This is a genomic window from Chryseobacterium cucumeris, assembly GCF_001593385.1.
Classification (GTDB): Bacteria; Bacteroidota; Bacteroidia; order Flavobacteriales; family Weeksellaceae; genus Chryseobacterium; species Chryseobacterium cucumeris.
In genome coordinates this window covers 115,344-230,686 of record NZ_LUVZ01000043.1, presented here as the reverse complement: position 1 = coordinate 230,686, position 115,343 = coordinate 115,344, and the positions used below count along the sequence as shown (strand labels likewise).

98 protein-coding genes and 4 tRNA genes (2 of these 102 cut by a window edge) are annotated in these 115,343 nt (G+C 35.7%); 58 read left to right on the top strand and 44 right to left on the bottom strand.

Annotated features, from left to right (window positions below; genetic code table 11):
- Together A1704_RS18275 and A1704_RS18270 are read right to left on the bottom strand one after the other, a co-directional pair.
- A protein-coding gene (locus A1704_RS18275; protein ID WP_062675492.1) for a peptide MFS transporter crosses the window boundary here: on the bottom strand, positions 1 to 190 show its start. The gene continues 1,565 nt to the left of window position 1, outside the view; 190 of the gene's 1,755 nt are visible here — the first part of the coding sequence; its start codon is at positions 188 to 190; its stop codon lies beyond the left edge, outside the window.
- Between the two features lie 134 nt (positions 191 to 324).
- A complete protein-coding gene (locus tag A1704_RS18270; protein ID WP_062675491.1) occupies positions 325 to 1,980 on the bottom strand; it encodes a peptide MFS transporter in 1,656 nt (551 codons plus the stop codon).
- Positions 1,981 to 2,242: 262 nt separating this feature from the next.
- Here A1704_RS18270 and A1704_RS18265 point away from each other — a divergent pair, with 262 nt between their 5' ends.
- Both A1704_RS18265 and A1704_RS18260 read left to right on the top strand, forming a co-directional pair.
- The gene (locus A1704_RS18265; protein ID WP_062675490.1) at positions 2,243 to 2,422 is read left to right on the top strand and encodes a bacteriocin-like protein; all 180 of its coding nucleotides are present in this window, start codon (positions 2,243 to 2,245) and stop codon (positions 2,420 to 2,422) included.
- Between the two features lie 77 nt (positions 2,423 to 2,499).
- Positions 2,500 to 3,330: a GLPGLI family protein gene (locus A1704_RS18260; RefSeq protein ID WP_131797538.1), complete on the top strand. Its 831-nt coding sequence runs from the start codon at positions 2,500 to 2,502 to the stop codon at positions 3,328 to 3,330.
- A gap of 81 nt (positions 3,331 to 3,411) precedes the next feature.
- On the opposite strand, the gene A1704_RS18255 is transcribed toward A1704_RS18260, so the two are convergent.
- On the bottom strand, positions 3,412 to 5,541 hold the full coding sequence (locus A1704_RS18255; RefSeq protein ID WP_062675488.1) for a S9 family peptidase: 2,130 nt from the start codon (positions 5,539 to 5,541) through the stop codon (positions 3,412 to 3,414).
- Positions 5,542 to 5,762: 221 nt separating this feature from the next.
- Here A1704_RS18255 and A1704_RS18250 point away from each other — a divergent pair, with 221 nt between their 5' ends.
- From A1704_RS18250 to A1704_RS18230, 5 genes are all read left to right on the top strand, one after another.
- Complete coding sequence (locus tag A1704_RS18250) at positions 5,763 to 6,236, top strand: hypothetical protein (RefSeq protein ID WP_062675487.1); 474 nt, start codon at positions 5,763 to 5,765, stop codon at positions 6,234 to 6,236.
- A gap of 15 nt (positions 6,237 to 6,251) precedes the next feature.
- The gene (locus A1704_RS18245) at positions 6,252 to 6,440 is read left to right on the top strand and encodes a DUF6496 domain-containing protein (RefSeq protein ID WP_062675486.1); all 189 of its coding nucleotides are present in this window, start codon (positions 6,252 to 6,254) and stop codon (positions 6,438 to 6,440) included.
- A gap of 442 nt (positions 6,441 to 6,882) precedes the next feature.
- A complete protein-coding gene (locus tag A1704_RS18240; protein WP_062675485.1) occupies positions 6,883 to 8,478 on the top strand; it encodes a sulfatase in 1,596 nt (531 codons plus the stop codon).
- Between the two features lie 16 nt (positions 8,479 to 8,494).
- A complete protein-coding gene (locus A1704_RS18235) occupies positions 8,495 to 10,105 on the top strand; it encodes a sulfatase (protein ID WP_202967950.1) in 1,611 nt (536 codons plus the stop codon).
- A gap of 42 nt (positions 10,106 to 10,147) precedes the next feature.
- Complete coding sequence (locus A1704_RS18230; protein WP_238590656.1) at positions 10,148 to 11,245, top strand: formylglycine-generating enzyme family protein; 1,098 nt, start codon at positions 10,148 to 10,150, stop codon at positions 11,243 to 11,245.
- A 2-nt stretch (positions 11,246 to 11,247) separates the two neighbouring features.
- On the opposite strand, the gene glgP is transcribed toward A1704_RS18230, so the two are convergent.
- Entirely contained in the window at positions 11,248 to 12,912 is a 1,665-nt protein-coding gene (gene glgP, locus A1704_RS18225) for an alpha-glucan family phosphorylase (protein ID WP_062675482.1), read from the bottom strand.
- A 204-nt stretch (positions 12,913 to 13,116) separates the two neighbouring features.
- Between glgP and A1704_RS18220 the strand changes: the two genes are divergently transcribed.
- The 5 genes from A1704_RS18220 to A1704_RS18200 all read left to right on the top strand — a co-directional run bounded on the left by A1704_RS18220 (position 13,117) and on the right by A1704_RS18200 (position 19,868).
- The gene (locus A1704_RS18220) at positions 13,117 to 13,914 is read left to right on the top strand and encodes a hypothetical protein (RefSeq protein ID WP_062675481.1); all 798 of its coding nucleotides are present in this window, start codon (positions 13,117 to 13,119) and stop codon (positions 13,912 to 13,914) included.
- Positions 13,915 to 14,105: 191 nt separating this feature from the next.
- Positions 14,106 to 16,208, top strand: coding sequence for a T9SS type B sorting domain-containing protein (locus A1704_RS18215; RefSeq protein ID WP_062675662.1), 2,103 nt, complete (start codon positions 14,106 to 14,108; stop codon positions 16,206 to 16,208).
- Between the two features lie 84 nt (positions 16,209 to 16,292).
- Positions 16,293 to 16,883, top strand: a complete 591-nt coding sequence (locus A1704_RS18210; RefSeq protein ID WP_062675480.1) for a DUF1572 family protein — start codon at positions 16,293 to 16,295, stop codon at positions 16,881 to 16,883.
- Between the two features lie 66 nt (positions 16,884 to 16,949).
- Entirely contained in the window at positions 16,950 to 18,296 is a 1,347-nt protein-coding gene (gene mtaB, locus A1704_RS18205) for a tRNA (N(6)-L-threonylcarbamoyladenosine(37)-C(2))-methylthiotransferase MtaB (protein WP_062675479.1), read from the top strand.
- 54 nt (positions 18,297 to 18,350) lie between these two features.
- Positions 18,351 to 19,868 (top strand): FMN-binding glutamate synthase family protein, encoded by a 1,518-nt coding sequence (locus A1704_RS18200; protein ID WP_062675478.1) that lies wholly within the window; start codon positions 18,351 to 18,353, stop codon positions 19,866 to 19,868.
- Between the two features lie 67 nt (positions 19,869 to 19,935).
- Here A1704_RS18200 and A1704_RS18195 read toward each other — a convergent pair whose 3' ends face one another.
- Positions 19,936 to 20,709, bottom strand: a complete 774-nt coding sequence (locus A1704_RS18195) for a hypothetical protein (RefSeq protein ID WP_062675477.1) — start codon at positions 20,707 to 20,709, stop codon at positions 19,936 to 19,938.
- A gap of 55 nt (positions 20,710 to 20,764) precedes the next feature.
- Between A1704_RS18195 and A1704_RS18190 the strand changes: the two genes are divergently transcribed.
- Positions 20,765 to 21,202, top strand: coding sequence for an RNA-binding S4 domain-containing protein (locus A1704_RS18190; protein ID WP_062675476.1), 438 nt, complete (start codon positions 20,765 to 20,767; stop codon positions 21,200 to 21,202).
- A gap of 18 nt (positions 21,203 to 21,220) precedes the next feature.
- Here the strand turns inward: A1704_RS18190 and A1704_RS18185 are convergent, their stop codons facing one another.
- The gene (locus tag A1704_RS18185) at positions 21,221 to 21,736 is read right to left on the bottom strand and encodes a shikimate kinase (protein WP_034693808.1); all 516 of its coding nucleotides are present in this window, start codon (positions 21,734 to 21,736) and stop codon (positions 21,221 to 21,223) included.
- Between the two features lie 115 nt (positions 21,737 to 21,851).
- On the opposite strand from A1704_RS18185, the gene A1704_RS18180 reads away from it, so the two are divergent.
- From A1704_RS18180 to A1704_RS18170, 3 genes are all read left to right on the top strand, one after another.
- Positions 21,852 to 21,924, top strand: a tRNA-Lys gene (locus A1704_RS18180).
- A gap of 35 nt (positions 21,925 to 21,959) precedes the next feature.
- Positions 21,960 to 22,042 (top strand) — tRNA-Leu (locus A1704_RS18175).
- A gap of 55 nt (positions 22,043 to 22,097) precedes the next feature.
- Positions 22,098 to 22,170: transfer RNA gene (locus A1704_RS18170), tRNA-Lys, on the top strand.
- Between the two features lie 188 nt (positions 22,171 to 22,358).
- Here A1704_RS18170 and panC read toward each other — a convergent pair.
- Positions 22,359 to 23,207 (bottom strand): pantoate--beta-alanine ligase, encoded by an 849-nt coding sequence (gene panC, locus A1704_RS18165; protein ID WP_062675475.1) that lies wholly within the window; start codon positions 23,205 to 23,207, stop codon positions 22,359 to 22,361.
- Positions 23,208 to 23,378: 171 nt separating this feature from the next.
- Here panC and A1704_RS18160 point away from each other — a divergent pair, with 171 nt between their 5' ends.
- The 9 genes from A1704_RS18160 to A1704_RS18120 all read left to right on the top strand — a co-directional run bounded on the left by A1704_RS18160 (position 23,379) and on the right by A1704_RS18120 (position 33,962).
- The gene (locus A1704_RS18160) at positions 23,379 to 24,149 is read left to right on the top strand and encodes a glycogen/starch synthase (protein WP_034693703.1); all 771 of its coding nucleotides are present in this window, start codon (positions 23,379 to 23,381) and stop codon (positions 24,147 to 24,149) included.
- A 13-nt stretch (positions 24,150 to 24,162) separates the two neighbouring features.
- On the top strand, positions 24,163 to 25,806 hold the full coding sequence (locus A1704_RS18155; RefSeq protein WP_065119678.1) for a DUF4270 family protein: 1,644 nt from the start codon (positions 24,163 to 24,165) through the stop codon (positions 25,804 to 25,806).
- Positions 25,807 to 25,841: 35 nt separating this feature from the next.
- On the top strand, positions 25,842 to 27,695 hold the full coding sequence (gene glmS, locus A1704_RS18150; RefSeq protein WP_062675473.1) for a glutamine--fructose-6-phosphate transaminase (isomerizing): 1,854 nt from the start codon (positions 25,842 to 25,844) through the stop codon (positions 27,693 to 27,695).
- 108 nt (positions 27,696 to 27,803) lie between these two features.
- Positions 27,804 to 29,228 (top strand): T9SS ring complex lipoprotein PorK/GldK, encoded by a 1,425-nt coding sequence (gene porK / locus A1704_RS18145; protein WP_062675472.1) that lies wholly within the window; start codon positions 27,804 to 27,806, stop codon positions 29,226 to 29,228.
- A 53-nt stretch (positions 29,229 to 29,281) separates the two neighbouring features.
- The gene (porL, locus tag A1704_RS18140) at positions 29,282 to 29,974 is read left to right on the top strand and encodes a type IX secretion system motor protein PorL/GldL (RefSeq protein WP_062675471.1); all 693 of its coding nucleotides are present in this window, start codon (positions 29,282 to 29,284) and stop codon (positions 29,972 to 29,974) included.
- Between the two features lie 52 nt (positions 29,975 to 30,026).
- Entirely contained in the window at positions 30,027 to 31,619 is a 1,593-nt protein-coding gene (gene porM, locus A1704_RS18135) for a type IX secretion system motor protein PorM/GldM (RefSeq protein ID WP_062675470.1), read from the top strand.
- 20 nt (positions 31,620 to 31,639) lie between these two features.
- The gene (gene porN / locus A1704_RS18130; protein WP_062675469.1) at positions 31,640 to 32,578 is read left to right on the top strand and encodes a type IX secretion system ring subunit PorN/GldN; all 939 of its coding nucleotides are present in this window, start codon (positions 31,640 to 31,642) and stop codon (positions 32,576 to 32,578) included.
- 54 nt (positions 32,579 to 32,632) lie between these two features.
- Positions 32,633 to 33,667, top strand: coding sequence for an NAD(P)/FAD-dependent oxidoreductase (locus tag A1704_RS18125; protein ID WP_062675468.1), 1,035 nt, complete (start codon positions 32,633 to 32,635; stop codon positions 33,665 to 33,667).
- 34 nt (positions 33,668 to 33,701) lie between these two features.
- Positions 33,702 to 33,962, top strand: coding sequence for a SemiSWEET transporter (locus tag A1704_RS18120; protein WP_062675467.1), 261 nt, complete (start codon positions 33,702 to 33,704; stop codon positions 33,960 to 33,962).
- A gap of 68 nt (positions 33,963 to 34,030) precedes the next feature.
- On the opposite strand, the gene A1704_RS18115 is transcribed toward A1704_RS18120, so the two are convergent.
- Together A1704_RS18115 and A1704_RS18110 are read right to left on the bottom strand one after the other, a co-directional pair.
- Positions 34,031 to 34,465, bottom strand: a complete 435-nt coding sequence (locus A1704_RS18115) for an META domain-containing protein (protein WP_062675466.1) — start codon at positions 34,463 to 34,465, stop codon at positions 34,031 to 34,033.
- Positions 34,466 to 34,504: 39 nt separating this feature from the next.
- Positions 34,505 to 34,897: a multicopper oxidase domain-containing protein gene (locus tag A1704_RS18110; protein ID WP_062675465.1), complete on the bottom strand. Its 393-nt coding sequence runs from the start codon at positions 34,895 to 34,897 to the stop codon at positions 34,505 to 34,507.
- A gap of 636 nt (positions 34,898 to 35,533) precedes the next feature.
- Between A1704_RS18110 and A1704_RS18105 the strand changes: the two genes are divergently transcribed.
- The 15 genes from A1704_RS18105 to A1704_RS18030 all read left to right on the top strand — a co-directional run bounded on the left by A1704_RS18105 (position 35,534) and on the right by A1704_RS18030 (position 59,751).
- Positions 35,534 to 35,920, top strand: coding sequence for a hypothetical protein (locus tag A1704_RS18105; protein ID WP_062675464.1), 387 nt, complete (start codon positions 35,534 to 35,536; stop codon positions 35,918 to 35,920).
- A gap of 147 nt (positions 35,921 to 36,067) precedes the next feature.
- Entirely contained in the window at positions 36,068 to 37,150 is a 1,083-nt protein-coding gene (locus A1704_RS18100; RefSeq protein WP_047428612.1) for an efflux RND transporter periplasmic adaptor subunit, read from the top strand.
- Between the two features lie 21 nt (positions 37,151 to 37,171).
- Positions 37,172 to 40,363 (top strand): efflux RND transporter permease subunit, encoded by a 3,192-nt coding sequence (locus A1704_RS18095; RefSeq protein WP_062675463.1) that lies wholly within the window; start codon positions 37,172 to 37,174, stop codon positions 40,361 to 40,363.
- Positions 40,335 to 41,792 (top strand): TolC family protein, encoded by a 1,458-nt coding sequence (locus tag A1704_RS18090; RefSeq protein WP_062675462.1) that lies wholly within the window; start codon positions 40,335 to 40,337, stop codon positions 41,790 to 41,792. Before A1704_RS18095 ends, A1704_RS18090 begins: the two co-directional genes overlap by 29 nt.
- A gap of 275 nt (positions 41,793 to 42,067) precedes the next feature.
- Positions 42,068 to 43,699 carry a T9SS type A sorting domain-containing protein gene (locus tag A1704_RS18085; protein WP_062675461.1) on the top strand — a complete coding sequence of 544 codons (1,632 nt, stop codon included), beginning with the start codon at positions 42,068 to 42,070 and terminating at the stop codon, positions 43,697 to 43,699.
- Between the two features lie 40 nt (positions 43,700 to 43,739).
- Positions 43,740 to 46,553, top strand: coding sequence for a hypothetical protein (locus A1704_RS18080; protein WP_131797537.1), 2,814 nt, complete (start codon positions 43,740 to 43,742; stop codon positions 46,551 to 46,553).
- 10 nt (positions 46,554 to 46,563) lie between these two features.
- On the top strand, positions 46,564 to 50,256 hold the full coding sequence (locus A1704_RS18075) for a DUF6443 domain-containing protein (protein WP_082798824.1): 3,693 nt from the start codon (positions 46,564 to 46,566) through the stop codon (positions 50,254 to 50,256).
- A 9-nt stretch (positions 50,257 to 50,265) separates the two neighbouring features.
- Positions 50,266 to 50,727: a hypothetical protein gene (locus A1704_RS18070; RefSeq protein ID WP_062675458.1), complete on the top strand. Its 462-nt coding sequence runs from the start codon at positions 50,266 to 50,268 to the stop codon at positions 50,725 to 50,727.
- 396 nt (positions 50,728 to 51,123) lie between these two features.
- On the top strand, positions 51,124 to 52,182 hold the full coding sequence (locus tag A1704_RS25095) for an RHS repeat-associated core domain-containing protein (protein WP_062675457.1): 1,059 nt from the start codon (positions 51,124 to 51,126) through the stop codon (positions 52,180 to 52,182).
- Positions 52,183 to 52,792: 610 nt separating this feature from the next.
- Positions 52,793 to 53,158, top strand: coding sequence for a hypothetical protein (locus A1704_RS18055; protein WP_062675455.1), 366 nt, complete (start codon positions 52,793 to 52,795; stop codon positions 53,156 to 53,158).
- A gap of 325 nt (positions 53,159 to 53,483) precedes the next feature.
- Complete coding sequence (locus tag A1704_RS18050; RefSeq protein ID WP_062675454.1) at positions 53,484 to 53,867, top strand: hypothetical protein; 384 nt, start codon at positions 53,484 to 53,486, stop codon at positions 53,865 to 53,867.
- Positions 53,868 to 54,113: 246 nt separating this feature from the next.
- A complete protein-coding gene (locus A1704_RS18045; protein WP_131797535.1) occupies positions 54,114 to 54,779 on the top strand; it encodes a hypothetical protein in 666 nt (221 codons plus the stop codon).
- A gap of 1,247 nt (positions 54,780 to 56,026) precedes the next feature.
- Positions 56,027 to 56,791: a type I methionyl aminopeptidase gene (map, locus tag A1704_RS18040; RefSeq protein WP_062675452.1), complete on the top strand. Its 765-nt coding sequence runs from the start codon at positions 56,027 to 56,029 to the stop codon at positions 56,789 to 56,791.
- Between the two features lie 385 nt (positions 56,792 to 57,176).
- Positions 57,177 to 58,709, top strand: a complete 1,533-nt coding sequence (locus tag A1704_RS18035; protein WP_062675451.1) for a M20/M25/M40 family metallo-hydrolase — start codon at positions 57,177 to 57,179, stop codon at positions 58,707 to 58,709.
- 346 nt (positions 58,710 to 59,055) lie between these two features.
- Complete coding sequence (locus A1704_RS18030) at positions 59,056 to 59,751, top strand: hypothetical protein (RefSeq protein ID WP_062675450.1); 696 nt, start codon at positions 59,056 to 59,058, stop codon at positions 59,749 to 59,751.
- Positions 59,752 to 59,872: 121 nt separating this feature from the next.
- Here the strand turns inward: A1704_RS18030 and A1704_RS18025 are convergent, their stop codons facing one another.
- A complete protein-coding gene (locus tag A1704_RS18025; protein WP_062675449.1) occupies positions 59,873 to 60,667 on the bottom strand; it encodes a DUF2490 domain-containing protein in 795 nt (264 codons plus the stop codon).
- Positions 60,668 to 61,079: 412 nt separating this feature from the next.
- Positions 61,080 to 61,496, bottom strand: a complete 417-nt coding sequence (locus A1704_RS18020; RefSeq protein ID WP_047428034.1) for a hypothetical protein — start codon at positions 61,494 to 61,496, stop codon at positions 61,080 to 61,082.
- Positions 61,497 to 61,825: 329 nt separating this feature from the next.
- Here A1704_RS18020 and A1704_RS18015 point away from each other — a divergent pair, with 329 nt between their 5' ends.
- The 7 genes from A1704_RS18015 (at position 61,826) to A1704_RS17985 (ending at position 67,945) form a co-directional block, all read left to right on the top strand.
- Positions 61,826 to 63,067: a tyrosine-type recombinase/integrase gene (locus A1704_RS18015; protein WP_062675448.1), complete on the top strand. Its 1,242-nt coding sequence runs from the start codon at positions 61,826 to 61,828 to the stop codon at positions 63,065 to 63,067.
- 6 nt (positions 63,068 to 63,073) lie between these two features.
- Positions 63,074 to 63,895 carry a hypothetical protein gene (locus tag A1704_RS18010; RefSeq protein WP_062675447.1) on the top strand — a complete coding sequence of 274 codons (822 nt, stop codon included), beginning with the start codon at positions 63,074 to 63,076 and terminating at the stop codon, positions 63,893 to 63,895.
- A gap of 110 nt (positions 63,896 to 64,005) precedes the next feature.
- Positions 64,006 to 64,284, top strand: coding sequence for a helix-turn-helix domain-containing protein (locus A1704_RS18005; RefSeq protein ID WP_062675661.1), 279 nt, complete (start codon positions 64,006 to 64,008; stop codon positions 64,282 to 64,284).
- The gene (locus A1704_RS18000; RefSeq protein ID WP_062675446.1) at positions 64,281 to 65,279 is read left to right on the top strand and encodes a RepB family plasmid replication initiator protein; all 999 of its coding nucleotides are present in this window, start codon (positions 64,281 to 64,283) and stop codon (positions 65,277 to 65,279) included. The genes A1704_RS18005 and A1704_RS18000 overlap by 4 nt, the downstream gene beginning before the upstream one ends.
- Positions 65,280 to 65,636: 357 nt before the next feature.
- Positions 65,637 to 66,497 carry a toprim domain-containing protein gene (locus A1704_RS17995; RefSeq protein ID WP_157885783.1) on the top strand — a complete coding sequence of 287 codons (861 nt, stop codon included), beginning with the start codon at positions 65,637 to 65,639 and terminating at the stop codon, positions 66,495 to 66,497.
- 26 nt (positions 66,498 to 66,523) lie between these two features.
- Positions 66,524 to 66,829, top strand: coding sequence for a hypothetical protein (locus A1704_RS17990; RefSeq protein ID WP_062675444.1), 306 nt, complete (start codon positions 66,524 to 66,526; stop codon positions 66,827 to 66,829).
- A gap of 93 nt (positions 66,830 to 66,922) precedes the next feature.
- Positions 66,923 to 67,945 (top strand): MobA/MobL family protein, encoded by a 1,023-nt coding sequence (locus A1704_RS17985; RefSeq protein ID WP_062675443.1) that lies wholly within the window; start codon positions 66,923 to 66,925, stop codon positions 67,943 to 67,945.
- Positions 67,946 to 68,027: 82 nt separating this feature from the next.
- On the opposite strand, the gene A1704_RS17980 is transcribed toward A1704_RS17985, so the two are convergent.
- The 8 genes from A1704_RS17980 to A1704_RS17945 all read right to left on the bottom strand — a co-directional run bounded on the left by A1704_RS17980 (position 68,028) and on the right by A1704_RS17945 (position 77,856).
- Positions 68,028 to 68,381, bottom strand: coding sequence for a hypothetical protein (locus A1704_RS17980; RefSeq protein WP_062675442.1), 354 nt, complete (start codon positions 68,379 to 68,381; stop codon positions 68,028 to 68,030).
- A 17-nt stretch (positions 68,382 to 68,398) separates the two neighbouring features.
- Complete coding sequence (locus A1704_RS17975; protein WP_131797534.1) at positions 68,399 to 68,953, bottom strand: hypothetical protein; 555 nt, start codon at positions 68,951 to 68,953, stop codon at positions 68,399 to 68,401.
- Positions 68,954 to 69,245: 292 nt separating this feature from the next.
- Positions 69,246 to 70,880 (bottom strand): type I restriction-modification system subunit M, encoded by a 1,635-nt coding sequence (locus tag A1704_RS17970; RefSeq protein ID WP_062675440.1) that lies wholly within the window; start codon positions 70,878 to 70,880, stop codon positions 69,246 to 69,248.
- Positions 70,877 to 72,022, bottom strand: a complete 1,146-nt coding sequence (locus A1704_RS17965; protein ID WP_117753114.1) for an AAA family ATPase — start codon at positions 72,020 to 72,022, stop codon at positions 70,877 to 70,879. Before A1704_RS17965 ends, A1704_RS17970 begins: the two co-directional genes overlap by 4 nt.
- 4 nt (positions 72,023 to 72,026) lie before the next feature.
- Positions 72,027 to 73,325, bottom strand: coding sequence for a restriction endonuclease subunit S (locus tag A1704_RS17960; RefSeq protein WP_062675439.1), 1,299 nt, complete (start codon positions 73,323 to 73,325; stop codon positions 72,027 to 72,029).
- A 138-nt stretch (positions 73,326 to 73,463) separates the two neighbouring features.
- Complete coding sequence (locus tag A1704_RS17955) at positions 73,464 to 76,481, bottom strand: type I restriction endonuclease subunit R (protein ID WP_062675659.1); 3,018 nt, start codon at positions 76,479 to 76,481, stop codon at positions 73,464 to 73,466.
- Positions 76,482 to 76,697: 216 nt separating this feature from the next.
- A tRNA-Ser gene (locus tag A1704_RS17950) sits at positions 76,698 to 76,784 on the bottom strand.
- A 55-nt stretch (positions 76,785 to 76,839) separates the two neighbouring features.
- Positions 76,840 to 77,856 carry an asparaginase gene (locus A1704_RS17945; RefSeq protein ID WP_062675438.1) on the bottom strand — a complete coding sequence of 339 codons (1,017 nt, stop codon included), beginning with the start codon at positions 77,854 to 77,856 and terminating at the stop codon, positions 76,840 to 76,842.
- Positions 77,857 to 78,016: 160 nt separating this feature from the next.
- Between A1704_RS17945 and A1704_RS17940 the strand changes: the two genes are divergently transcribed.
- Positions 78,017 to 78,697 carry a TrmH family RNA methyltransferase gene (locus A1704_RS17940; protein WP_062675437.1) on the top strand — a complete coding sequence of 227 codons (681 nt, stop codon included), beginning with the start codon at positions 78,017 to 78,019 and terminating at the stop codon, positions 78,695 to 78,697.
- A gap of 48 nt (positions 78,698 to 78,745) precedes the next feature.
- On the opposite strand, the gene A1704_RS17935 is transcribed toward A1704_RS17940, so the two are convergent.
- From A1704_RS17935 to tsaD, 3 genes are read right to left on the bottom strand one after another with little or no spacing between them, the layout of a single operon-like run.
- Positions 78,746 to 79,441 carry an RsmE family RNA methyltransferase gene (locus A1704_RS17935; protein WP_062675436.1) on the bottom strand — a complete coding sequence of 232 codons (696 nt, stop codon included), beginning with the start codon at positions 79,439 to 79,441 and terminating at the stop codon, positions 78,746 to 78,748.
- A complete protein-coding gene (locus A1704_RS17930) occupies positions 79,438 to 79,833 on the bottom strand; it encodes a hypothetical protein (RefSeq protein WP_062675435.1) in 396 nt (131 codons plus the stop codon). The genes A1704_RS17935 and A1704_RS17930 overlap by 4 nt, the downstream gene beginning before the upstream one ends.
- Complete coding sequence (tsaD, locus tag A1704_RS17925; protein ID WP_062675434.1) at positions 79,830 to 80,846, bottom strand: tRNA (adenosine(37)-N6)-threonylcarbamoyltransferase complex transferase subunit TsaD; 1,017 nt, start codon at positions 80,844 to 80,846, stop codon at positions 79,830 to 79,832. The genes A1704_RS17930 and tsaD overlap by 4 nt, the downstream gene beginning before the upstream one ends.
- Before the next feature lie 4 nt (positions 80,847 to 80,850).
- Here tsaD and A1704_RS17920 point away from each other — a divergent pair, with 4 nt between their 5' ends.
- The 3 genes from A1704_RS17920 (at position 80,851) to A1704_RS17910 (ending at position 86,693) form a co-directional block, all read left to right on the top strand.
- Positions 80,851 to 85,641, top strand: a complete 4,791-nt coding sequence (locus A1704_RS17920; RefSeq protein WP_062675433.1) for a translocation/assembly module TamB domain-containing protein — start codon at positions 80,851 to 80,853, stop codon at positions 85,639 to 85,641.
- 134 nt (positions 85,642 to 85,775) lie between these two features.
- Entirely contained in the window at positions 85,776 to 86,246 is a 471-nt protein-coding gene (locus tag A1704_RS17915) for an Lrp/AsnC family transcriptional regulator (protein ID WP_002984446.1), read from the top strand.
- Between the two features lie 69 nt (positions 86,247 to 86,315).
- Positions 86,316 to 86,693: a hypothetical protein gene (locus tag A1704_RS17910; RefSeq protein ID WP_062675432.1), complete on the top strand. Its 378-nt coding sequence runs from the start codon at positions 86,316 to 86,318 to the stop codon at positions 86,691 to 86,693.
- Positions 86,694 to 86,777: 84 nt separating this feature from the next.
- Here A1704_RS17910 and gwsS read toward each other — a convergent pair whose 3' ends face one another.
- The 6 genes from gwsS to A1704_RS17880 all read right to left on the bottom strand — a co-directional run bounded on the left by gwsS (position 86,778) and on the right by A1704_RS17880 (position 92,531).
- Positions 86,778 to 87,848 (bottom strand): grasp-with-spasm system SPASM domain peptide maturase, encoded by a 1,071-nt coding sequence (gene gwsS / locus A1704_RS17905; RefSeq protein WP_062675431.1) that lies wholly within the window; start codon positions 87,846 to 87,848, stop codon positions 86,778 to 86,780.
- On the bottom strand, positions 87,845 to 88,024 hold the full coding sequence (locus A1704_RS17900) for a hypothetical protein (protein WP_062675430.1): 180 nt from the start codon (positions 88,022 to 88,024) through the stop codon (positions 87,845 to 87,847). The genes gwsS and A1704_RS17900 overlap by 4 nt, the downstream gene beginning before the upstream one ends.
- Positions 88,021 to 88,926: a grasp-with-spasm system ATP-grasp peptide maturase gene (gene gwsG, locus A1704_RS17895; RefSeq protein WP_062675429.1), complete on the bottom strand. Its 906-nt coding sequence runs from the start codon at positions 88,924 to 88,926 to the stop codon at positions 88,021 to 88,023. The genes A1704_RS17900 and gwsG overlap by 4 nt, the downstream gene beginning before the upstream one ends.
- Before the next feature lie 4 nt (positions 88,927 to 88,930).
- A complete protein-coding gene (locus A1704_RS17890; protein ID WP_062675428.1) occupies positions 88,931 to 89,785 on the bottom strand; it encodes a hypothetical protein in 855 nt (284 codons plus the stop codon).
- A gap of 96 nt (positions 89,786 to 89,881) precedes the next feature.
- Positions 89,882 to 90,064 (bottom strand): TIGR04139 family peptide modification target, encoded by a 183-nt coding sequence (locus A1704_RS17885; RefSeq protein WP_062675427.1) that lies wholly within the window; start codon positions 90,062 to 90,064, stop codon positions 89,882 to 89,884.
- 616 nt (positions 90,065 to 90,680) lie between these two features.
- On the bottom strand, positions 90,681 to 92,531 hold the full coding sequence (locus tag A1704_RS17880) for a helix-turn-helix transcriptional regulator (protein ID WP_062675426.1): 1,851 nt from the start codon (positions 92,529 to 92,531) through the stop codon (positions 90,681 to 90,683).
- A gap of 239 nt (positions 92,532 to 92,770) precedes the next feature.
- Here A1704_RS17880 and A1704_RS17875 point away from each other — a divergent pair, with 239 nt between their 5' ends.
- From A1704_RS17875 to A1704_RS17855, 5 genes are all read left to right on the top strand, one after another.
- Positions 92,771 to 93,091 carry an import component protein gene (locus tag A1704_RS17875; protein ID WP_062675425.1) on the top strand — a complete coding sequence of 107 codons (321 nt, stop codon included), beginning with the start codon at positions 92,771 to 92,773 and terminating at the stop codon, positions 93,089 to 93,091.
- 47 nt (positions 93,092 to 93,138) lie between these two features.
- Positions 93,139 to 94,092: a DUF3829 domain-containing protein gene (locus A1704_RS17870; protein WP_062675424.1), complete on the top strand. Its 954-nt coding sequence runs from the start codon at positions 93,139 to 93,141 to the stop codon at positions 94,090 to 94,092.
- Positions 94,093 to 94,232: 140 nt separating this feature from the next.
- A complete protein-coding gene (locus tag A1704_RS17865; protein ID WP_062675423.1) occupies positions 94,233 to 94,766 on the top strand; it encodes a DUF4303 domain-containing protein in 534 nt (177 codons plus the stop codon).
- Positions 94,767 to 94,923: 157 nt separating this feature from the next.
- The gene (locus A1704_RS17860) at positions 94,924 to 95,403 is read left to right on the top strand and encodes a hypothetical protein (protein ID WP_062675422.1); all 480 of its coding nucleotides are present in this window, start codon (positions 94,924 to 94,926) and stop codon (positions 95,401 to 95,403) included.
- Positions 95,381 to 95,899: a hypothetical protein gene (locus A1704_RS17855; protein WP_228432388.1), complete on the top strand. Its 519-nt coding sequence runs from the start codon at positions 95,381 to 95,383 to the stop codon at positions 95,897 to 95,899. The genes A1704_RS17860 and A1704_RS17855 overlap by 23 nt, the downstream gene beginning before the upstream one ends.
- 190 nt (positions 95,900 to 96,089) lie before the next feature.
- Here the strand turns inward: A1704_RS17855 and A1704_RS17850 are convergent, their stop codons facing one another.
- The 3 genes from A1704_RS17850 to A1704_RS17840 all read right to left on the bottom strand — a co-directional run bounded on the left by A1704_RS17850 (position 96,090) and on the right by A1704_RS17840 (position 98,543).
- Entirely contained in the window at positions 96,090 to 97,034 is a 945-nt protein-coding gene (locus A1704_RS17850; protein WP_062675421.1) for a transketolase family protein, read from the bottom strand.
- Between the two features lie 30 nt (positions 97,035 to 97,064).
- A complete protein-coding gene (locus A1704_RS17845; protein WP_228432401.1) occupies positions 97,065 to 97,949 on the bottom strand; it encodes a transketolase in 885 nt (294 codons plus the stop codon).
- Positions 97,950 to 98,024: 75 nt separating this feature from the next.
- Positions 98,025 to 98,543 (bottom strand): hypothetical protein, encoded by a 519-nt coding sequence (locus A1704_RS17840; protein WP_062675419.1) that lies wholly within the window; start codon positions 98,541 to 98,543, stop codon positions 98,025 to 98,027.
- Between the two features lie 338 nt (positions 98,544 to 98,881).
- Between A1704_RS17840 and A1704_RS17835 the strand changes: the two genes are divergently transcribed.
- Entirely contained in the window at positions 98,882 to 101,119 is a 2,238-nt protein-coding gene (locus A1704_RS17835; protein ID WP_062675418.1) for a reprolysin-like metallopeptidase, read from the top strand.
- Positions 101,120 to 101,416: 297 nt separating this feature from the next.
- Positions 101,417 to 103,648, top strand: coding sequence for a reprolysin-like metallopeptidase (locus A1704_RS17830; protein WP_062675417.1), 2,232 nt, complete (start codon positions 101,417 to 101,419; stop codon positions 103,646 to 103,648).
- 73 nt (positions 103,649 to 103,721) lie between these two features.
- Here A1704_RS17830 and A1704_RS17825 read toward each other — a convergent pair whose 3' ends face one another.
- From A1704_RS17825 to A1704_RS17765, 13 genes are all read right to left on the bottom strand, one after another.
- Positions 103,722 to 105,281 carry a sodium:solute symporter gene (locus A1704_RS17825; protein ID WP_062675416.1) on the bottom strand — a complete coding sequence of 520 codons (1,560 nt, stop codon included), beginning with the start codon at positions 105,279 to 105,281 and terminating at the stop codon, positions 103,722 to 103,724.
- A 186-nt stretch (positions 105,282 to 105,467) separates the two neighbouring features.
- Entirely contained in the window at positions 105,468 to 105,755 is a 288-nt protein-coding gene (locus A1704_RS17820; protein WP_174525205.1) for a GNAT family N-acetyltransferase, read from the bottom strand.
- A 1-nt stretch (position 105,756) separates the two neighbouring features.
- Positions 105,757 to 106,152 (bottom strand): OsmC family protein, encoded by a 396-nt coding sequence (locus A1704_RS17815; RefSeq protein WP_062675415.1) that lies wholly within the window; start codon positions 106,150 to 106,152, stop codon positions 105,757 to 105,759.
- The gene (locus A1704_RS17810) at positions 106,152 to 106,370 is read right to left on the bottom strand and encodes a (4Fe-4S)-binding protein (protein ID WP_062675414.1); all 219 of its coding nucleotides are present in this window, start codon (positions 106,368 to 106,370) and stop codon (positions 106,152 to 106,154) included. The genes A1704_RS17815 and A1704_RS17810 overlap by 1 nt, the downstream gene beginning before the upstream one ends.
- A 1-nt stretch (position 106,371) precedes the next feature.
- Positions 106,372 to 106,950, bottom strand: coding sequence for a TMEM175 family protein (locus tag A1704_RS17805; RefSeq protein WP_062675413.1), 579 nt, complete (start codon positions 106,948 to 106,950; stop codon positions 106,372 to 106,374).
- Positions 106,951 to 107,481 (bottom strand): NADPH-dependent FMN reductase, encoded by a 531-nt coding sequence (locus tag A1704_RS17800; RefSeq protein ID WP_062675412.1) that lies wholly within the window; start codon positions 107,479 to 107,481, stop codon positions 106,951 to 106,953. It abuts the gene before it with no gap.
- Positions 107,482 to 107,502: 21 nt separating this feature from the next.
- Positions 107,503 to 108,402 (bottom strand): pirin family protein, encoded by a 900-nt coding sequence (locus A1704_RS17795; protein ID WP_062675411.1) that lies wholly within the window; start codon positions 108,400 to 108,402, stop codon positions 107,503 to 107,505.
- Positions 108,403 to 108,460: 58 nt separating this feature from the next.
- Positions 108,461 to 108,772: a GNAT family N-acetyltransferase gene (locus tag A1704_RS17790; protein WP_062675410.1), complete on the bottom strand. Its 312-nt coding sequence runs from the start codon at positions 108,770 to 108,772 to the stop codon at positions 108,461 to 108,463.
- A 154-nt stretch (positions 108,773 to 108,926) separates the two neighbouring features.
- Entirely contained in the window at positions 108,927 to 109,802 is an 876-nt protein-coding gene (locus A1704_RS17785; protein WP_062675409.1) for a pirin family protein, read from the bottom strand.
- Positions 109,803 to 109,903: 101 nt separating this feature from the next.
- Complete coding sequence (locus A1704_RS17780) at positions 109,904 to 111,307, bottom strand: MFS transporter (RefSeq protein WP_062675408.1); 1,404 nt, start codon at positions 111,305 to 111,307, stop codon at positions 109,904 to 109,906.
- Between the two features lie 137 nt (positions 111,308 to 111,444).
- The gene (locus A1704_RS17775) at positions 111,445 to 112,287 is read right to left on the bottom strand and encodes a hypothetical protein (RefSeq protein ID WP_065119676.1); all 843 of its coding nucleotides are present in this window, start codon (positions 112,285 to 112,287) and stop codon (positions 111,445 to 111,447) included.
- A 294-nt stretch (positions 112,288 to 112,581) separates the two neighbouring features.
- The gene (asnB, locus tag A1704_RS17770) at positions 112,582 to 114,249 is read right to left on the bottom strand and encodes an asparagine synthase B (RefSeq protein WP_062675406.1); all 1,668 of its coding nucleotides are present in this window, start codon (positions 114,247 to 114,249) and stop codon (positions 112,582 to 112,584) included.
- Positions 114,250 to 114,570: 321 nt separating this feature from the next.
- A protein-coding gene (locus A1704_RS17765) for a GLPGLI family protein (protein ID WP_062675405.1) crosses the window boundary here: on the bottom strand, positions 114,571 to 115,343 show its final stretch. It continues 895 nt past the right edge of the window; 773 of the gene's 1,668 nt are visible here — the last part of the coding sequence; the start codon falls outside the window, past its right edge — the gene reads right to left on this strand; its stop codon occupies positions 114,571 to 114,573.

Sequence of the window (115,343 nt, the reverse complement as noted above, 5' to 3'; positions counted from 1 at the left end):
TCGCTGCATCAGCTTCTTTTATCAATAAGGAATTTACCATGAAGAGCGTCAAAAGAGCTCTCATTCCATAAAAGTTGAAACGCTCCCACATTTCTGTTCCGAAAAGAACCCATAATCCTTTAGGATGCCTGGAATTCTTATTCTCTACAAATTCATCCGGTTTCGGACTCAATGCTTCAATATTATCCATTTCTATTGTTAATTTTTGTTAAGACTGACAAATATAGTTTATTTTGGGTTTTTGGCAAGGTTTTAATTTTATTTTTAAATAAAAAAGCTGCGGGACTCTTCCGCAGCTTACTTTTCTTTATAATATTAAGGATTTTAATGCCCTTTTTCTGTCATAATTCTATTTAGCCTTTTTAACATAGAAAGACCTAAAAGTGTAGCAAATATTAACAAAGCGAAGTTTACAAGGAAATAATTCGTCTTGTTTTCATAGTTATACCATGTACTTGCCAGGATTCCTGAAAGCTTATTTCCCACAGAGTTGGCCAGGAAAAATCCTCCCATCATCAATGCTGTAATCCTTGCAGGAGAAAGTTTGGAAACAAAAGAAAGTCCCATTGGAGACAAACATAGTTCCCCGATGGTAATGACTCCGTAGCTGGCAACAAGCCATAACGGAGATACTTTTACTGATCCGTTGTCTCCGGCCATCACTGCTAGAACCATTACAAGACAAGAAAGTCCGGAAATAAATAATCCTAAAACAATCTTGGTAGGAGTTAAAGGTTCTTTCCCTTTTCTTCTCAACAATGCCCAGAATCCTACAATAACCGGAGTTAGCGCAATAACCCAGAACGGATTAATAGATTGGAATAATTCTGTATTGTATAAATATACTTTGTTTTCAGGGTTTTTCTCAAGTGTTGCACGTTGTTCAGGGGATATGTTCTTAAAATAAACATCTTTCCCCATTTCCTTTTTAGTCTCACCATTATCATCTTTTTGAGAACGGAACTGATTGTCATAAACCGGAACTTCTTTATCTTCATAGTTTTTCCCTTCCACCATATAAATTCCCTCCAATGGCTTTTCAAGAGAAGCAGGAACACTTCTGTCCGTATAATAATTAGCCCATCTTGTCAGTGCTGTACCGTTTTGTTTGAAAACCGCCCAGAAGAACATACTGATCAGGAATACAGAAAGTAATGCTCCGATAGAGGCTTTTTCATCAGGTTTAGCCTTAAAGTAAAGGGATGCATAGAAATAAATAACCGGTACACATGCAAAAATAAAGGCATCTGTACTGTCACTTCCGAAAATATTATCAGGAATAAACCAACCTATTGCTCCGGCAACGATAGCAGGAACAAATACTTTGATCAGAATCTCTGAAAGTTTTGTATCACCTTCCTGTACAGGTTTCATCTGTGCAGCATGAATGTAATGCTTTCTTCCGATGGTAAAAATAACCATTCCGATAAGCATTCCTACACCCGCAGTGATAAAAGCTTCACCCCAACCGAATTTATTACGCATGAAAGCGGCAATAATATTACAGATAAATGCCCCGATATTGATTCCCATATAGAAAATATTATACCCGGAGTCTTTATTCGCTTTATAAGGTTCTTCAGAGTAAAGATTTCCTAAGAGAGTTGAAATAGTAGGTTTAAAGAAACCATTTCCAATAATAATTAATGCCAGAGAGGTATAAAACAGGGGTAAATCTTTAAAAACTCCCATACCTATATATCCTGCAGCCATTAAAAAACCTCCAAGATAAATAGATTTAATATACCCTAACACTCTGTCTGCCAGGAATCCTCCAATAAAGGGAGTCAGATAAGTTAAAGCAATATAAGTTCCGAAAATGTCATCAGCAGTTTTATCCGGAAGTCCAAGTCCGCCTTTCATGCCCGTAGGCTCAATAACATATAGAACAAAGATTCCAAGAATCAGGTAATACCCGAAACGCTCCCACATTTCTGTAAAGAAGAGATAGGGTAGCCCTTTAGGATGTTTAGTCTTCATATAATCAATTTTCAAATTTCCCAAAAATAGCTTTTTAATTTTAATTGATAAAATAAATAATAGCTGCGTAAATGATTAATGAAATAAATAAGAAAAATGAATGTGCAGACAGGTTTTCTTTATTTAAAAACTTGTACATATTTCACAAATTAAAATACATTGAATAAACATAAAATATGCGTATGTATTTCCTTTTTGAGTGATATTTGTTTTCTATTTTCGCCTATGTCAATAGTGACACGTAATTAAAAAAACATTTATTATGAAAAAATTAAAAAAGATTTCGAGAGAAAAGTTAAAAAGTGTCCAAGGAGGCGTAAAAGATTTTTGTCAGCCGGGAGCAGGTGACATCTGTGCACAATGGGGTCTGGAGTGTGGTTTTCATTATACAGTCCAAAACGGACAAGTAGTTGACTCACTAACGCATAACGCTTGTATGTAAACTTAAAAAGTATTTTATATGAGATGTAGTAATGCATCTCATATTATTTCAGTGTTTTAATATTTTCATTGAGTTTGTTGAATAAGATCTTAATATTTACTATGAAAAGACTATTTTTTATTATGCTTTTTCTTTCAAATATTTTATCAGCGCAACTTGTTACGTTTGTTTATGAAAGTAAGCATAAGCCTAATCCAGATAAAGAAATTTTTGAAACTGGGAATTATTATCTTGATGTAATTGGAGGACAGTCTGCTTTCCGGTCAGAAAAAGAAAGATATGCTGATTCATTAATGTTGAAAAATGGATATTGGGAAGGCGGACCAAAAACCTCGTTTAATCAGCTTTATATTATCAAGAACCTAATAAATAAGAGTATCATCAAAAGCATAACAACTCTATCAATGCATGATTTGTATAACATTTCCATAAATGATAAGCTGAATTGGGAGATTCTGCCTGAAAGAATGAAAATTGGAGGTATGGAATGTCAGAAAGCTATAGTAAAGTATGGTGAAAGAAACTGGATAGCATGGTTTAGTCAAAGCATACCCTTACTGGAAGGACCTTATATATTTAATGGATTGCCAGGATTAATCATAAAGATTTCCGATGATAAAAATGATTATGATTTTAGTTTGATAAAGACTATAAATGTTGATAAAAATAAAACATTTTATTTGAGAAAGGGAAAGGAAATAAGCTGGGAAACCTATGAAAAGATACAACAAGATTATTATTCAGATCCGTTTGCAGAAATCAAGGCGAGAAATATAAAATATAAAGTAACTGATGAAAAAGGAAATCCGGTAGAAATGAATTTAAAACAGATGACAGAAAGTATTCAAAAACAAATAAAAGAAAACAATAATCCTATAGAACTCAATCATAAAGTCAATTATAATTAAACAGGTTTTAAATGTTTTAAAAACTACTTCAAAATAGAAATGCACTCAATTGAGTGCATTTCTATTTCATTACTTGATTTATTATAAATTATTAAGGATAAAATCTGTCATCTTCTGATACAATTGTGGTCTCGTCTGCCCTCCATAGATTCCGTGGTTTTTATCAGGATAAGCCATGAAATCAAACTGTTTTTTGTTTTGAATCAAAGCTTCAGAGAACTCCATAGAATTCTGGAAATGAACGTTGTCATCAGCCGTTCCGTGGATCAACAAAAATTTCCCTTTCAACAGATTAGCATATTCCGTAGGAGAATTTTTATCATATCCATCCGGGTTTTCCTGAGGTGTTCTCATAAATCTTTCTGTGTATACAGAGTCGTAATATCTCCAGTTGGTTACCGGTGCTACAGCAATTCCCACTTTGAAGACATCAGCTCCTTTAGTCATTGCCAAACTTGTCATATAACCACCGAAGCTCCATCCAAACATTCCGATTCGGCTCTTGTCAATATAAGATTGATTCCCGAACCACTTGGCTGCTGTGATCTGATCTTCGATCTCATATTTTCCTAAATTCATATAAGTTACTTTCTTATATTTTGCTCCTTTATAGCCTGTTCCACGGCCGTCTACACAAGCAACAATATATCCTTTTTGTACAAGGTGATTGAACCACATGGCGTTTCCGTTGTCCCATGAGTTGGCAACCTGCTGAGATCCAGGTCCGGAATACTGGAACATAAATAAAGGATATTTTTTGTTCGGATCAAAGTTTTTAGGCTTCATGATCCAGGCATTCATCTGATCACCTACAGCGTTTGGAATCGTAATGAATTCTTTTTCAACAAAATTATCAGCTTTTAGTTTCTGTAACTGGTCATTGTTGTTCTGAAGTTCTTTTACCGCTTTTCCGTTACCGTCTTTTAAAACATAGGTATAAGGTTTAGATGCTGTAGAAGATGTTTCAATGAAATAATTATAGTTTTTACTGAAGTTTGCAGAGTTGTTTCCTTCTGCATTAGAGATCAGCTGAGTTTTTCCGTTGTCAATATTTACTTTGGAAATCACCTTATTAATGCTTCCTTTTTCAGTTGTCTGAACGTAAATTTCTTTAGATTTTGGATTAAAACCATAATAATCCGTTACCTCCCAGTTTCCTTTTGTGATCTGTTTTTTCAACTTACCATCTTTGTCATACCAGTACAGGTGACGGTTTCCGTCTCTCTCAGAAGCCCAAAGGAAGGAATCATCTTCAAGGAATTCAAGAGTAGGACTGTCTGTATCAATCCATTTATCATCCGTTTCAGTAAATAACTTCTGAACTGCTCCTGTTTTGGTATTTACCTTTAAGATATCCGAAGCGTTTTGTATCCTTTCAGACGTAATTAAAACAATTTCGTCCGGTTTTGCAGTCTGGAATACATTCGGAATATAATAGTTTTTGAAAGAACCTAAGTTCAGCTGCATTGTTTTTCCGTTATCAAGACGGTATAGCTGTGCTGAAACTACAGAGTTTTTCTCACCTGCTTTTGGATATTTATAACGCATTTCAGTCGGATAAAGGTTTTTTCCATAAATGGGAATATAGATTTCCGGAACCTGGCTTTCATCAGACTTCACAAATACGATAGCATCAGAATTTTTTGTCCACTCATATTGTCTTGCATGCCCGAATTCTTCTTCATATACCCAGTCTGCCAAACCATTCAGGACAGAGTTCTTTTTACCATCCGTAGTAATCTGTGTGATTTTTCCGGAGCTAAGATCTTGATAGAAAAGATTATTGTCAGCAATAAAGGCCACTTTTGTAGCATCCGGTGAAAATGTAGGCTCCTGAACCGGTTTTCCTTCATTAAGGCTGATTACTTTCCCGGATTTTAAATCTTTTACATCAAATTTCCCCAGAAAAGAATGTCTGTAAATAGGCTGGCTTCCTGTCTGTAAAAGGATTTTAGATTCATCATCAGAAAAAATATAGCTTTCAAACCTTCCATCCACAAGATTTCCTTCCTTCTGTGAAGTTTTGTAAGAATATTTTGCAATTCCCGAAGGTTCAATTACAAGATAGTTTTCTCCGTTTTTCATAGAAGAGATTCCTGCAATCCCTTTTCCACGGTAATATCCTGAATATATTTTATCTAAAGTAATTTCCTGTGCTGAGACATTTTGAAATACAGCAGCAACAGTAAGAGTTAAAAGGAGTTTTTTCATTTTCAATTTTAATGATTCCAAATTTAATAATTCTTACTTACATAACCATATAAAATAAAAATCGCGACCTGATGTCATTTTTTCTTACTCTTTCAGGAAAATGTTTTTTAGTTTTCGAATCTGAAGTAATTGAAAATATTCATTAATGAAATTTCTTTAAAAAGGCAATTTGGCAAAAAAATTGAATATATAACAAGTATAAATCAAATGAAATAATAATTATGGAAACGAATGCATACAACCAGAAACTGAACCGTTATGTATTGAACGATCAGATTGTTTATACAGGTTTTTCCAGTTTTAAAGACGCTGAAGAATGTGCCCATAAAAAAGGAGGAACATTGGTGGAAGTCGTTTTTAGAGACGGAAATGATAATCCCGAAATTACTGATGAGGCGGGGTTGATAGAGAAAAAAATTCATTACTATGTGTATGCAGGCGATGAGTATAAATTTATCCATTCCTCAGATCCGGGATTTAGAAAATATGCAGATGAACTGCAGAAAATAAAAGCAAAACTGCAACAGTCTCCACCGGATGAAAGGTATTTAGCCAATTTTGAGATTGAAAATGCGGAAGACCCGATTATTGTGATCAAAAATGATCATTTTGAATCGGTAACATCGAGAGAGCGTTCAAAATATTTGAAACATGCGTGTGTCTATGAATTAGGGGTATCCCTGCCAAAATCTTAAAAAAAAAATCTGATCATGAGCAAGACTAAATATTCAGAAAAAGCTCAGGACAAAGTAGGAAAGGTAATGCACGAATTCAAGGAAGGAAAATTAAAGTCTTCTTCCGGAAAGAAAGTAACAAGCAGAAAGCAAGCCGTAGCCATTGGTATTTCTGAAGCGCGGGAAAAAGGTATGAAAGTACCATCGAAAAAGAAAAATAAGTAATTCATAAAATCCAGAAAGAAAAACTTTCTGGATTTTTTTTATCTCATATCCTATATTTTATCTGTTTCGAATAATAAATAGGCAAAAGAAGTAATGAGAAAATTAGCTGGTTTTGTTTTTTTATGCAATTTTTCCTGTATTTTGATGTTGTTTATTTTATTTTAAGTACTTGTAAATGTGTGTTTTGTGTTATTGATGTATATATGCTGTAGTTTACTTTGCTAGAGTTTGTAGTTTTTTGTTGCAAATTCGCATCACATTCATAACTCATTATCTTATTTCGATTCAAAACACAAATGATGAAAAAGAATTCTTAATGTTTTGTGGATGTTTAAAGTTTTTCTTTTTTCAATATTTAATCAATAACAGCCTTGGGGATTTTTTCTTTACTATTACGGTGCAACTCACATTCTTACAAGGCTGGTTTTTAAAATTAATTGATATGTTCAGAGTTTCAACTTTAAAATCAGTTTATATTCTTCTATTGATTTTATCATTTAATATAATTGCAGGACAGTCACAAAAAAAGTCTAAGCCCAATGTAATTTTTATTGTCGTTGATGACCTGAGGCCGGAACTGGGAGTTTACGGTAATTCAACCATTAAAACACCCAATATAGATAAGCTGGCAAGAAGAGGTACAACTTTTACAAATGCATATTGTCAGGTAGCAGTTTGTGCCCCTTCCAGAGCCAGTGCCTTAACGGGTTTACGGCCGGATTCCACTAAGGTATGGGTGCTGGGAGAAGAATTTCGTAAAATACATCCTGATGTGGTAACGATTCCCCAGCAATTTGAAAAATTCAATTATCATACAGTATCTATCGGAAAGATTTTTCATAATCATATGCCTGATTCTATCTCTTTTCGTGAACCGGATCTCCGTCCTGAAGGATATGCCGTTAAAAATATGATAGACAGAGATCCGGAATCTTTTTATTTCAGTGGTGAACTTAAAGCTGAGCTTGCTGCCAAAAGATTGGAAAGATTAGCCAAAGATCCTAAAAGATATGGGAATGGCTGGGCATACGGACGTTCTGTAGAAGTTGCAGACTGTCCTGATGATTCGCTGTATGACGGAGCTCAGACATCACTTGCTATTCAGACCATCAACCGTATTAAAAATAAAAAGAAACCCTTCTTCCTTGCATTGGGGTATTTCAGGCCGCATTTACCTTTTGTAGCTCCGAAAAAGTACTGGGATCTTTATGATCCTATGCAAATACCTATGGCGGATAACAATTTTATTCCGTTCAACGCACCAAGTATGGCTATGTATAACCAAAGAGAGATGACTGCTTGCTATGATCTGGAATACGTAAAACATCCTGCCTACTTCCGGATGCCTGAAAAGGAAGCCAGAATGCTCAAACATGGGTATTATGCTTCTGTAAGCTATGTTGATGCCTGTATTGGGCGGCTTGTAAATGAGCTGGAAAAACAAAAACTAATGGACAATACCATTATTGTATTATGGGGCGACCATGGCTGGAAACTGGGTGAGCATAACGCCTGGGGCAAGCAGACTAATTATTTAAATGATACCCGTGTTCCTCTTATTGTATATGCACCTGGAATGAAAAATCCGGGAAGTAAAAGCAATGAACTGGTAGAGATGGTAGATCTTTATCCTACCCTCTGTGATCTCGCAGGAATAGAAACACCTGCTTATCTGCAAGGCATAAGTTTTAAAAAGCTTCTGAATGAAAATAGTGTCGAATGGAAAGGAGCAGTATTCAGTCAATTCTTACGCCCTGCCGGAGAAGGAATCGATGTTAATAAAAAAAATTACATGGGATATTCAATGGTGACCAAAAGCTATCATCTGATAGAATGGTACTATTGGGATAAAGTAACCCAAAAACCGGGGGAACTTGTGGCACGGGAACTTTATAATCTTACCTCAGATCCGAAGGAGAATTTCAATATAGCAGTTTATCCCGAAAATAAAGACATTCTGGAAAAGCTTTCTGAACAACGTAAAAAAGGATGGAAAGAAGTGAAAAATAAGCTGATAACAAATAAGTCTTATCAATAAAAGAAAATTATACCTCATGAAGAATTTCAACTTTTTAAAAATAGTATTCATTATATTGATTTGTAATTGCATGGCGGTGAGAGGTGTAAGCTTTAATAAAGATAATCCCAAACCTAAAAGAAGTGTAAGATCCGCTATCAAGCAAACAAGACCCAATATCCTGTTTATTCCTATTGATGATTTAAGACCAGAAATGGGCTGCTATGGAAATACAGTTATAAAAACTCCTAATATGGACAAACTTGCAGCAAGAGGAGTAATCTTTAATAGGGCATACTGTCAGCAGGCGGTATGTAATCCTTCGAGAGCAAGCCTTCTGACAGGTCTAAGACCAGATTCCGTTCGTGTATGGGATCTTCAGACAGATTTCAGGAAAAATCTGCCGGATATAGTAACCCTTCCGCAGATCTTTAAAAATAATGGTTATTATACAGTAGGAATTGGAAAAACCTTTCATAACACTTTACCTGATGATAAATCCTGGAATGAAGAACTTCATGTAAATGGATACCCTTTTGATCCGGACGCAGTGTATCAGCTGGAGAAAAACAAGATGATTCAGAAAGAAAAGGAGCTTGCTCTGCAGAAAATGGGAAAAGCCAAGCCGGATGTTTATGGATTTATCTATACAAAGTCCAATTCCGTTGAAATGGCAGATGTTGATGATGATGCTTATTATGATGGCGCACAAACGACTATGGCCATTCAAAAGCTGAAAGAATTAAAAGGAAAAGATAAGCCTTTCTTTTTTTCAGTAGGTTATTACCGTCCGCATTTGCCATTTAACGCTCCTAAAAAATACTGGGACTTGTATAACAGAAACGACATACCTCTTGCGAAAAATCAATTCATACCTGAAAATGCTCCGGAATTTGCCGTACATGGTGATGCTGAACTGAGAGGGTATACGGACAGATCAGACCTGCCTTTACCATCGGAAAAGCCATATGATTTGGAAAAGCAAAAGGAAATTCTCCATGCCTACTATGCCTCTGTCTCTTATACAGATGCTCAGATAGGCAGGCTTTTAAAAGCCTTGGATGAATTAGGACTGAGTGAAAATACCATTATTGTATTGTGGGGAGACCATGGCTGGAAACTTGGAGAGCATAACAGTTGGTGTAAACAGAGCAATTACGAGATTGATACCAGAGTGCCGCTTATTATCAGCGGGGCAGGAGTAAAGGCGAAAGGAAAATCAAGCAATGCACTTACAGAGTTTGTTGATATTTATCCTACTTTATGTGATATGAGCGGAATAAAAATTCCCGATTATCTTCAGGGAACGAGTATGAAACCTCTGCTTTCGGATTCTGACCGTAAATGGAAAACAGCAGCCTACAGTCAGTTTTTATTGGGAAGATACGGGGTAAAAGCCAAAGGGGGACAAAATGTAGAAAGAATGGGATATGCCATCCGTACCGACAGGTATCGATATGTAGAATGGTTCGAATGGAATAAAGAGACTGAAAAGCCCGGAGCTTATCTGGCCCGAGAGCTTTATGATCATAAAAATGATCCTGACGAAAATATAAATATTGCTGAAGAAGTTCCTTCTAAAAAAATAGTCAATCAACTTTCACTTCAGTTGAAAAAAGGATGGAGATACAGTAAACCGAAATCATAAAAAACTGTAAATATTCAGATAAAGATGATGTTTTCCATAAAGATGATAATTTGTACAGGAGTATTAAGTTTGGTATGTTCCTGTAGTAAAAATAAAGCCGTAGAACCTGTGGGAAATAAACCCGGGCATACCTGCATGACTATTCCGAAGAGATTAGGGACAACAGATCCTTCTCATATCAGTTTTAATGGAAAAACTTCTCTGGAAGCAATGGTGCTAATCCCTGGAGGAGAGTTTGATATGGGAGGCGATAACAGTCAGGCTGATCCAGATGAATACCCTAAACATAGAGTGAAGGTTTCTCCGTTTTATATGGATATAACAGAAGTGACGAATGCACAGTTCAATAAATTTGTAAATGCTACAGGCTATATCACAACGGCAGAACGTAAACCCGATTGGGACGAATTAAAAAAAAACCTTCCTAAGGGTACTCCGAAACCTCCGGATAGTATATTGGTAGCTGCTTCATTAGTATTTAAACCTACCAGCAGACCTGTGGATCTGAATGATTACAACCAATGGTGGAAATGGGTAAAAGGTGCTAGCTGGAAACATCCTGAGGGACCGGGAAGCAATATTGAAGGAAAAGACAACTATCCTGTAGTACATATAAGCTGGGATGATGCACAGGCTTATTGTAAATGGTCTGGTAAACGTTTGCCCACAGAAGCAGAATGGGAATTTGCAGCACGGGGCGGATTAAAAAATAATATATATCCATGGGGAAATGAACCCGTCAATGAAGGAACTCCTAAAGCAAACAGCTGGGAAGGAAAGTTTCCGTACCTCAATGAAAAGAAAGACGGTTATAGTACCCTTGCCCCTGTACAATCATTTAAAGCCAATGGATATGGATTGTATGATATGGCGGGAAATGTTTGGGAATGGTGCAGCGATTTATATAATTATGATTACTATAAAAAACTAGAAGGCACAATGGCTCTAAACCCGAAGGGTGCTGACAAGTCTTATGACCCTCAGGAACCTTATAGTGTAAAGCGCAGCCTTCGTGGAGGAAGCTTTTTATGCAATGATAGCTATTGCAGTGGATACAGGGTGGCCCGGCGTATGAAAAGCAGCCCTGATACAAGTCTTGAACATACCGGATTCAGGTGTGTTCAAGACATTACTCATTAATTCTATTTTTGATTATTATAGAGGATCCGGTAGTATTCATCCGCCATCCTGTCGCTGTTGAAATGATCTTTCACATCATTCATGGCATTATGCTGAATTTTTCTCCATTCATCAGGGCGATCATAATACGTGGGAAGAATTTCGTTTTCAAGGATTTCATATAATGTATTTAAATCATAATTATCCTGTTCATAAATGCTCATATTCTGATAATCTGCTTTAGGAACAACGAAAGAATTTTCTCCGTGTTTGGCAAATTCCGGAATCCAGCCGTCGTCTGTGGATAAATTGACAGAGCCGTTCATAGCAGCCGTCATACCAGAAGTTCCGGAAGCTTCCCTTGGAACTCTTGGGTTATTAAGCCATACATCAGAACCTTGTTTTAAAGACTTACTTAAAGAAAGCTCGTAGCCTGTAAGAACAGCTATATTTTTATGATTTTTACTTTCTTCCACCAGTGTATTGAAGGTGGAAATAGCAGAGTAGTCCATTGGGTAAGGTTTTCCTGCCCAGATGATCTGTACCGGATATTTGGGATGGTTCAGAAGTCTGTAGAATCTCTCCTTATCATGCAAAAGAAGCTCTGCTCTTTTGTAGCCTGCAAATCTTCTTGCCCATACAATCGTAAAGATATTAGGATTAAATAAATTTCCTGTTTGATCGGCAACAATACTGAACAGTTTTTTCTTTAAATATTTCTTACGGAAATCGAAGGCAGTGGCATCATTTTCATCTTTTGCATTGTATAAAGGTTTATCAGACCAATATTTAAATTCCTGAGCATTAGTAATAGAAGTGATTTCACAGATTCCCGGATATTTATTCCACATGGCTCTGGAAACGACTCCATGAAGCTGTGAAACGCCATTGGCCATTCTTGCCATTCTTAATGCACAGAGAGAGTGATTGAAACGGTCATCATCAGATCCTTCAATCTTTTTCACTTCTTCCATGCTGTATCCCGAAAAATAGGACATGTCATAACATAATCTGAAGCTGTGCTTTTCATTACCAGCTTCTTCAGGAGTATGAGTGGTGAAAACCAGTTTTTCTTTAACTTTATCAAGATCTCCGTTATATTTTCTCAGAAGATAAAAGGCTGCCGGAAGTCCATGAGCTTCATTAAGATGGTAAACCTCTCTCTCAATGTTCATTTCATCCAGTAGCTTGGCTCCTCCTTTCCCCAATAAAATATATTGAGCAAGTTTTGTAGATTCATTCGCATCATACAGCTTGTGACAGATTGTTTTTGAAACATGATCATTTTCCGGAACATCCGTAGAAAGGAAAAACATGGGTGCCGTATTGAAAATTTCAGGATCAAGGTACCAAACTTTTACCCAAACCGGAGCACTATGGATTTCAATTTGGAATTTTATTCCGGTGTCTTCAAGAAAACTGTACATCTTTCTCGTCCATACAGGTTGTAAAGTCTGATCGTGGTTTCTTGCCTGGTCATAATAACCAAATTTCCATAGGATACCGATTCCAATAAGATCCTGCTTAAGATTATAAGCACTTCTCATGTGAGATCCTGCCAGAAAGCCAAGTCCACCTGAATATATTTTCAGTACCTGCTCAAGAGCAAATTCCATTGAGAAATAAACGGCTTTTTTTGAATATTGAGGATTAATCGTGTAAGGTATTCTGAAATTCCTGAAATCCATAAATGTGGGTTTGTGTTTAAAAAGGCAAAGGTATTAATTATGAAAATAAACTTTACATTAATTAATCGATAAATTAATAAAAAAACTAAGTATTGAATTGTTTTTTTACTTACCTTTAAGAGGGTAAATTTTTGATTATCAAAAACTTTTAATGATGAAAGCCATTGGCTGCATGTGTTCTTTAATTAAATAAAAAAATCACACATGAAAAAGACGTTTTCTGAAGAAGATCTGATAAAGAATCTTAGCTTATACTACCTTAATCGGCATTTGAAAAAAAAGCCAATGGAAAAGTATCACCGGACCATAGATGAATCTCCGCTGCATGACCGTGAAAAATACAGAAAGAAATCCGAGATTCTGCTTCTCAATTCTTTTATGCATCATTTTCCCGAAGTGAAATTTGAAAACCTTACCTGCGAGAGTCCAGACTTTATCGCCAAATTAAACGACAAAAAAATCGGAATAGAACTGACTGAAGTGATCAATCATCTGGAAATGAAAAAAGTTGAAAGTACTTTGAATAAAATGTTCCGTCAGGCAGAAATATTATTAGAACAGGAAGACACTACGAAATATCGTGGTGTTTATTTTTTAGAATTCCACCCGGAAACCAAATTTGATAATCTGGAAATACAACAGGAAAATATCATCAGCATTTATAAGAGCATCAAAAAAAATAAAGGAGTGGGATGTGTAAAAAGTGTAAGAAAATCTTTCCATCGCAGAAATGTATTCATAACCCATGAATACAGCATGAATCTGTTTGATGAACTATGCTCAGAAAAGATTCTGGAACTCATCGAAAAAAAGAATGAAAAATTCCCATATTATGACACCTCAGTAGATGAATGCTGGCTGGTCATTGTTTCCGATATGAATTCTATTGCTTCACGATATACCTTCATTCAGGATAAAGAACATTTAAGAGAAGTAAAAAGTCCTTTCCATAAAATATTTCACCTGGAAAATCTCTGTGGAAATATTACAAGTATAAAATAAATATTATGTATTTGATTATTTGTTGTATAATTTGATATAATGTAGATTATTTTGAATTATTTAATGTTTTAATTTGTAATAGTTTAAAATTGTTTAGATTTTATTGTTTTTAATTAAAATAAAGTTATATTTGATGTGCATTGATTATCAATGCAATGTATAACTGCTATAACCATAAAAACATTCAATCTATGAGAAAACTTTTACTTTTTATACTTCTATGTCTCTCTCATACTTTCTATGCTCAGGCCGATTGTGCTACCGCTCTTTCCGTTTGCGGAAATTCAAATATCACGTATAGCCCTACTGGGTATGGTAATATAAAAGAATTGGTTAACTCAGGAAGCTGCATAGACTTTACAGGGGAGCACAATTCAATCTGGTATAAAATTACAATTGCTACAGGAGGAACGCTTACCTTCGATCTGGTTCCTAATAATCCGGATGCTGATTACGACTGGGCAATTTTTGGTCCCAATGTAAACTGTGGAAGTTTGGGATCACCTATTCGTTGTAATGCGGCAACCGTTATTGGCCCTGGTCCTGCTACAGGATTAAATATGACAAGTACGCTTTTAAGTGCTGCAGGAGGTTCTTTAACTCCTTATTGCAGATATCTTGATGTTTTGCCGGGACAGACTTATTATTTATTTATCGATAACTGGGTGAGCAGCACCAGTTCTACTACAGCACCGTTTTCTTTAACGTGGGGAGGAACTGCCACACTGGCTTCACCATTTACCGATCCAAATATTCAGACTCAGCCATTTATTCCTCCGGGTATTCCGGCGGCAAATCCTGCAGACCCAAGAGAGGTTGTAATATGCTCTGCTACAGCTTTGTTTGATTTTTCTACCTTATCCTCCGGAATTCTCAACGGAAATCAAAATTTTGGGGTAAGTTATCATCTGAGTCAGAATGATGCCTTAACAGGGAATAATCCTATTACAGCTCCTATTACAGTCAATACAACAACTGTCTATTATTACAGCATCAATTATACCGATCCGGCCAATGCATCTAATCCGCTTAATAAATGTAAACAGGTTGGAACATTTAAATTTAAAAATGGTTCTATTACAGCCAAAAATGCGATTTTGACCCAATGTAACAATAATAATGCAGGGACTGCTTTATTTGACTTAACCACAGCGGACGTTATTGGAAACCCAAATGTTACTAAGAAATACTATCCTACAATGGCGGATCTCAATGCCGGAACCAATGAGATTACCACCCCAATGGCATTTGTTTCTGCAGAAGGAATTATCTATGTAAAGGTAATCTCAGAATTTGGTTGTACTGCAGTCGCACAGATTACTTTGAAATTTTATCCGGTAGTGGTTGTGAATGAAACAACCCTGAGATCATGTTTCATCGAAGCCAGCCCAGCCACCGCTTCTTTCAATCTTGTCAATGCTTCAGTAACCGGGCAGACCAATCCGACAAAAAAATATTATCCTTCATTGACAGATGCTGTTAATCAGACCAATGAAATCCTGAATCCCAATAATTACATTGCACCCAATGGTTTTGTATACATAAGGGTTTCTAATGCTCAGGGTTGTTATAATGTCGCTAAAGTTACTTTGATCGTTATTCCGCCTGTATATTCTGATAAGCTCAAAGATGTGACTATTTGTGCAGAAGACCAGACTACGCTGGATGCAGGACCCGGATTTAAAAGTTACGAGTGGAGTACAGGAGCTACTACACAAACGATTAAAGCAGGAATAGGAGTATATTGGGTAAAACTTAAAACAGGAGAATGTGTTACCACACAAACTGTAAAAGTACTTCCTTCCGAGCAGCCGGTTGTTTCCGGGATTGATATTTCGAATAACACAATCACAGTATCCGTAATAGGTGGAACTCCTGCCTATAAATATTCAATTGATAATATCATCTGGCAGGATTCCAATGTTTTCAATAACCTTTCCAGAGGAGATCATAAAGTATATGTAAAAGATGCTTATGACTGTGATCCAATAGAAATAGGAATTGTTGTCCCTAATCTGATCAATGTGATTACCCCTAATGCAGATGGAATAAATGATGTGATTGATTATTCAGCCTTAGCGAACAAACAAAACCTGATCATGAATGTCTTTGACCGGTATGGAAATAAAATCTTCCAGGCAGACAAATCCAATGGCTATAAATGGGATGGTACCCAGGGTGGAAGAAGAGTCCCTACAGGAACATACTGGTATTCTATCACATGGAATGAAAATGATAAAAAGAATACGGCCATAAAATATACAGGCTGGGTTCTGGTGAAAAACAGAGAATAATAATAAAACAGATAGAAAAAACCACTTCAATTGAGGTGGTTTTTAGTTTTAAAAGTTATTAAATTAGGAAATAAAATAGAAAGAATGAAAGACCTGTTTGTAAAACGCTTTGAATACTATAAATCTCTTGGTGATAAAACCTTTGAACAGTTAACAGATGAGCAGATGTTCTGGCAGTATAATGAAGAAAGTAATTCTATTGCCATTATTGTAAAACATCTTGCAGGAAATATGCTTTCAAGATGGACCAATTTCCTGACTGAAGATGGTGAGAAATCCTGGCGTAACCGTGATGGAGAATTTGTCAATACTTTTACCACTAAACAACAGGTTCTTGATTTTTGGGAAAAGGGCTGGAAATGTTTTTTTGATGCTCTTGATAAAATAAACGAGGAGAATCTCTATTCCACAACGTACATCAGAGGAGAAGCACATCCGGTTATTGATGCCGTTCTTCGTCAATTGGCTCACTATCCTTACCACATCGGACAGATTGTTTATATTGCGAAAATGATAAAGAATGAAGATTGGAATACGCTTTCAATTGCCAGAAACCGATCTCAACAGTTTAATACAGAAATGAAAACCAAATTTTCAAATCAGGATCCGGATACCAATTCATCGCCTGTCTGCCTTCAAAACAGCCCCGAGGTAAGAGACGAATATAAACAATAGATTGAATCAATCTTGGATTCTTATTAAAATTACTATCTTTGCACCCATAAAATTCAGGAGTAACAAATGTCTACTTTTCACAGAACTGCCGCGTTTCATACACTTGGCTGCAAATTAAACTTTGCAGAAACATCTACTATTGCCCGTCAATTAACAGATGCAGGTTATGATAAGGTAAGCTTTGATGAAAAAGCGAATGTGTATGTTATCAATACATGTTCCGTGACAGAAAATGCTGACCGTGAATGTAAACTTCACGTGAAAAGAGCAATGAAAGCCAATCCGGAAGGACTGGTGGTAATTGTTGGATGCTATGCACAGCTAAAGCCTGAAGAAATTTCACAGATTGAAGGAGTGGACCTGGTTTTAGGAGCAAAAGAAAAATTCAATATTCTGAGCTACCTGGATGATTTGGAGAAATCTGAGAGTGAAGGCGTAGTGCATTCATGTGAAATTGAAGAAACCGATTTCTTTATCGGAAGTTATTCTATTGGGGACAGAACCAGAGCTTTCCTGAAAGTACAGGATGGCTGTGATTATAAATGTACTTACTGTACCATTCCATTAGCCAGAGGAATTTCACGTTCTGATACCATCGAAAATGTTCTTAGAAATGCCACGGAGATCGCTGCGAAAGATATCAAAGAAATTGTTCTTACAGGGGTGAATATCGGTGATTATGGTAAAGGAGAATTTGGAAATAAAAAACACGAGCATACTTTCCTTGATCTTATTTCAGAACTGGATAAGGTAGAAGGAATAGAAAGAATCCGTATCTCTTCCATCGAACCCAATCTTTTGAAAGATGAAAGTATTGAACTGGTTTCTAAAAGCAAAAGCTTTGTTCCGCATTTTCATATTCCATTACAATCTGGAAGCGATGATATTCTGAAAAAGATGAAACGTCGTTACCTGACCAAGCTTTATCATGACAGAGTGAACAAGATCCGCGAGGTTATGCCTCATGCGGCTATCGGCGTGGATGTTATTGTAGGATTCCCGGGAGAAACAGAAGAAAGATTTATGGAAACTTATAATTTCCTTAATGAGCTTCCTATCACTTACCTTCATGTATTTACCTATTCTGAAAGAGAAAATACGGAAGCTGCAGCAATGGAAGGAGTAGTTCCTGTTGCGGAAAGAAAAAAACGTAATAAAATGCTGAGAATTCTTTCTGAAAAGAAGAAAATGGCATTTTATCAGACACAACTTGGAAAAACGCTTCCTGTTCTTTGGGAGCACGAAAATAAAGACGGGAAAATGTTTGGCTTCACAGAAAACTATGTGAGAGTCCAGAAAGACTTTGATCCTGCATCCATCAATCAAATTGAATTTCTAAATTTAGAAAAAATACTGTCAGATGGCACGGTTTCTGTGCAATCTTCTTACCAAAATTTTTTAGCAAAAGCATAGGCTCTTTGCAAAAATTCTACTAAATTTATTTTTAAACTTTTAAATACTACATTCATGAGAGATAAGTTTTTATCTTGGGGAATTGTATTAGTAGCTGCTACATGGATTATAGCAATACTGATCAGAGCGCATTATTGGATACCTACGCTGTTATCCGCAATTTATGCATTGGGTGTTTACAATGCTTACCAATCGAAACATGCTATTTTGAGGAACTTTCCTGTATTGGGATACTTCAGGTATTTTTTCGAAAGTATTTCACCCGAAATGCAGCAATACTTTATTGAAAGGGAAACAGATGGGAAGCCATTTCCAAGAAACCAGCGTTCAGCAGTATACAGACGTGCAAAAAACTTAAGTGATACGGTAGCTTTTGGTACGCAGCTGGAAGTAAATCACAGAAAGTATGAAGGGATCAAGCATTCTATTTATGCAAAATCACCATCAGAAGAACTTCCGAGAGTATGGGTTGGAGGAGAACAATGTACACAGCCTTATCATGCTTCTTTATTTAACATCTCAGCAATGAGTTTCGGGGCCTTGAGTGACAGAGCACAGATTTCACTGAACAGAGGAGCCAAAAAAGGAAACTTTTACCATAATACAGGAGAAGGAGGAATTTCACCTTATCACCTGGAAGGAGGAGATCTTTGCTGGCAGATCGGAACAGGGTATTTCGGATGTCGCGACGGCGAGGGGAAATTCAATCCCGAATTATTTACAAAATATTCCACCCTTCCTAATGTGAAAATGATTGAAATCAAATTATCACAGGGAGCAAAACCGGGACACGGAGGAGTTCTGCCGGGAGTAAAAAATACACCGGAAATTGCAGCGATTCGTCACGTAACACCGGGAATGACTGTTATTTCACCACCCTCACACAGCGCTTTTTCTGATGCTGCCGGATTGCTGAGTTTTGTACAGCAGTTAAGAGAACTTTCAGGAGGAAAGCCAATTGGTTTTAAACTTTGTATCGGTGATACCAAAGAATTTGAAGATATCTGTGTGCAGATGAATGTTTTGAAAATTTATCCTGATTTCATTACCATAGATGGTGCAGAAGGAGGAACAGGAGCTGCGCCACCAGAATTCTCTGATGGAGTAGGGATGCCATTGGAGCCTGCTTTGATTTTTGTGAACAGAACGCTTAATAACTATAACCTGAGAAGTAAATTAAGAGTGATTGCCAGTGGTAAAGTTCTTACCAGTCTTGATATTCTGAGAGCAGTCGCAATGGGTGCAGACATGTGTAACAATGCCAGAGGATTTATGTTCTCTCTAGGATGTATTCAGGCATTGAGATGTAACTCTAATAACTGTCCTACAGGGGTGGCAACACAGGATAAAATGCTTATTAAAGGACTTGATGTGACAGATAAGGCAGAAAGAGTATATCATTTCCACAAAAATACACTCCATACCTGTAATGAATTAATTGCTGCTGCAGGAAGAAGCTCTTATGAAGAAGTAGATGCCACCATGTTTATGAGAGGTGATGAGTTTGATCACCTTGCAGACCTTTATTTCCCTGATATCTTAGGAAATGTAAAACAGAAAGCAAGACCGTAATTACAGTTTACATCATAAAAAAACACCGTTTGAATAACGGTGTTTTTTTATATAATTATTTTTTATTTTATTGCTGTTGTTCCTGTGTTTGTTTGTCATCACTTGGTCTGTCCTCTCTTCCATAAATCTGAAAGTTGAATACAAAAGATTTATTTCTATAAGAAGTATTTAAATACGGATAATGAGGATTTCTTGCAAAAGCAGCTCTGGAAGGAACGATGATTACTCCTTGTAAGTTATAAGGTGTTTCACCGGTAAGATTATCAAATGCTTTGAATTTCTGTAAAGCCTCTCTAAATCCTGGAATTTGATAATATTTTGCTTTTTTTGCAGCATCCGGGGTAGTAACAGTGCTCAATATTGATTTCTTTACATAATAATACATTGGGTCAATAACAGGTACACCCGTTCCGTCAATGGTATTTAAAAAGGCGGCTTTTGCTTGAAACGTAGTGTTTCCATCAGAATTAACGGCCAGATACGAGTATCCTCTTCCCATAATTTTGATAATATCATCATCCTTGATGGTTTGATTAGGTGTAGGATTAACAGGCTGAGCACCGCTTCTCATTATATAGATTGTTCCTGAAGGAAGCGTTACAGGCGAAAGCTCAGATAATTTTTTTTCATTATCATCTGACGTGTCCGTAGAGCTGAAAGCTTTTATATTACCCTGCGCATCCAGATAATTCTCATCCATGAATTTCTTAATTGCCTGATCATCATAGGTGTTTTGCGTAGCAATATCTTCCGGTTCTACATAGGGTGATGTGTCATCATCTTTCTTACAAGCAGAAAAACACAAAGATCCTGCAAGGATATATAAAAATATTTTTTTCATTTCAAAAAACTTTAATTACTTTACAAATAATATAACGGCAAAAGTATAAAAAATTATGAGAATAGATAAATTTTTATGGAGCATTCGTTTTTATAAGACGAGAAGTATTGCAGCAGAGGAGATTAAAAAGAATAGGGTTTCTATAGGAACGTCTGCCGTAAAGTCATCTAAAGAGGTAAAAGAAGGAGATACTATTAAAATCCGTAAGAATCAGATTGATTATAAAATAAAGGTAATTCAGATTCCTAAAAGCAGAATTGGGGCCAAGCTGGTTCCTCTTCATATTCAGGATGTGACAGATAAAGAGCAGTACGAACTGTTGAAGCTCCGTAAAATGTCACAAGACTATTACAGAAACAAAGGAGAGGGAAGACCTACCAAAAAAGACAGAAGAGAAATGGATGAATATGTAGGCAATGATATCGACTCCGATTTTACAGACTGGGATGATTTCTTCGGAGAGACCGGCGGTGAAGATGAGGATGAAGATTAATATAAAAATAGAAAAGCTCTAGAGATAGAGCTTTTCTATTATTTCGTTGACAATGTCTTCCGGTTCTCTGGAATCTGTCCCTACAGTGAATTGTGCTTTGCTGTAAAATTGATTTCTTTCAAATAAATGCTTGGCAATGAATTCCGGCAGGTCTTCATCGGATATATTGGCAATTAATGGCCTTTTTTCTTTCTGTTTTGAAAGTCTTTCCACCAATGTCCCAACTCCTGTTCTTAAAAAAATACTCTTGGAGTTATGATTAATAATCTCCATATTATTATAATATACAGGAGTTCCTCCACCAAGGCTTAAGACAACATTTTCTTCAGAAGCCAATATCTCTTCAAGCGCCTCTCTTTCCAGTTTTCTAAAGTAAATTTCTCCCTTTTTCTCGAAAATTTCAGGGATGGTTAATTTATTTCTTCTGGAAATCTCTTTATCAAGATCAATTAATTTAAAATCTATTTTTTCGCTTAATATTTTGGAAATGTGAGATTTGCCACTTCCCATGTATCCGATCAATGAAATTACCATGAAATTTTTTTTAACAAATTTGCGAAAAAGTTTTGAGATAAAGAAAAAAGTCATATCTTTGCACCACTTAAAACAAGGGACATTACTTAAATGAAAACTTGTTGCACAAGTGGCCGACTCGGTAGCTCAGCTGGTAGAGCAATACACTTTTAATGTATGGGTCCTGGGTTCGAATCCCAGCCGGGTCACTAGCAATAAAAATTACTGGATTTGTAATTTTATTGCCTGCGTGGTGAAATTGGTAGACACGCCATCTTGAGGGGGTGGTTTCCTAAGGATGTGCTGGTTCGAGTCCAGTCGCAGGCACTGCAAAGAAAATTTTATAATTAATATTGAAATTTATTTCATTTTAATTGTGGCCGACTCGGTAGCTCAGCTGGTAGAGCAATACACTTTTAATGTATGGGTCCTGGGTTCGAATCCCAGCCGGGTCACAAGTTTACTGAAAAGTAAATTTTTTTCATATTAATATTTTGTGATTTGGTGTTTCAAAGGCTTCCTTCAGGAGGCCTTTGATTTTTGTATGAACTCAAGTCTAAACTTCATCTCGTTTTGTTTTTTTGTATTTAATAATAATCCCCAGCTGAAATAGCCAGGGATACTATATTTTAATAGATAAAGATTAATCCAGATGTATGTTGTCAATTAATCTTACTCCATCTACTACAACTACGATGAAGGCTCTGAAATTTCTGTCTTTATAGAAAAAATCTGTCTCCTGTAATGTATTTTCATCAGCAATCAGAAAGTATTCAAGCTTCATACCCTTCTGATCATCAAAAATATCCGCTACTCTTTCCTTGATTTCCGGGATACTGACAGTTCTGAACCAGTCGTTTACTTTTTTTAAAGTCTCATAAATTACTTTAGAAGCTTCTTTTCGGTCTTCATGAAGTCTCTGGTTTCTTGAACTTAGTGCCAGTCCGTTTTCTGCCCTATAAATAGGAACTCCGGTTATTTTAACGGGAAGATGTTTTTTCTCCACCATTTTTTTAATAATAGCAAGCTGCTGAAAATCTTTTTCACCAAAATAAGCATTATCAGGCTGTACCTGTCTGAAAAGCTCTTCTACAACAGTTCCTACTCCGTTGAAATGTCCCGGTCTGGATTTGCCTTCCATTTCATTTTCCAGTCCGTCAAAATCATACGACTGGCTTTCAGCTTTTTCAGGGTAAATATCTGCTACCTCCGGGATGTAGACAGCGTCTACAAGGCCTGAATTCTGAAGAATAAGGATATCTCTGTTAACATCTCTTGGGTATTTTTCAAGATCCTCAGGATTGTTGAACTGAGTTGGATTTACAAAAATTGAAGAAATGACAAGATCATTTTCTTTTCTTGCCTCTTCATACAGAGAAAGATGGCCATTGTGCAGGGCACCCATAGTAGGGGCAAAGCCAATTCTTTTTCCCATTTCTTTCTGTCTTTCAATGAAATCCTGAAGGACTTTTCTGTTTTTTAGAACTTCCATAGTTTATTTTAATACTATTTCAAAAATACTAAAAATATCGCATAATAATATGTACTTTTAATAATTTGAAAAAGGGAATTTTCGTAAAAAAATGTTAATTAAAATAATGTTGGATGTTTTTTTGTAATTTTGCACATTAAAGCATTTTTACAAAAATTAGATAGAAAGTTTATGCCGAATCAAAAAATACTGTACATTACTACAGAGATGTATCCATATCAGGAAGATACAAATATGGCTGCAGTGGTAAACAAAATGGCACTTAAGATGCACCAAGAAGGCAATGATGTAAGAGTTTTTATGCCAAGATTTGGACAAATAAGTGAGAGAAAGTTCCAGCTTCATGAAGTAATCCGTCTTTCAGGGATGAATATTATTATCAATGATCTGGACCAGCCTCTGATCATTAAAGTAGCGTCTCTTCCGGGGGAAAGACTTCAGGTTTACTTTATTGACAATGAAGAATACTTCAAAAGAAAACAATATTATTTCGACGATGAAGGAAACCCTTTCGAAGATAATGATGAAAGAGCTATTTTCTTTGCCAGAGGAGTTATTGAAACCATTAAGAAACTAAACTGGGTGCCGGACGTTATCCATTTAAATGGATGGATGTCTTCTTTTGTTCCAATTTATCTTAAAACTTACTACGAATCCGATACTTATTTCAAAGACGCAAAAATTGTACTTTCTCTTTACAATGAGAAAGATGCTGACCTTGACAAAAAGATCGATGAAAAGTTACAGTTTGATAATATTTCGGGATTAAAAGCGTTAGATAACCCAACTATTAAAAGTTTTGTTATCGAAAGTATGAACTATGTAGATGCCGTTGTAAAAGGTGACGAGTTTCTGGATGAAGACCTGGATAAGGCTTTCAATGAAACAGCAACCCAGAAATCGGAATATCTGGACGTAGATTCTATAAATCAACTTTATTAAAAACACATTTTTAATGACTCATAATCTTAAAAAGACCTTCGCCATGCTTGTATTGGCGATATTTGGAAGTGCATTCCTTTATAATTGTGAACCGGATCCGGATTCTCTTGGTGAGCAGCTGTTTAATGGTGATGCAGCACAGGGCAATGAAATTGCATACCCTGTTATTGCATACAATTATGATAACAACGATTCAATCAGAAGTGATGCTTCAAGACTAATCAGTGGGTTGAGTGAATCAGGTGTTACTACAAATGTTGCTGTTCTTGGAGCCTTTACTGAACCCCAGTTTGGAATGCAAAGAGCATCTTATGTTACCCAGCTGAGAATGCCAACGGATAATTTTGACTTCAACGGCGCAAATCCAAAAGTAGATTCAGTAGTCCTTGTAGTAAGACCTCCTGCAAATACAGCTTCGAATACTTACTTCTTTGAAGGTGATTCATTAAGAACAAATACATATACAAAAACAGATTTCCCAGTAGACGGAGTAGCTACGGAAGTTTCCATTGAGAAAAAAACTTATCCTGTTCGTAAATACGGTAAAATAGGGGGGGCTTCAAAATCAATGAAAATCAATGTACACGAAGTAACTACGTTCTTAGATGCAAATAATGATGCTCTAAAACGTTCCAATGCATCAATAAGTACTGGAGAGCTGTTAGGTTCAGGAGTATTTGATGGGAACGTGAGTTCTTTATCTATTACAAAAAAATCTGATAATTCAATTGTATTCTCAGGAAACTTAGGATTCAGAATGAAGTTAAGTAATACAAATTTTTTCCAGACTCATATTCTTGATAAAAAAGGAAAACCTGAACTTCAGGATGCTGCTAACTTTATCAGATATTTTAAAGGAATAAAAATTTCTGTGGACGAAACGGATAGATATCTGTATCAGTTCTCTCCTAATGACTTGCAGGTTATCATGTATTATAAATATGATAAGACAGACAACGGAACAACCACAAGACCACAAACAACACTTAATTTCAACCTAGGAAGTGCTAATGCTCATATCGGATTGTATGAGTATAACAGATCTGGATCACCTGCTGCAGCTGCACTGGCTGCAAGTAACCCTAATGAAGGAGATGAAAGACTTTTTGTTCAGGGAATGGGAGGCCCTTCTGTGGTAGTGAAAATTAAGGATGAGACTATTAATGAACTTAAGGAAAAGTTAATCACAGATAAAGTAGGTATTGTAAGTGCTAAGATCAGAGTATATCTGGATCCTGCAACATGGAAAAATACTGGTTCTACTGAAGATCGTAAGTTTACACTTTTAAACAATACATTAAATGCGGGTAAAATTGATTACTCAAAGTTAACATTCACTTCAGATCTTACAAACGGACTAGGTTTATATTATTATAAAGAGAATCCTGGTTATTATGATTTTGTAGTTACAAAAACAGTCAAGGATATTGTTGAAGGAAAAACAGAAACAGTAGGAGATGCTACACAGCCGATTGTTAATAAACCATTAATTATCAATGCAGGAGCATTTGCAGCAAGTGCTACAGGAACCCTTTTGGGAGTTCGTAACACAACAAGAGCATTTGATATGAACAGAATTATTCTGACAGGAGTAGCTAAAACAAATGCGAATCCGAAGAGAATCCAGCTGATGGTGACTTACGGAACGAAAAAATAGAACACGATAACAAACAACACTAGACAAAATAAAATATGTGCGGAATAGTAGGATATACAGGTTTTCAAGACGCTTATGAAATTGTAATTAATGGTCTTAGAAGATTGGAATATAGAGGGTATGACAGTGCCGGAATTGTTTTAGAAGGACCAGATAACAAGCTGGAAGTAGAAAAAACAAAAGGTAAAGTTGAGGATTTGGTGAATATTTCAAAAGAACTAAAAGGAACGTCTAAAATTGGAATGGGACACACCCGTTGGGCTACCCATGGAGTTCCAAGTGACAGAAATTCCCACCCGCACTTGTCAAACAACGGAAAAATTGCAATTGTACATAATGGTATTATTGAAAACTATGATACCATTAAAACAATGCTTACTGAGAAAGGCTTTACTTTTAAATCAGAAACAGATACTGAAGTACTGGTAAACCTTATCCAATATTTTATGGATCTTAATCCGGATATCGACTTCCCAACTGCAGTGAGATATGCATTGAATGAAGTATATGGTGCTTATGCAATCACTGTACTTCATGAAGATTATCCTGGAGTATTGGTTGTAGGAAGATTAGGATCTCCTTTAGCAATCGGAATCGGAGATAAAGAATATTTTATTGCATCTGATGCTTCTCCTTTCGTAGAATTTACAAAAGAAGCTATATATCTTGAAGAAGGACATATGGCAACAATCTCTCTGGAAAATGGAGTAGATATCAGAACCATCAATGAAAACTCTAAGATTGAGCCTGAAATCCAGGAACTTAAATTGAGTCTTGAGCAAATAGAGAAAGGTGGATATGAGCACTTCATGCTTAAAGAAATCTTTGAACAGCCTAAATCTGTACACGATACAATGAGAGGTAGGCTTCTTGTGGATGAGGGAGTCATAAAAATGGCCGGAATCTGGGATCATGTTGAAAAATTCAAAAATGCTAACAGAATTATCATCATTGCTTGTGGTACTTCATGGCATGCAGGGCTTATCGGAGAATATCTGATAGAAGAATATGCAAGAATTCCTGTGGAAGTAGAATATGCATCAGAGTTCAGATACAGAAACCCGATCATTACAGATAAAGATGTAGTGATTGCCATTTCTCAATCTGGAGAAACAGCGGATACCATGGCTGCTTTAAAACTAGCAAAAGAAAAAGGTGCATTTATATATGGTATATGTAATGTTGTGGATTCTTCCATTGCAAGAATTACAGATGCTGGTTCTTATACCCATGCCGGTCCTGAAATCGGGGTTGCTTCTACCAAAGCATTTACGGCTCAGCTTACCATTCTTACTTTAATCGCATTTAAATTAGGAAAACACAACGGAAACTTAGGAAACGCTGAATTTATGAGCTTAATTGCTGAGCTTGATGCTATTCCTAAGAAAATTGAAGAAGTGTTGAATACTACTCATGAGCTTACGCAGAATATTGCAAAAGACTTTGTGAAAGCTACCAATTTCCTTTACTTAGGCAGAGGATACAATTATCCTGCAGCCTTAGAAGGAGCCTTAAAATTAAAAGAAATTTCTTATATCCATGCAGAAGGATACCCTGCTGCAGAAATGAAGCACGGTCCGATTGCCCTGATCGACGAAAATATGCCAATTGTAATTATAGCACCTAGAAAAGGCCACTATGATAAAATTGTAAGTAATGTTCAGGAAATTAAAGCGAGAAAAGGAAAAATTATCGCTGTAGTTAATAAAGGAGACCGTCAGGTGAGTGAAATGGCAGATTATGTTATCGAAATCCCTGAAACTTCAGAATGTTTCTCTCCAATCGTTGCTTCCGTACCTCTGCAGCTGCTTGCTTATTATATTGCAGTATATAGAGGAGCCAACGTAGATCAACCGAGAAACCTTGCAAAATCTGTTACCGTGGAATAAAAAGTTGTTGTAAATAAAATAAATTTAGATTTCTTCCGTTATTTCAAAAAAAATCTTAAAAGTTTCTTAAAAAAATTATATATTTACGGCTTAATTATAAAAATTAACATGAAAAGGATATTTCTTTTATTATTGTCTGCGTCGGTAGCATCGGTATCTTGTTCAGGTGGTGGCAGCTCTTCTGTAGGGAAGCCAGGAACAAAAGGAGAATTGATACCAAGAGAAAAAACTAAATCATTTGTTGCGGAAAGACCATACGGAATGGTTGCAATTCCTGCAGGTTCATTTGTTGCTGGTTTAGCAGACCAGGATCCAACAAATACTCCTGAAAAAGCAGCATTGAAGACAGTTACTGTTTCTTCTTTCTTCATGGATGAAGCAGAAACTACCAATTCGGAGTACAGAGTATTTATCAATTATGTAAGAGACTCTATCGCGAGAACTTTACTTGCTGAAGCTGCCGGAGAAGGTGGTGATGAAGGCGGACGTAAAGGAGCAGCAATAGGAGATTATGCATATCTTGCTAAAAAAGAAGAAAATTTAACACCTTATCAAGAATATATGGAAGGCCAGGGTGGCCGGGAAGACGGAAGCTATGATGCCAGTAAAAGATTAGATTGGAAAATTCCTTTACACTGGAGCACATCAAAATATCCGGATGTAGAATACGCAGAAGTTTTGGAATCTATGTATCTGCCTTCTTCTTCAAGAATCGGAAACGAAAGAATTTTAGATGTAAGCAAGCTGAAATATACTTACCGTTGGGGAGATATGGACGCTGCAGTTGCAGATAACGAAAGAGGAGCTAACTACCTGAAAAGCGAAAGTATCGCGATCTATCCTGATACTACAGTTTGGGTAAAAGATTTCCACTTTGCTTACAATGAGCCATTGTTTGAACAGTATTTCTGGCACAAGGCTTACAAAGACTATCCTGTTGTTGGGGTTACCTGGGACCAGGCAAGGGCTTATTGTAACTTCAGATCTAAATTGAAAACAGATTACAACGAAAGTTTAAAAAGAAAAAAACAAAGACCATTAGAGTTCCGTCTTCCAACAGAAACTGAATGGGAATATGCTGCAAGAGGAGGTATGCAAAATGCTACTTACCCTTGGGGTGGTCCATATTTAATGGACGACAGAGGTTGCTATCTGGCTAACTTTAAGCCGAAAAGAGGTAACTATATGGAAGACGAGAAAAAAGGTACTTATACATATACAGCTCCAGTTAAGAAATTTAAGAAAAATGGGTTTGGGTTATTTGATATGGCTGGAAACGTTTCTGAATGGACACTATCTTCATTTAACAATTCTTCTTCAGGATTCTCTTCTACATTAAATCCTTCTACTAAAGATAAAAAGGATACGAAGAAATCTGTAAGAGGTGGTTCTTGGAAAGATATAGGTTATGCACTAATGACAGGTGCTAGAGATTGGGAAAGAAAAGATTCCGCAAGAAGCTATATCGGATTCAGAACTGTACAGGATATTCCTGAAGCAGCTGTTAAACCAAGAAGAGTTAACAGAAATTAATCAGACAATTTTTCAATAACAATTTTATTTAACATTAAAAAAACTAACTCAATATGTTTAAGACTAAAGATGCTTGGATGAATTTCTTTTATTCATTCGGTGCTGCAATTGTAATTCTTGGAGCTTGGCTTAAAATTACTCACATTACCTTGGGACCTATTAACGGTAACATTGCTCTTACCGTTGGACTTATCACTGAGGCGATTATCTTTATCATCTTTGCATTTGACCCTCCAAAAACTGAAGAGTCTTATGCTTGGGAAAATGTTTATCCTGAGTTATTAGATAAACACGCTAATCCAAATCCTTTACACTCTAATGTAACAACTAAAAATACAGGAGCTCAATTTGCTGAATTGGAAAATTCTCTTTCTAACAAATTGGATAAAATGCTTGAAGATGCCAGATTAGACGTTCAATTATTTGAAAGATTAAGAACAGGAATTGATAAATTCTCAAACTCTGTTGATCAGATCAATCAAACTGTAGACGTATCTGCTTCTACTCATAAATATAACGACCAATTAAATAAAGCAGCTCAGCACATGGAAAGCATGAATGCTCTTTATGCAATGCAGCTTGAAAGCGGTAAGAGACAATCTGAATTTGCTAACAAGTATGTTGCAGATATGCAGAAATCTGCAGAGCAATCTGAGAAATTCAACCAAGAGCTACAAGGTTTAACATCTAATCTTAATAACTTAAATAGAGTTTATGGTGGTATGCTAACTGCTATGAAGTCTTAATTCCTAACCATTTCTAAATTTAACTACTTAATCAAAAAACAAAGAAAAGAGAATGGCACAAGGAAAACAGACCCCTCGTCAGAAGATGATCAACCTAATGTATTTGGTGTTCATCGCGATGATGGCCCTAAATATTGATGCAGAAATCATCAGATCATACTATGACTCTACCAGAGCATTGAATGAAACCAGAACTTTAACAGAAAAAAAGAACGAGAAGATTTTTGAAAGAACGTTGGAAGCTAAAGCCCAGCAAGTTCCGGATACCTATGCACAGCCTTGGGCTCAGTACAAAGTATTGAAAACCAAAATTGATGCATTGGTGAAATCTGCTCAGGATATTAAAGATTTGTTGAAAAAACAATCTGAGTTTCACGACAAAGATCCTCAAACAGGAAAAGATATTGATGTAAGTGAAAACTTCGCTGCATTGAACAATAATGAAGCAACTACTGAATATTTCTTCAAAGAAGGAGATGAAAATACTCCATCTAAGAATGCATTAGACCTGAAAGCTAAAATTGATGACGTAAGAAACTACATCAATGCTACCTTCGGAAACAATGCTCAGTTGCAGGATTTAGTCGCAAGAGCTAATAAGTCTCTTATTGCAGAGTATCCGAAAGGAACGTCTCCAAATGAAAAGACTTGGTTCCAGAATAAATTTTATCATCAGCCGCTAATTGCTGCAATATCTAACTTGGAGATTATCCAAAATGATGCCAGAAACGTTCAGTCTGATGCATTGGCATTATTACTTCAGGAAAAAGTAGATGCGAGTATTAAGTTCTCAAGCTACGAGCCTATCGTTTCAGGTCCGATTGATATTCAGGCAGGAAAACAGGCTGAAGTAAAAGTAATGCTAGGTACTTATTCTAACAGCAATAAGATCAGTATTTCTGGAGTAAGTAAAGTAGAAAATGGTAAAGGTTCTATCGCAATTTCAGGTTCTGGAATTGGTGAACATAAATTGGGAGGTACTATTACGTTAACGGATGCTTCTGGTAAACCACAATCTTTCCCTTGGACTCATACTTATAATGTAATTGCAGGACCAAGAGAAGTAAAACTTGAAAAAGGTTTATTACTTGCTGCAGACAAAATGAATGTAATGTACAGAGGGCTTGAGAACCCTGTTTCAGGATCAATCTTGGGTGCTGACAATTCTAAACTTTCATTATCTGCTCCGGGTGCATCTGTAAGAAGTACAGGTCCAGGTAAATGGAGTGTGAAACCAACTTCAGGTAATGTTGTTAAATTAACATTATCAGGAATTGATCCTTATGGAAAATCAGTATCTCAGGTATTTGAATACAGAATTAAGAACGTTCCGCCTCCAAGAGGAGAAATGAGAGGACAGAATGTATTGTCTATGCCGGCAACTTCTATTCCTAACCAGTCTGTTCAGGCAGCAATTCCTGACTTTGATTTCCCTGTTTCATTTACAGTAACTCAGTTTATGGTGAGAGTACCGGGTAGAGCAGCGCTTCTTGTTCATGGTAACTCTCTGGATGAAGCAGCAGGTTTAGTGAAGAATCTGAGAACAGGAGATGTGGTTTCTATCTTTGATATTAAAGCAACAGCTCAAGGTCTTGACGGTCAGATTATTAAAAACATTACTCCTATAATCATTAATGTTCAATAGGACTAAAATTGTAATTTATTATGAAAAAATATATTAGCACCCTTTTAGTATTAGTTTCGGGATTTGCTTTTTCCCAGACTATTCTGAACGCATCTTCTCCGGAAGAGTTCAGACAGATGAGAGCAGAAAACAAACAGAAAGTTGGTGATACTATTGTAGATAAAACAGTAAAACCTCTTGAATATGGTTTTGTTGAAGACAAAGATATCCTTAAGAGTATGTTTGTGTGGGAGATCATTGATATGAATGATAAGATCAACCAACCATTCTACTACGATAATCCGGATGGTCTTCTTGCTACCCCTACAAGATCTCTATACCAACTATTATTGGATGCTGCCTTGAGCGGTAAGATTGAGCAGGTATATGACGATGAAAACTTTACTGTAAAACTTTCTCCGGAAGGAATTCAGAAGAGATTGGAAAAAGTAATCATCAATGATGCTGCTATTGATATCTTAAACTCTGGAAGACAGCTTACAGAAGCAGAAAAGAAACAGTATACTGATGTATTTAAGACGACTACTGATAAAGTAAAAGTTCTTAAAATCATGGGTATGTGGTTTATTGATAAGAGAGACGGACAAATGAAATACAGACCTCTTGGTATTGCTGCAATGGGACCAGATCCTGCAGTGCAGGGAGTTATTGGTCCGGATGGTAAGCCTATTGCAAGTAATGATGAGCTTATTGATCTTTTCTGGATCTACTACCCAAGTGCTCGTGATATCTTAGCAAACAATTTTGTTTTCAATAGAAAAAATTCATCTGCTGACTTATCTTTCGATGATGTTATCAATGCAAGAAGATTCTCTTCTATCATTTATAAATCTTCGGCTGGTTTAGGAGACGGTACTATTAAGGATTATATTCCTAAAAATGCCGATGAACAACTGGAAGAAAGCGATAGAATCAAAGCGCAGATTCTTGAAATGGAAAATGATATGTGGAATTACTAGATTTCACTTGATATTTATAGAAAACCTGAGTATTTTTACTCAGGTTTTTTTATTATGAGAAATGTAGATTATATTATTGTAGGAGACGGATATGCAGGGCTTTTCTTAGCTCATCAGCTGATCAAAAATAACAAGTCTTTTGTGATCTTTACGGAAGGAAGAAAAAGCGCTTCTCAGGTTTCAGCAGGAATTATCAATCCTGTTGTTCTAAAGAAGTTTACCACATTCTGGAAAGCACAGGAGCAAATAGATTTTCTTAAAGAGAGTCTTAAAGAAATAGAATCATATACCGGAGAAAATTATTTGATCAATGCTCCCATTCACAGAATTTTTCATGATGAAAATGAACAGAATTTATGGTTGAAAAAATCAGCAAATGAAGAATTATCAAATTTTCTTGATCAGAATTTTGATCGTTTAAATGTAGTAAAAAACGACTTTCTTACCGGAAAGGTGAATCAGTCTGCAAGACTCAACGTTAATGGATTTTTCAGTGGTTTATTTAATTATTTTGAAAAAAATGATCATCTGGTCAAAGAAAAATTCGATTATTCAAAATTGAATCCATCTGAAGGGGTATATAAAGATTTTACTTTCAAAAATATGATCTTCTGTGAAGGGATGGGGGTGAAGGATAATCCGTATTTTTCAGAGATTACAGTAAACCCGAACAAAGGTCACCACATAAAAGTGAAACTTTCTCAACCGATTCCGGAAAATATAACCATTAAAAAGAAACACTTCTTATTTCCAACCGGGAACGAATTATATTTTTATGGAGGAACTTATGACAGAGAGCAGCTTCACCATCATATTGACGAATCAGCAGTTGCCCAACTGGTGAAAGGACTTTCAGAATTTTACCCTTATGATTTTGAAGTAGAAGAAGTGCATTTTGGATTCCGCCCGACCGTAAAAGACAGAAGACCTATCATCGGAAGACATGATACCTTCAGTAATCTTTATGTTTTTAATGGACTTGGAGCCCGTGGGATTCTTAATGGGTGCTATTTTTCAAGAGATCTGTTCCGTTTTATGGAAGAAGATATTCCATTGCATGAAGAAGTTTCGTGGAAGAGATTTCAATAGTGTATCTTAGAATTGGTATTCAAAGTGAAAATTTATGAATGAAAATATATTAGGTTTAGTGGCCGGAGTTCTCACTTCCGTTTCAATGATTCCACAACTTATAAAGGTAATCAGAGAAAAGAATGTAGAAGATATTTCTTTACTCATGCTCCTGGTTCTGATTTCAGGACTCTCTTTATGGGTCTGGTATGGCTTTGAAAAGGACGAACTCCCTATTATTATATCAAATGCATTTGCGGTTCTGGTGAATATCAGCCTTTTGATCTGCTACATAAAGTACAACAACAAAAAATAGAAATGTCAATAAAAAAATACACCTCATCATGATGAGGCGTATTTTATTTTTATTTAAGTGAGATTCAATTACTGAAGAACAAATTTAGCTAAAGGAGCCATCCTTGCTTTGTTTAAAGTAAGCGTATTTCCATTTACAGAGTAATTGTCTGCTGCAAGAATTGCTTTGGTAAATTGATTTTCAATATCAAGATCCTCACAAGCCATCATCGTAGACATTCCCTGATTGAACTTAATTCTCATTATCTCAGGTTTGATCTCAAAAGTTCCTCCCAAACCATTACATCCGGCATGTCCCTGATATCTCATACCATCCATTTCAAGTTTAAAATAAGGATTGTTTTTAGGATTCTTCAGTTCAATCGGCTTCCCGTTAAGTTCTGTAAGTTTCCATGTTTTTCCTGTAATATCAGTAGTTGCTTTTTGAGCATTTTGTGTTTTACATGAAACAACTAAAAATGTTGCGATAACAAGTGCCGATACATAATAATATAAACTTTTCATAATGTTTATTTTTTTTAATTTGAATTGCTAATCCCTATGCTAATACGATGCCATTTTTGCAGGACCAGACTCTTTTTTTGCCTGTTTAAGATGAAACAGGACCATATCAACATTCTTTTTCAGGAAAGTGATATTCCCTTTAATATCAGAATATTGATATTCTTCATTGGAGGCAGTATATTCAGGTAAAGCATCACTTTTTTTAAGGTCAAAAGTTTTGCCGTTTAAATGTATTGTTGCTGTATTTTTGGTGTTATTGATGGTAACTTCTATTTTTTCTCCATAGCTGTCAACATACACATTTTTTGAAATGTCATCTGTATTTTCTGGAGTAACAGCAGTAATGATTTCAGCTTCTTTTCCGGGATGTTTACACGCTGTTAGGGAAATAATGGTCAATCCGAAAAGGACTGGTAATAATAATTTTTTCATAGTGATAAGTGATTTTAAAGTGTTTCATGAATTATGATGTTAATGCTATATAAATTTACAAATATTTTTAATAAATATATGTTAATTTTTCATAAACTAACAGAAAGTTAAAGTTTTACATGATTTAACTCACTGTGTTTGGAAACAAAATTCACAAAACGGAAACTAATAATTATTGTCGAAAGTAATGGTAACTGTTGTTAATTCAGGGTTTTTAACGAATTTGTTTTCAGTAGTATAATGTTGATTTTTTTCATTTTTCATTTGTTGTGTTAATTTTCGGCAAAAATAATTCAAAAAGAAAAGAGTAACAATAAGTTAATGTTAATAATTATAATTCATGATAAAGTTTAGGTTTGACTAATTAAATTTTCAAAGTAGAGTACTATGCCACCTAAAATGTTCAAAAATGCAACAACTTTAAAATTAAAATTTCCTTAAATCCAAAAAAATGGCTTGATATTTGAGAATTGAAACTTGCACAGATGAGATGTCAGGATTGCTCGAATTACGCTTGAATAAACGAAATATTTAATATTTATCATTTTTTTATATTCAGTTATTTTAAAGAAGAGTTAAATTTTGTTAATCCATGATGATAATATCATAATCTGGGTGTACATTTGCAACTTCAAAATGAGAAACTTCGTAGTATATTTTTTAACCGGTCTTTTTCTACTCTTTGTAGTAGAAAGCAGACTTGATGTTAAAACGCTCCGAAACGACTATAACGGTCATGTTTCTCATCATATGCCCAAAAGAGCCAACCGACTGAATCAGACTTTTGAAAAACTCTCCGTTCAGCAGATGGCAGATAATGTAGACAATTCCACTATAGAACTTACCGAAAATGATTTCGAACTGTCTGAAGTATGGCAGGCTATTGTTGTTTTTGCAGGAGTTTTCAGTCTTGTCTATATTTTTGGACTAAAAAGCTATAAACTATCAAAACCGGATATTCATGGCTTTGTTCTTGGTTTAGCCAACAAAAGATTTATTCTTATCCGCTCCATTAGAATCTAAAATTTCTCCGTTCCGTTTATTTTCTGCCTGATGACGGGCGGAAATACCTTGCGTTGTGTATGCCGGTAATCATCACACCGTACCCCTTTTATTACCGTTTTTTATTTCTATCAAAACATTAACGATTATATAAACTCTAGAATTATGATAAAAAGAGTTGCTTCGGGAATTGCACTGAGTGCCCTTTTGTTGGCGGTTGGCTGCAATAAGAAAAAAGAAGAAAAAGAAGAAGTTACCGTCTATCCGGTGACGTCCCCTGTGGTCATGGATACCGTAATCAACAAAGAATACGTAGCCCAGATTCAATCTGTAAAAAATATTGAAGTGAGAGCTCAGGAAAAAGGGTTCCTGGAAAAAATCTTTGTAGATGAAGGACAGTACGTACAGGCAGGACAAACATTGTTCCGTATTATGCCTAAATTGTATCAGGCAGAATTATTAAAAGCAAAAGCAGAAGTAGAGCAAGCTTCTATTGAGCTTAAAAACGCAAGTACACTGGCAGGAAACAACATCGTTTCTAAAAATGAAAGAGCGATGGCAAAAGCTAAATTGGACGCTGCCAATGCAGAAATGAAACTGGCTCAGATCCATTTGTCTTTTACTGATATCAAAGCTCCGTTTTCAGGGATTATTAACAGAATTCCACTGAAATTGGGAAGCCTTGTAGATGAAGGCGATTTATTGACTTCGTTATCAGATAACACAAGTATCTACACCTATTTCAACGTTTCAGAACCTGAATATCTGAGCTATCAGACTCATGCTGCAGACAGAGGAAGCAATCAGGTTTCTTTGATTACAGCCAATGGAGAAATGTATACACAAAAAGGAGAGATCCAGACGATTGAAGGAGAATTCGATAACGAAACAGGAAATATTGCTTTCCGTGCGAAATTCCCTAATCCGGACAAACTTCTGAGAAACGGAGAAACCGGAAAAGTGCAGATGTCAATGCCTGTTCACAATGCATTGATCATTCCACAGAAAGCAACCTATGAAATTCAGGATCAGAAATATGTATTTGTCATTGATAAAAATGGAGTAGCAAAATCCAGAAATATTAAAGTTGCCTATGAACTTCAGGATTTGTATGTGGTAGGATCAGGAATTTCAAAAGGAGATCAGATTCTTCTGGAAGGAGTTCAGAAAGTAAAGGATGATCAAAAGGTGAAAACAAAATTCCAGGATCCTAAGAAAGTTCTTCAATCATTGAAATTAAAAGCAGAGTAGTGGTCTCTAAAATGAAGCAGTATGTTTAAGAAATTCATTCGCAGACCAGTTCTGTCTATAGTAATCTCATTGATTATTGTATTTATGGGAATACTGTCATTGGTAAAACTTCCGGTGACACAGTTCCCATCCATCTCTCCACCTAAAGTAAATATCACCGCAGAATATCCCGGAGCTAACAACGAATTGTTGATTAAATCCGTAGTAATCCCCTTAGAAAGAGGATTAAATGGAGTTCCCGGTATGAAATATATGACTTCGGATGCCGGAAATGACGGGGAAGCTTCCATTCAGATTGTATTTGATCTGGGAACGGATCCCAATGTAGCTGCAGTAAACGTTCAGAACCGTGTATCTTCAGTAGTTAATAAGCTTCCGCCTTTGGTAGTGCGTGAAGGGGTAAAGATCACACGTGAAGAACCCAACATGTTGATGTATATTAACCTGTACAGTGATGATCCTAAAGCTGATCAGAAATTCCTTTTCAATTATGCAGATATCAATGTAATGTCTGAATTGAGAAGGGTAAGTGGTGTAGGTTTTGCCGATATCCTGGGAACCCGTGAATATGCAATGCGTATCTGGCTTAAGCCGGACAGGTTAACAGCTTATAATATTTCAGCAGATGAAGTAATGGAATCTCTGAATGAGCAGAGTTTGGAAGCTTCCCCTGGGAAAACAGGTGAAAGTTCAGGAAAACGCTCTCAGTCTTTCGAGTACGTATTAAAATATCCTGGTCGTTTCAATAATGAAAAAGATTACGGAAACATTATTTTAAAAGCAAAACCGAACGGAGAATCTGTAAGACTGAAAGATGTTGCCGATATTGAGTTTGGAAGTTCCATGTATGATATTTATTCCACATTGAACGGAAAACCTTCAGCTGCGATCACCGTAAAACAATCCTATGGATCCAATGCAAGTGACGTTATCAAAAATGTGAAAGCATTGATGAAAGATCTTGAAAAAAATAATTTCCCTAAGGGAATGCATTATGACATCAGTTATGACGTTTCAAGATTCCTGGACGCATCCATGGAAAAAGTAATTCACACTTTATTTGAAGCTTTCGTTTTGGTTGCCATCGTGGTATTCTTATTCCTTGGAGACTGGCGTTCAACATTGATTCCGGCATTAGCCGTTCCGGTTTCATTGGTAGGAACATTTGCAGTGATGTCAGCCTTTGGAATTACCCTGAATATGATTTCCCTTTTTGCCTTAGTAATGGCGATCGGGGTTGTGGTAGATGACGCGATTGTAGTTATTGAAGCCGTTCACGCCAAGATGGAAGAGAAACATCTTTCTCCATTGAAGGCTACCGAGGAAGCAATGCATGAGATCAGTGGGGCAATTATCGCAATTACACTGGTAATGGCATCGGTGTTCATTCCGATTGCATTTATGTCCGGACCGGTTGGGGTATTCTACCGTCAGTTCTCTATTACAATGGCCTCATCCATTATTTTATCAGGGGTAGTGGCACTTACGCTGACACCAGCATTATGTGCTCTGATCTTAAGAAATAATCATGGAAAAGCGAAGAAGAAAACTCCCATTACTATTTTCCTTGATAAATTCAACAACCTGTTCACGAAAGGAGCTGGCAGATATGAGAAGTTACTGAATAAAACAGTGACAAAAAAGACAATAACATTGCCGTTACTATTAGCATTCTGTGCCTGTACATTCTTCCTGAGTAACTCTTTACCATCAGGATTTATACCGGCTGAAGATCAGGGAATGATCTATGCCATTATTCAGACACCTCCGGGATCTACATTGGAAAGAACAAACCAGATTGCCAGAGAACTTTTAAGAGAATCTGAAGACATTGATGGAGTACAATCCGTTTCTTCTCTCGCGGGTTATGAGATTTTAACGGAAGGTACCGGGTCAAACTCAGGAACCTGTCTGATCAACCTTAAAAGTTGGGAAGAACGTAAAGAATCCGCCGCTGAAATCATTGAAAAACTTGAGGAAAAAGCGAAAAATATTCCAGGTGCCAATATTGAATTCTTCCAGCCGCCATCCGTTCCGGGATATGGAGCAGCAGGAGGTTTCGAACTTCGTTTACTGGATAAAGCGGGAAGTGGAGATTATCATAAAATGGAGCAGGTAAGTAATGACTTTGTGAAGGAGCTTAAGAAACGTCCGGAACTTGGATCAGCATTTACTTTCTATTCTGCGAGTTTTCCGCAATATATGCTTAAGATTGATAATGATCTTGCAGAACAAAAAGGAGTAACCATTGAAAAAGCAATGGATAACCTATCTACATTGATTGGTTCCAACTATGAAACGAGTTTCATCCGTTTTGACAGACCCTATAAGGTAATTGTTCAGGCGGGACCTCAATACCGTGCCTTACCAACTGACCTGCTGAAACTGTATGTTAAAAATGATAAAGATCAGATGGTTCCCTACTCAGACTTTATGAGATTGGAAAAAGTATACGGATTATCAGAGATTACCAGACATAATATGTATAACTCTGCAGAGGTGAGCGGAACTCCGGCACCTGGATATAGTAGTGGACAGGCGATCAAAGCCATTCAGGAAGTTGCGGATAAAACACTTCCAAGAGGTTTTGGTATAGACTGGGCGGGTATTTCCAAAGATGAAGTAAGCCGTGGTAATGAAGCCGTATTTATCTTCCTGGTATGTTTAGGATTTGTTTACCTGATTCTTTCTGCACAGTATGAAAGTTTCATCCTCCCGTTACCGGTTATTTTATCCCTTCCGGTAGGTATTTTCGGAGCATTTTTATGCTTAAAATTATTAGGATTGGAAAACAACATCTATGCACAGGTGGCCATGGTCATGCTTATCGGACTTCTGGGTAAAAATGCCGTGTTGATTGTAGAATTTGCCGTTCAGAAAAAGGCAGAAGAAGGAATCCCTGTAGCCAAAGCGGCTATTGAAGGAGCGGCTATCCGTTTCCGTCCGATTTTGATGACATCATTTGCATTTATTGCCGGATTGATTCCATTGGTGATTGCAACAGGACCGGGAGCAGTTGGTAACAGAACCATTGGTACTGCAGCAGCAGGAGGAATGTTAATCGGGACTATTTTCGGATTGATGATTATCCCCGGACTGTATTATATCTTCGGAACCATTGCTGATAAGTCACGATTGGCGAGATATGAAGAAGAGAATCCTTTAACAGAACAAACTGAACCTTATGAACATGATGGAAAATTCGAAGACTAAAAATATAATCACAGCCATTGCCTTATCACTTGTACTCGCAAGTTGTAAGGCGCCGATGGCGACTGTTATAAAAGATGAGGTAAAAGAAAATATTCCTCAGAACTTTAATCAGGAAGAACAGCAGGATGCTAACAATAATAGCGGAACAACTCCGTGGAGACAGTTCTTTACAGATCCTAACCTTGTAACGCTGATTGAAACGGCTTTAAAAAATAATCAGGAGCTTCTGATCACACTTCAGGAGATTGAAATTGCTAAAAGTGGTGTTTTAGCTAAAAAAGGAAGATTGACTCCAACGGTTTCTGCAGGAATAGGAGCGGGATTGAAAAAATCCGGCCGTTATACGAGTGAAGGAGCAGGGGATGCTACTACAGAAATAGAACCCGGAAAAGAAATGCCGGATCCACTGGGAAATTTTGAAGCAGGATTAAATGCAAGCTGGGAAATTGACATCTGGAAAAAACTCAGAACGGAGAAAGAATCTGCAGTAGCTCATTACCTTTCTACAGTGGAAGGGAAAAACTTTGTTTTGTCGAATCTTATTGAAGAAGTTGCGGATAATTATTATGAGTTATTAGCACTTGATAATCAATTGGATATTATACAGCAGTATATCAAGCTTCAGCAGAGAGCATTGGAAATTTCCAAAATTCAGAAAGAAGCCGCTGCAGCAACGGAGCTTGCTGTGAAGAAATTTGAGGCAGAGTTGGCGAAATCCAAAGCTTCAGAATATACAATTCGTCAGCAGATCACAGAGAAGGAAAACGAAATTACTGCTTTACTGGGAAGATATCCACAACCGATTGTGAGAACAAAGGAAAACTTTATGTCTACCATTCCTCCCACAGTGTATACCGGAATCCCATCTCAGTTATTAGCCAACCGTCCTGATATCAAGCAGGCAGAGCTGGAATTGAAAGCATCAAAACTGGATGTGGAAGCTGCAAGAAAAGAATTTTATCCTTCTTTGGAAATTTCTGCAACCTTAGGACTGGAAGCTTTCAAACCATCCTATCTTGTTAAATTACCAGAATCAATAGCTTACAATCTTGTGGGTGAGCTGGCTGGACCACTCATTAATAAGAGTGCGATAAAAGCTAATTTTCAGACGGCAGATGCAAAACAGGTTCAGGCATTGTACGAATATGATAAAACCATTTTGAATGCTTATCTGGACGTTGCCAATTTAATGTCAAAGGTTAAAAATATTGACCAGTATTATCAGTTGAAGTCTCAGGAAACCAAAGCCCTGGATCAGTCTATTGATATTGCTAATCAGTTGTTCCGTAATTCAAGAGCAGATTATCTTGAAGTTCTTTTGAATCAGAGAGATGCATTGGATGCTAAAATGGAGCTTATCGAAGCAAAACAGAAACAGCTCAGTACTGTAGTCGACATCTATAAAAGTTTAGGTGGAGGCTGGAAATAAAACATCATAATTCTATCAATAAACAGTTAATGTTTTTTGGAAGGGTCAATTCTTTTGAGTTGGCCTTTTTATTTTTAATACGACAGGTTCTGTCGCCGTGAGTAGATATTTTTGCATCATAATGATACAAATTGCAATACAATATATAGAAAATCTAATTATTAATAGCATGATTTATAGTAGGTTGAAGTATATCAATTTTTGTGTCTTAAAAAGTACTAAATTCGCTGCGTTTTAATAAACTAATTACTAACTCAAAAAACAACAACACGGGAATGAGAAAACTTTATCTCAGTGCATTCACTTTATGCACGATCCTGGGCATATCTGCCCAGGAAGTGGTGTGGCAAAAAGACATCCAATCCTCTACCCAGGATTTTCTAAGCCAGGTCACCACAACCATTGATCAACAATATTTGATCACAGGAAGTTCTATTCAAAGCAATAAGCAACAGGCTTCAGGCAGTAAGCCCAATAACGGTTATGATTTTCATTTACTAAAACTCAATCAACAAGGTCAAGAAGTCTGGGAGAAATATTTCTCAGGACAGAACCATGATTATCTTTCTGCTACCGTTACTACTCAGGATGGAGGATTTCTTTTGGCCGGAACATCTTATTCCGGAAAAGGGTTAGACAAAAAAGACGATTCCAAAGGAGGTTCAGATATCTGGCTGATCAGAATCAATGAATTTGGGGATGAATTATGGCAGAAAACTTTGGGAAGTTCTTCTGATGAAGAAGCCAGAGCGGTTATCCAGACTACTGATTTAGGATTTTTTGTGGCCGGAAACGTACAGAATTCAGCAAAAGGCTATGGCTCTAAAGATGTCTGGATTACCAAACTCGATAAAAACGGGAAAGAACTCTCCCAATTAATTTTAGGCGGAAAAGGTTTAGATGAAGTAGAGAAGATGATTCCAACGAGAGATGGAGGAGCGTTACTGGGGATTTATTCAAGAAGTTCCGAGGTTCGTGTTTCTGGTTCTGAAAAAGATTCCGGGATGCGAGATGCGGGTTCTGCATCAAAGATTCAAAACCCGAATCCCGAATCCCGCAACTCGAAACAAACTGAAAACTTTGGTGAGGGTGATTACTGGATTGTCAAGTTGGACAAAAACGGAAAAGTAGAATGGGAAAAGAACTTCGGAGGCAAAGGAGATGATCATTTGAGAACCCTTGCACTAACCTCTACAGGTTTTATCATTGGTGGAGAATCAAGATCAGAAAGATCAGGAAACAAAACCGTAGGCATTGAAGAAGGAACAGACTTATGGCTGATTGCTCTCAATGAAAGAGGAGAAGAGCAGTGGCAGAAATCCTACAATTTCAAAAACAGAGATATTTTGATGGGTATGAGTGTTCTTCATTCTGCTGACGATAAATCTTCTAAAGGATTTTTATTAGGAGGTTACACCCAGGCTGAAGGAAGAATTCAAACTGATGATGAAACCTTTTGGATGCTGTATTTAGATCAAAATGGTAATGAGCAGTGGAGAAAACACGTAAAAGGAGAATCCAGACAAAAGGAAGAAAGACTTTCTGATTTAAAACTCAACAGAGACGGTTCCATTATTCTTGCCGGAACCAGTGCAGAAGAGCTGGGTAAAGAAAACTGGAAAATTGTAAAACTGGGAGACAAACAAGTTGATCAGCTGATTGAAAAATACGATATCAAGATCTATCCAAATCCTGTTTCTGACTACGCTTATGTAGAAATAGGATTCAACGACTTTAAAGAAGCAGATATTCTGTTATATGATATGAGTGGAAGACAGCTCCAAAGTATAAAAACTAAAAACAGAGTCACGAAGATCAATACCCAGGCTTTGGTGCAGGGAGCTTATCTGATCACAATAAAAACTGATATCAACAAAACGGCGAATGCCAAATTAATTAAGAAATAAACTGATGAGAAGAAAAGTGATACTAGTATCCTTATTGTCCATGATGGCACAAAAGGGATATTCTCAGCAAAGTGTCGGAGATGTTGTAACGACTCCTGTTGCGTCGCCATCCATGGCTGCCATGTCCCGTTATTCCGATGTACCCATGTCATTATCCTCAGGGCTTCCTGAAATAGGACTTCCTCTTCTGAATGCACCGCTTTCAGATGATATGGCATGGCCGATGGGTTTAGGTTATAATACAGAAAGTGTCTACCCTACCGGTACAGCAAGTGATGTAGGGTCACGCTGGTCATTCTTCGGAGCTGCCGTGATCTATAAAAAGATTATTAACGAGCTGGATGAATGCTATGATAATGCGAGTTCTGCCAATTATCTGAAAAATGAATTTGATGATATCTACTACTATAATCTTCCGGGATTATCCGGAAAGTTCAGTATAAAAAGGGATATTGTAAATAATACATTTACCCTGATTAATCTTACCCCTAATCATGTCAAAATTGATTATGTAAGAAATAGTAATACCGCAACTTTTAAAGCAGATAGTTTTACCATTACCGCAGATAACGGATACCAATATATTTTTACAGATTTTGATGCTGCCAGATATAGCTGTGGAGAGTTTTTTATGGGAAATGAATACAAAACAGCTTACTACCTTACCCGAATTCTGAATCCTATCGGGGTAGAAACAGCAGCGGTAACCTATGATAAAAAAACAAAATATAAAGGAACCAATAATCAGTACTTAATCTTCCAGCAGAATAAAATCAAAACCATCACCAGCCGCAAAGGGCAGGTAGCATTTGACTATATATATGATGAAACGCTGGAAAATAAAGATGCAAATGCAGAGGCCACCAGTGATCCCTATAGTTTACAAAAAATATATATGAAAAATCCTGCCGGAGAAACGTTATATTCTTATGCATTTAATTATACCATGCTTTCTGTAGGAACTGCAGCTGCACAGAAGAAAAGGATACTGAATTCTGTTATCAAAAATGATAAAAACGGGACTTCTATAGAAAAAAACACTTTTATTTACACCGATCCTTCAGGTGATGGAGCATTAAAAAAAATGATATCTCCTACAGGTGGGGTAGCTGAATATAATTATGAATTAGGAGAATTATATTTTAATTTCAGTGATCCTGCATTTCTTGCATTTCTTGCCGGAGAGCTTGATGTTACGTATCCCAATATTCAGTATTTATCCACTATTGTTAATGGGGGGATCAATACTACACAATCTCTGATTTATAGTTTTAATATCCCGGGAAATCAGCAGGTAAAGAAAAACTTCAAATTTGTCCTCAATATTACAGATTATGAACGTCCGGACCCACCGCCGCCGCCGCTTAAACCTAAAGAACATAACCTGAAGATTACCTTAAAAAGAGGATCGGAGATTATTATTCCAACTTTTACAGTCACTAATAACTTGTTTAATCAAGAATATAAACTGAATAATTATCCGGGAGATTATACCCTGGAAATCGTACGCACAGGAGAAGCAAAAGCCAATGGGACTTTCAACGCTTTAGAAATGAAATTAAATCCCGGACCTTTCAGAAATGCCAGACAACTAGGAAAAAGCAGAATAAAAAATATTAAGTATTATAAAGATATCAATGATACAACTCCACAGAGAACTGTAAATTACACTTATGATTCTTTTGATCTGCCTGACAGTGCAAGCGGATATTTATTTGAAAATGAAAAAGACAGTGATGATGATGTGGGAACTACATATGTATTGTATAAAAATGTAAAAGTATCAGAAGCGGGTAAGGGGTCTGTACGCTATACATTTAAAAATCCAGATGATTATCCGAAACAGCAAACCGTAGGAGGATCATCCCCTGAATATTTCTGGCCTTATTACAATATCACCAAAGGAGGACTGCTTTCCAAAAAAGAAAATTATGATGATCAGAATACCCTTCTGACCACAGAATTGTATGATTATGAACTGGATAATTTTTCCGATAACGAATATAGCTTCTTAGCAGGTTCCAAAATGACTTCAAAACCCGCCTACATAAAGAAAAGCATCAACACCAATAAGGCTTTCTATCCTGGAGGAAGATTTTTGGAAAGTAAATCTGAAACTACAGTCAGCGGTTCTAACTTAAAACCCATCTATACGAAGATGACTACAGATACTGATATTGCTGAAAAGACTTATACATATCCAATAGGGCTGGCTGCTTACCAGAAACTTGAAAATGCCTACATGACAGGGGTTCCTGTGATTACAGAAGAAAAGAAAAACGGGAAAATACTGTCCAGAGCAGAAACATTGTACAATAATCCTTCCCTTCTTATGCCTACCTCTGTATTGGTAACCAATATTGCAGACGGCTCTAAGAAGGAAACCGGAACATTTGATTTATACGATGATAAAGGAAATCTTCAGCAGATTACATCCGCAGTGGGAATTTCCACGACCTTCATTTATGGATATAATAAAACACAACTCATTGCCAAAATAGACAGAGCCAAGTTATCCGACATCCCGCAGTCTGCTATCACGGCTATTGTAAATGCTTCCAATGACGATTATATCCAGCCTCAGGGAATGACTCCACAACAGTCAGAACAAAATCTTATTAATGCCCTTGATACATTCAGGCAAAATCCGGCATTGGCAAATTATGTTGTCACCACCTATTCTTATGATCCTTTAGTAGGGATGACAAGTACAACTCCGCCATCAGGTTTCAGGGAAGTGTATGAATATGATGATGCAGGAAGACTGAAGAAGGCAAAAAAAATGGAAAAAGATGCAGGGGGAAATATCTCGTATAAAACCATAAAAGAATATCAGTATCACAACAAACAATAAGCACAATACCATGAAAAATTTTTTAAATATACTCAGTCTGTTGTTTGTGACATTCAGCTTTGCGCAGACCAACCTAACGGCTTCTGAAAATTATATTTACAGCAAAACATGTCTGAATAACGATTGTACCAAAACTTCAGAAAATGTACAGTATTTTGACAGTTGGGGAAGACCGGTACAGGGCGTAGCCATTAAAGCTTCTCCTTTGGGAAATGATGTGGTAAGCCATATAGAATATGATACCTATGGAAGACAGGTAAAAGATTATCTTCCAGTACCACAGACAGGAACACAAAACGGAGCGTTTTACCCCTCTCCGCTTGCCAATGCCTCCTCTCTATACGGTAATGAAAAGATTTATTCTGAGAAACTCGTGGAAAATTCTCCGCTGCAAAGGATACAACAGCAGGTTCCTTTAGGAAATGCCTGGAGTAATAAACCCATTCTGTTTTCTTATGATGCCAACAAAGATGGTGAGGTCACAAAATATACTGTGACTACCACATGGGTAGAAGGAAGAACAAACAGTATTCTTTCCAACAATGGAAACTACGCCGTCAATACTTTAGCCAAAAACATGGTAACTGATGAAGACGGTAATGTTACCATAGAGTTTACCAACAAGCAGGGACAAATGATTCTTGCCAGGAAAATGCTCAGCGCTACCGAAAAGGCGGATACTTATTATGTGTATAATGAATTCAACCAATTGGCGTATACTCTTCCGCCGCTGGCTTCTGTTTCCGGGGCGGTTTCTGCTTCCACGCTGGATAATCTTTGCTACCAATACCGATATGACGGATGGAACAGACTGGTAGAAAAGAAACTACCTGGGAAGGGCTGGGAATATTTGGTGTATAACAAAGCTGATCAGGTTATTCTGGTTCAGGATGCAGCGCTTAAAGGAAAAGGGCAATGGCTCTTTACCAAATATGACCAGTTTGGAAGAATTGTTTATACCGGAATTACAAATAATACAGCAAGCAGGGTAACAATACAAAACAGTGCCAATATCAATACTGTTTTATATGAAACCAGGGCTGCAACAGCAGGACTGACCTTAAATGGTATGGCTGTTTATTATACTAAACTTGCCACACCTACCACTGTCAGTCAGGTATTAAGTGTTAATTATTATGATACCTATCCTGCTGGAACTCCTACTGCGCCCACTCAGATAATGGGGCAGGATATTCTTTCTCAGGATGCCCAAAGCAGTGTGATCAGCACGAAAACCATGCCTACAGCTGCTTATGTAAGAAATATTGAAGATAATGGCTGGACAAAGAACTATATCTGGTATGATACCAAAGGAAGAGCAGTAGGATCGCATACCATCAATCATTTAGGAGGATATACCAAAACTGAGTCTGAAATTGATTTTGCAGGACTTATTAAACAAACCAAAGCTTATCATAAAAGGCTGGCGGGTGATCCTGAAAAAACCATTACCCAAAATTATGAGTATGACAGCCAGGGCAGACTGCTGGTACACAAGCATCAGATTGATAATAATACCGTAGAGATCCTTGCGCAAAACACCTATAACGAGCTTTCCCAGCTTTTAAATAAAAAAGTGGGCGGAACCCAGATCTCTCAGCCTCTTCAGACGATTGACTACCAGTATAATATCCGAGGGTGGATGACTCAGATCAATGATCCTGCTAATCTTGGGAATGATCTTTTCGGATATAAGATGAATTATAACCAGGTAGAAGGGTTGGAAACTCCCAATCCTGATTATCCTAATTTGAAGGTGAAGCCAAGGTTTAACGGAAATATTGCCGAAGTATCCTGGAAGACGCTGACGGAAGAAAATGAGCCTCTGAAAAGATACAGCTATTCTTACGATGCCTTAAACAGACTTTCTGCAGGCTTTTACCAAAAAGCAGGAAAAGAAACGGCGAAAGAGTATTTTGAAAGTATGGAATATGATCTGAACGGAAATATCACGAGACTGAAAAGATCCGGAGAATTGGCCATTGGAAATACAACCGCTCTGGCCATAGATAATCTGAAGTACGATTACACAGGAAATAAACTGATCAGGGTTACCGATGAGCAACAAAACCCATCAGGTTATCCTTATATGGCTAATCCCGGAACCATAGGCTATGATAATGACAGCTCAGACGGAAACGGAAATATGATCAGCAACCCTGATAAAGGTATTTCTGCGATTCAATATAATTATCTAAATTTACCGCAACAAATTACCCAAAACGCTAAAGTAACCCAATATACCTACAGAGCGGATGGTGTAAAGGTAAAGAAGCTCTTTGGAGATATAGAAACGGATTATCTGGACGGGTTTCAGTATAAATCTACCTTCCAAATAGAATCATGGAATGGAGAGGGAGTCTTCCAGCCTGACCCGAATGAGATCCCGGTTTTAAAACTAAGGATCATTCCCACAACAGAAGGATATTATGATGTACTGAATGAACGCTATGTCTATAATTATAAAGATCATCTCGGAAATGTGAGACTTAGTTATACAGACACCAATAAGGATGGGATCATCCAGCCAAGAAGATATAATGCTTCTATGTGTAGTGGTAAATTTTGTATTGATGACTGGAGACCGGGGGAAATTGTAGAAGTGAATAATTATTATCCTTTTGGGATGATGCATAATTATACAATGACTACCCAAAACGCTTACCAGTACAAATACAATGGTAAAGAGCTTCAGGAAAGCGGAATGTATGATTATGGAGCAAGAATGTATATGCCTGACCTTGGAAGATGGGGTGTAATAGATCCGCTGGCAGAAACATCCAGAAGATGGAGTACCTATGCCTATGCCTATAATAATCCTGTGATGTTTATTGATCCGGATGGAAGACAGAATGTGTCCGCCTCACAGAGGGAGCATGATTCTGCCTTATTCTGGAATTTTGATCAGAATACGACATTATATGGAAGCAGCTGGTTTGGCAGTTCTTATGAAAGTGCAGGATTTGGTAATAATTTAAAAACCATGTCGAATAGTGGAGATGGTGGAGGTTCTGGCTATTATTTTAGTGGAAATGATGCTGCTAAAATGTTAAATTATTTTAAAAATGGAGGAACAATGTCTGGACTTAGCTTCGGTGATACTGAAGTGAGATGGTGGACAGGCATTCCAACTCAGAACGCCTATAGAATGGGTGATGATATCTATAGTGATTTAGATCTAGGAGTACATCATAGAGCTAAGATTTCGAAGAATAGTGGTGCTGAAATCATGACACCTTCGAATTATTTACCTCCTCAGGAAGGTTTTGATTGGGGGCATGTAGGAAATACTATGACTGCCGGGGCAATTACATATTACGCTTTAGAAAAAAGTATTTACAGTAAGTATCATTGGGTAGATGCAAAAGGTATTATTAAATCTACTCAACTTTTAGAAAAGGGGGCTAATGGCAAATTCATAAGGGGAGTACAAGGTTTTAGAAACGGATATGCAGCTGCTGGAAAAGCAACTTCTGCGTATTCTATAGCAGGAAAAGTTGTAGGTGGTGTAGGAATGGCGGTAACTGTAGCTCAATGGGTGAGAGGAGACATTACTGGTATAGAAGCCGGTTTTGACTTGGCAATGGGAGTTATTGGTTTTACTCCTTGGGGAGCCCCTATAAGCCTTATCTATTTTGGTGGAAAATTTTTATATGAATATTCAACTGGCAGATCAGTATTCACAAAACCAGGAGAAAATTAAAATTCAAACATGAAAGCATATTATTATTTATTATTCAGAATTTATAGATATTATAAAGATAAGCAGAATGAAAATGAATTTGAAGCATTATTTAGTGCTACAGCAGTTAGTACAACACTTATAAGTATTAATGTAATAACTTTAATAGGGTTGGTAGGTTTTTTTTATAATATACAATTAATTCCATCGACTAAATATATTGTACTTGGCATATTATTAACTGGCATTCTCAATCATCTTTTATTTGTTCGAGCTCAAAAATTTTTGAACTATAATTTTCAAAAAGATAAAAAAGGTGGTGTCTTAATAATAGCATACATTATTATTTCTGCCTCATTCACATTTATTGTGGGGAACTATAATAGAAAAAAAATATTTGAAGAGAGAAAGAAAAATTATCCCGCAGATCAGACTGGAAGACCACAGTCTTTACAAAGTGAAATAGAAAATTGGTTTAAAGAAAAAAAATAATTGTACTTGATTAGTTTTCGAAAAGGGGAAATATTTTAAACATGTTGGCAATAAATTGGAATGTTGGTTTTCAATACTCCAATTTTAAAACAGGAATAAATCCGCCCGCTGGATCGAGCGTCTCGCTCGTGTCCGTGAATAAAACAAAAAGCCCCACGCCCCCCGCACGAATCCTTTCGTGTGGCAGGTAAGAATAAAAGCCACTGCAAAAACAGTGGCTTTTACTTTTTATTCTAGAGAAACTGTTATATTTACAACATAGATCATCTGGGAAATTTAAGGTTAAGTTATACCGATACAAATGGAGATGGGATCATCCAGCCAAGAAGATATTATACCTCCATTTGTACAGGAAAATTTTGTATTGATGATTGGAAGCCTGGTGAAATAGTAGAAGTGAATAATTATTATCCTTTCGGAATGATGCATAATTATACCGCTACGACGCAGAATGCTTATCAATACAAGTACAACGGAAAGGAGCTTCAGGAAAGCGGAATGTATGATTATGGAGCAAGAATGTATATGCCTGACCTTGGAAGATGGGGTGTAATAGATCCGCTGGCAGAAACATCCAGAAGATGGAGTACCTATGCCTATGCTTATAATAATCCTGTGATGTTTATTGATCCGGATGGAAGACAGAATGTGTCCGCCTCACAGAGGGAGCATGATTCTGCCTTATTCTGGAATTTTGATCAGAATACGACATTATATGGAAGCAGCTGGTTTGGCAGTTCTTATGAAAGTGCAGGATTTGGTAATAATTTAAAAACCATGTCGAATAGTGGAGATGGTGGAGGTTCTGGCTATTATTTTAGTGGAAATGATGCTGCTAAAATGTTAAATTATTTTAAAAATGGAGGAACAATGTCTGGACTTAGCTTCGGTGATACTGAAGTGAGATGGTGGACAGGCATTCCAACTCAGAACGCCTATAGAATGGGTGATGATATCTATAGTGATTTAGATCTAGGAGTACATCATAGAGCTAAGATTTCTAATTATGGTCCTATTGATTATGGGAAATTTGTAGAGGAAGGTCTTAATTGGATTCAAGACAACCCTAAAACATTTACTACCATCGCAGGCACTGTTGAAGGATCTTCTCAGTTAGTTTCTTGGGGCTTGAAAAAATGGAATGCTGCTTCAAGTATATCCAAAAGTCGTATTTTCGCAGAAATAATAAGTACTAGATTACCCCTATCTGCTAAAGCTTTGGGAGTTACATCAAAAGGTCTTAATGTATTAGGAAAAGCAGTTGGTGTTGCCGGTTTAGTAAATACTGGCTACCAATGGTCTCAAGGAAAGATTTCTGATACTAGAGCTATAGCTGATGGAATAATGGGAGTTGTAGGCTTTCTTGGACCATGGGGAGCTGCTGCATCATTAGTATATTTTGGTGGAGTTGCAGCTTATGAATATTATTATAACGATAACAAACCCGCATTTTAAAATGATTAAATTTTTAAGATTATTATTTTATCATATTTATCTATACTATGATAAATCGGAGAAGGGAGGAAAAGCTATAACTAAATTTTCTACATTTTCAGTTTTTTTAGTTATATTTTTCTTTATGATTATAAGTATCTACACTTTAATATGCCAAATATATGATAGTAGCTATACATTTCTTCCTGGAAAATTGTATTTTTTTGTCTTTGCAATTATTGCTATTATTATAGCATATTATTTGTATAGAGAAGGATTCTATGATTTAAATGAATACTATGATAAAAAATATTATTATTATTTTATTATTATAGTTTTGCTCACCCTTAGTTTATTTATCTATACAGGTAAAACTAGTAGGGACAGAATTTTTAAACAAAAAGTATTAGATAAAGAATATTTGAAAAAGGACATGTAAATTGAAACCTCTTCCCGCCGCACGAATCCTTTCGTGTGGCAGGTAAGAATAAAAGCCACTGCAAAAACAGTGGCTTTTACTTTCTATTCTAGAGAAACCGTTATATTTACTAGTATAGAAATCATCTCAAATATAAAATGAAAAGAAATGTCACGAAAGGTAATGGTATATAAAAAATGGTAAAGAAATTATATGGAAGAAAGAGATATTATTATACGAAAAATCCTAGAAAAATTATATATTGAATTTAATCCAGAAAATCTCTCTAGGCTTACTATAGATCAATATAGAGATTTCTTCTTTTCAATATTTGAATACATAAATCTGTACAAAAATAAATATCATTTGACAGAAAAAGATTTTGTTGAATTTAGCAAGAATATACATCATAAGTATAACTTTGATGAATACGAAGATAACTGTTGGGAAAGAGTTGCTTTTCTTATGGACGAGCTAATATTTCGGTTTGCTACACCTCCACCCTATTTTTTTCATGCTAACTTTGAAGATTTTAAAGATAAATTAAAAAGAGATTTTACGGAAGGTAATGGTTTGTGAAAATCAGTTATACATTTCCCACTGTTAGAGCGAGTACCCGCTGGCGCGAGCGTCTCGCTCGTGTCCGTGAATAAAACAAAAAGCCACTGTTTTTGCAGTGGCTTTTATTCTCTATTCTAAAGAACCCGTTATATTTACCAGTACAGAGACCACCTTGGCAATGCCAGAGTAAGCTTTGCAAAAAACAGCGAAGGCACTCCTGAAGTGCACCCGCTGTAGAACGAGTCCATCGTGGGAAAACTATACTATAGTTTTAAACTACGCGAAGGAAGGGGTGCGTGCGATAGCCGGTGGGAGAGAGGGAATAAGAAGATTTTATTTATGTATGGAAACGAACTTTAATTTAGACTTTTATAGAACTATATTAACAATATTTCTATTTACAGTAGGTATATATTCTTGTACAAGTGTTTCAAAGAAAACTACAATCGAATCTAATAAAATAAAAATTTTATCAATTGATTCTACTAGTGACTATTATGTTTTTACCGTACGAGATGATATTATTCTTGCTGAGAAAAATAAAGTTACTTCATGTAATTTTTTTAAAAATATAATTAAAGATAGTATTATAGAAACAAGTAAAATTAAGTCAGGAACAAAATATGTGATAATTGGGTTTAATGAGTTAACCATAAATAATATAAAAATTAAGAAAAAAGGAGAGTTGGTAAAAGCAGTTAATAGTTGTGGGGCATTTATACCATGAAGATTTGAATTTATACTAGCTGGCGGTAGTGTCTCCCTCGTGTCCGTGTATAAAACAAAAAGCAACTGTTTTTGGCAGTGGCTTTTACCTTTATTCAAGAGAAACCGTTATATTTACCAGTACAAGTATAGAGATCACCTTGGTAATGCCGCGCTTCGTAAAGTTTCCTGACTTTAAGCCAGTAATAAAAACAATTCCTTTCCTATAATGCTCGACTTCAAGAGCAGAAGACTATAATGACAAAATATGGAGTTAAAACAATTAAATAGAATAATATTTTTGGTAGTTTTTGCTATCAGTACAAATGTCTTTTCTCAAATAAAAATGTCTGATATTGAGAACAAGAAATTTTCAATTAATTCAAAAACGCAAAAACAGAATCTCGTAAAAATATCTGATAATAGCGATTATAGTATTTATTATATAGTAAACAGAAGAGATTTTAACTTAAAAAAAGGAATAGGAACTCATGGTATAGCAAAGGTTATCTTTTTTTCGAAGATGTATAATAAAGGTATACTTATTAATTTTCAACAGATGATATATCGTGCAAAAACGAATATCTATAATATCATTTTATATACAGGTTCTAATGATAAATATATGTTTGTTTCTTCAATGACTGTACTAGATAAAGATTTCAATTACGAGTATTTTATAAAATATCATTATATGCCACTACCACCACCAAAAAATGAAGTTTATAAGGCATGGATTACAATACAAGACACTAAAAATTATTGTAATTTAATAGACATTGATCTAAGAGATAATCTTATTTATGAAAACATTAATGATATTTTGAGTAATATTCCGAAGATACCTAAAGGAAATAATATTGAAAAAAAGTGTACTCCTATAATTTACGCTATGGACTTAAAGGACTTTTTTCCAGAGAAGATCATCAAATAGTTTTTATTTCCCACACGTTGAGAGCTTTTAGCTCTCCCCCGCTCCGCACGAATCCTTTCGTGTGGCAGGTAAGAATAAAAGCCACTGCAAAAACAGTGGCTTTTACTTTCTATTCTAGAGAAACCGTTATATTTACCAGTATAGAAATCACCTTGGCAATGCCAGGGTAAGCTTTACCAAAAACAGCGAAGGAGCTATTGAAATACCCCACTGTCGGAAGAATACTTATTGTGGAAATACTATCAATTTAATATCTATCATGTGTGATGTTGATATATTAATTCAGAATAATAAAAGAGCTTTTGTTAAAAATATAAGATCATAAAAAAATAGGAATTCAATCTGATATTTTGATCTTTGGTTTTTAAACCACACGAAAGGATTCGTACAGTCGCCAGGGATACATTAATGTAAGTAGCCCAAGTGATTCAAATGTAAATATTAAATAAATTTAACCTTAATATATGAGATTATTAATAAATTTTATTATTACATTCGTAGTAATTTATCTTCTGGTATTTTTTTTTATCAATGTCGTATTTAATCTAAATAACGCGAATCTAGTTTCACTTGTTTCTATAATATTATTTATAGTAATTTATATTTATTATAGATTTTTTTTTAAAAGAAAATATTAAAAAGAATTCGCGCTCGTACCCACAAATAAACAAAACCACTGCTGTGCAGTGGTTTTTCGTTTTATTAGAAGTGTATTTTTTATAAACGGTCTCCAGCAGCTTCGGAAGTGTTTTCAGTCACTCCAGCAAATGTCTGCAGTCGCTTATTAATTTGCTATAACCATTTCGTAAACGGTCTCCAACCACTTAAGAAATGCCTTCAGACATTATTGTAAGTATCTTCGGACACTTTATCAAATAGATATCACTACTTTACAACCGTCTCAACTGTTTTCATAAGTCCCTATAGCCTTTTATTCAAGTAGCTGGAGACCGTTATTGACCCCCCTTCAGCCTCTTCGGAAAAGCCTGTAACCCCTTCCTTAACAGTCTCCATACCGTTCTATAAGTGCCTGTCACCCCTTATTCAAGCAGCTGGAGACCGTTATGGAACAACTTATAGCCCCTTAGATAACTGGATCTACCCCCTTGGGTAAGGGGGTAGAGGGGGTTGGTGAAGGGGGTAATCACTATATTTTCAATAAATGAATGTAAGGATTGGAAACAGGGCATAAGGTAATATTTAAATTTCCTAACTTTGTAGTTCTCAATAACAATCAAAACAAAACGATGTCAATCACCAACGAAGATCAGATGCTCGGAATGCAAAAAGTAAGTGATGCTGTTGCCTATACGCTGAAGAAGATGATGGATTACGCCAAACCCGGCATGACCACCAAAGATCTTGACGAATATGGAGCCAGAATACTGGAAAGTTTCGGAGCAAAATCAGCACCTTATCTTACGTATGGATTTCCAGGATGGACGTGTATCAGCGTGGATAATGAATTCTGCCATGGGATTCCAACAGATCAGAGGATCTTGAAAGAAGGCGATCTGATCAATATTGATGTTTCAGCAGAACTGGACGGATATTGGGCAGACAACGGAGGTTCTTTTGTGATCGGAGAAGATATTCACGGACATCAAAAATTGGTGGAAGCTTCCAAAGAAATTTTAAGAAAAGCTATCGACAATATCAAAGGCGGTGTGAAAATAGCAGACATAGGATTGTTAATGGAAACAGAAGCAAAGAAGAGAGGTCTTAAAGTTATTAAGAATCTTGCAGGCCATGGCGTAGGGAGAAGCTTACACGAACAGCCTGACGAATTGCTGAACTACAGAAACCGCTATGATTCCAGACGTTTCAAGAAAAACTCTGTGGTGGCTATTGAAACATTTATTTCCACCGATTCCAATATCGCTGTAGAATTAAAAGACGGCTGGACCATGGTAGGCAATAAAGGCGGTTATATGGCCCAGCACGAACATACCATCGTAATCACAGATGGAAAACCTATCATTTTAACCGAAATGAACGAAATCCTGAATTAAAAGAACCGCACCGGTGCGAAAATCATCATCATCATTTTTAAGAGAAAAGAATGTTATTGGAATTCCCTGCTGAAAATCTTTGATCTTCTTGCACCTTACATATACATCAGCAGTAAAAACTTTGTGCCTTTGCGTTAAAAACAAACTAACAGCGTTACTATAATCACCAAGCTCCCTCCAATTAACTTGTTGATTGCAGCTCTGTTCCCTTATATTTAGTTGTAAGAATAGAAAGCTGTGCGTTACAATAAAAAAACGCTTCGTTATCTATACTCCGAAAAATCTGCAGTAATATTCCATTGATGAAAAAGCCAGACTTTATATTGTTGGGCATAAAATACTTTGTTATATTTATAGAATAAAATCACTTCACAAACTATCCGCTATGAAAAAAATTCTTTTAATCCTTTTGGGAATCGTTGTCATTCTGGCTGCTGTCATATTGATCAAAACCTACACCTATCCGTTTAAAAAAAATAATATCGGGGCAGGCGAGGGCTGGAAACCCATAAAAAATGATTCTGCAGTGATGAGACTTTCAGGAGGAATAAAAGTACCCACCGTTTCTACAGGAAGTTTGGGTGAATTTGATTATGCACCGTTTGAACAGTTCAAAACCTATTTAAAAACATCTTATCCGTTAGTCTATCAGAATACAGAAAATGTTGAGGTCAACCAATATGGACTGGTGTTCAGACTTAAAGGAAGCAATTCTTCGCTGGAGCCTATTTTATTCCTTTCCCATATGGACGTAGTTCCTCCCGGAGATGCTGATATAAAGAATAATGATCCAAATGTATTCCGTCCGGATGATAAACCTTTAGAACCCGTTTCAAAAGTCGCAGAAGATTGGGAATTTGCCCCTTTTTCAGGAGCTGTTGCCAACGGAAGAATCTACGGAAGAGGTGCCATAGATATGAAGGGAATGCTTTTTTCCTTGATGGAATCCATGAATTCTATGATTAAAAACAAACAGATTCCACAGCGTGATATTTATCTGGCTTTCGGTTTTGATGAAGAAGTAGGCGGAAAGAAAGGAGCGATTCAGATTGCCGATTATTTTAAGAAAAAGGGATTGAAGTTCGATGCGGTCTATGACGAAGGGGGATTGATTATGAGAAAAGGAAATGTAGCCGGAATTGATACAGACGTTGCCGTAGTAGGATGTGCTGAAAAAGGGTTTCTTTCTGCAAAAATCAAAGTAAAAGGGCTGGGTGGACATTCTTCTATGCCTCCTATGGAAAGCGCAATCGGAAAAGCTGCTGTTATCATGCAGCGTCTGGAAGATCACCAGATGAAACCTGTTATTACCCCTTTAATCAAAGAATTTTTTACGAATATCGGAGGTGAAATGCCTTTTGCCACAAGAATGGCACTGGCGAATCAATGGCTTTTAAAACCGGTACTGATTTCCCAGCTTACCAAAAATAATACAACCAATGCTTTGTTTAGAACCACAACAGCTTTAACGATGATGAAAGGAAGTGATGGAACTAACGTCCTTTCTCCAGAAGTGGAATTTGTGGTTAATTTCAGATTACTTCCCGGAAATTCGGTGAAAGATGTAAGAGATCATATTGCTAAATCGACTGAAGGTTTTGATGTTGAGGTAGAAGAAATTGATAATACAAGAGAAGCTTCTGCTATTTCCCCAACCAATACAAGAGCTTTTAAAATGATAGAAGCCGGAGTGAAAGAAATTCATCCAGGAGCCATTGTTACCCCTTATCTTACTATGGCTGGAACCGATGCCGGTAAATATGAAATTGTAAGCAAAAACGTCTATAGGTTCATGCCGATTAAGATCAACAGTGCCGAGCAGCAGAGTATTCACAGTACCAATGAATATCTTAGTATTGAAAACTATCTGAAAATGATCCACTACTTTGAGTACATTATGAAGAATTATGATAAATAAGTGTCAATGGTGAATGGTCAATTCGCTGCGCTTGTGAATTTTATAAGCTCGTATGTAATTAAACGTGGTGTTCGCAAAGTTTTTATGATGTTTACTTTTTTTTCGACCGCAGAGGCGTTTCACTCAGCAATGTACACACTAAGGTCTTTGGCTGAACGGAGTGCCTTTGCGAACTGATAAATTCTGTATATCAATAAACCTTGCGAACTTTATCGTTAATTATGATTGACGATTGACTTTGCGAAGCAAAAATTGACCATTGACAAAAATCTTTTTACAAAAAATATATTACGTCAAGTTTTGTCGCATTACACATATAGCTTTGTCATATCAAAATTACAGAGCTATGGAATTGCCATTTTACTTAAACTTTAACGACTTTGAAAGTAATTATTACGATAACCTTGAAAAATGGTTTGAAGAATATCATAATACCAGCGAAACAGATTATCTGAAAGCGCTTGCAGAGCTTTATCGCCCCTATGTGTATTATAACTTTGCAGATGACATGCTAAAGCCCGATGCTTCCATTGAAGTGAAAGACTGTTTTTTCCCCTATCATGAAAAAATAGGAATCTCTTTCTGTATTGATAGTGAAAACGGAATTTCCCCATCCAGCGGAATGAATCAGGTATTTGAATTTAAAAATATCTCCATGATGGAGTATGCCCAGCATATTCTGGATAAGATCAATAAGTTTTGTTCAAAAAATGCGCATGCTCTTGATGGAAGTAAAAATATTCAGGACTATATTAATAATTACAGTATTATTACCTCAATGGAAGGAGTAGGGTATTGTATCAGCTACAACCGTCATCAGAAAGCCATTCCATTTTTAAAAGCTTATCTTCCCTATTATGGACAGACCGTTAATATGGCGGTATACAGGGATTTTCTTTTTTCTGTTGTTCAGATTGCAGAGTTTATAGACCAGAAATTAAAAACTGTGCATGCTTTTAAACAGACTATTTATGCACGCTCAAGAGCGGAAGCCAAATTCAATGTGCAGTTGAGCCGTCAGTTTCTGACTTTGTGCAACTAAATTTTACACCAAACATTCATACTTAATTATATTGCGGAAAACTTATGTTTTCAACCAAAAATCCCGGTCAGTAATGATCGGGATTTTGTATTGCAATTGTATGAATACTTGCTTATGTGTATTACTTGTTTTTTTTATAAGGAATATTCCATACCAGGTCGGCTGCCAGATAATGAACGCCTCCATGATGAATACTTCTGCTGTCTCTGATCAGATCGTCCATATATCCTATGTCTACAGTAAAAGGAGAGTTCGGAATTGTAAACATATAGTACGCCGCAATACGCATTTCACGATATCCAAACGAACTCCATTCAGAATCCTGCTCATTGAGATGGCTTATAGAAAACAGGGCTTCTGCACTCAAGGCCAGTTTCTGATTGTTTGTTGGAGATAAATTATAGGTGAGCTGATTCTTGATCCGTGTTCTCAACTGAAAATCCTCTTCGACTTGATAAAAGTCTGCATCAAAAAATTTCCTGAATTCCTGGCGTATGGTACTTTTAAGTTTCCATTTCCTGCCGAGATCAAAAGTATAGGCATATCTTCCGTAAATTCTAAATTCCTGTTCCGTACTTTCTTTATCATAAGGAGCTGTACTTTCATACTGTGGCTGACGTCGGTAACTTAATGCATAACTATATTGCTGGTGTGGCGCAAAGGAATGATAAACTTCATGATTTAAAACAATGATCGCCTGCTTCGAAAACAGATTATGATCATCCGGACTGCTTTTTCTCCCGATGGCTACGTAGCTCAAAGCCTGTTTTTTACCCAAAGAGTCGAGTTGTCGCTTCACTCCGAAGGCTCCCCAGGATGCATTGTTGGCATCTCCCAGTCCAGGTGGACTGATCTGCGCTTTGATCGATGTTCCTAAACATCCCAATAAAAATAATCCTGCAAAAAATTTCTTCATGCTCAATAGGGTGAATAATTGTTTTACTGTTAATTTTAAATAACTGCGAAACCATGAGACGGATAAGAATGCTGTTGATACGCAGAGAGAATACTTTATAATACCAAAATTAGAGGCTTTGTTCATAGAATGTTTATTCAAAATCTTTTAATACTGTTTAAAAACAAGACAAAGTAAAGGCCTGATTTAGGATAGATTTAGGAATAAAACTTTCTAAAGATTAAGTTTTTAGAACTGTATTGTAATTGTGGATAAAATGTGTATAACTTGTTAGTAATTTGAGGAAATCTCTCTCTCATTGATCAAATGATTACGTAAATATTTGATATTGTAGTGTATAGGTGTAAAAATTAGTTGCCACAATATATAGATATTGTGGCAATTTGGTTTTATGGACTGGTTGACTTATCTGTTAGTTCTGTCTTACTCCGCACATAGCATCCCATGTGGTCCAGAAATGGGCATTAATAGCTCCGATAGGAGGATTTGTACTGTCTGCAACAATTCCTACCATTGAAGCACAGTTGGAGTTACAGCCTATTTCATTATGACTTCCGGCCTGAGGCGGAATCTGGCGCCAGGTACCGGTAGATCCGCTTAATAATTCTACTCTGATTTCAAAGATCCCGGAAAGATTGGGAGTCTGAATCTGTTTGGTAGGATTTTCACTTGAGATGAAGTCGCTCCAGTCTCCCTGTGAAAAAGTTACACGCCATGTAGAAATCATTTTAGAGGTATCATTTTGTGGGGAAAGATACACCCAGAATTGTGCTCCGTTTCCAAGTACTAACTGACCTGAGGAATTTGCATTTACACTTGTTGATGTCATATTGATTTGTTTTTTAGGTGATTAGATTGTATTTCAAAGTAACGAAGAACAAGGCACCTGCAGTAGAGTATAAATGACCAATTATTAGAGTGAGTATAAATACCTATGAGAAAAGGTACCAAAATTTTAGGCATAAAAAAACCTGTGCTAATCATTAGCACAGGTTTTGGTTTCTTGCAGAGAGGAAGGGAAATGAACCTATTGAAATGTATTATCACTTACTTTTAATAGGAATGCTATTTATCAATAAATTACATATATTTGCATAAATAATTATATGTAAATTTTATATTCATTTATAGAATTTTTAGCACCTAAATTAGCACCTAATGAATTTCACATTCAAATTAAAAGAACCAAACTCTCACAAAGAAACTCTAATTTATTTTCGATCTTATTTTGATAATGAAAAGAAAAGTTTTATTTACTCAACTGGAGAAAAGATAAAGCCTCAAGAATGGGATTTGAAGACTAGGCAACCTAATGATTTGAATGGAAGAACTGCTAAGGCTGATAATCAAAGAAGTATAAAGAAGCAATTAGATCGTTACAGTTCTTCTTTTCTAGAAATTGTAAATCGATATAAAAATATTAATGAAGAATTAACGATTGATATTCTTCGACAAAGGTTTGACGAAGAATTTAAGAAAATCAAGACTAAAGATGATTTTTTTAGACTTTATGAAGAGTTTATTGAAGAGAAATCTAATGATTATACAGGAAAAGGAATTTCAAAATCTACCAAAACAAGATATACTTACAATAAAAACTTACTTTTTGAATTTCAGAATCATCATAAAATTAAAATTAGTCTTGGAAACTTCAATGAAAAACTGTACAACAAATTTCTAAAGTATTGTGTTGAAGTAAAGGATCATTCTGCAAATACGGTTCATCGTGATATTGGTCTTTTGAAAACTTTTCTTTTTTGGGCTTTACACAAAAAATATACATTCAATAATGAATTTATTGGTTTCAAAAAACCACCAAAATTTCAAACTGATGAAATTGCGTTAAATATCGAACAAGTAACAAAGATATATGAACACGATTTCTCAAAAAATAAAAGATTAGAAAGGGTTAGAGACTTATTTGTAATTGGTTGTACTACAGGAATGCGTTTTGGAAATTATAGTCGTATTTCAAAAAATGATATTCAAGGGGATTTTATTAGAGTTACTGATTTAAAAAGTAAATCTAAAAAATTGGCGATTCCTCTAAACTCTATTTCAAAAGAAATATTGGAAAAATATGATTATGAATTGCCAAAAATTACAAACCAAAAGATGAATCTCTACATCAAAGAAGTTTTTCAGGAACTTGAATTTGATGATGAAATAAAAAAAACTATGAAATACGGAGATGAATTAGTTGAGAAGAACTCAGAATTTTGGCGTAGAATTTCAAGTCATACTGCCAGACGAAGTTTCATCACAATAATGAAAAACAAGCGGGTTCCTGATAAAGTTATTATGTCGTACACAGGACATACAAGTTTGGAAGTTTTCAATGCGTATTACAGACCAAGTGAAGAAGACAAAATTAATTATATGAACGAAGTTTTTAAATAGAAGCAAGTGATTAATCAAATTAAAAAAACAGAAACATTTAAGAATTTTCTATACGATATAAATTCATTTAAAATTCTGTTTAAAACTGGAAAAAAATTACCAACGCAATTTAGAGAAATGGTTAAAGCTACATTGGATGAAGCTTCTACTAAACAAGTAATAGATTTAAGTAGCTATGAGTTTAAAAAATTGAAAGTTGATAAAAATGAAAATACATTTTACAATTACTTTAAAGATTTTGAAGATTTTCAGGGAATAAGTTTTGAGCAAAAAGTATTTACTGCCACTGAAAATTTAATTAAAAATTTAACAAAAACAGATAATTTTACTGCAAAATTACAACGTGATTTTTTGAATGATTTTTCAGAGTTTTTAGAAGTTAAATATTTTAATGATCAAATTAGCGTTAAGACATCTATAAAAGAGCATGATGATACAAATACTTTTGTTAAAAGTCTAAATGATTCTGAGAAACTAAAAGAAGTTTTTGTTGATAGTGAAATGCATGGAAAAATTGATTTTGATACAATTAAGAACTCTAATGTAATTTATAAGTCAGATTCAAAGCATCTCGAATATAAAGATACAAGAGTTAAATCAGATTTAGGTATATTATTAATTCTGTTGAGAGAAAAGAAAATAATATTAGAAACAACTACTCAAAAATATCTTGCAAATATTCTTAACGAAGTCCTACAGCAGGATTCGGATTTTACTAGTCTAATTAATGGTTTAAACGCAAAAAATTCAGATTCTAAAAAGAGGACAGATGATGACGATAAGGCATTTAAAAGTATTTCTGAATTTTTAGATCAATTCATTAGTTAATATTAAAAGTTTTTTAAACTAGTAGTAAAATCCACTTAAGAATCCACTGGATCCATGACTTTTCATTGGATTTCAGCTGTAATCTTGCCATAGAATTCAATCGAAAATCTATGGAAACAGTCAATCCTTTTCAAATTATTCTTGATGAGATAAATGAAGTCAAAAAACTTCTTTATTCTATTCAGAAAGAACCTGAGCTTGAACTAAAGAAGAAATTTTATTCATTTAAAGAAGCATCCGCGATTCTGAAGCTGGACTACCAAACTGTACGTTCCCATGTACTGAAAGGAAATATTAAAGCTGAGAAAATCGGACGATTTTACCGCATCAATCATTTAGATTTGATGTCAGCTCTGCAGGATGTGAAATCTCTTAAATACAAGAGATGAAAATGGATAATGATTTCGTGTTTCAACCTGTTAAAAGAAAGAAAATAATAATTTCTAAACGTCTTCGTGATGCTCTTGTTACTCATGATACGACTATTATTCAGCAGCGGATTTTCATAGTTATTCTTTCTGCTTTGAAAGAAAAGCAATCGCTCTTCATCTCTTCAAAAATTCCTTTTTTAGATCAAAATAGTAAGCAGCTTTCTTTCGATGATCAGTTTGATGGTTGGGCAAACGAGGGATTGATTTCCTTTCAAATTCCTATGAAATTTATAAATGAGAAACGAAAAATGCGGAATGAAGCAATACATGATGCATTAGTTGAGTTAGCTACGATTAAATCATTTAGGTTGAAAGATACGTCTATTGAAGGCTTTCAAGCTGTCTTTTTTATATTAAATCCTAAGTGGAATAGTCGATTTGTGTACTTCGAAATGGATAAAGCGGTAGTTAAAATTCTTTTTGATTTAAAACCTTTCTTTCAGGTGAAAAGTGATTTGCCTTATTTGGCATCGACTCCAAATACATTGAGATTTTTACTTTTTTTATTAAAATATAAGAAACAGGGGTTTTTAAAGAAATCTTTTGAAAAGATTTTAAAAGAACTTTGTATTCCAATCAGAAAATATCGATTTCCAGCTATTTTTGAAAGAGATTTTCTGATTCCTGTAAAGTTAGATTTAGATTCTTTGAACGACTGGAGCTTCAACTATTCAAATGAAAAAGGTGAATTCGCAATCAATATTTATTATACAAAAAATTCTGTCGGAGAAGGTGAGAAATTTAGTTCTGTTGATGAATTAAAAATTTATCGAGCATTAAAATATTTAAGAAAATCAAGAAATCTCAGCGATCAGAATATGAGAGTCATTAAAAAGTTTTATGAAGTTCAGGGATATGAAGAGTTTTCAAAAAAAATCAAAAGAAAAATTGAAAAAAAACTCCAAGGAGATGACTTTATTAAAGCTGTTTTTGAACATTTAGAGAAACCGTGATATTATCTCAAGTATTTAGGATAATATCTCAATAAAGCAAGATTTTATTTCAATTTTTTTGGATAATGTCTCAAGGAAAATGGATATTATCTCAAACATTGAAGATATTATCTCAATTTTTTGATTGATAATTATTTTTAAAGTATTGAATATGTTGAGTTTGTATGGTTATTTTTTGCTGCACTTAATTATAATAATGTTTTTAATATTATTAATTTTTATAAAAAAAATAATAATTGTGGATAAAAATATAAAATATTAAAGTTTGTAATCAATTGATAATTAGTTTTTAACTCGGCTTTACTCTTTTTAGTAATGCTGATAAAAAATGGATATTATCTCAAATTTAAATTGGCTATGAAAAGAAAAAAAAATTGTTTTGAAGCAAAAAAATTGATTCCAATAGATCTTTTGATGCAAAGTTTCGGGTTGCGACCCGCAAAATCTTTTCAAAATGGAAAACTATATCACGCTTTTTATCGTGAAGATAAGAATCCAAGCCTTATTACATTTTTCGATTCTTTATTTGCTACGGATTTAGGTAGGAACAACACAAAATATGATGTAGTTAGTTTAACCGAATTGTTTTTGAATTGCTCAACTGAAGAAGCGTTGGAATATCTTTTTTCATTGGATGCGTTAAAAATTGAAAACGTTGAAATAAAATACAAAACCAATGTCAAAATTATAAACGTCATTCCACTTTTTAGTTATCCACTTAAGAACTATTTACTTTCTAGGGGAATCACAGAAGAATTTTGGAAATATGTATGTGAGATACACTACAAAGTTCCAAATCAAAATTCGATTTTTTATTCTATTGGTTTCAAGTCAAATACTAAAAATTTTTACGAATTACGTTCTTCTGCTTTCAAAGGTTGTTCTGGAAAAGATATAACAACTGTGGAAAATGGTTTTTCAAAAATTATCTTAATAGAAGGTTTTTTTGATTATTTGAGCTTTTTAGTTCTCTATCCAAATATAAAATCAGATTTCTTGATCATGAATTCTATCTATATGATTGATAAAACACTGAGATATCTAAATGAAAACTCATATTCTAAAATTATTCTTCTCCTTGATTATGATAAAGCAGGCAATGAAACTACTGAGAAAATTCTATCGGAATTTCAATATGCAGTTGACCGAAGAGATATTATGGGAAATCAATGCAAAGACCTAAACGAGTATCTCATTTCTCGAAATCCACAAAAATAAATTTTATCCAAATAAAAGACAAAAAAATGGAAAACTACGACAACCATAATCTACAACCCAAACGTAAAAGAAAAACGAAAGATGAACGTTTGGCTGAAATTCAAGAAAAGAAAAAGAAACTTCTGGCTGAAGAAGCCAGATTAAAGCAATCTGCCATTAATGAACGTCGTAAAAAAAGACTGAATACCTTCTACACTTTTGGTGGAACATTGTTTACTGAAAATTGGGAAACTTTGAGCAAAATTTTAATTGATGAAAAGAATTGGTCAAAAATCACTGTGTACATAGACGATAGACTATTTGCAGAAAAAAGTAATAAGCAAGATGCGTAAAAAGAGATAACGCCCTTAGGAAGTTTTAAAGTTCCGCTACACTTCACAATAAAACTTCACACGGGCTACTTTTTAGAAAAAAGTAACAAAAAAATGTCAACAGTCGATTCAATTAGTTATGGTACTCGAAAGAGAGAATGTTATCGTATTTATGATAATGAGCTTGGCTTTGTGGATAGAACGACCGTCAATGTAAAATTCCTGAAAAAGAAATGGCAGAAAATTGAAAATTTCGAATACTCTAAAAGAAAAAATGGGAAAGTTCTAAGCAAATTAATTCTAATGTTTCCCAACGAATGGACTCAGCAACAAAAAGAAGGTTTTATTCAGCATTTTTTAGAATCCAAATTTGGCAAAAAACATAATTTTACATTTTGCTTTCATAGAGGAAAGGATGGTGAAGTAATTGAAAACTCACATGGACATCTGTATTATTCCGAAAGGATTTTGACAGACTCCACTTATCGCAAAGACCCAACGATGTCGAAACTTGGTTATGTTAAAAAGTTTGTAAAAGATTGGCAGAAAGGATGTGGAATAGATTTGTCAAAATCACCAAAAGTTAAGCGTATCCCTATGAAAGAATGGAAAGCCAATCCTGTAGAAGCAAGACTTTTTAAAGTGAAAATTAAAAATATAATATTTAGAGAGCGAAAAGAGATTAATAAGACGGAGAAAAAATTGAAAATAGTTGAAATGCTTCTTGTTCGAACGAAACACAATTATCAACGTAAATCATCAAAAGCAGAACATAAAATCACAAAGGATATTTTGTCATTTTTTCCTACGGATTTTCTTGTGAGATTTAATAAATATAAAAAAGAAAATAAGAAAAAAATTATTGAACCCCAGAACTTTAATATCGAAAAAAGGCAAAGATTTATAGATTATGTCTCAACTGTAATTCGCAAAGACCATATTATTTATTTCCATCATTTGCAAAACGAGCTACAGTCTGCTGATATTCAGGTTAAAATTAATTTGAATGGTATGTTTGAATTTTTGCTGGCTGGTTCTAATTTACTAATATACGAAATAGAGCTTCCTGCTCATATAGAAGATTTACTTCAGGATTTTAAGAAGGAAGCTTTCAATAATAGAAATTTAGGAATTTAAAATACCTATTCTAAAGCGATTCAAACTGATAATAATTGTCAGATTAAGACTAATTCTGATTAATTCCAAGTTTCTAATTGTATCACCTTGCATATTCTATTTTTTCACTTGCATATTTTATTTCTCCTAATATGTCATTAGCAAATACTTTTCCTTCATTTTCTTCAAATAACTCGCAGAAAGCCTGACAATGCCTATGAAGAATAGAAAAATCATCATCATGCAACTGAGTGTAATATTTTACAATTCTTTCCATCAATTCATCATGTGTATAATCGGAATTGTTGTGTGAATAATTTGCTATAAAATCTCCTAATTTTATTTCTTCTGCATTGTCTGCTTTTATTTGTAAATCATTAAGTGTAGTTGTCTTATCAAAAGCCAACCAAATGAAGAATTCTTGAATAGTCTTTTTATCTAAGGGTAATTTTTTCATGTTTTTAGTATTTTAAATTAAGGTTCAATAGCAAAGCAGAAAAGCTTTTTCTCCATTGGATTTGCAAAAGGGTCATATTGTACACCTGAACTGATTACAAAAGAATATTCTCCTGCTTCTAGGTTTTGTGGAATAATAATTTCATAGACTCTGTTTTCTGTGTTTTTTAGTGGCAAAACAATCTTATATTTCGACATGTCTTTTGTTCCACCTGCAGAAACTCCGGACTGTACAAAACGGCGATATGTTTTGCTTTCTTTTACTTTATCAGCTTTTACTATCGTTATGCTTTCGGAAGACGCGTTATCTGGTAACTCAATATAGAACTTGGGAATTTCATTATTTTTGAACCGGACAGTAGAGTGTTTACTGTTAAAAATAGTGAGATAGTTATTCACCCCTCCATAACCCATTCCAATTGCTTTAGCTTCAATTTTTGCAGTAGCTTTTTCGAACTGTTCTAATTTCCCATCTTTCAGATAATACGGTTCAAGTACTTTAATTTCTTGAGCATGGAAAATTGAAAGTGAAAACATGCTCACTGTACTCAGAATTTTTACAAATTTTTTCATATTGGTGAAGTTTTTTGTACCGTTCCTCGTACTGGTTAGTTTTTAAATAAAGAAAGCGTGGAACTGCAGTAATCAATCCGTTTCTGAGGTACCGCTAAGAACCCGACTTCCGAATATGAACTTACAGCCCACGCCATAGATGACGTGGGCGTAAGTATCATTCTGGGAAGTCTTTGAAAATTAGCGGTTTTCAGAAACCCAAACGATAACTTACGCTTTACGTTGATTTTTTATTTACTAAAGCAAATATAGTAGTTTAAAAATGTACAAAAAATGATTTTTTTGACAAAAATTAAATTTTATTTAAGCCCAGTTCACTTAAGAACTGATTATGCTCCCTCGTTTTTGAATCAATAAGTTTATTGATTTCTATTAAATCGGTATTTACCTTTGCTAAATCTATCTGCACTTCGTCTTCAGCAGTGCTTACATACCTTGAGATATTAAGATTGTAGGCATTCTTTTCGATTTCTTCTATGGGTACTCTTCGTGCATATCTTTCGATGTGCTCTGGACGAAGCTGATAAGTTTCTACAATTTTATCAATATGATTTTCTCCTAAAGAATTCTGTCTTTTTCCTGGTTGATATTGCTCCGAAGCATTGATGAACAAAACATCCTCATGTTTTTTACACTTTTTAAGCACCAAAATACAAACAGGAATACCTGTTGAATAAAAAAGGTTAGATGGTAATCCAATGACAGTGTCAATATGATTGTCTTTCAATAATTTTTCTCGAATTCGAGCCTCTGCACCGCCACGGAACAAAACGCCGTGTGGTAATATAATAGCCATTGTACCTTCTTTGCCCAAGAAATGAAACCCGTGTAACAAAAAAGCAAAATCGGCAGCTGATTTGGGTGCTAAACCATGACTTTTAAAACGGAAATCTTCTGACAGTGTATCGTTAGGTTCCCATCGCAAACTAAATGGGGGATTGGCAACGATAGCATCAAATTCCATTTTTTTGCTTGGGTTCATCTCATTGAGCATATCCCATTGGTTAAGAAGCGTATCTCCGTGAAAAATTTCAAATTCAGTATCCTTCATGCCGTGTAAAAGCATATTCATTCGGGCAAGATTGTAGGTAGTTACATTTTTTTCTTGACCAAATATTTTTCCTACTTTCCCTCCATCATCTATCATTTTTTTGCGAATATTCAATAGCAAAGAACCTGAACCACAAGCGAAATCCAGCACTCTATCCAATTTTGGTTTTGGTCCCGATTCAGGATTTTGCGAATCTAAAATAACGATGCGTGAGAGAATGGTAGAAATTTGTTGTGGCGTATAAAACTCACCTGCTTTTTTGCCAGAACCTGCCGCAAATTTCCCAATTAAATATTCATAGGCATTTCCAAGTGTATCCACATCCGGTGAAAATTCGGCAACGCCTTCTGCTACTTTGCCAATTATTTTACAAAGAGCATCATTTCTATCTTTTGGAGTTTTTCCTAATTTTTCCGAATTGAGGTTGATTTCCGAAAATAATCCTTTAAATGCACTTTCAAAAGATTCATTTTCAATATATCGGAATCCATTTTGAAGTGTTTCCAATAAATCACCATTTTGTGTACGAGCCAACTCTGTAATATTACTCCACAAGTATTTGGGTTCAATTACATAATGTACTTTTTTACGCATGAGTTTTTCAAACTCCTTTACATCTGTCCCGTTATTATCATACCAAAGTTCTAAAGGTGGTGGAACACGGAAGTCTAGTTTTTCTTCTTTTGATGGGCTTTCCGGATACTCTCTACCTAATTCTTTTTTTGCAGCCTCCTCATAGTTAAATGATAGATAGCGTAAGAATAGAAACGAAAGCATGTAATCTCGAAAATCATCGGGATTCATAGCTCCTCGTAGGTCGTTTGCGATATCCCAAAGTGTATCGCCTATTATTTTATATTGGTCTTTCTGTGTCATTCTGTAATTTCTTCTGTTTGAACTTCATCGTTGAATATTTGCGGAAAATAGAATTCGTACTTGGTTGTAAAACCTGTAAAAATTCTTTTAAAAAGTTCTTTATTATCATCTCCCATTTCTACAGGATCATATATTGAGTATTTTCCATGACTAAATAATTGTAACGCTCTTTCAAAAAGAGTTTCATCATCAAGCCCATCAATGCATTTATTAATCTTATCATACCCGAAAAAAGTTGCTGTTTTTTCCAAAATACTTCTTAAAGAATTAAAATGGTATGTATAAATATTATTTGATTCTACCACTTTTTTAAGTTCGCTTAATGCAGCGATATGATGAAAGAAAGGAGTGTCACTTGTATCTTGCAACGCATAGTCGTCTGCAGCTTTAAAATGTAAGAAATATCTTTTATTTTTTAGCTTTCTACCAAATTCATTATATAGGACATTAAAAAATAGACTATGATGCGTGGAGATTACAGTTTTAATTTCATTACCGTCTGAAGTAATGAGATTACATAAATCACAAGCAATCGCTATAGCATTATTTTCATCAAGTGATGAAATTGGATCGTCAATATAAATATATTTTACCCAATTATAAGCGGGATCTTTATCTATTGCCAATTGACAGATCGCCATGAAAAAGCACCATATAAATAAAGTTTCTTCGCCTCTGGAGATTTTGATGTTTTCTATGGTTTCTTCATTGCCTTCAACAATAATACTTTTTGAAAAAACTACCGTTGCTGTATCATAATTAATATCAAATTTTAAGTCCACATAATTATTCAAAAAAGATTCAATTTTTACATCTAATTCCAACTCTCTAAGTCCATCAAAAAATGATGACTCTACATTGAGTTTCATGAATCTGTCCCTATCATTTTCCAAATCATTATTCCATGAAAACAAATCTTCTGTAAAAGCATTGAAATATAAAGTATCTTGATTTGTTGCCTTTCCATCTACATCAAACTCTTTTCCTAATTGTTTAAATTCCATAGAAAGGCGAGTTTTTCCACTTCCATTATGGGCAAAAAGCAATACCAAATCCTTCATTTTGGTATTGTCACCTGTCAAATCTTTTCTGAAATGTTGGGCAACCTCGGATAGATTACTGAATTTTATAATTTCGTTCATGTTTTTAATTCTCAATTTCAGGAAAAAGCCCCTGCATTAATCCTCTTTTGTGCTGTTTTAGTTGCTCTATTCTTAATATTTCTGAGTCTATGAGTGTATCTAATGCCGAAAGACAAGAAGCTATTTTTTGTTGTTCTTCAATTCTCTGCGGTAGAGTAATTTTAACTTGCTTTAAATCGGTTTTACTAATTTTAGGATGTCCACTCCCCGAAATCGCCTTGGAAATATTATTAATTCCGTGGTTACTAGTTAAAAATTGAAAAACAAACCCACTATCATATTCTTTTTTAAATTTAATCATTAACATATTAGGTGCTAATGTTGATGGTTTATTGCAGTATGGCATTTGCCAAACTTCACCAACATTAGCACCAATGTTTGCCATCAATAACTCTCCACCATATAGCGCTGACTTATTTAAAAAATTATATGTATTCTCATCAACATATTTCTGATTAGGGTGTCCGAGACCAGCTCTCAAATCCGTAAGTCGTACATAGAATGCATAATCTTCCGAATCTACTACATTTAAATTTTCTCTAAGAGACTGAAAGCTTCCATTCGCTACATAGTCAGTTAGTACAGATTTAATCGTTTCAATAGTTTTCTCTACCCAATCTCCATCATTTTTAAATTCGGGAAAACGGAAGTTTGGAACAGTGTTTCCTTGTTGCGGAAAAAGGTTTTGCATCAAGCCTATTTTGTGGTCTTTTAGCAGCTCCAACTTTTGGCTGTGTGCAGTAATCACTTCGTCTAAAGAAGACAAGCATGACGCAATTTTTTTTTGTTCTGATGTATTATCTATTATTGGGATTTTACAAGTTAAAATTTGACTTGGATAAATATGTTTAACTGTTGTTCCAGAGACTAACTTTATGACTTCACTTTTAGAGTGGTTAAGCAAGTAACTTAAGAAAATAGAATTTAAATTAATTTTTGGTCTTAAAATATTCATATCCCCCCCGAGAATTACGTCGTCGAATGTGATGGCTGAAGCTTTTGCCAACCCGTTTGGTGTTACATCAGAACTCGGCATTAAAATATCGCCTATTTTACTTTTAAATCCATCGTTTTTATTTGTTTTAGAATATACTCTTGTAATTACTTCATTATATTTTGTGAACAATTCACCATAATGAATACAATAAATTTTTCCATTTTCATTCAAATCTGCTTTAGAAAAAGTACTACCTCTAAAAGCGTTACATAAATCATTAACAGTCTTCATCTTCCATTCTCCCGCATTTTTAAACTCGGGAAAACGCAATTCGGGTACTAACTTTTGTTTTTTATTCTTCATCATTATTTTCTGGCGTTTATCTTTTTCAAAACTAAAGTTTGTAATTCTTTATAATTTTGTATATAATGTCTCAATAATAAAACTGCTAGGCTCTGTTGCAGTTTTGTGCAACTATCAGCATTAATAACAATTTGATTCTTTTTATTCATAGGCTGCTAATCCAGAAATTTCATTGACCCCTGCTAATTTTTTTAATTGTGGCACTAATGCAGTCATTAATTCATTTTCAACACGACTGCGTTCTCTCCAACCTAAATCTAAAGGTTGTAATAAATCGGTTAATTTTTCTCCGTCAAAAATCATTCTGCTAATGATATCATCTACAAAATCTTTTAAGCTTGTTGTTTGTAAACCGTAACTATGGGCAATTGTAGCTAATTCTTTATTGTATTTGTTGTCTTTAAAAGCTTCGTAACCTCTTCGAAGTTCTTCCTCGCTTTGTCCTACGCTCCAATCTAAACTATCAATGTACTCGGACATATCTTCCTCTTCATCCATTAAGTTGGAGTTTGATTTGAGCAAACTTTTGATTTCCTCTTTGGTCATTTTTTGTTTGCCCGGTTTTTTACCTAAATTTTCAGCAGTTAATTTAATTATGTAGTCATAATCAATAATTGCAGAAGCAAATAATACAAACTCAAAATCAAGTTGTTGGATTTCTTCGGGAGCATTGTCGCCCTCTTGTTGCTGAATTTTCCGTAATTGTTTCGCTGTCTCTATGTAAGAGCTTCGGAATTCTTGCAGTTTATCTGCAGGTAAAATTTGCTCGATGATATTTTTTTGCTCATCATTCAAATCGGTGTATTGGTCGAGTTGAGTTTTTAGTTTTTGAATTTCCTTAAAATTCTTAACAAAAGTAATCCGTGCCGCATCACCCTTTAATCCATACACTTCATGCGGTTCACAAACCAAATTTTGATCCTGCATAAAATTACCAAGCTTTTCGACTGCCTCTTTGTACTGATTAATCACAATAGGGGCAGGATCGACCATCCAGATTTCTTTGGCTTTACTATCATCTTTTATACCAGAAAATAAGGTGATTGCTTGGTTCACTGCTTCTTGCTGTGAACGAAAATCCAAAATATTGCCATAAGGTTTGCTATCATTTAGCACACGATTGGTACGTGAAAAGGCTTGAATCAAACCATGGTATTTTAGATTTTTATCAACATACAAAGTATTAAGATACTTTGAATCAAAGCCTGTTAAAAGCATATCGACTACAATAGTAATATCAATTTTATTTTTATGGGCATATTCTTTATTACTGTACTTCTGGTCTTTAATTCTACGTTGAACATCTTGATAATATAAATCAAATTCATTAACAGTATGATTCGTATTGAATTGCTTATTGTAATCTGCAATAATCTCCATTAATGCAGCTTTCTTTTCTTCAGGGTTTTGTTTATTGTCTTCTCTTTCTTGTATTAAATCTTCTTGAAGTTGCTTAACATCAGCTGCATTTTTTTGACTTTTTAGGTCGCCATCTTTTGCAATTAATTGTGCCGGTGGCGAAAAAACGCAAGCAATATTAAGCGGAATAAAATCGTGTCCTTCGATTTCGCTTAGGGCACGCTTCTTTTCTTGAATGTTTTTAAACAAACGATAATATTCTATCGCATTATTGATAGAGGAAGTTGCCAAAATAGCATTGAATTTTCGTTGGTTGGTAGCTGCATTATGTTTTGCAAAAATAGCTTCTACAACAGCTTGTTGCGAAATGGCTTCGCCTGGCTTTGGATTTTGTTCTCCATTTCCTTTGAAATAATCAATATGAAATTTTAATACATTTCTATCATCAATAGCGTTTGTTATAGTATAAGCGTGTAATTCCTGTTGAAAAACATCTTTGGTTTCTTTGTATTTTGCCTCTTCTCCGTTTCGCTCAATGTAAGTCGCATTTTTTTCAAATATAGGTGTTCCAGTAAAGCCAAATAATTGAGCTTTTGGGAAAAAGTCACGAATGGCTTTGTGATTGTCGCCAAATTGGGAACGATGACATTCGTCAAAAATGAATGCAATTCGTTTATTGGCTAATGACTGTAAACGCTCTTTATAATTTTTCTTTTGCGAACCATCTAAAGCCAAGCCTAATTTTTGAATTGTAGTTACAATCACTTTATCCGCATAGTCAGTTGATAGTAATCTCCTTACCAAAGTTTCTGTATTGGTATTTTCTTCTACACTTCCTTCCTGAAATTTGTTAAATTCTTCACGGGTTTGGCGGTCAAGATCTTTTCTGTCAACCACAAACAAACATTTTTCAATATCTGGATTATCTTTGAGTAGAGTAGAGGCTTTGAAAGAAGTCAATGTTTTTCCACTTCCCGTAGTATGCCAAATGTAGCCATTCCCACGATTCTCTTCTATACAATTTATAATACGTTTTACAGCATAAATTTGATAAGGGCGCATTACCAATATCTTCTGCTCACTTTCAACCAAAACCATATATTTACTCACTAATTCACCTAAAGTACATTTGCTAAGAAATTTCTCAGTAAAACTTGCTAAGTCTTTTATTGGTTTATTACTTTCATCTGCTAGTTCATAAACAGGTAAAAATTGTTCATCAGCATTGAATTGAAAGTGTTGGTTTTTATTGTTGGCAAAGTAGTAGGTATTGCTTCTATTACTTACGATAAAAAGCTGCATAAAACAAAGTAAAGAGTTTCCATATCCATTCCCTTGTTCATTTTTATAGTCAACAATTTGCTGCATTGCTTTTCTAGGTGAAATGTCTAGTTTTTTCAATTCGATTTGAGCAATAGGTAAACCGTTTATTAACAAAATAACGTCGTATCGATGATGGCTGTTTTCAGTATTTGTTCGCAATTGACTAATGACTTCAAAATCATTTTTACACCAGTCCTTTATATTTACTAATGTGTAATGTAAGGGTGTACCGTCTTCACGCTGAAAATATTGTTTTTCACGCAAAATTTTAGAAGCTGAAAAAACATCTGGACTGATAATTTCTTCTCTAAGTCTTAAAAACTCTGAATCTGTCAAATGGACACGGTTAAGTTCCTCAAATTTATTTCTAAAGTTTTGCTCTAAAGATTTTCTGTCAGTTATTTCAGGACGGTAGATGTATTTTAAATCAATTAGCTTCTTTATTAAAGCGTTTTCAATTTCATATTCTTTTGTCATATGGAAAAGCATATTATCACTTACTCCAAATTTATAAAAAATCGAATTAGCGATGAAATTAGTTTAATTTTAAATTGGAATAGTATTATTTTGCATACGATCAACACTATACCTTTTGTGCAAAAAATTATGTAGGGCATAAACTTGCAAATTAGCACCTAATTTAGCACCTGCAAAAATAAAACGCTGTAAATTAATTATTTACAGCGTTTTTTGCAGAGAGGAAGGGATTCGAACCCTCGATACAGTTACCCGTATACTACCTTTCCAGGGTAGCTCCTTCAACCACTCGGACACCTCTCTTTTTGAGATTGCAAAAATAGTGTATTTTCTGGAATATCCAAATTATTCTTACAAATTAATCTGTAATTTCTCCACAAAGACTTCTGGTGAAGTTATCGGCAAAGCTTCCGGAGTAACTTGGATTATCAATTAAGTGCATGGCTTTGGTAATCGCTGTTTCCGCTGTCATATCTCTTCCGCTGATTGCTCCGATTCTGGAGAAAATATTACTGTTTTCATACTTTCCGAATGAGATACCTCCTGAAATACACTGGCTTACCACCACAATTTCAGTTCCGTTATCCCGGATTTCCTGAAGCGTTTCCTGAGTTTTTGCACTGCTGAAAATAGTTCCCGAACCAAAAACCTGAAGAATAAGAACCTTCATTTTAGGAATTTCCCTGAAGTGGCTCAAATGCATGCCCGGAAAAATTCTCCAGAATAAAATATCTTCGGAAATATGTTCATCCACGTGAAACTCTACCTCAGGATCACAACGGAACAGGTTGTCTTTAATAATATTCAAATGAACTCCAGACTGTCCCAAAATAGGGTAATTCGGGCTTGAATAGGCATCAAAATACTCAGCAGAATATTTCAGCGTTCTGTTTCCTCTTAATAATTTATACTCAAAGTAAATGGCAACCTCCTGAATGACTGCTTCATCATTTTCATAAAGGCTGGCGTAATAAAGGCTGGTCAGAAGATTTTCCTTGGCATCCGTTCTCAGATCACCAATCGGAAGCTGAGATCCTGTCATGATGACAGGCTTTCTTAATCCTTTTAGCATGAAACTTAGTGCTGAAGCGGTATAAGACATCGTGTCTGTTCCGTGAAGGATCAGAAAACCGTCGTATTCATCATAATTTTTTTGAATATAATTAGCGATCACTCTCCATTCTTCAGGTCCCATATCCGAGGAATCCAATGGTTTGGCGAAAGGATGTACAAAGACTTCGCATTCCATAAGCCTCATTTCAGGCATCTTTTCGAATATATTTCCAAAATCAAAGGCACGGAGACTTCCGGTTTCATAATCTTTTTCCATTCCGATGGTTCCACCGGTATAGATGAGCAGGACTTTTCGCTTCATGTACTAATTTATTAAGAATTGGCCCCCGATTGGGGTTCATAGGTCAAAATTACGTTAATTTGCAAAGATTTGAAAATGAATGAAACGCTTATCATGAAATTTTATAAAAATAAAATGAAAATGACTGATGTTTCATAGGGCTATTGAAAAAAATAACTAAATGCGGATGAAAGATTTAGCGCAAACCTTTGAATATTTAAAACAGTTTTTAACTGAAGAAAGACTCGAGAAAATTGAACATTTTTCTCAGGAAAGTTCAGACTTTGTCCTTCCGGTGGTGGAAGATATCTATCAGTTTAGAAATGCAGCAGCCATTGTGCGTTCTGTGGAAGCCTGTGGTTTCCATAAAGTAGTGGCTTTGCAGGAAGAATACAGTTTTGAACCCAATCTTCGTGTAACAAAAGGAGCTGATACCTGGGTTGAGGTAGAAAAACTTGCCCGAAATATGGAATCTTTCCAGAATATTAAAGACCGGGGATATAAAATAGTGGTTGTTTCGCTGGAAAAGAACGCTAAAATGTTACCTGAGTATGAAATAACTGAACCCATTGCTTTGGTTTTTGGAACTGAAATGGAGGGAGTTTCCCAGGAGATTTTAGATTTTGCCGATGAAACACTGGCCATCCCGATGTATGGCTTTACAAGAAGCTTCAATGTTTCTGTAGCGGCTTCCATTTGTATGTACGAACTGAAACAAAAGCTGATAAAGTCTGGGATTGATTATAAGCTGAATGAAGAAAAACTTTTAAGGATGCAAATCCTTTGGGCAGTGAATTCAATAAGAAGCGGGCAGCAGATTTTTGAAAAATACCTGAAAGAGAATAATATTGACTGGAAATAAGGAGTCAAAAATAAAAACGAGAAGGTTTAGTGTCTTCTCGTTTTGTATTTATATCATATTGTAATAATTCCAGGCTGCAACAAAAACGCCAGCTGTTTCTGTTCTGAGTCTCTGATTTCCGAGAGATACTGCTTTTATCTTATTTTCTGCCAGAAATGCAATCTCCTTTTCGGAAAAATCGCCTTCAGGGCCTATTAAAAATGTAAGCTGCTGCAGTTGAGGAATGTTTTTAAGATCAATTCTTTCCAGATTTTCATGGCAGTGTGCTACAAAAGTATGTTCCGGATCAATATTTTTCAGAAAATCACCTAGCTTTAGAGCTTCATTGATCAACGGAAAATGAAATCTCAGGCTTTGCTTGGATGCTGCGATCGCTTGTTTCCTGATTTTATCGATGTTGATGTTTTTACGCTCTGTTTTTTCAGTGATAATAATGCTTATTTCTGAGATACCCATTTCCACTGCTTTTTCCACAAAGAATTCGATTCTGTCAATATTCTTGGTAGGGGCAATCGCAATATGAAGTTTTGGATTGAATTCCGGCAGATTTTCTTTGATCTCAGAAACTTCAATTCCGGCTTTCTTGCCTTCTATTATAAGTTTTCCGGAAGCAAGTTTTCCTTTTCCATCCGTCACATGAATATCTTCTCCATCTCTCATGCGAAGAACTTTTACGATATGCTGCTGTTCTTCGTCGTTGATTAAAACTTTATTTCCGTTGATGTCTCCGTAGAATAGTTTCATATATCCTGATTTATAAATGCTACTCCTGTTTTGATGGTTGTATATATGTCTGTATCACATTCCCGGTAAGAACACATGTATATTTCTTCTATCCATACATTATTAATGAAAATCAGATTTAAATATTCCTGTTTTCTCAAATTATTTTTGATGGATAAATAATCTCCTTCTTTTGGAGTATAGGGAAAACTAAAAAGATGTTCAGAATTAATTAATTTTAAAACTTCTTCTTTGATATCCTGAATATAACCTGTCTCAGAACTTTCTCCGTTAAACTCTGAAAAAGTTTCTGAGCCCTCATGTCTTCCTGTGATAGTTTCCAATACCCAGTAGTATTTTGAGTTCTTTTTAGAATGTGTTCCCAGTACTTTTTCTTCTAAGAGTATTTTCATAAATCGTATTTTGCGGTTGCGGAAGTTCTTAAATCTGTAAATTCTCCTCGCTCAAACTTCAGTTTTGCCACCATAGCGATCATGGCTGCATTGTCTGTTGTATATTCAAATTTTGGAATATAAATACTCCATCCCAGTCTTTCTTTATTGTCTTCCATTGCTTTTCTAAGTGCAGAATTAGCAGATACACCTCCTGCAATAGCTACCTGATTTACATTGAGATCTTTGGCTGCTTTTTCAAGCTTATTCATCAGAATTTCAATAATTGATTTTTGTACGGAAGCACAAAGGTCATTAAGATTTTCCTTAATGAAATCCGGATTTTTTCTGACTTCTTTCTGAATGAAATACAGCACGGAAGTTTTAATACCGCTGAAAGAATAATCGTAGTTTTCAAGCTTCGGTTTGTTGAATGTAAAAGCATCAGGATTTCCTTCTTTGGCCAATCTGTCGATGATGGGTCCTGCAGGGTAATCAAGGTCAAAAATCTTTCCGATTTTATCAAAAGCTTCTCCCGCTGCATCATCAATGGTTTTCCCGATGATTTCCATGTCAAAATAGTCTTTTACCAATACAATCATAGTATGTCCGCCGCTTACGGTAAGGCATAAAAACGGAAAAGTAGGCGGCACAGGATTTGCATCTTCGATGAAATGGGCCAGAATGTGGGCTTGAAGGTGATTTACTTCGATCAAAGGTACATTCAGGCTCATAGCCAAAGACTTAGCAAATGATGTTCCTACAAGAAGAGATCCTAAAAGTCCCGGTCCGCGAGTAAATCCTATAGCAGAGATAGCATTTTGTTGTATATTTGCTTTAGAAAAAGATTTTTCAACAACGGGGATAATATTTTGCTGATGGGCTCGTGAAGCCAATTCAGGGACAACGCCGCCATATTCTTTGTGGATGGCCTGGTTCGCGGCAATGTTTGAAAGAATAGAATTTCCCTTGATGATAGCTGCTGAGGTGTCGTCACAGGACGATTCAATACCTAAAATTATAGAGTCGCTCATAATAATGGCAAAGTTAGAGAATAATAACGAGAATGAGAATAAAAAATCAGTAGCTGAAAACCTAGGGGATCAGGTACAGAAAACTGTTGAAAATGTAGAGGGAAAAGTAAGGGAAACAGTGAAGGAAGCATCAGAGCTTGCTTCGGATGCGATACACCATCCTGTGGAAACAGCTGAAGAATTTGGGAAACAAGCTGTAAAGGATGTTACCAGCTATACATGGTGGGCAAAACTTCTCTTGATTCTCTTTTGGCTGGGAATTTTCCTTGTAGGCGGAGTCCTTATTGCCATCAATCTTCCGGTAACTAAAAAATGGGCAGCTGATCAGGCGCTCAAGCTTGTAAATAATGATTTTAAATCGGATTTTTCTACAGAAAGTGTAGATGTAAATTACTTCGGTGATGTCACCATAAAAGGGTTAAAAGTAAAAGACTATAAAGGATTTAATTTTATTACAGCCCGTGAGTTTCGCGCAGATTCAGACTGGATATCTCTGGCAGTAAATGCCATCTCAGGAAGCAGCAATTCTCTAAGTTTTAACTCTCTGGCTCTTGTGAATGCCGATGTAAAGGTGATTACTTATAAAGGCGACAGTATATCCAATTTTGTCAGGTTTGTAGAACTCTTTGACAACGGGAAGAAAAGAGATCCCAAGAAACCTCCTTTTCAACTTAATTCCAGAATTCAGATCATTGATTCTAAAGTTTCCATTGTTAATGAAAACTCTCCCGGAGAACAGGGAAAATGGCTTACTGCAACAAAATTCAACTTAAAAGCTCCGAACGTAAAAGTTAACGGTCCGAATGTTTCGGCGTTGATCAATAATATGTCATTTGTAACTTCAAGATGGGGGAAATCTCATTTTGTAGATACTTTTTCAACAGAACTGTCTCTAACGAAGCAGTTTTTGTCATTAAAAGACCTTACCCTGAATACAGATCATACCTTACTTCAGGGAGATATCAAATTTAATCTTCACGACGGATCCTGGGCAGATTTTGCAGACAAGGTACGCTGGGATATGAATATTCAGCAGGGAAGCCAGCTAAGCGGATATGACATCAGTTATTTTGTTACCAACTGGGATAATATCAAACCTTTCAATCTTTCAGGGGTTATGACTGGTCCTTTGAATAAATTTCATCTGGAAAATTTTCTGATCAGAAATCCTGACGTCAATATTGCTACCAAAACGATGAAGGTAGACAATCTGCTGAAAGGTCATTTTGCTATTGAAACAAAAGAGCTTTCCACAGATTTTACCTACAAGGATTTAAAAGCAATGATGCCTTCATTCATCTCCAAAAAAATGAAGAACTTTGCAGATGATTTCGGAAAACTGAAATACAATGGAACGGCTAAAGTGAATCCTGATCAGATTTATGTGGATAATGGTAATTTAATGACAGGAATCGGGCAGGCGAAAATTTCGAAACTTACCCTGACAGGCTACAGCACTGCAATGCCAAAATATTCCGGTTATCTTGATGTAAAAGATCTTAACACCTCTGTCATCACTAAGAATAAATCGGTAGGCTTAATTTCCGGTAAATTTGATCTTAACGGGCAAAGTTTTGATGTCAATACCATGCGTCTGACCACGAAATCTCAGATTGCAAGTATTGAAATTATGGATAAAACGATCAATAATCTGTATCTGGATGGTTTATTGGATCATAAAAAATATAACGGACTCATCACTGTTAATGATGAACAGGCAAAAGCTACAGTCAAAGGATTGATCGATTTCAGTACTCCGAGGATTGCTATGGATGTTAATGCGGACGTCACTTATCTGAATATGAACTACTTTACCAATAAGCCAGGGACTCAGGTGGTAAGTGGTCAGGTTGAAGGAAAAATGGCCATGTCTTCTATCAACGATCTTACTTTAGATGTGAATGCCAATAACCTTCACTTTGCTTCAGCTACTCAAAAATATAATATTCCGAATGCCAAGTTAAAAACGTTTATTGAAGCAGGTGGTCGTGTTATTGATGTAGATGCTCCGGGAGCTGCTACAGGTAAAATTTCTGGAAAATACAGTCTTGCAGACCTTGCAGGTATGGTAGAAAATGGAGTTGGAAAAATATTAGTGGGTCCGCCGCCAAGAAAATTATACAGGGGACAGAATTTTGCGCTGAAGTTTGATTTTCAGCAAGGATTGATCAATTATTTTTTACCCGAATTGAGATTGCCACAAGGAGCTCTTGTAGAAGGGGAGTATGATGGAAACTCAAACAATCTGATTCTGAATCTTGATGCAGCCTCTTTAAAATATATTATGACTAAGGAGGAAGAGATTACAGATGATGATCAGGCGCTGGCATCTTCAAATCCTGATTATAAAATTAATGACCGTAAGAATCTCAGCAGAGATAGTGCGATGGTAGATAGTGTTAAAGTTAGAATTAACACGGGAGACCTTAACCAGCAATTGTACGCTAAGATCAACAGAGTCATTTATAATAAAAATGTGATCAAAGATTTTGAGCTTAAAGGGAATAATGAAAACGGAAATACACTTCATTTAGCCACTGTATTTAAGCATGGAAGTCCTGATGATGAGATTAATGAAAAGCTTAAGGAATACGCCATCAATGTGGATCAGTCTACCGATGCAGCCGGAGATTATGTATTCAGGTTTGAACCTACCGAGGTAAAATTCAATGAAGTTACATGGGCAATAGATACAAGCCCCGAATTGGATCACTCCATTACCTACAGAAAGAAAACAGGAGATTTTGATATCAGAAATCTGAGAGTTTATTCCGATAAAAGTGCTTTGTTTATTAAGGAAGCCCAGTTTAAGTCAGCAAAAGACTTTTATGTAGATGCAGACATCAACGATTTTGCGGTAGAGAAGCTTCTTGAAATGCAGTCCGGAGGGAATACTATGGATATTAAAGGTCTTGCCAACGGAAGTGTTAAGATCAAAATGGATAAAAGTACTCTTCAGCCGCTGGTTGATCTTAACATTGATGATATTAAGATGAATGGCAATGATATGGGAGATATCTCTATTTCTGCCACCAATGGATTCTCACTGAATGTGTATGATATTGATGTAAAAGTTCACTCTGCCGGAGTACTTGGAAACAACAGCCTTAACCTTACAGGAACCGTTAATAATAATACTTCTTCGCCGATTATTGATCTTACAGCAGAAATGCGTGATTTTGACCTGGCATTTACGCAGCAGTTTGTGCAGACTATTTTTGGAAACCTTCGTGGAAAAGCAACAGGAGATCTTAAAATCAATGGAAAGCTTAACAACCTTGATTATAGTGGAGATATTGCTTTAAAAGATTTTGGATTAAAGCTTCTGTTTACCGGAGTAGATTATGCATTTGATGATACCGTAATTCAGCTTACCAAAGGGCTTGCTATCCTCAATAATATTGAAGTACACGACGGAAGAACCAATTCCAAAGGGAATATTTCCGGGGCGATTCAGTTTGAAACCCTTTCTTCAATGGGGGTATCTCTCGTAATGAGAGCAGATAATCTATTGATGCTGAATACCACACAGAAAGATTTTGATCTGTTCTGGGGAAGAGTTTACGGACAGGGAGATCTGTACGTGGACGGACCGGTTTCAGGATTAAGCATAACAACTCCTAATATGAAGGCACTCAATGGAAGTACCTTTACCTTTAATTCCAGCTCCACTTCCAATGTAGAGGAATTTAAAATGCTCAGATTCCTGAAAGAAGGAAAAGACGGTCTGATCACACTGGAAGAAAAGAAAAAAACAGGAGCCAACATGAATATTGATTTCAACCTGGCTGTAGATAAAGGAACTACTGTAAACGTACTCGTAGGAGACGATGTGGGAAATATTACCGTAAAAGGATCTGCTGATCCATTGAGGTTTCATATGAACAGACAGGGGAATATTGCCATGAGCGGTACCTATAAAGTAGATAACGGAACATTTGTCTCTAAAGCCATTCTTAATAAAACATTCCAGATTGAAAGAAACAGTAGTATCAGATGGGATGGGGATGCTATGAAACCTGCGTTGGATATTAATGCCAATTATATAAGAATGGTTTCCAATGCAGGAGAATATCTTAGTATGGGGAAACTACAGCCTATAAGTATTTTGCTGCAAGCCCATATTACCCAGTCGTTGGTAGACCCTCAGATTGATCTTAATGTGACTGCAATGGACGTATCCAGCCAGGTAAGAGAAACCCTTGCTGCGAAAATGAGCCAGGAAGGAGAGAAGGTTCTTCAGTTTGGATCTGTATTGTTATTGAGTACCTTTAACGTATCCAACACTGGTGGATTCGATGTAAATGTAGGAAATGTAGCGGAATCCTCAGGATATAATATACTTCTGAAGCAGTTGGGATCTGTTCTTAATACAATGAGTAACGAATTTCAGATTGACCTTAATTATGTGAAAGGAGATCAGAATTCGAATTATGGAGACAGAGCCAATGCGGGAGTAAGTGTAGCCCTTTCCCCGAGAGTCAATATCAAGACCGGTTTGGGTATTCCGTTATCAAAAACAGATGGAGCCCAAAACAATTACCTTTCTACGGAAGGGTCAGTAGAGTACGATTTATCTAAGAAGAATGACGGCTCATTGGTTATACGTGCTTATTCCAAGCCTACAAACATCGGAATGGTGAGTACAAACGGTTCTGCTAATCAAGCCTATGGCGGAGGGGTAGTGTGGAGTAAAAGCTTCAATTCTTTGTTTAAAAAGAAGAAAAAAGACAAAAAAACTCCAGATGCAAAAGGTGAAATAAAAACAGATTCTATAAAATCGCAAGGTAAATAATTAGAATATTTTAATGATTTTTATCATCTGTGTTAATTATTGTTAATATTTGATATATATTTTTTAGTTAAATTATTTTTCGTAAATTTGCAAAAAATACATAGATTTTTTAAAGAAATTGTAATTTAACTAATATGAACTATCAACTGGACGAAATAGACAAGAAGATTCTTGATTTCTTAGTAGAAAACACAAGAATGCCTTTTACTGAAATTGCAAAGCAGATGGATGTTTCTGCTGGAACAATTCACGTAAGAGTGAAAAAGATGGAAGATGCAGGTATTATTTTGGGATCATCTCTTAACATCGATTATGGTAAGCTTGATTATCACTTTACAGCTTTCATAGGTATCCTTTTGACAAAATCAAACCGTACTCAGGAAGTATTGAAAGAATTGTCAACAATCCCTAACGTAATCGAGGCTAGCGTTATTTCAGGAAAATATAATATTTTCTGTAAAGTAAGAGCTAAGAATACTGATGATGCTAAAAGAATTATTTACCAGATTGACGACATTCAGGATGTAATGAGAACTGAAAGTATGATCTCTATGGAGGAATTCTTAAGTGACAAAAACAGACTGATCAACGCAATCTCTGTGTAAGTCAAATTTTAAACGAATAATTATAAAAGAACTTATGAAATCTCTCATAAGTTCTTTATTTTTGTAGGTATGGAAGAATACAGCTATTTTGACGAAGACCCAAAGAAAGGATGGGGATTCATTCTGGCATTTGCTGCCTTGATGTTGTTTACTATAATGGGGCTTGGTATCGATGTAGATGAATATCTGCAACATGAATATCTTCAGATTCCGAGGTGGTACTTCTATGTGATTTTTTCTATTGATGTACTGATGATGATTGGGCTGGTACTGATGTTCTTTTACAGGAAAGTAGGAATCTTTATGTTTCCGGCGTTACTGGTGCTGCATTTCTTTATGCATAATTATTATCTGTCTACATTTTTGTATACGGATGTTACCAATCTTTTCCTGTTTACGGGGTTCGGAATGCTTGCCATTATCCCGAAATGGAAGTTTTTTAAATAAAGTTTCAAATACAATAAAATAACAAACCGCTTTTAAATTTAATTTAGAAGCGGTTTTCAATTATAACAAGGTTTATGAAAAAAATTATCTGAATTCCAGGGAATTAAAAATTTCTTGTTTTAAAGGATTTTTGGACCAGTCCTCCCACACACCCGTATAAGGATTATAGCCACATTTCAAAGGTTTTGATATATTCAGACCTTCTTTGCTTTTTAGAGTGTTTTCAGTGTATGCCCTGCAGTCTGTGCAGACATAACGGAACTCACAATCTTTACATATCTCAATTTGGTCTTTGGTAAGATCCCAGTATTTTCTAAAATCAGGTTGATTGAGGGCTTCTTCAAGGCTTTGTTTTTGGATGTTTCCAAAGCTTTCATTCATCAGTGGACAGTTTTTAATATTACCTTTTCTATCAATGCCTATCTTTTTATGCAGGCAGGAATTGTGGTTAACTGCTTCCGTCACTTTAGTAATGTTAGTATTGAAGTACTTCAGTTCCACTTTTCCACACGCAGATATTTTCAGATCATCTTTCAGGAAATGCAGCGAGAAACGGTATTCATCTTTAGCTTTGAAAGGAGGTTTTGAACAATTGTAAAGAATGAGACTGTAAATTCTGACTGTGTTTTTTTGAAGAGCCTGCATAAAAGATAGGTTCATTTTCTGATGAAACGGAGAGAAAATCTCTATTCCTGATAAAACTGAGGTTTTAAAAATTTCATCAATTTCTATACAGTCTTTTAAGGTTAAGGATTTCAAACTGTAAATAACCAAATATTTAACTCCAAGATTTTCTATGGATGGATATATTTTCTTTAAGATCCCGAGATCTTCCATTTCGATAAAAAGATCTGTTATAGCGTTGGGTTCATGATAGTCGTAAGAGAGAGGAGGAAAATTTCTGTCCCAGCCATTTTCAGTAACAAATCCGTATTCTTTTTCCAATAGAAGATTGATATAGTTCTCAACTATTTCTTTGGATTCTTCATCATAACTTATCATTGTATCTTCGATAGATTTGTTTTTCAGCTCTTGTATAATTTCAAACAACTCCAGAGGATATAGTTCAGATACATTTCTCTGTAGATCTGAAATGAGAATTCTGATGGCTCCTTTTGTGATAAGGATGTTTGAGAAAAAATTGAAGTATTTCATAGTAACCGGTTCAATGATTTGATAGGTCTTTCTCTTATATAATAATTGGTCTGATATTTTTTGCATTCTAAAACATAGACGACATCATTAGTCTTTTTAGGTTTCTGGTCATTGAAGGACTCTATATGTTTGAAGGTAAGCGGAAGCTTGTTTTTTTCTTTAACTTTAATTTTCATAAGTAATCTGCTATTTTTTTGTCCAACGAATAGTTACAGGTATGAGACAGTCCCAGAAACTGGCCAATGGTATTAACTTCTAAAAAGTAAAACTTGCCATCTTTTCCTTTTAAAAAATCAAGTGATCCACAATTAAGATCCAATGCCTGCATCAGAAGTTTAATTTTTTCTTCAATGCAAGAGGAAAGATTGTAGGGAACATTTCTATTAGGTTTTTCTAGATTATATTTTCTGAAATCAGTTTTGGTCCGTTCATCATTTTGAGAAAAAATAGCCATCGAGTAGCATTTTCCGTTGAGATAAAATGTTCTGATTTCAAATTCTTTATCAATCTTATCCTGAAAGAATGTAATGAAGAACTTTGCTTTCTCTCTTTTGTGTACCGTTGAGGTATACATAATACCATTTAAATCTTTATCAATGTCATCCAAAATAGGATTTCCACCAATGGTTTTTACAATAGTCTTATCCAGGGAAACCTGATCCGTATTATCTGCCAGATAATATTCAGGAATTTCTAAACCTATTTTTTTTGCTTCTTCCAATACCAGGAGTTTATTAATATCACTATTACTTGCTTTGTTGATATGTTTTTTGGACTCCAGTATTGTTCTTACATAATCTTCCAGCCAATGCTGTACTTCATTCATATGAGCATTTACAGAAGGGTTTTCATACTTTAAGCGTTTGATTTTTAATCTGCCTCTTCTGTACCATACGCTTGTGATCTCATCCAGAAAAAAAGAACTTCTGCTACTCCTTAACAGTAATTTTTTGTTCTCCACTGCAATTTCAAAAATTTCATCTTCATGAATACGGATGAATTCCTTTTCCATTTCAAAAAGCCATTCTATAATTTTATTAGTGGTTCTTTCATTGTTGTTGGAAATAATAAGAATCATATTGTCATTTTTTTTGAACCTTAGATATACGTTTTAAAGCAGGCAAGCCTATTTTTTTCCTATTATGGTTTACTTTCATAGTATCAATAATAGCACTATAACTTGGATAAGAGCCATAAGGCATTTCTACTTTATCTATTTGTAGATTGTGACGGTCTACCATATTAGCATAGTCTTTTGGAATACAGTCTCCGGATTTTATATATTCCAGCATTTTTGCTTTGAAATAAGGATATTCTTTTTCACCTATCATGTGACTGAACAAGGGATGCATAGGCATAAACACACCGCCATTTCCTATAAGACCAATTTTTTGTACTGAAGGATAGCCGTAGTTTTCAAAGGTCCATTTCAACAGTTGTGCATTGATTCTGTCATTTTTTTCCATGAGCTGTGGATTTCTCCTGCCTTCCGCCTGATCACGGACAAAAGCAATGCTGAAAGAATCTACCAGTCGCTTATTCAAACCTTTCTTCCAGTCTACAATTCTCTGTTTTACCTCGGTGCTATCTATACCATACTTTTTAAATAATCCGAAATAACTTCCATATGACCCTTCGTAAGGAGCAATCAGAGGGATAAGTTTGTATAGACTTTTCTTCCCACCGAAATTCTTTTGATGTTGATCTGCCAGTTTAATATAAGTCTCATATTCTTTGATACGCTCCTGATTTTTTGGAGTGTATTTTTTGAATAATTTCTTATACTGCATTATTGCTTTTTCGGGTTGGTTAGCAATCCGGTAAAGACTATCAATTTCATTCACTCTGTTATAATAAACAATATAATCCTTGCTTTTGCAGGAAAGAATAAAAAAAAGAATAATGAGAAGGAATATTAAAATTGAATTTCGTTTCATTAGGTGATCAGTATTTATTGGATTAACGATACTCTTATTGGTAAAAGGGAGGAATTATTTTCCTCCCTAGACAATATATTAACACTTTTATTGATCTTAGCAGATTTCTAAAGTTGAATCAAGAGTGTGGTCAATCCACGTTTCTTTGTCATAACATTCTCCTTTGTTAGTGGCAACATAGTTGATAGCAGTTTCTCCACCTTTAATAGTCTGTAGATTTTTCATTTTTTTGTTTTCCAAAGAAGAGAAGTCTCTCTTCATTCCATTTAATTTTTTCATGTGTGTAATTTTTAATTGTTTTTATATGAATCATTTGTGTCAAATAAACCCTGACCTGGGTGAATAATTCTTCCTATTTATCATGCACTGTACACTTACATTTTAAATTTGAAGAATATATTTCATCAACGTTGATGGGATAAAACTATAAATATTTAGATCACTTCATAGGGATAAAATGTGTAAATGATTTGTATTTTACTTGATACACAAATGCAAATTTTACTCGAAATGGTAGTTGTATTTTGGTGAAATATTTGAAATTCGAAAAAGTATAAATTGCATGCCAGCCATAAAAAGAAAATTACAGGCTTTAACAGTAGGTTGCATGGTAATATTTTCTATTGTACAATATCGGAAAACAGATGATTTTAGCACGATAATAAGATGCTGAGTCACTTATTTTGACCACAATTTGTATGCTTCTGGTGATTTGTTTGTTTTAAAATCACATTTTTTAATCCGAAAACGAGGTAAACATCTTATCAATTTTTGCAGAAAACTCTGGGTTTTTAAAATTTGAATCCGTGCAAAGGAACCTGAGATATAAAAATAAAGCTTTTCAACATGAGGTTAAAAAGCTTTTAATTTGAAATAGAAATAAAATATGGGGCGTTTACTCAGAGAATACTCCCTGGAAAAAAGATTCTAAAGCAGTATTTTCATCCAGCCCGAACTTCTTTTTCAGGCGGTATTTGGTCATTCTTACACTCTTGGGCTCTACATTGAGGAGGTTGGCAATCTGTTTTGTATCCATTCCCAGATAAATATAGGCGCAGTATTTCAGATCCAGAGCAGTAAGTTTTTGCTGGGCTTTTTCACTGATGTTTTTAAAGAAATCCGGATGCAGTTCCTGAATAGTAAATCTGATTTTTTCAAAATCATTGTCAACCCGATTTTCTCCCTTTACCACCTGATGAATATTAATATCCGTATCGGAAAGCTGGGTCTGAAGCTGCTGCAGAACCTCATTCTTATGCTGAATATGAAGCTGGCTGGCCAGTACCTCACTTTGAAGTTTTTGCTGCTGAAGCGTAAGAAGTTCCTGTTCTGCCCTTAATCTTGCCTGCTCTTGCTCCTGAAGTTTGACCTGCATTTCTGCTTCATGCTTTTCTGTATCAAGTTTATTTTCTCTTTCTATAGAATACCGCAGTTTAAAATGATAAGAACGGAACATAAAAAAGGCTCCAGTTAATCCTATGATTCCCAATATAATATAAAGGAGTTTCTCTTTTTTCAGACTGGCTGTTTTCTCAGTGAGAGATCTGAGTTCAGATTCTTTTTTCTGAGACTGGTATTGAGCTTCCAATCTTTTTGCGGTTTCAGCTTGCCCTTCATCAAAGAGAAGATTGCTGTATTCTGTTAACTTTGATTCATATTCATAAGCTTTCTGATATTTCTTTTGTTTTGCATACAGCTGGGCAAGATCTTTCACCACATTGATCATAACATGGTAATAAACCGGTTGCTGGGTAAGCAGAATCTGTTCCGCTTTCAAAAGATAATGCTCTGATAAAGTATCATTATGATCCCGTGATGCGAGATTGCTCAAAACACCAAGTGCACCTGCCTGCATACTCTGATTAAGGGTTGTATGCTGCGTAAGGGTCAGGATTTCGTGGGCGTTATTCTGAATTTCCTCACGGATTTCAGGAGTCATAACCGGATAGCTCAGATAATAGTTTGTGAGATTCAGTAAGGCCATTGCATGTACATGGGCTGAGACATGACCGGGAAATTGATGGTACAGGCCAACAGCTTTCTTACACATCTCTATGACGGGTTTCAGATCTTTTGAGTTTCCACTTTTCTCATATTGAAAGGAGTAGCAGACAGCCAGCGCCGAATAGGTAGAGCTGAGTAAATTTTTGTTTCCTGCCTTTTCGGCAAGTTCTATGGATTTTTTGGCATATCTGGTGGCATTTTCAGCATCGTTCCATTCTGTATAGATTCCGTAGAGAAGATAATTGAGCTTAGCATTTAATAAGACTTCGGAAGGTTGTTTTTCAACGATGGGAAGGACTTTCTGAACAAGCCTGATTGTATTTTCAAGTTCGCCAAGTGCATTTCTGTAGTAGATATTCAGATAAGTGGCATATAGTTCCGCAGTTTTATTTTGACTCTTTTGAACAATTGCATTCGCAGCATCCAGAATAGGAGGAATCTTATCATATTCAGACTGATTAAGCTTAATGACTCCTTTTTGACTGAGAGCTTTTACTTCTTCAGCATAATCATTTTCTTTTTTAGCAAGATCAAGTTGCTGCTGAACATATTTTTCAGCTGTAGGATATTGATCGCTAACTCTGTAATATTCGGTAAGTTCATTGTAAATTCTGAATTTTTCTGCAGTAGAAATATGATCTCCTCTCAATTGGTTTTTAAGGCCATCAATAAATGCATTCTGTGCGGGATATAATGTGCAGATAAAAAGTATACAGTATAAGAGTAAGTACTTTAATTTCATAAGGTGAAAGTACAAAATTTGTAGACATCTGTCAATTTCCTGTCTGAAAAACTAGAGCTATGTGTTGTTTGTAATTTATTGATTATTAACTTTTTAAATGTTTTTGTAGACGTTTTGTAGTCATCTGTGATCGGGGTTGAATATGTTTTGTAGTCGCATAAAACAAGACTGGGATCTTTTTCTTCTGCAATTTAGGGCCAGAAAAAAATCAAAGAATATTAATTTAAAATTTTACAGCTATGGACAACAAAACCTTATCAATTGTTTCTTACATTACGCTTTTCGGATGGCTGATATCCTTCTTTATCGGAAAAGAAAAGTCGAACAGCCTTTTAAAATACCATCTGAAACAATCATTGGGATTAATTCTTTTTTCTATTTTTTTATCTATCATTCTCAATATTGTATTGATGGTTACTAAAATCGGAATTCTGGGAATATTGGGTTTGATTCCTTTGGTGTTGATGATTATCGGAATCATTAATGCAGCCAACAATGTTGAAAAGCCTTTGCCATTAATAGGGAAAATATTTGAGGACAAATTTTCTTTTATCGGATAGGATTCAAAAATTTTTGGAAACACCTATTTAACATTTAATATAAAATTATGAAAACACCATTAATCATCGCAGGGATGCTTTTTTTTAGCTTTTCTGTTATATCATGCGATAAACTGGAAAAAGTTAAAGAAAAGCTGTCACAGAATGATTCAGGGCAGGTAAACCCTTTTAGTGTTAATTCCGGGGATGTAAACAGAGATATTATTTCTTTTAATAACAAAGTTGTAAAAATGGATGATGAGCAGTCAGATTTTATCAAAGATTTTCAGAATATATTGATACAGATGGAAGACTATGTGAAAAATGCCGGTGCCAATCCAAAAGCTTCCGGTATTATGCCCATATTTACGCCTTCAGTGATGTTGTACACCCGTCAGGAATTAATGGCTCCGGATGTATTGGGAAAGAATTTTCAGACACTTGTGGATAAGATGAAGGATACAATGATCCGATTGGAATCTTTAAAAAAAGAACTGGACACTTACAAACAGGCAGAGGACTGGAAAGATGATAAAGGAAAGAAAGTCGCCGAAATCAACGAAAAAGCAATACAACTTATTAAAGAAAACCGTACAGCGGCCAATGACTTATTCACTAAGCTTTCCCCAAGGGCAAATAAAGCAGAAATTGAGATGCTTAAAGATCATCCGCTCAAAACACAGATCATTCAATCTAAGGAGGTTATGGAGCTGGCTCAGAAAATTATTGATGATTCCTATGATGTAGCGGATATGAATGCCTATAAAAACAAATTTTCCCACCAATACGAGCAGATGGAAAAATTATATAAAAGGAACATCAATGAAAAAATTCCGTCTTCAGAAAAGCAGAAGGAAAACAGTTATCAGGCATTCAACAGTTCTGTCAATGATTTCCTGGGTAAAATGAGAATCGTACAGCGAAGCCTAAACGAAAATAGTCAGGATCTAAACCGTGATCTTGATAACCTGGAAAGAGAAGCAGGATATGTTCTTGACCGTTATAACACTTTTGTAGATTGATTTTTAATTCCCGGCTGGATTATATATAATAAAAACAGCTAGCTATAATCATGAAACTGGCTATACCTTTAAAGAATATAATATACTGATTTAACAGGATAAAGGTAATTTTACCGCCCATTTTAGAAAAGAAAAGAAGTATGGATTTTGAAATTTTGAAACAGCAGATTGAAGATGCTACAAGGAAAGCTTTTTTAGAAGTGTATGAAAAGCATGGAGCAGAAGGAATTTACAGCTTTGCACTGTACAGCGATGAAGGAGCAATGACAGTTTGCCCTGCTGCCAATACATTGAAAGTAATGGAGAATGCAGATGAAGAAGATGCTCTTTATTATAAATATGAACCGGCAGAATGGACTTACGAAATGAAAAGTGCCGATAAAGAATTTGATATAATCTGCACTCAGTTGAGAGCAGAGCTTAGTAAGCACGATGACGATGATCAATGGTTTGAGAGTTTTCAGGCTAAACTATATTCAAGTTGTATTGAAGTATTAGAAAAACTTAAAAACGAGAACTTTTTCACAAATGTCACGAGCAAAGATATTTTCCTGATTTTCACGGTTTCAGATTATGAGTTTGAGCAAGAAGACTTGAAAAACCTTATCATCAGACTGAATGATAATGAATACCAACATGAATATCTGGACTGGATGGCTACCTGGGGCAATTAAAAGTATGAAGAATTAAAAAAAACACTTTAAATATATACATATGAAGCCGATAAAATAATTGTCTCAGAAGCCTCTTATACATTACAATCTCTATACATGCTTTTTATAACATTAGACTCAACTCCCAACCAAAATATTAAGAACAATTACATTCATTATGAACAACTATCAATTTTATAAGCAAGAAGGAAATCAATATATTTTTAGAAACCAGCCGGTGTTTATTGCAGTGCTCTGTATTATTTTTCTAGTCATTGCAGGACTCATTTTTAATAGTGTAAGAACCGGGAGCTATATTATTATGGCGGTAGTTGCACTTATTGTAGTCAACTTCTTTACCAAAAAATTTATCATTGATATGGATCGTAAAACAATTACGGGAAAACATACCATTTTTGTTCCGGCAAGAACATATCCGATTGAGAATTTCAGAAATTTTCATGTGGTGGCAACAAAATATATGGGATTTATTACCACTAATGTAATGCTGTCTGTTTATTTTGAAATAGATGGAAAAGAAAAACAGCTTACAATAGGCCAGGCACTTACCCAGAAAGGAATACAGAAAATGGTCAATGAAACAGAGGATATTTTGAACATTAATCATCCTGAAAATGGACATCAGAGACCGCTATAAGTTTGAAGAAAACGGACGAGAAATAAGCTTTATGCCCAATTACAGTTTTCTGCGCACTTTGGTTGGATGGCTGGCATTGGGAGTCATTGCGCTTCCTGTGATCATCTATTATTTTATGGATAAAATATCCGGAGATCAGTTCAAAATTGCCATGGGATTATGGAGTGTTTATATGATCTACTTTCTGTTTGACCTCTTTTTCAGAATTCCTGTGAAATATATTTTTGATAAATCGGAAAAGTGTATTTACAGAAAACTGTTACTTTCCAAAAAGCTCATGAATTTTGATGAAATGACCTATTTTGTGAACGATGAAAGAGGTGGATATTATTATTCCATCGGGAAAAAGAGAAATCAGTTTGTAAAAAACTACAGAATCAGTAATTATTTTTCCGGATCTAAAGCTTCTAACAGAAGAGAGGAGGAGTATATAAAAGAAATTTTATGTCCTGTTCTCATTGCTGTAGGAATTCCCCTGAATCAGGAAGAACAATAAAACAAGTACCGAAAAGCAGGGTAAAAACTAATACGATGAAGAATGGAGGTATAACCATTCCCCTCCCTTGGAGGGGTGGCAAAAATTCAAAGAATTTTTGACGGGGTGGTTGATACACAATAACTAAAAACCCGGCGGTTTCGAAGAAACCGCCGGGTTTTGTCTATATAAAATAGCTTATTTTAAACTATTAAGCTAAAATTCTCTTTACAGCTTCTTTTACTGCAGCAGAGTCAATTTTATACTTCTTCATCAATTCTGCTGGTGTTGCAGACTCTCCGAAAGTATCATTTACCGCCACAAATTCCTGTCTTGTAGGTCTTTTTCTTGCCAACATACCTGCAACAGATTCTCCTAAACCACCAAGGTAGTTGTGCTCTTCAGCCGTTACAATCTTACCTGTTTTTTCAACAGATTTTAAAATGATCTCTTCATCAAGAGGCTTAATCGTGTGAATGTTGATAACCTCACAAGAAATACCTTCTTTCTCAAGCTCATCAGCAGCTACAAGAGATTCCCATACAAGGTGCCCTGTTGCAACAATCGTTACATCAGTACCTTCTTGAAGCATAATTCCTTTTCCGATTTCGAAAGGCATATCTTCCGGAATGAATACAGGAACTACCGGTCTTCCGAATCTTAAATATACAGGACCTTCAAAATCTGCAATCGCTAAAGTAGCAGCTTTAGTCTGGTTGTAGTCACAAGTATTGATCACGGTCATTCCAGGAAGCATTTTCATCATACCGATATCTTCAAGAACCTGGTGAGTAGCTCCATCTTCTCCTAAAGTAAGACCTGCGTGAGATGCACAGATTTTTACATTTTTGTTAGAATAAGCGATAGACTGACGGATCTGGTCATATACTCTTGAAGTAGAGAAGTTAGCGAAAGTTCCTGTAAAAGGAATTTTTCCTGTAATGCTAAGACCAGCTGCAATCCCCATCATGTTTGCTTCTGCAATACCAATCTGAAAGAATCTTTCAGGAGCTTTCTCAATGAATTTCTCCATCTTCAAAGAACCGATAAGGTCTGCGCAAAGTGCTACTACATTAGGATTTTTGTCAGCCAGTTCAGCTAATCCTGCTCCAAATCCTGAACGCGTGTCCTTTTTTTCTGTATATGTATATTTCATTTTTATTTTATTAATCGAGATGTTAAGATATTAGTAATCAGCCGGAGCTTCTAGGTACAATTGCTTGAATGCTGTGTCTAATTGCTCATCATTAGGAGCTTTACCATGCCAGGCATGAGATCCCATCATATAATCAACTCCGTAACCCATTTCTGTATGAAGAAGAATTGCTACTGGCTTTCCTTTTCCGGTTTCTGTTTTTGCCTTCTCAAGAATTGCAATCACAGCTTCAAGATCATTACCATTTTTTTCTTCCAGAACAATCCATCCGAATGCTTCCAATTTAGCATGAAGATTTCCTAAACTTAATACATCATCTGTATCACCATCGATCTGACGACCGTTATAGTCAATTGTAGAAATGATATTATCTACCTTTTTAGCAGCTGCATACATCAATGCTTCCCAGATCTGACCTTCCTGAAGCTCACCGTCTCCGTGAAGAGAGTAAACAAGAGATTGATCACCATCTAATTTTTTACCATCAGCTACCCCTAATGCTACGGAAAGTCCTTGTCCAAGAGAACCTGAGGCAATTCTGATTCCCGGAAGGCCTTCGTGCGTTGTTGGGTGTCCCTGTAATCTTGAATCTAATTTTCTGAAAGTACTTAGTTCTTCTACAGGGAAGAAACCAAATCTTGCTAAAGTAGAGTAGAATACCGGAGAAATGTGTCCGTTTGATAGATAAAAATGATCCTCATTCTTACCTTCCATTGTAAAAGGAAGTTTATAGTTCATTACCTTTCCGTAAAGGGCTGTAAAGAATTCTGTGCACCCTAAGCTACCACCAGGGTGTCCTGAATTTACAGCGTGAACCATTCTTAAAATGTCTCTTCTGATCTGCGTAGTAAGAGTTTTTAACTCTTCGATACTTTTACTCATTATATCTGATTTATTTGCATGCGAATTTACAATTTTTTACCGGCTTATGGAAATGCAAAATCCGGATATAAAACTCGGATTTAGTATGATTTGAATATTTTCCCGCTTTTAACAGCCTTCGTTAAGATAAACAGAGATTTCAGTTACTATATTATTAACAAATTTAAAGCTTAATAATGTTCCTGCCTGGCTGTCTTCAAGATTAAAATAACCGGCATCTTTAATCGGCTTACCATTGGAGTCCCAGTCCGGGCGTACACTGAAATTGGCGTAACTTCTATACGTGTTGATCAGGTCATCTCTGGTGCTTCCCACCCCGATTCCGCTTTTGGTTTTGAATTTTTTACTTGTTGTTGTCATGTAGGTAATGGAAGGAACACTCGGGTTGGCTTCATTGATGTAATTATCAAAAAGATCAATCTGAATAGTTTCTCCATTATATTTTACGATGTTTTTTTTCTCTCCGCCAGAGTTGGACAGTTTTATTCCCGCTATTTTTTCAGCATCAACCTTAGGCATGAAAACTTTAAAGGGGCCAATTCGTAATGTTGAGACTTCAAAGTTGTCCTGAGCATTCATAAAACTAAAAGTCAATAGAAATGTGAAAATTGCGATAATTTTTTTCATAGTTTTTAATTTTTGTTTTTTTTTTATTTCGATGTTTTTTAAAATTAATTTATATCATTCGTGTTAAAGATAATTAAAATGCAAAAGTCTATAAAATCAGTTACTTAAACAAATACGAAAAAATAAAAAATATTTATTAACGGTAATGCTTTGTGGTAGCAGGATCATTGGTTTTTTGCTACTAAACATTGATTTTTTTTGAATTTTAATATGTGGTATTTAGATTAATTTAACTAATTTTATAATTCAAATAATCATGAATTATGAACCTTTAACTAATTATTTTTTTTGTTTTTGGTTTTAATGTTTGGATTAATAAAAATTACATACCATTATATATGAAAATTAAACAATTATTTTATCTGGGGATATTCATTATATCCGTTTCCTCCGGGAAAGCACAGGACTTTTTTACAGTAATCAGTGAGAGGTCCATCAAAGCAGATCCGAAAAACAGAACTGTACAACCGGAAAAGTCACTTACCTATACCTTGGATGTGGCCGGAATGAAAAGTTATTTCAATTCTGTTCCGGAACTGAAAGACAGTGACCGCAAAGAAAATGCTCCGATTATTGTTCTTCCAATGCCAGATGGTACGAAAGCCAAATTCAGAATCTGGAAATCTTCCGTGATGGCTCCGGAATTAGCCAGCAAGTTTCCTCAGATTGTCACTTTTACCGGACAGGGAATTGATGACAGGTATGCAACCCTAAAACTTGATTTTACAGAGTTAGGATTTCATGCGCAGATAAAATCTATAGTCGCAGGCGATTCTTATATAGATCCTTATGCAAAACAGGATGTCAGTAATTATATCATTTACAAGAAAAGTGATTTAATTGATAAAAATCCAAGAACATGTGGGCTGAAAGATGATCAGGATGCTCCACTAGAAAAAAAAAGCGAACAAAAAACCGTAGCTCCAAGCGTAGGAACTCAAATTAGAGTTTTCAGATTCGCAGTGGCTTGTACCCATCAGTATGCAATTGCAGCAACGGGTTCTGCAACTCCTACAGTAGCACAGACTCTTTCAGCCATTGTAACCTCTGTAAACAGAGTGAATGGAGTATATGAACAGGAAGTTGCTTCAAGATTGGTATTAGTAGGTACTGAAACCAATGTGATCTTTACCAGTGCGGCTACGGACCCTTTCACAGGAAATGATAGTGCGGGAACATTAATTAACGAAAGCCAGACCCAAATTGACTTACTGATAGGAAATGCCAATTATGATATCGGACATACCTTCAGTACAGGAGGTGGAGGATTAGCCGGATTAGGAGTAATCTGTAACAACTCTAATAAAGGAAGAGGAATCACCGGCTCACCAAATCCGGTTGGTGATCCTTATGATATTGATTATGTAGCCCATGAAGTAGGACATCAGTTTGGGGGGCCACATACTTTTAATGCAACAACAGGAAGCTGTGGAGGAGGAAACCGCAGTGCAACCAACGCTGTAGAACCTGGAAGCGGAATTACCATAATGGCTTACGCCGGAATTTGTGGAAGTACCAATAACCTCGCTCCTAACAGTATTCCGACTTTCCATACTAAATCATATCAGTCTATCACCACAAAAGTTCAGTCAACAACTTGTCAGGTAACACTTCCAAGCAACAATTTCGCTCCTACAGTCAATGCCGGAGGAGATTATACCATTCCTAAAGGTACACCATTTAGATTGGAAGGATCTGCTACAGATTTAGATAACAATCCTCTTACTTACAGCTGGGAACAGAATGATGTAGGACCTGCGGGTGACTGGAATGCACCAACATTAAATGCACCTCTTTTCCGATCATACGTACCTGTAACCGTTCCTTACAGATATTTCCCAAAACTTACAGATGTAATCAATGGAACTGTTTCCAAAGGAGAAGTTAGACCTTCTTATGCAAGAACAATGGAGTTCAGATTGACTGTAAGAGATAATAACGCGGGATGTGCAGGAGTAGCCAATGATGATGCTATTATTACTGTTGATGGAAATTCCGGACCTTTTAACGTAACTGCACCTACTACAGCGGTAAACTGGGCCGGTAACTCTACTCAGACAGTAACCTGGGACGTAGCCAATACAACTTCATTTCCGGTGAATGCCGCTACTGTAAATATTTACCTTTCTACAGATGGCGGGCTTACCTATCCTACACTGATCCTGGCTTCCACTCCGAACGATGGTTCTGAAGTTGTTACTATTCCTAACGTAAATACCACACAGGCAAGAATCATGGTTGCTGCAGAAACAAATGTTTTCTACAATATTAATCCAATCAACTTTACCATTACCCAGACATTAGGGGTGAATGAAACCGCTGCCAATAAAGATGTATTTGTGGTATATCCTAATCCAAGTAAAGGACTTCTGAATGTGAAATTTACCAATTCAAACGAAATATATGATATTACAGTATACGATGTAAGCGGAAAATTAGTGTTCACTCAGGCAAATAATAAATTGAATCATGATAAAACAGGGTCTTTTGACTTGTCACATCTTGTTCAGGGAGATTATCTTGTTAAAGTTAAATCTAAAAATCTCGAGAAAACAATCAAGTGGATTAAAGAATAATCTATTTCCTTGATTTAAATAAAAAAAGACTGTCTTCAATAGAGGATAGTCTTTTTTATGCTAATAAATTGAAAACCTTAATATTCGTTGGAGAATCTGTTTTTTCTATTGGCTTCTCAGGAAATATAGGCTTAAAAAAAATTAATCGTTATTAGAGATTAGTAGATAATTGTTTTTCGAATGGTAGTATTTACTTTATTTAATGTTAGTTATGTTGTTTATTAGTTGTAAATCGCTGTTATTCATTGTTTTGTGATTTTTATTCTTATATTTAATACTGTTAAAAAACATCATCATATGAAACTTGAAAAATTATTTTATTTAGGGATATTTATTTTATCGATTTCTCTAGGAAAAGCTCAGGATTTCTTTACAGAAATCAGTGAACGAACAATTAAAGCAGAATCTAAAAGCAGAACAGTGCAGCCAGAAAAATTTCTTACTTATAAATTAGATGTGGCTGGTTTGAAAAACTATTTGGCTTCAATTCCGGAGCTGAGAGATAATGACCGTAAAGACAATGCCCCAATTATTGTTTTGCCAATGTCTGATGGAACGAAAACTAAATTCAGAGTATGGAAATCCTCAGTAATGGCTCCGGAGTTAGCCGGTAAGTTTCCCCAAATTATTACGTTAACAGGGCAGGGAGTAGATGATCACTATGCTACTATAAAACTTGATTTTACAGAGTTAGGATTCCATGCTCAAATAAAATCAATAGCATCAGAAGATACTTATATTGATCCTTATGCAAAACAGGATGTCAGTAATTATATCATTTACAAGAAAAGTGATTTAATTGATAAAAAGCAGAGAGGCTGTAGTTCAAAAGAGGAGAATTTTAAATCAGAAAAAAGAAACGTCCAAAAAACAGTAGTTCCAAGTATAGGAAGCCAAATCAGGATTTTTCGGTTAGCGGTTGCGTGTACAGGGGAATATGCGGTAGCAGCAACAGGATCTGCTTCACCTACTGTAGCTCAAACCTTGTCTGCTATAGTAACAACTGTAAATAGGGTAAATGGAGTGTATGAACAGGAGGTTGCGGTGAGATTGATCCTCATTCCTACTGAAAGCAATATTATCTTTGTAAGCGCTGCTAATGATCCTTTCACTGGAAATGATGATGCAGATATATTAATTGATGAAAGTCAAACGGTAATTGACTCAATAATAGGAACAGCTAATTATGATATAGGACACACCTTCAGTACCGGAGGGGGCGGATTAGCTGGTTCAGGTATATGTGATTCTTCATACAAAGCCAACGGAATTACTGGTTCATCGAATCCTGTTGGTGATCCTTATGATATTGATTATGTAGCCCATGAAATGGGACACCAGTTTGGGGCTCCGCATACTTTTAATGCAACAACAGGAAGTTGTGGAGGAGGGAATCGTGAGGCTTCCCATGCTGTAGAACCAGGAAGTGGAATTACAATTATGGCGTATGCAGGAATTTGTGGGAGTACCAATAATTTAGCCTCTAATAGTATTCCTATTTTTCATACCAACTCGTTTCAATCAATTACTTCAGAAGTTCAATCTCTCACATGCCAGGTGACAACATCTGTGGCTAATACGGCACCTACTGTAAATGCGGGAAATGACTATACCATCCCAAAAGGAACCCCATTTAAGTTAATAGGCTCTGCAACAGATACTGAAAATAACCCACTTACTTATTGCTGGGAACAGAATGATGTAGGACCTGCGGGTGACTGGAATGCACCAACATTAAATGCACCTCTGTTCCGATCATACGTACCTGTAACCGTTCCTTACAGATATTTCCCAAAACTTACAGATGTAATCAATGGAACTGTTTCCAAAGGAGAAGTTAGACCTTCTTATGCACGAACAATGGAGTTCAGATTGACTGTAAGAGATAATAACGCGGGATGTGCAGGAGTAGCCAATGATGATGCTATTATTACTGTTGATGGAAATTCCGGACCTTTTAACGTAACTGCACCTACTACAGCGGTAAACTGGGCAGGTAATTCTACTCAGACGGTAACCTGGGACGTAGCCAATACAACTGCATTTCCGGTGAATGCCGCTACTGTAAATATTTACCTTTCTACAGATGGCGGGCTTACCTATCCTACGCTGATCCTGGCTTCCACTCCGAACGATGGTTCTGAAACTGTTACTATTCCTAACGTAAATACCACACAGGCAAGAATTATGGTTGCTGCAGAAACAAATGTTTTCTACAACATTAATCCAATCAACTTTACCATTACCCAGACATTAGGCGTAAATGAAACCGCTGCCAATAAAGATGTATTTGTGGTATATCCTAATCCAAGTAGAGGATTTCTGAATGTGAAATTTACCAATTCAAATGAAGTATATGATATTACAGTATACGATGTAAGCGGAAAATTAGTGTTCACTCAGGCAAATAATAAATTGAATCATGATAAAACAGGGTCTTTTGACTTGTCACATCTTGTTCAGGGAGATTATCTGATTAAAGTTAAATCTAAGAATCTTGAGAAAACAATCAAATGGATTAAAGAATAATCTATTTCCTTGATTCAAATAAAAAAAGACTGTCTTCAATAGAGGACAGTCTTTTTTTGGAATGTATGTTATTTTAAACAACTCTTAAATGTTGTTTGTTTTTTACCAGCCACAGACCAATGAAGGTTAGTAATCCGTTTAAAACAATGAGTTCTACTCCGATTTTATAATCGGTATAAGTAGTAACAGCCAGATTGATTAAATAAGTTAATACAGGTGCCAAAAGGGTAACCGTAAGGATGGAATATTTTCTTGAAATCTGGAACTTGGTGAAAATTCCAAAAGCAAAAAGTCCAAGAAGCGGTCCGTAAGTATATCCTGCAATTTCCATGATCAGATAGACGATAGATTTGTCATTCAATGCTTTGAAAACCATAATCAGGATGAAGAACACTACGGTGAAAATCAAATGTACTTTCATACGAAGGCGTTTCTTCTCTTTTTCAGTTTTTGTTTTATCTTCATTAAGGTTTAATAAATCTACGCAATATGAGCTGGTTACAGCTGTTAGAGCTCCATCTGCAGAAGGAAATAAGGCTGAAATTAATCCGATGATGAAAATAACAGAAATAGCCATAGGAAAATATCCCTGAAGTGATAAAGCGGGGAAAAGGTCATCTCCCATTACGTTTTTAATGTTTCCTGCTGGATCTTTAAATCCAAAAATATTCGTTACTGTTTCACCGTTTATAGTTCCATATTCTGCTCCATGCTGTAGAGCAAAGAGGTATAATAATCCTCCCAGGAATAAGAAGGCAAGGTTCACAATAAGAAGTGTTCCTGCAAAAGTCAACATGTTTTTCTTTGAATTCTTAAGATTATCCACAGAAATATTTTTCTGCATCATTTCCTGATCCAGCCCTGTCATAGCAATGGTAATGAAAATTCCGCCCAGAATGGTTTTCAGGAAAAAGGTTTTGGAATTCGGATCAAAATTAATGAAGTGAGTATAATTTTTCTGTTCAAGAATCGTATAAGCCTCGCCAAACGACAGATTCAGGTTGGATAAAATATAAACAATACAAGCTACAAGACTGATGATCATAAAAGAAGTCTGCAGCGTATCTGTAATAACAATGGTTTTTACACCGCCTTCAAAAGTATACAGAAGTACCATTAGCAGAAGAACAAGAGAAGTTACCCAGAACGGAACTCCCAATCCTTCAAGTAAGAATATCTGTAAAACATTCACTACCAGATATAATCTTGCAGTAGCTCCAATTGCTCTTGAAATAATAAAAAAGATAGAACCTATTTTATGCGCTTCTACATTGAATCTTTTTCCCAGATACGTATAAATAGAAGTCAGATTCATCTTGTAGTAGAGTGGTAGTAATATTGCTGCCACAATAAAATATCCGATGAAGAATCCTATCACCATCATATAATATTCAAAACCTCCGTAAATGTATTCGGAGCCGGTCATTTTTCCGACAGTTCCCGGAACGGAAATAAAAGTAACTCCGCTTAAGCTGGTTCCTATCATCCCGAATGCTACGAGCCACCATTTACTCTTTTTGTTACCGATAAAAAAAGACTGGTTATCAGAATTCCGGCTGGTGAAATAAGAAATCACCAAAAGGCCGATAAAATAGACGAAAACAAATAGCAAAAGGATAGTTCCTGGATTCATGCTTGATTTTTAAATTTTAGCAAATATATAAAAAAGATCAGTCGTGAATCATGAATTTGAATTCCTGTTCGTGTCAAAACAAATTGTGATGGTTAATTTACTTGTAAGCAGTGATTTACTTTTAAAAACAAAAACCTTCCAGAGATCGATCTGAAAGGTTTGTATGGTAAGGGTGTAATACAGTGACTAATTCACTAAAACATCCTGAAGTTCCTCACTTTTCTGGAAACTTGCTTTAGCGAAAGGACAGAGGGGAATAATCTTCTTATCATTTTTTCTGGCAAAATCTACGGCTGCCAGAAGCATTTCCTTGCCTACTCCTTTTCCGTTGTAAGCTTCTTCCACCTCGGTGTGGTCTATAATAAATCTTTCTTCTCCGGCCCAGGTATAGGTCATCATTCCTGCGCGTTTTCCATCTATGAAAGCTTCAAAACTTCCGTGTTTTTCGTCGTTGTTTTGTTTTACTTCGATCATGTTATGAGAATTTAGTTAGTATTTCTATGTCGTTGGTTAATATTTTGTGAACAGGGCATGCATCCGCAATGGTGTGCAGTCTTTTACGCTGCTCATCATCCAGAATACCTTCAAAACTGATATCTCTTTTGAAGACCGCTCTTTTTGTTAATGGAAAGTTTTCAAGCTCTACTTCTACATTGATGTTTTCTATATCCCATTCCTTTCTTTCAATATACATTCTCAAGGTTGCTGCTGTACAGCTTGCCAGTGATGTAGCCAGGATTTCCAGCGGATTGAAACCCTTGTTCTGTCCGCCTTTATCAATCGGTTCGTCCGTAATAATTGTATTCTCGCCGGCTGTTACTTCTGTATAATATTTTGTTTTTCCTAAACTTGCCTTTACTGTTACCGCCATTATTTTTCTGTATTGAATTTATAACTTAATGCACCTGATGGGCATAGGTCGATCTGATTTTTTAGTTCTTCGGGACTTGCGTTTTCTGCTTTTATCCAAGGTCTTTCTTTAGGATCGTAGACTTTGGGGAGTGTTTTTACACATATGGCAGAATGGATACATTTTTTAGGCTGCCAGATGACAGTAATGTTTCCGTTAGGATATTCGTGTGTTTCCATATCAATTTTCTTTTAATGTTTTTTCGATTCTTCTGTCCGGAATCAGCCATATAAGAGCCACGATATAATAAAAACCTATGGCAATATAAGGATAAAAAAATGAAGTAGCGATTCCCAGGACATAAAATACAATTGAGATATACTCTTTATATTTCGAATGGATGGCTTCTTTCAGTTTTGAATCTTCTCCTTCACAACGGATAATCACATGCTCCAGAATAGTGTAGGCAATGGCCGACATAATGAGCCCTATACCATAGACTGCAACGGGGTTTTTTGCAAAATTTGTCGTCCCGATCCATTCTGTAGCAATTGGCATCAGAGAAAGCCAGAACAGAAGATGAAGGTTGGCCCAAAGAATGCTGCCATTTACTTTCTTTACTGTCTGGAACAAATGATGATGGTTGTTCCAGTAGATTCCTACATAAATAAAACTGAAAATATAAGCCAGAAACTTAGGAAGAAGAGGTTTGACACTGGCCCAGCTATTTCCTTCAGGTACTTTCAGTTCAAGTACCATAATGGTAATAATAATAGCAAGGACACCATCACTGAACGCCTCCAGTCTTCCTTTGTTCATTTACTTTATCTGATTTTTAAAGTTTTGTATTTTACCTTTCAGATCATTCAGCATATCGGGATTGATGACACCGCTTTCCATATCAAAATTTTCATAAAATTTGGGCAGTGAAAAAGTGTCCTTGATATCTGCTGCAAACTGTGGAAAAAATGTTTTTGCTGTATTCATCACATTTCCGCCTCCATAACCTCCGGGAGAGGTACTCATCAGAAGCATTGGTTTATTCTGAAATACTTTTACGTTAATTCTTGAAGCCCAGTCAAAAACATTTTTAAAAGCTGCACTGTAAGAACGGTTGTGCTCAGCAAGTGAGCAGATGATTACATCACATTCCTCAATCGCTTTTAAAAACTGGTGGGCTTCATCCGGAAAACCTTTCTTTTCAAGGTCTACAGAGAATACAGGCATCGTAAAATCGTTGAGGTCAATCAGATTGATTTCCTCATCCTGAAAATCTTTCAGAACAAATTTTACCAGTTCCCTGTTGATAGACGTGGAAGATGTACTTCCGGCAAATGCTAATATTTTCATAGTTAATAATCTGAACTGGAGTTATTTTCTGTTTATAATAGCCTTAGGAAGCGGCACATATTCGTTTTCGTCACCAGGAACCAGAGGAAATGCATCGTGATTCTGATCATTCCAGTTTACTTTTGCCTGATCAATTAATTCCTTGTCAGAGTTAACGAAATTCCAGAAAATAAAACGCTCTTCATCGAATGGTTCGCCACCGAAAAGATAAACCGTTCCGTTTTCACTCATCTCAAATTCGCAAAGCTTGGTATCTTTAGCAATCATCAGCTGTTTGGAACCATAAGAATTTCCATCGGTAGTTACTGTTCCATCCAGAACGTACATGGCTGCTTCTCCATAAAGATCTTTTCCAATGCTGATTTTTTTTGCTTCTTTTGTTTTAATTTCAAGGAAAAATAATTTGCTGTGTACCGGAACTGCAGATGTTCTTCCGAATGCTTCACCAGCAATTAATTTATACTGAATACCATCTTCCTCCCACACCGGAATTTCATCTGCTTCAATATGATGGAAAGTAGGCTCAGACTGCTCAAGATGCTTCGGAAGACCTACCCAGATCTGGAATCCGTGAAGTCTTTTATCACTGTGTCTTAAATATTCAGGTGTTCTTTCTGAATGTACAACCCCTTTTCCGGCTGTCATCCAGTTAACAGCACCCGGTTTTATTTCTATAGCACTTCCAATACTGTCTCTGTGGAAAATAGAGCCTTCCAGCAGATAAGTCAATGTAGATAATCCGATATGCGGATGTGGCGGAACATCGAGATTCTGATAATCTTTTAATTCTGAAGGCCCCATGTGATCAATAAAAACAAAAGGGCCAACTGCTCTTTTCTCACGGAAAGGAAGAAGTCTTCCTACCAGGAAATTTCCGATATCTGCCGCTTTTTCTTCAATAATAAGTCCAATATTTGACATGATGATGTGATACTTTTTAAAATGTTATTTAAATAAATTGATAAGTGCTGATGAAGGTTTAAAGTTTGTCGTAGCCTTCAAATCTCTCATCCACGATACGTTTCCATTCAGGGTGTTTCTTAATAAAAGCGAAAACATAAGGACAGAAGGGTAGAAGTTTTTTTTCGCTTTCTTCAATAAAATTCAAAGTTTTCTCTACTACTGCAGCAGCCGCGCCAGTTCCGGCTAATTCCGGTTCTGCTTCAGTATGGATTAAAGAAATCTGATGCATGGTTTCACGGTAATCAATAAATGCATAATGTCCGTTGAATTCTATTTCAAATCTTTTTTCGGCTTTTACAAGAGGTATATTTTCAAATTCTGGTTTCATAATATTTGTACTAAGGGTGCTGCATTTCCTATAAATGCAGGAAATTGCTTGTTAAGACAATTAAACCTTATAGGTTCATAAAACCTATAAGGTTTGCCATTATATAAAGTTAATAAAAAAAGGAATAATCGAAGATTAAGATAAATTTAAATCTTTAATCTTCCAGGTATCCGAATTTTCCGGTATTAAAATCCTCGAAAGCCTGCATGATTTCTTCTCTGGAATTCATCACAAAAGGTCCGTGAGGATAAATAGGTTCGTTAATAGGTTCTCCGCTGATGATTAAAACAACAGCATCTTGTTTGGCTTCGATAGTGAATGTTTCCCCTTCATTTTTAAACAGGACAAAATGATCAGCTTTAACAGCTTCTTCCTCGTTAATAATAATACTTCCTTCAATTACCAAAGCTGCAGTGTTGAAATGAGCAGGGAAATTAAACTCTGCTTTTCCTCCAGCTTTCAGTTTGGCATTCATCATATGAACCGGAGTGAAAGTACTCGCAGGTCCTTTATGACCATCATATTCTCCGGCAATCACTTCTATGTAGCCATTTTCGCCCAGATCCACTCTTTCCATTTTAGAGTTTTCGATAGCCTGGTATTTTGGGCAGCTCATTTTATCTTTTGCCGGAAGATTCACCCAAAGCTGAACCATCTGAAAAATTCCTCCTTCTTTTGCCCATTCTGTTTCATGATATTCCTTGTGAAGAACTCCTTTGGCAGCAGTCATCCACTGAACATCACCTTCTCCGATCACACCGCCGCCGCCAGCGCTGTCATGGTGTTCTACTTTTCCGCTATACGCTATCGTTACTGTTTCAAAACCTCTGTGCGGATGTACTCCTACACCTCTTGGTCTGTCTGAACCATTGAAATGAAATTTTGAATTGTAATCCAGCATGATAAACGGATCCATTCTTTTCATATCCAATCCAGGAACTCCCGGAATGAAATTGTGAACCCTGAATCCATCGCCTACAAAGTGCGCAGGTTTTGGAGATACTACGATTTCTATTTTTTTAGTTGCCATCACATTGTTGATTTATGTAAACAAAATTACCATTGTTATATGCGAAAAGCATTGATCTGTGTTAAGTTCGTGGAAAAGGATGAAGCTGTGATCAGATCTGTTTAATCTTCCTTGGATTTCATATTCTTTCCATCCGAAATATGCAGCCTCCTGAACACGAATCCAGATAAAATCGTTAGTATTCCCACCGTAAGAAATGTAAGTCGGAAGGCATTATGGATTTCACCATTAATAAGATCTGTATTTTCAAATAACTTTAAAACAATCAGTCCGAAGGCAATTCCGAAGCCTATCGCCAGCTGTTGATTGACTGAGAGTAAAGAGTTTCCGCTGCTGGTCTGAAAGTTACGAAGATCGGCAATAGAAATAGTATTCATGGAAGTGAACTGAATAGAGTTGAAAAAACCTAATATTGCGATGATCGGAACAAACCAGTACAAAGATGTGTGTATATCAGGTATGGCAAGCAGGCATATCAGCGTTCCGATGATGAATGTATTAATCATCAAAGTCTGGCGGTAGCCATATTTATCTAAAATTTTAATAACATATGATTTTCCGAAGATAGCCGTCAAAGCCATAGGAGCAATGATCCAGCCCGAAGTGACTGCAGACTGTTTATAGGCAATCTGGATCATCAGTGGCAGCAATAGCGGAACAGAGCTGATTCCTAATCTGGTGGCAAGATTTCCCACAATGCCTACCCGGAATGTTCTCACCTGAAAAAGGTTTAACGGGAAGATAGGATTTCCTCCTCTTTTAGCATGCTTATAATAATAATACAGGAACAGGAAGCCCATTATAAATACAAGCAAAACAGGGGTGATATTCTGGATGTCCCCGAAAAGTTCCAGGGAAACAGAAAGCAGGAGAGAGGCTGCTGCAAAAATCAAGAAGCCCTTTAAATCAAAATCAACATCATCAGATTTGTAATTGGGCATAAATCTTAATCCTAAAAGAATTCCCAGAACTCCAATCGGAATATTGATCAGAAATATCCAGTGCCATGAGAGGTAATCTACCATATAACCTCCTACCAAAGGTCCGAGTACAGGTCCGATAAGAGCAGGAATGATGGCAAAGTTCATGGCTTTGAGCAGTTCGTTTTTATCAAATGTTTTAATGAGTGCCAACTTTCCAACAGGCGTCATCAAGCTTCCTCCAACTCCCTGGATAACTCTTGAAATTACTAAATGAGTGAGATTTTGAGACATGGAACAGAACAAAGAACCCAGACTGAATAATACCAGAGAAAATATAAATATTTTTTTTGTTCCAAACCGGTCGGCAAGAAATCCGCTGGCGGGCATAAAAACAGCAAGGGTCAGAACATAACTGATGATAGCGTTCTGCATATTGAGCGGAGACTCATTCAGATCTTTTGCAATAGCAGGCAGGGAAGTATTCAGAATCGTGGAATCCAGCATTTGCATGAAAATAGCAGTGGCCAGAATTAAGGGAAGTATTTTTTTTACGGAGGTCTGTTGTGTATTTGCTTCTGTCATTTTGTATCGGCTGGGTTGTGAAAAACTCCCAGACTTATTTATTTGAAGAACCGCTTACTCTAAGCGTTTTGATTCTTAGATAAAGAAATCCATATAAAATTAAAAAAGTCCTGTGAAATTTCACAGGACTTTTTGATTTATTTTCTAGGTTTTTCTACTCCTTTCCATTCATCACCGGCTTTTCTGTACTGGCTTAAGGTGAAAGTTTTGAAATCCTTTGTTTTATATTCGATGTTATCGGTATTCTGCTCAAAAGGCATGATATAATAATATTCAATGTCAGTTTTATCAGATTTGTTTCCTTTTTTTACAGAAGGAACATATTTTGAGAATTTATAGCTTGGAAGATATTGTTTCAATCTTGTGTAGAAAGCTTTGTCTTCTTTTTCGCTAGGGATGATATCTACAATATTCAGATCGTCTTTTTTCTTGTCAATCCAAAGATAATATGTCTTTTCTTCTCCTATATTTCTATTGAATGAGTTGAAAGCAAATAATTCCTTAGGTACAAGTTCCTTGATTTTTTCGGGATCTACTTTAGTATAATATTGACCTTTTGAAGGATCTACATACGTTTCAAGGTTATACATTAAAACAGAATTGTTCTCGAATTTTTTATTTTTAAAATATTGATTTAATGATAATTCTGCAGTTGCTCTCAGCTCTTTACCTCTTGCATCCAGTTTTTTGGTCGGGTTCTGAGGGTTTACATATTTTACAAATTCATATAAAACAACAGGTTTAATGTCTTTAAGGTGAGGATAAGTTTTCAGTTGCTCTGCCTTTACAAGCCAATAATATTGTTGATAGTAGTCATCTTTATCCTGGTCTTTCACACTCTTATAAGCCAAAGCAAGCTTCTTTGAATTCAGATATTTGCCATATTTTCCTTGTCCAAAAGCAAAACTTATGGCTAATAAGGCAAATAAAACAGTAAGGTTTCTTCTCATTTTTTTATAATTGATATTTTCGTTTTCCAAATATAATTATTTATTAGATATTATTTTGGATTGTGAGTTAAATTATGCCATATTGTTAGTGTTAATTCAAGAAAAAATCCTGTATTGCTACAGGATTGATAAATTATAACAGAAGGAGTTATAGGTTTGAATGTGAAAAATATACATGTAATTAGTGAATTTTGCTTTGCAAGTGAATTATTAACTGTCAATTTTTGCTTTGCAAGTGAATAATAAAGCTGTAATCCGTAACCCGAATCCCGCAACAAATTGACAAGCGAAGCGAATTGACGATTGACTATTCATCATCCCTTCCTAATATGAAGTTTCATGTACCTTCACCGCTCTTCCACTTGGATCATTCATTTTTTTGAACGCTTCATCCCATTCCAGAGCAATAGGAGTGGAGCATGCAACAGAAGGAACTGATGGAACGGTAGCAGCTGCAGTTTCACTCGGGAAATGTTCTTCAAAAATAGTTCTGTATCGGTATTCTTCTTTGTTCTGAGGTGTGTTTAGCGGGAATCTGAATCTTGCGTTAGTCATCATTTCGTCTGTCACTTCTCTTTCAGCTACCTCTTTTAAGGTATCTATCCATGAATATCCCACACCATCCGAAAACTGTTCTTTCTGTCTCCAGACAATAGAATCTGGAAGAAGGTCTTCAAAAGCTTTTCTCAATACCCATTTTTCAATTTTTCCTTCAGCAGTACTGATCATTTTATCCTGAGGGTTAATCGTCATTGCAATATCCATGAATTCTTTGTCAAGGAAAGGAACTCTTCCTTCAATTCCCCAGCTCATCAACGCTTTGTTGGCTCTTAAACAGTCATAGAGGTGAAGTTTGCCTAATTTTCTCACAGTTTCATCGTGGAATTCTTTTGCATTAGGAGCTTTATGGAAGTATAAATAACCTCCGAACAATTCATCCGAACCTTCTCCTGAAAGAACCATTTTAATTCCCATGGATTTGATGACTCTTGCCAAAAGATACATCGGTGTGGATGCTCTGATGGTGGTTACATCATAAGTTTCAAGATGATAAATGACGTCACGTACAGCATCCAGTCCTTCCTGAACAGTAAAGTTAACCTCATGGTGAACAGATCCAATGTGCTCTGCTGCCTTTTGTGCAGCTGCAAGATCCGGAGAACCAACCAATCCTACCGCGAAACTGTGGAGTCTTGGATACCAGGCTTCCTGAGTATCGCCACTTTCAATTCTCTGGCGGGCAAATTTTGCAGTGATGGCTGAAATAACAGACGAATCCAGTCCTCCGGAAAGAAGTACACCATAAGGAACATCACTCATCAGTTGTCTGTGAACGGCATCTTCAAGACCTTTTCTCAGTTTTGAGATATCGGTTTCATTTTCTTTTACATGATCAAAGCTGTCCCAGTCTCTTGTATACCATTGCTGAAGTTCTGTTCCGTCCGGACTGAACATCAAATGGCCAGGTAAGAAAGTTTCTATTTTTTTGCAGATTCCTTCAAGAGCTTTTAATTCAGAAGCGACATAGTAGTTTCCGCTTTTATCCCAACCCTGATAAAGCGGACAGATTCCCATATGATCTCGGGCGATAAGATAAATATCATTTTCGGTATCGTATAAAGCGAATGCAAAAATTCCGTTAAGTTTCTCTACGAAATCTTTTCCGTATTTTCTGTAAAGAGCAAGGATCACCTCGCAGTCGGATTGAGTCTGAAACTCATAATCCGGAAATTCTTCTTTAAGTTCTCTATGGTTATAGATTTCACCGTTCACCGCTAATACTACTTTTCCATCTTTAGTAAATAGAGGCTGTTTTCCAGAAGTAGGATCTACAATGGCAAGTCTTTCATGAGAAAAAATTACTTTCTCGTCCTGAAAAACTCCACTCCAATCCGGTCCTCTGTGACGGATTTTTTTTGACATTTCCAATACCTGAGGTCTTAATACTTCAGTTTTTTGCTTGGCGTCGAATAAACATACAATTCCACACATGATTTTTTATTATTTATGGAACAAAAGTAGAAGGGATGTTTATAAATAACAATAAAAAATATTTAAAAACGAAAATTTTTAATCAATTAATATTTTAAAGTTAAAATTTTTAACTATTTCTTGAAATTAACATGTTTTTGATTAATTTTTTTCGTTGAGCCGAAATGGATGTTGTTTCCATACGAAATAAAAATGACATATTTATTAATCTATGGTAATTAATTATATGAATTTTACCCCTTACTTTGTGGCTCGAAATAATTTTTTTTCATCATTTGTGTTTTTACCTTCTTGCAATTCTCATGCAAGAAGGTTTTGTTTTTATTGTACTCCCAGTAAAGTTCCTGAAACATTCCAAGAACTGAAACTTGTTCCTTCTGTAGGTCCTTGAGGAATTTTTATCTGTATGGTATGTTTTCCTGCTTTCAAATCTCCCAGAGGGATGAAATTAGGATTGGTAACGGTTCCCGGGCACCAGTTTGATCTGCTGAGGTCAGAGGATGAAAGTCCGTCCTGAAAATTTCCAGAGGCTGGATTGTATAAACGATAAGAGCCACAATCTGTTCTCCATGGGATAAATGAAAATACAGGATTTCCATCCATCAATATAGAATTGGCTTTAGGAACGAATTCATCACCATTTTCCCAACCGCCGTGTCCTGTTGTGATATACCTAAGTTGGGCATTTTTCAGGTCTTTATCTAAAGTGAAGTCAACAAGAAGACCTTTGTCCTGATTAAACATGGTAGAGTAGTCCTGTCCTGCCATTTCCATAATATTTAAAGTATTAAACAAAGGAATAGCCGTATTGTTCTTATTTACGGTCTGATCACTTTTATGAATCGTAATATCAAGGCTTACTTTATGTCCTCCTTTATCATAATTGCCAATAAATGTACCTATCCAAAGTTCTTTTCCTGATAAAGCAGGTTTCAATTCTGTGATATCCTGTCGGTACGGGCTGATAGTCTGCCAGTCTTTTCCTTTAAGCTGAATATGATTGAATTTCTGGATACCAAAAGCGGTAAAGAATCTCATCATTTCCATAGCAGGGCTATAATTGTCGGCAGCAGTTACTCCGTAATATTGTTTTC

What these genes read in the sequence shown, in the direction of transcription:
- A1704_RS18270 (WP_062675491.1), bottom strand. Translation starts at nt 1,980, where the DNA reads ATGAAGACTAAACATCCTAAAGGGCTACCCTATCTCTTCTTTACAGAA.
- A1704_RS18265 (WP_062675490.1), top strand. Translation starts at nt 2,243, where the DNA reads ATGAAAAAATTAAAAAAGATTTCGAGAGAAAAGTTAAAAAGTGTCCAA.
- A1704_RS18255 (WP_062675488.1), bottom strand. Translation starts at nt 5,541, where the DNA reads ATGAAAAAACTCCTTTTAACTCTTACTGTTGCTGCTGTATTTCAAAAT.
- A1704_RS18250 (WP_062675487.1), top strand. Translation starts at nt 5,763, where the DNA reads ATGGAAACGAATGCATACAACCAGAAACTGAACCGTTATGTATTGAAC.
- A1704_RS18245 (WP_062675486.1), top strand. Translation starts at nt 6,252, where the DNA reads ATGAGCAAGACTAAATATTCAGAAAAAGCTCAGGACAAAGTAGGAAAG.
- A1704_RS18240 (WP_062675485.1), top strand. Translation starts at nt 6,883, where the DNA reads ATGTTCAGAGTTTCAACTTTAAAATCAGTTTATATTCTTCTATTGATT.
- A1704_RS18235 (WP_202967950.1), top strand. Translation starts at nt 8,495, where the DNA reads ATGAAGAATTTCAACTTTTTAAAAATAGTATTCATTATATTGATTTGT.
- A1704_RS18230 (WP_238590656.1), top strand. Translation starts at nt 10,148, where the DNA reads ATGATAATTTGTACAGGAGTATTAAGTTTGGTATGTTCCTGTAGTAAA.
- glgP (WP_062675482.1), bottom strand. Translation starts at nt 12,912, where the DNA reads ATGGATTTCAGGAATTTCAGAATACCTTACACGATTAATCCTCAATAT.
- A1704_RS18220 (WP_062675481.1), top strand. Translation starts at nt 13,117, where the DNA reads ATGAAAAAGACGTTTTCTGAAGAAGATCTGATAAAGAATCTTAGCTTA.
- A1704_RS18215 (WP_062675662.1), top strand. Translation starts at nt 14,106, where the DNA reads ATGAGAAAACTTTTACTTTTTATACTTCTATGTCTCTCTCATACTTTC.
- A1704_RS18210 (WP_062675480.1), top strand. Translation starts at nt 16,293, where the DNA reads ATGAAAGACCTGTTTGTAAAACGCTTTGAATACTATAAATCTCTTGGT.
- mtaB (WP_062675479.1), top strand. Translation starts at nt 16,950, where the DNA reads ATGTCTACTTTTCACAGAACTGCCGCGTTTCATACACTTGGCTGCAAA.
- A1704_RS18200 (WP_062675478.1), top strand. Translation starts at nt 18,351, where the DNA reads ATGAGAGATAAGTTTTTATCTTGGGGAATTGTATTAGTAGCTGCTACA.
- A1704_RS18195 (WP_062675477.1), bottom strand. Translation starts at nt 20,709, where the DNA reads ATGAAAAAAATATTTTTATATATCCTTGCAGGATCTTTGTGTTTTTCT.
- A1704_RS18190 (WP_062675476.1), top strand. Translation starts at nt 20,765, where the DNA reads ATGAGAATAGATAAATTTTTATGGAGCATTCGTTTTTATAAGACGAGA.
- A1704_RS18185 (WP_034693808.1), bottom strand. Translation starts at nt 21,736, where the DNA reads ATGGTAATTTCATTGATCGGATACATGGGAAGTGGCAAATCTCACATT.
- panC (WP_062675475.1), bottom strand. Translation starts at nt 23,207, where the DNA reads ATGGAAGTTCTAAAAAACAGAAAAGTCCTTCAGGATTTCATTGAAAGA.
- A1704_RS18160 (WP_034693703.1), top strand. Translation starts at nt 23,379, where the DNA reads ATGCCGAATCAAAAAATACTGTACATTACTACAGAGATGTATCCATAT.
- A1704_RS18155 (WP_065119678.1), top strand. Translation starts at nt 24,163, where the DNA reads ATGACTCATAATCTTAAAAAGACCTTCGCCATGCTTGTATTGGCGATA.
- glmS (WP_062675473.1), top strand. Translation starts at nt 25,842, where the DNA reads ATGTGCGGAATAGTAGGATATACAGGTTTTCAAGACGCTTATGAAATT.
- porK (WP_062675472.1), top strand. Translation starts at nt 27,804, where the DNA reads ATGAAAAGGATATTTCTTTTATTATTGTCTGCGTCGGTAGCATCGGTA.
- porL (WP_062675471.1), top strand. Translation starts at nt 29,282, where the DNA reads ATGTTTAAGACTAAAGATGCTTGGATGAATTTCTTTTATTCATTCGGT.
- porM (WP_062675470.1), top strand. Translation starts at nt 30,027, where the DNA reads ATGGCACAAGGAAAACAGACCCCTCGTCAGAAGATGATCAACCTAATG.
- porN (WP_062675469.1), top strand. Translation starts at nt 31,640, where the DNA reads ATGAAAAAATATATTAGCACCCTTTTAGTATTAGTTTCGGGATTTGCT.
- A1704_RS18125 (WP_062675468.1), top strand. Translation starts at nt 32,633, where the DNA reads ATGAGAAATGTAGATTATATTATTGTAGGAGACGGATATGCAGGGCTT.
- A1704_RS18120 (WP_062675467.1), top strand. Translation starts at nt 33,702, where the DNA reads ATGAATGAAAATATATTAGGTTTAGTGGCCGGAGTTCTCACTTCCGTT.
- A1704_RS18115 (WP_062675466.1), bottom strand. Translation starts at nt 34,465, where the DNA reads ATGAAAAGTTTATATTATTATGTATCGGCACTTGTTATCGCAACATTT.
- A1704_RS18110 (WP_062675465.1), bottom strand. Translation starts at nt 34,897, where the DNA reads ATGAAAAAATTATTATTACCAGTCCTTTTCGGATTGACCATTATTTCC.
- A1704_RS18105 (WP_062675464.1), top strand. Translation starts at nt 35,534, where the DNA reads ATGAGAAACTTCGTAGTATATTTTTTAACCGGTCTTTTTCTACTCTTT.
- A1704_RS18095 (WP_062675463.1), top strand. Translation starts at nt 37,172, where the DNA reads ATGTTTAAGAAATTCATTCGCAGACCAGTTCTGTCTATAGTAATCTCA.
- A1704_RS18090 (WP_062675462.1), top strand. Translation starts at nt 40,335, where the DNA reads ATGAACATGATGGAAAATTCGAAGACTAAAAATATAATCACAGCCATT.
- A1704_RS18085 (WP_062675461.1), top strand. Translation starts at nt 42,068, where the DNA reads ATGAGAAAACTTTATCTCAGTGCATTCACTTTATGCACGATCCTGGGC.
- A1704_RS18080 (WP_131797537.1), top strand. Translation starts at nt 43,740, where the DNA reads ATGATGGCACAAAAGGGATATTCTCAGCAAAGTGTCGGAGATGTTGTA.
- A1704_RS18075 (WP_082798824.1), top strand. Translation starts at nt 46,564, where the DNA reads ATGAAAAATTTTTTAAATATACTCAGTCTGTTGTTTGTGACATTCAGC.
- A1704_RS18070 (WP_062675458.1), top strand. Translation starts at nt 50,266, where the DNA reads ATGAAAGCATATTATTATTTATTATTCAGAATTTATAGATATTATAAA.
- A1704_RS18055 (WP_062675455.1), top strand. Translation starts at nt 52,793, where the DNA reads ATGGAAGAAAGAGATATTATTATACGAAAAATCCTAGAAAAATTATAT.
- A1704_RS18050 (WP_062675454.1), top strand. Translation starts at nt 53,484, where the DNA reads ATGGAAACGAACTTTAATTTAGACTTTTATAGAACTATATTAACAATA.
- A1704_RS18045 (WP_131797535.1), top strand. Translation starts at nt 54,114, where the DNA reads ATGGAGTTAAAACAATTAAATAGAATAATATTTTTGGTAGTTTTTGCT.
- map (WP_062675452.1), top strand. Translation starts at nt 56,027, where the DNA reads ATGTCAATCACCAACGAAGATCAGATGCTCGGAATGCAAAAAGTAAGT.
- A1704_RS18035 (WP_062675451.1), top strand. Translation starts at nt 57,177, where the DNA reads ATGAAAAAAATTCTTTTAATCCTTTTGGGAATCGTTGTCATTCTGGCT.
- A1704_RS18030 (WP_062675450.1), top strand. Translation starts at nt 59,056, where the DNA reads ATGGAATTGCCATTTTACTTAAACTTTAACGACTTTGAAAGTAATTAT.
- A1704_RS18025 (WP_062675449.1), bottom strand. Translation starts at nt 60,667, where the DNA reads ATGAAGAAATTTTTTGCAGGATTATTTTTATTGGGATGTTTAGGAACA.
- A1704_RS18020 (WP_047428034.1), bottom strand. Translation starts at nt 61,496, where the DNA reads ATGACATCAACAAGTGTAAATGCAAATTCCTCAGGTCAGTTAGTACTT.
- A1704_RS18015 (WP_062675448.1), top strand. Translation starts at nt 61,826, where the DNA reads ATGAATTTCACATTCAAATTAAAAGAACCAAACTCTCACAAAGAAACT.
- A1704_RS18005 (WP_062675661.1), top strand. Translation starts at nt 64,006, where the DNA reads ATGGAAACAGTCAATCCTTTTCAAATTATTCTTGATGAGATAAATGAA.
- A1704_RS18000 (WP_062675446.1), top strand. Translation starts at nt 64,281, where the DNA reads ATGAAAATGGATAATGATTTCGTGTTTCAACCTGTTAAAAGAAAGAAA.
- A1704_RS17995 (WP_157885783.1), top strand. Translation starts at nt 65,637, where the DNA reads ATGAAAAGAAAAAAAAATTGTTTTGAAGCAAAAAAATTGATTCCAATA.
- A1704_RS17990 (WP_062675444.1), top strand. Translation starts at nt 66,524, where the DNA reads ATGGAAAACTACGACAACCATAATCTACAACCCAAACGTAAAAGAAAA.
- A1704_RS17985 (WP_062675443.1), top strand. Translation starts at nt 66,923, where the DNA reads ATGTCAACAGTCGATTCAATTAGTTATGGTACTCGAAAGAGAGAATGT.
- A1704_RS17980 (WP_062675442.1), bottom strand. Translation starts at nt 68,381, where the DNA reads ATGAAAAAATTACCCTTAGATAAAAAGACTATTCAAGAATTCTTCATT.
- A1704_RS17975 (WP_131797534.1), bottom strand. Translation starts at nt 68,953, where the DNA reads ATGAAAAAATTTGTAAAAATTCTGAGTACAGTGAGCATGTTTTCACTT.
- A1704_RS17970 (WP_062675440.1), bottom strand. Translation starts at nt 70,880, where the DNA reads ATGACACAGAAAGACCAATATAAAATAATAGGCGATACACTTTGGGAT.
- A1704_RS17965 (WP_117753114.1), bottom strand. Translation starts at nt 72,022, where the DNA reads ATGAACGAAATTATAAAATTCAGTAATCTATCCGAGGTTGCCCAACAT.
- A1704_RS17960 (WP_062675439.1), bottom strand. Translation starts at nt 73,325, where the DNA reads ATGATGAAGAATAAAAAACAAAAGTTAGTACCCGAATTGCGTTTTCCC.
- A1704_RS17955 (WP_062675659.1), bottom strand. Translation starts at nt 76,481, where the DNA reads ATGACAAAAGAATATGAAATTGAAAACGCTTTAATAAAGAAGCTAATT.
- A1704_RS17945 (WP_062675438.1), bottom strand. Translation starts at nt 77,856, where the DNA reads ATGAAGCGAAAAGTCCTGCTCATCTATACCGGTGGAACCATCGGAATG.
- A1704_RS17940 (WP_062675437.1), top strand. Translation starts at nt 78,017, where the DNA reads ATGCGGATGAAAGATTTAGCGCAAACCTTTGAATATTTAAAACAGTTT.
- A1704_RS17935 (WP_062675436.1), bottom strand. Translation starts at nt 79,441, where the DNA reads ATGAAACTATTCTACGGAGACATCAACGGAAATAAAGTTTTAATCAAC.
- A1704_RS17930 (WP_062675435.1), bottom strand. Translation starts at nt 79,833, where the DNA reads ATGAAAATACTCTTAGAAGAAAAAGTACTGGGAACACATTCTAAAAAG.
- tsaD (WP_062675434.1), bottom strand. Translation starts at nt 80,846, where the DNA reads ATGAGCGACTCTATAATTTTAGGTATTGAATCGTCCTGTGACGACACC.
- A1704_RS17920 (WP_062675433.1), top strand. Translation starts at nt 80,851, where the DNA reads ATGGCAAAGTTAGAGAATAATAACGAGAATGAGAATAAAAAATCAGTA.
- A1704_RS17915 (WP_002984446.1), top strand. Translation starts at nt 85,776, where the DNA reads ATGAACTATCAACTGGACGAAATAGACAAGAAGATTCTTGATTTCTTA.
- A1704_RS17910 (WP_062675432.1), top strand. Translation starts at nt 86,316, where the DNA reads ATGGAAGAATACAGCTATTTTGACGAAGACCCAAAGAAAGGATGGGGA.
- gwsS (WP_062675431.1), bottom strand. Translation starts at nt 87,848, where the DNA reads ATGAAATACTTCAATTTTTTCTCAAACATCCTTATCACAAAAGGAGCC.
- A1704_RS17900 (WP_062675430.1), bottom strand. Translation starts at nt 88,024, where the DNA reads ATGAAAATTAAAGTTAAAGAAAAAAACAAGCTTCCGCTTACCTTCAAA.
- gwsG (WP_062675429.1), bottom strand. Translation starts at nt 88,926, where the DNA reads ATGATTCTTATTATTTCCAACAACAATGAAAGAACCACTAATAAAATT.
- A1704_RS17890 (WP_062675428.1), bottom strand. Translation starts at nt 89,785, where the DNA reads ATGAAACGAAATTCAATTTTAATATTCCTTCTCATTATTCTTTTTTTT.
- A1704_RS17885 (WP_062675427.1), bottom strand. Translation starts at nt 90,064, where the DNA reads ATGAAAAAATTAAATGGAATGAAGAGAGACTTCTCTTCTTTGGAAAAC.
- A1704_RS17880 (WP_062675426.1), bottom strand. Translation starts at nt 92,531, where the DNA reads ATGAAATTAAAGTACTTACTCTTATACTGTATACTTTTTATCTGCACA.
- A1704_RS17875 (WP_062675425.1), top strand. Translation starts at nt 92,771, where the DNA reads ATGGACAACAAAACCTTATCAATTGTTTCTTACATTACGCTTTTCGGA.
- A1704_RS17870 (WP_062675424.1), top strand. Translation starts at nt 93,139, where the DNA reads ATGAAAACACCATTAATCATCGCAGGGATGCTTTTTTTTAGCTTTTCT.
- A1704_RS17865 (WP_062675423.1), top strand. Translation starts at nt 94,233, where the DNA reads ATGGATTTTGAAATTTTGAAACAGCAGATTGAAGATGCTACAAGGAAA.
- A1704_RS17860 (WP_062675422.1), top strand. Translation starts at nt 94,924, where the DNA reads ATGAACAACTATCAATTTTATAAGCAAGAAGGAAATCAATATATTTTT.
- A1704_RS17855 (WP_228432388.1), top strand. Translation starts at nt 95,381, where the DNA reads ATGGACATCAGAGACCGCTATAAGTTTGAAGAAAACGGACGAGAAATA.
- A1704_RS17850 (WP_062675421.1), bottom strand. Translation starts at nt 97,034, where the DNA reads ATGAAATATACATATACAGAAAAAAAGGACACGCGTTCAGGATTTGGA.
- A1704_RS17840 (WP_062675419.1), bottom strand. Translation starts at nt 98,543, where the DNA reads ATGAAAAAAATTATCGCAATTTTCACATTTCTATTGACTTTTAGTTTT.
- A1704_RS17835 (WP_062675418.1), top strand. Translation starts at nt 98,882, where the DNA reads ATGAAAATTAAACAATTATTTTATCTGGGGATATTCATTATATCCGTT.
- A1704_RS17830 (WP_062675417.1), top strand. Translation starts at nt 101,417, where the DNA reads ATGAAACTTGAAAAATTATTTTATTTAGGGATATTTATTTTATCGATT.
- A1704_RS17825 (WP_062675416.1), bottom strand. Translation starts at nt 105,281, where the DNA reads ATGAATCCAGGAACTATCCTTTTGCTATTTGTTTTCGTCTATTTTATC.
- A1704_RS17820 (WP_174525205.1), bottom strand. Translation starts at nt 105,755, where the DNA reads ATGATCGAAGTAAAACAAAACAACGACGAAAAACACGGAAGTTTTGAA.
- A1704_RS17815 (WP_062675415.1), bottom strand. Translation starts at nt 106,152, where the DNA reads ATGGCGGTAACAGTAAAGGCAAGTTTAGGAAAAACAAAATATTATACA.
- A1704_RS17810 (WP_062675414.1), bottom strand. Translation starts at nt 106,370, where the DNA reads ATGGAAACACACGAATATCCTAACGGAAACATTACTGTCATCTGGCAG.
- A1704_RS17805 (WP_062675413.1), bottom strand. Translation starts at nt 106,950, where the DNA reads ATGAACAAAGGAAGACTGGAGGCGTTCAGTGATGGTGTCCTTGCTATT.
- A1704_RS17800 (WP_062675412.1), bottom strand. Translation starts at nt 107,481, where the DNA reads ATGAAAATATTAGCATTTGCCGGAAGTACATCTTCCACGTCTATCAAC.
- A1704_RS17795 (WP_062675411.1), bottom strand. Translation starts at nt 108,402, where the DNA reads ATGTCAAATATTGGACTTATTATTGAAGAAAAAGCGGCAGATATCGGA.
- A1704_RS17790 (WP_062675410.1), bottom strand. Translation starts at nt 108,772, where the DNA reads ATGAAACCAGAATTTGAAAATATACCTCTTGTAAAAGCCGAAAAAAGA.
- A1704_RS17785 (WP_062675409.1), bottom strand. Translation starts at nt 109,802, where the DNA reads ATGGCAACTAAAAAAATAGAAATCGTAGTATCTCCAAAACCTGCGCAC.
- A1704_RS17780 (WP_062675408.1), bottom strand. Translation starts at nt 111,307, where the DNA reads ATGACAGAAGCAAATACACAACAGACCTCCGTAAAAAAAATACTTCCC.
- asnB (WP_062675406.1), bottom strand. Translation starts at nt 114,249, where the DNA reads ATGTGTGGAATTGTATGTTTATTCGACGCCAAGCAAAAAACTGAAGTA.